At 63.0% G+C, this 83,082-nt stretch carries 85 protein-coding genes and 2 pseudogenes; 43 read left to right on the forward strand and 44 right to left on the reverse strand.

The window, feature by feature from the left end:
• Positions 1-106: 106 nt before the first annotated feature.
• A pseudogene (locus tag G7020_RS14415) lies at positions 107-673 on the reverse strand (arsenic resistance protein); the annotation flags it as partial.
• 93 nt (positions 674-766) lie between these two features.
• Here G7020_RS14415 and G7020_RS14420 point away from each other — a divergent pair.
• The gene (locus tag G7020_RS14420) at positions 767-1,201 is read left to right on the forward strand and encodes a MerR family transcriptional regulator (protein ID WP_078470575.1); all 435 of its coding nucleotides are present in this window, start codon (positions 767-769) and stop codon (positions 1,199-1,201) included.
• 223 nt (positions 1,202-1,424) lie between these two features.
• Here G7020_RS14420 and G7020_RS14425 read toward each other — a convergent pair whose 3' ends face one another.
• The 8 genes and pseudogenes from G7020_RS14425 to G7020_RS14460 form a co-directional block, all read right to left on the reverse strand.
• The gene (locus G7020_RS14425; RefSeq protein ID WP_033897590.1) at positions 1,425-2,258 is read right to left on the reverse strand and encodes a thymidylate synthase; all 834 of its coding nucleotides are present in this window, start codon (positions 2,256-2,258) and stop codon (positions 1,425-1,427) included.
• On the reverse strand, positions 2,255-2,761 hold the full coding sequence (locus G7020_RS14430; protein ID WP_033897589.1) for a hypothetical protein: 507 nt from the start codon (positions 2,759-2,761) through the stop codon (positions 2,255-2,257). The genes G7020_RS14425 and G7020_RS14430 overlap by 4 nt, the downstream gene beginning before the upstream one ends.
• Complete coding sequence (locus tag G7020_RS14435) at positions 2,758-4,827, reverse strand: tyrosine-type recombinase/integrase (RefSeq protein WP_033897588.1); 2,070 nt, start codon at positions 4,825-4,827, stop codon at positions 2,758-2,760. The genes G7020_RS14430 and G7020_RS14435 overlap by 4 nt, the downstream gene beginning before the upstream one ends.
• Positions 4,824-7,172, reverse strand: a complete 2,349-nt coding sequence (locus G7020_RS14440; protein WP_033897587.1) for a site-specific integrase — start codon at positions 7,170-7,172, stop codon at positions 4,824-4,826. The genes G7020_RS14435 and G7020_RS14440 overlap by 4 nt, the downstream gene beginning before the upstream one ends.
• Positions 7,169-8,320, reverse strand: a complete 1,152-nt coding sequence (locus tag G7020_RS14445; protein WP_181085605.1) for a tyrosine-type recombinase/integrase — start codon at positions 8,318-8,320, stop codon at positions 7,169-7,171. The genes G7020_RS14440 and G7020_RS14445 overlap by 4 nt, the downstream gene beginning before the upstream one ends.
• 194 nt (positions 8,321-8,514) lie before the next feature.
• Positions 8,515-9,066: pseudogene (locus tag G7020_RS14450) on the reverse strand (thymidylate synthase); the annotation flags it as partial.
• Positions 9,063-9,857, reverse strand: coding sequence for a prolipoprotein diacylglyceryl transferase (gene lgt, locus G7020_RS14455; protein WP_181085607.1), 795 nt, complete (start codon positions 9,855-9,857; stop codon positions 9,063-9,065). The pseudogene G7020_RS14450 and the gene lgt, both read right to left, overlap by 4 nt.
• Before the next feature lie 15 nt (positions 9,858-9,872).
• Positions 9,873-10,655, reverse strand: coding sequence for a sulfite exporter TauE/SafE family protein (locus tag G7020_RS14460; protein ID WP_181085609.1), 783 nt, complete (start codon positions 10,653-10,655; stop codon positions 9,873-9,875).
• A gap of 206 nt (positions 10,656-10,861) precedes the next feature.
• Here G7020_RS14460 and G7020_RS14465 point away from each other — a divergent pair, with 206 nt between their 5' ends.
• The gene (locus G7020_RS14465) at positions 10,862-11,617 is read left to right on the forward strand and encodes an NRDE family protein (protein ID WP_181085618.1); all 756 of its coding nucleotides are present in this window, start codon (positions 10,862-10,864) and stop codon (positions 11,615-11,617) included.
• Positions 11,618-11,685: 68 nt separating this feature from the next.
• On the opposite strand, the gene ptsP is transcribed toward G7020_RS14465, so the two are convergent.
• Positions 11,686-13,959 (reverse strand): phosphoenolpyruvate--protein phosphotransferase, encoded by a 2,274-nt coding sequence (gene ptsP / locus G7020_RS14470; protein ID WP_181085620.1) that lies wholly within the window; start codon positions 13,957-13,959, stop codon positions 11,686-11,688.
• Between the two features lie 19 nt (positions 13,960-13,978).
• A complete protein-coding gene (locus G7020_RS14475) occupies positions 13,979-14,458 on the reverse strand; it encodes an RNA pyrophosphohydrolase (protein ID WP_181085622.1) in 480 nt (159 codons plus the stop codon).
• 179 nt (positions 14,459-14,637) lie between these two features.
• Here G7020_RS14475 and G7020_RS14480 point away from each other — a divergent pair, with 179 nt between their 5' ends.
• Positions 14,638-15,291 (forward strand): HAD-IB family hydrolase, encoded by a 654-nt coding sequence (locus G7020_RS14480; RefSeq protein ID WP_181085624.1) that lies wholly within the window; start codon positions 14,638-14,640, stop codon positions 15,289-15,291.
• A 75-nt stretch (positions 15,292-15,366) separates the two neighbouring features.
• On the opposite strand, the gene G7020_RS14485 is transcribed toward G7020_RS14480, so the two are convergent.
• Both G7020_RS14485 and ilvA read right to left on the reverse strand, forming a co-directional pair.
• Positions 15,367-15,807: a DUF2269 family protein gene (locus G7020_RS14485; protein ID WP_181085626.1), complete on the reverse strand. Its 441-nt coding sequence runs from the start codon at positions 15,805-15,807 to the stop codon at positions 15,367-15,369.
• A gap of 11 nt (positions 15,808-15,818) precedes the next feature.
• Positions 15,819-17,405, reverse strand: a complete 1,587-nt coding sequence (gene ilvA, locus G7020_RS14490) for a threonine ammonia-lyase, biosynthetic (protein WP_423835661.1) — start codon at positions 17,403-17,405, stop codon at positions 15,819-15,821.
• Between the two features lie 99 nt (positions 17,406-17,504).
• Here ilvA and rpiA point away from each other — a divergent pair, with 99 nt between their 5' ends.
• Positions 17,505-18,176, forward strand: coding sequence for a ribose-5-phosphate isomerase RpiA (rpiA, locus tag G7020_RS14495; protein WP_181085630.1), 672 nt, complete (start codon positions 17,505-17,507; stop codon positions 18,174-18,176).
• Positions 18,177-18,298: 122 nt separating this feature from the next.
• Here the strand turns inward: rpiA and G7020_RS14500 are convergent, their stop codons facing one another.
• The 4 genes from G7020_RS14500 to G7020_RS14515 all read right to left on the reverse strand — a co-directional run bounded on the left by G7020_RS14500 (position 18,299) and on the right by G7020_RS14515 (position 22,520).
• Positions 18,299-19,210 carry an SdiA-regulated domain-containing protein gene (locus tag G7020_RS14500; protein WP_181085631.1) on the reverse strand — a complete coding sequence of 304 codons (912 nt, stop codon included), beginning with the start codon at positions 19,208-19,210 and terminating at the stop codon, positions 18,299-18,301.
• Between the two features lie 70 nt (positions 19,211-19,280).
• Entirely contained in the window at positions 19,281-20,207 is a 927-nt protein-coding gene (locus G7020_RS14505) for an SdiA-regulated domain-containing protein (protein WP_181085633.1), read from the reverse strand.
• Positions 20,208-20,311: 104 nt separating this feature from the next.
• Entirely contained in the window at positions 20,312-20,977 is a 666-nt protein-coding gene (locus tag G7020_RS14510; protein WP_181085635.1) for a fumarylacetoacetate hydrolase family protein, read from the reverse strand.
• Positions 20,978-21,128: 151 nt separating this feature from the next.
• Positions 21,129-22,520 carry an FAD-binding oxidoreductase gene (locus tag G7020_RS14515; protein WP_181085637.1) on the reverse strand — a complete coding sequence of 464 codons (1,392 nt, stop codon included), beginning with the start codon at positions 22,518-22,520 and terminating at the stop codon, positions 21,129-21,131.
• Positions 22,521-22,715: 195 nt separating this feature from the next.
• Between G7020_RS14515 and serA the strand changes: the two genes are divergently transcribed.
• Positions 22,716-23,945 carry a phosphoglycerate dehydrogenase gene (serA, locus tag G7020_RS14520; RefSeq protein ID WP_181085639.1) on the forward strand — a complete coding sequence of 410 codons (1,230 nt, stop codon included), beginning with the start codon at positions 22,716-22,718 and terminating at the stop codon, positions 23,943-23,945.
• Between the two features lie 49 nt (positions 23,946-23,994).
• On the opposite strand, the gene G7020_RS14525 is transcribed toward serA, so the two are convergent.
• Both G7020_RS14525 and G7020_RS14530 read right to left on the reverse strand, forming a co-directional pair.
• A complete protein-coding gene (locus tag G7020_RS14525; RefSeq protein ID WP_181085641.1) occupies positions 23,995-24,288 on the reverse strand; it encodes a hypothetical protein in 294 nt (97 codons plus the stop codon).
• 51 nt (positions 24,289-24,339) lie between these two features.
• Complete coding sequence (locus tag G7020_RS14530) at positions 24,340-24,552, reverse strand: hypothetical protein (RefSeq protein WP_181085643.1); 213 nt, start codon at positions 24,550-24,552, stop codon at positions 24,340-24,342.
• Between the two features lie 428 nt (positions 24,553-24,980).
• On the opposite strand from G7020_RS14530, the gene G7020_RS14535 reads away from it, so the two are divergent.
• The 5 genes from G7020_RS14535 to G7020_RS14555 all read left to right on the forward strand — a co-directional run bounded on the left by G7020_RS14535 (position 24,981) and on the right by G7020_RS14555 (position 29,190).
• Complete coding sequence (locus tag G7020_RS14535) at positions 24,981-25,643, forward strand: helix-turn-helix transcriptional regulator (protein ID WP_181085645.1); 663 nt, start codon at positions 24,981-24,983, stop codon at positions 25,641-25,643.
• Between the two features lie 229 nt (positions 25,644-25,872).
• Positions 25,873-26,478, forward strand: coding sequence for an outer membrane beta-barrel protein (locus tag G7020_RS14540; RefSeq protein ID WP_181085647.1), 606 nt, complete (start codon positions 25,873-25,875; stop codon positions 26,476-26,478).
• Between the two features lie 72 nt (positions 26,479-26,550).
• Entirely contained in the window at positions 26,551-27,228 is a 678-nt protein-coding gene (locus G7020_RS14545) for a response regulator (protein ID WP_181085649.1), read from the forward strand.
• Positions 27,225-28,622 carry an ATP-binding protein gene (locus tag G7020_RS14550; protein ID WP_181085651.1) on the forward strand — a complete coding sequence of 466 codons (1,398 nt, stop codon included), beginning with the start codon at positions 27,225-27,227 and terminating at the stop codon, positions 28,620-28,622. The genes G7020_RS14545 and G7020_RS14550 overlap by 4 nt, the downstream gene beginning before the upstream one ends.
• 124 nt (positions 28,623-28,746) lie before the next feature.
• A complete protein-coding gene (locus G7020_RS14555) occupies positions 28,747-29,190 on the forward strand; it encodes a ketosteroid isomerase-related protein (RefSeq protein WP_181085655.1) in 444 nt (147 codons plus the stop codon).
• Positions 29,191-29,226: 36 nt separating this feature from the next.
• Here G7020_RS14555 and G7020_RS14560 read toward each other — a convergent pair whose 3' ends face one another.
• Entirely contained in the window at positions 29,227-31,272 is a 2,046-nt protein-coding gene (locus G7020_RS14560; RefSeq protein WP_181085657.1) for a methyl-accepting chemotaxis protein, read from the reverse strand.
• Between the two features lie 267 nt (positions 31,273-31,539).
• Here G7020_RS14560 and G7020_RS14565 point away from each other — a divergent pair, with 267 nt between their 5' ends.
• Positions 31,540-31,884: a helix-turn-helix domain-containing protein gene (locus tag G7020_RS14565; protein ID WP_181085659.1), complete on the forward strand. Its 345-nt coding sequence runs from the start codon at positions 31,540-31,542 to the stop codon at positions 31,882-31,884.
• A gap of 59 nt (positions 31,885-31,943) precedes the next feature.
• On the opposite strand, the gene G7020_RS14570 is transcribed toward G7020_RS14565, so the two are convergent.
• The 10 genes from G7020_RS14570 to G7020_RS14615 form a co-directional block, all read right to left on the reverse strand.
• Complete coding sequence (locus tag G7020_RS14570; RefSeq protein WP_181085661.1) at positions 31,944-33,593, reverse strand: proton-conducting transporter membrane subunit; 1,650 nt, start codon at positions 33,591-33,593, stop codon at positions 31,944-31,946.
• On the reverse strand, positions 33,590-35,086 hold the full coding sequence (locus G7020_RS14575; RefSeq protein WP_181085663.1) for a complex I subunit 5 family protein: 1,497 nt from the start codon (positions 35,084-35,086) through the stop codon (positions 33,590-33,592). The genes G7020_RS14570 and G7020_RS14575 overlap by 4 nt, the downstream gene beginning before the upstream one ends.
• Positions 35,083-36,507: a complex I subunit 5 family protein gene (locus G7020_RS14580; protein ID WP_181085665.1), complete on the reverse strand. Its 1,425-nt coding sequence runs from the start codon at positions 36,505-36,507 to the stop codon at positions 35,083-35,085. The genes G7020_RS14575 and G7020_RS14580 overlap by 4 nt, the downstream gene beginning before the upstream one ends.
• Positions 36,504-36,785 carry an NADH-quinone oxidoreductase subunit K gene (locus G7020_RS14585; RefSeq protein WP_181085667.1) on the reverse strand — a complete coding sequence of 94 codons (282 nt, stop codon included), beginning with the start codon at positions 36,783-36,785 and terminating at the stop codon, positions 36,504-36,506. Before G7020_RS14585 ends, G7020_RS14580 begins: the two co-directional genes overlap by 4 nt.
• The gene (locus G7020_RS14590) at positions 36,782-37,690 is read right to left on the reverse strand and encodes an MnhB domain-containing protein (protein WP_181085669.1); all 909 of its coding nucleotides are present in this window, start codon (positions 37,688-37,690) and stop codon (positions 36,782-36,784) included. The genes G7020_RS14585 and G7020_RS14590 overlap by 4 nt, the downstream gene beginning before the upstream one ends.
• Positions 37,683-37,973 (reverse strand): cation:proton antiporter, encoded by a 291-nt coding sequence (locus tag G7020_RS14595; RefSeq protein ID WP_181085671.1) that lies wholly within the window; start codon positions 37,971-37,973, stop codon positions 37,683-37,685. The genes G7020_RS14590 and G7020_RS14595 overlap by 8 nt, the downstream gene beginning before the upstream one ends.
• Positions 37,966-38,217: a monovalent cation/H+ antiporter complex subunit F gene (locus G7020_RS14600; RefSeq protein WP_181085673.1), complete on the reverse strand. Its 252-nt coding sequence runs from the start codon at positions 38,215-38,217 to the stop codon at positions 37,966-37,968. The genes G7020_RS14595 and G7020_RS14600 overlap by 8 nt, the downstream gene beginning before the upstream one ends.
• The gene (locus G7020_RS14605; RefSeq protein ID WP_181085675.1) at positions 38,217-38,708 is read right to left on the reverse strand and encodes a Na+/H+ antiporter subunit E; all 492 of its coding nucleotides are present in this window, start codon (positions 38,706-38,708) and stop codon (positions 38,217-38,219) included. The genes G7020_RS14600 and G7020_RS14605 overlap by 1 nt, the downstream gene beginning before the upstream one ends.
• A 192-nt stretch (positions 38,709-38,900) precedes the next feature.
• A complete protein-coding gene (locus tag G7020_RS14610; RefSeq protein ID WP_181085677.1) occupies positions 38,901-39,575 on the reverse strand; it encodes a DUF1028 domain-containing protein in 675 nt (224 codons plus the stop codon).
• Positions 39,576-39,798: 223 nt separating this feature from the next.
• Positions 39,799-40,257 carry a DUF1456 family protein gene (locus tag G7020_RS14615; RefSeq protein ID WP_181085679.1) on the reverse strand — a complete coding sequence of 153 codons (459 nt, stop codon included), beginning with the start codon at positions 40,255-40,257 and terminating at the stop codon, positions 39,799-39,801.
• 325 nt (positions 40,258-40,582) lie between these two features.
• Here G7020_RS14615 and G7020_RS14620 point away from each other — a divergent pair, with 325 nt between their 5' ends.
• Positions 40,583-42,379 (forward strand): methyl-accepting chemotaxis protein, encoded by a 1,797-nt coding sequence (locus G7020_RS14620; RefSeq protein WP_181085681.1) that lies wholly within the window; start codon positions 40,583-40,585, stop codon positions 42,377-42,379.
• Between the two features lie 180 nt (positions 42,380-42,559).
• On the opposite strand, the gene G7020_RS14625 is transcribed toward G7020_RS14620, so the two are convergent.
• From G7020_RS14625 to thiI, 3 genes are all read right to left on the reverse strand, one after another.
• Positions 42,560-43,696: a DUF5610 domain-containing protein gene (locus G7020_RS14625; protein WP_181085683.1), complete on the reverse strand. Its 1,137-nt coding sequence runs from the start codon at positions 43,694-43,696 to the stop codon at positions 42,560-42,562.
• Positions 43,697-43,919: 223 nt separating this feature from the next.
• The gene (gene typA, locus G7020_RS14630; RefSeq protein ID WP_181085685.1) at positions 43,920-45,731 is read right to left on the reverse strand and encodes a translational GTPase TypA; all 1,812 of its coding nucleotides are present in this window, start codon (positions 45,729-45,731) and stop codon (positions 43,920-43,922) included.
• Between the two features lie 124 nt (positions 45,732-45,855).
• Complete coding sequence (thiI, locus tag G7020_RS14635) at positions 45,856-47,340, reverse strand: tRNA uracil 4-sulfurtransferase ThiI (RefSeq protein ID WP_181085687.1); 1,485 nt, start codon at positions 47,338-47,340, stop codon at positions 45,856-45,858.
• 363 nt (positions 47,341-47,703) lie between these two features.
• Here thiI and glnA point away from each other — a divergent pair, with 363 nt between their 5' ends.
• The 5 genes from glnA (at position 47,704) to ntrC (ending at position 53,185) form a co-directional block, all read left to right on the forward strand.
• Positions 47,704-49,110, forward strand: a complete 1,407-nt coding sequence (gene glnA / locus G7020_RS14640) for a glutamate--ammonia ligase (RefSeq protein WP_181085688.1) — start codon at positions 47,704-47,706, stop codon at positions 49,108-49,110.
• A gap of 253 nt (positions 49,111-49,363) precedes the next feature.
• Positions 49,364-49,888, forward strand: coding sequence for a DUF4124 domain-containing protein (locus G7020_RS14645; RefSeq protein ID WP_181085690.1), 525 nt, complete (start codon positions 49,364-49,366; stop codon positions 49,886-49,888).
• Positions 49,885-50,520 (forward strand): DUF4124 domain-containing protein, encoded by a 636-nt coding sequence (locus G7020_RS14650; RefSeq protein WP_181085692.1) that lies wholly within the window; start codon positions 49,885-49,887, stop codon positions 50,518-50,520. The genes G7020_RS14645 and G7020_RS14650 overlap by 4 nt, the downstream gene beginning before the upstream one ends.
• Positions 50,521-50,678: 158 nt before the next feature.
• Entirely contained in the window at positions 50,679-51,755 is a 1,077-nt protein-coding gene (glnL, locus tag G7020_RS14655) for a nitrogen regulation protein NR(II) (protein WP_181085693.1), read from the forward strand.
• 2 nt (positions 51,756-51,757) lie between these two features.
• Positions 51,758-53,185 (forward strand): nitrogen regulation protein NR(I), encoded by a 1,428-nt coding sequence (gene ntrC, locus G7020_RS14660; RefSeq protein ID WP_181085695.1) that lies wholly within the window; start codon positions 51,758-51,760, stop codon positions 53,183-53,185.
• Positions 53,186-53,346: 161 nt separating this feature from the next.
• Here ntrC and G7020_RS14665 read toward each other — a convergent pair whose 3' ends face one another.
• The gene (locus tag G7020_RS14665; protein WP_258189357.1) at positions 53,347-53,817 is read right to left on the reverse strand and encodes a hypothetical protein; all 471 of its coding nucleotides are present in this window, start codon (positions 53,815-53,817) and stop codon (positions 53,347-53,349) included.
• On the opposite strand from G7020_RS14665, the gene trmL reads away from it, so the two are divergent.
• From trmL to G7020_RS14745, 16 genes are all read left to right on the forward strand, one after another.
• Positions 53,816-54,277, forward strand: coding sequence for a tRNA (uridine(34)/cytosine(34)/5-carboxymethylaminomethyluridine(34)-2'-O)-methyltransferase TrmL (gene trmL, locus G7020_RS14670; RefSeq protein ID WP_181085697.1), 462 nt, complete (start codon positions 53,816-53,818; stop codon positions 54,275-54,277). The genes G7020_RS14665 and trmL overlap by 2 nt on opposite strands.
• Before the next feature lie 91 nt (positions 54,278-54,368).
• The gene (locus G7020_RS14675) at positions 54,369-56,678 is read left to right on the forward strand and encodes an FdhF/YdeP family oxidoreductase (protein ID WP_181085699.1); all 2,310 of its coding nucleotides are present in this window, start codon (positions 54,369-54,371) and stop codon (positions 56,676-56,678) included.
• Between the two features lie 186 nt (positions 56,679-56,864).
• Positions 56,865-57,401 carry an ATP-dependent protease subunit HslV gene (hslV, locus tag G7020_RS14680; RefSeq protein ID WP_181085700.1) on the forward strand — a complete coding sequence of 179 codons (537 nt, stop codon included), beginning with the start codon at positions 56,865-56,867 and terminating at the stop codon, positions 57,399-57,401.
• A gap of 25 nt (positions 57,402-57,426) precedes the next feature.
• The gene (gene hslU, locus G7020_RS14685; protein ID WP_181085701.1) at positions 57,427-58,767 is read left to right on the forward strand and encodes an ATP-dependent protease ATPase subunit HslU; all 1,341 of its coding nucleotides are present in this window, start codon (positions 57,427-57,429) and stop codon (positions 58,765-58,767) included.
• Positions 58,768-58,957: 190 nt separating this feature from the next.
• Entirely contained in the window at positions 58,958-59,332 is a 375-nt protein-coding gene (locus G7020_RS14690) for a gamma-butyrobetaine hydroxylase-like domain-containing protein (RefSeq protein WP_181075840.1), read from the forward strand.
• Between the two features lie 149 nt (positions 59,333-59,481).
• The gene (locus G7020_RS14695; protein ID WP_181085702.1) at positions 59,482-60,351 is read left to right on the forward strand and encodes an alpha/beta fold hydrolase; all 870 of its coding nucleotides are present in this window, start codon (positions 59,482-59,484) and stop codon (positions 60,349-60,351) included.
• Positions 60,352-60,504: 153 nt separating this feature from the next.
• Complete coding sequence (gene ubiE, locus G7020_RS14700) at positions 60,505-61,275, forward strand: bifunctional demethylmenaquinone methyltransferase/2-methoxy-6-polyprenyl-1,4-benzoquinol methylase UbiE (RefSeq protein ID WP_181085704.1); 771 nt, start codon at positions 60,505-60,507, stop codon at positions 61,273-61,275.
• Positions 61,275-61,898, forward strand: coding sequence for a ubiquinone biosynthesis accessory factor UbiJ (locus tag G7020_RS14705; protein WP_181085706.1), 624 nt, complete (start codon positions 61,275-61,277; stop codon positions 61,896-61,898). The genes ubiE and G7020_RS14705 overlap by 1 nt, the downstream gene beginning before the upstream one ends.
• On the forward strand, positions 61,895-63,505 hold the full coding sequence (ubiB, locus tag G7020_RS14710) for a ubiquinone biosynthesis regulatory protein kinase UbiB (RefSeq protein ID WP_181085708.1): 1,611 nt from the start codon (positions 61,895-61,897) through the stop codon (positions 63,503-63,505). The genes G7020_RS14705 and ubiB overlap by 4 nt, the downstream gene beginning before the upstream one ends.
• A 49-nt stretch (positions 63,506-63,554) precedes the next feature.
• Positions 63,555-63,950, forward strand: a complete 396-nt coding sequence (hisI, locus tag G7020_RS14715; RefSeq protein ID WP_181085709.1) for a phosphoribosyl-AMP cyclohydrolase — start codon at positions 63,555-63,557, stop codon at positions 63,948-63,950.
• Entirely contained in the window at positions 63,943-64,275 is a 333-nt protein-coding gene (locus G7020_RS14720; protein ID WP_181085711.1) for a phosphoribosyl-ATP diphosphatase, read from the forward strand. Before hisI ends, G7020_RS14720 begins: the two co-directional genes overlap by 8 nt.
• 22 nt (positions 64,276-64,297) lie before the next feature.
• On the forward strand, positions 64,298-64,528 hold the full coding sequence (gene tatA / locus G7020_RS14725; protein WP_181085713.1) for a twin-arginine translocase TatA/TatE family subunit: 231 nt from the start codon (positions 64,298-64,300) through the stop codon (positions 64,526-64,528).
• Between the two features lie 3 nt (positions 64,529-64,531).
• Complete coding sequence (gene tatB / locus G7020_RS14730; RefSeq protein WP_181085715.1) at positions 64,532-64,894, forward strand: Sec-independent protein translocase protein TatB; 363 nt, start codon at positions 64,532-64,534, stop codon at positions 64,892-64,894.
• The gene (gene tatC / locus G7020_RS14735; protein ID WP_181085717.1) at positions 64,891-65,691 is read left to right on the forward strand and encodes a twin-arginine translocase subunit TatC; all 801 of its coding nucleotides are present in this window, start codon (positions 64,891-64,893) and stop codon (positions 65,689-65,691) included. Before tatB ends, tatC begins: the two co-directional genes overlap by 4 nt.
• Positions 65,688-66,395 (forward strand): 16S rRNA (uracil(1498)-N(3))-methyltransferase, encoded by a 708-nt coding sequence (locus G7020_RS14740; RefSeq protein ID WP_181085719.1) that lies wholly within the window; start codon positions 65,688-65,690, stop codon positions 66,393-66,395. Before tatC ends, G7020_RS14740 begins: the two co-directional genes overlap by 4 nt.
• Positions 66,396-66,455: 60 nt before the next feature.
• On the forward strand, positions 66,456-66,842 hold the full coding sequence (locus tag G7020_RS14745; RefSeq protein WP_181085721.1) for a UPF0158 family protein: 387 nt from the start codon (positions 66,456-66,458) through the stop codon (positions 66,840-66,842).
• Positions 66,843-66,846: 4 nt separating this feature from the next.
• On the opposite strand, the gene dtd is transcribed toward G7020_RS14745, so the two are convergent.
• The 3 genes from dtd to G7020_RS14760 all read right to left on the reverse strand — a co-directional run bounded on the left by dtd (position 66,847) and on the right by G7020_RS14760 (position 68,924).
• Positions 66,847-67,284 carry a D-aminoacyl-tRNA deacylase gene (gene dtd / locus G7020_RS14750; protein WP_181085723.1) on the reverse strand — a complete coding sequence of 146 codons (438 nt, stop codon included), beginning with the start codon at positions 67,282-67,284 and terminating at the stop codon, positions 66,847-66,849.
• Positions 67,284-68,255: a prolyl aminopeptidase gene (gene pip, locus G7020_RS14755; protein WP_181085724.1), complete on the reverse strand. Its 972-nt coding sequence runs from the start codon at positions 68,253-68,255 to the stop codon at positions 67,284-67,286. Before pip ends, dtd begins: the two co-directional genes overlap by 1 nt.
• A 117-nt stretch (positions 68,256-68,372) precedes the next feature.
• Entirely contained in the window at positions 68,373-68,924 is a 552-nt protein-coding gene (locus G7020_RS14760; RefSeq protein ID WP_181085726.1) for a methyltransferase family protein, read from the reverse strand.
• A gap of 183 nt (positions 68,925-69,107) precedes the next feature.
• Between G7020_RS14760 and G7020_RS14765 the strand changes: the two genes are divergently transcribed.
• Genes G7020_RS14765 through G7020_RS14790 form a run of 6 tightly spaced genes read left to right on the forward strand, consistent with a single transcriptional unit; the run spans position 69,108 to position 73,496 of the window.
• Entirely contained in the window at positions 69,108-69,515 is a 408-nt protein-coding gene (locus G7020_RS14765) for a beta-hydroxyacyl-ACP dehydratase (RefSeq protein ID WP_181085727.1), read from the forward strand.
• Positions 69,508-70,392 (forward strand): ABC transporter ATP-binding protein, encoded by an 885-nt coding sequence (locus G7020_RS14770; protein WP_181085729.1) that lies wholly within the window; start codon positions 69,508-69,510, stop codon positions 70,390-70,392. The genes G7020_RS14765 and G7020_RS14770 overlap by 8 nt, the downstream gene beginning before the upstream one ends.
• A gap of 14 nt (positions 70,393-70,406) precedes the next feature.
• Complete coding sequence (locus G7020_RS14775; protein WP_336509724.1) at positions 70,407-71,576, forward strand: ABC transporter permease; 1,170 nt, start codon at positions 70,407-70,409, stop codon at positions 71,574-71,576.
• Positions 71,558-71,824, forward strand: coding sequence for an acyl carrier protein (locus G7020_RS14780; RefSeq protein ID WP_181085733.1), 267 nt, complete (start codon positions 71,558-71,560; stop codon positions 71,822-71,824). Before G7020_RS14775 ends, G7020_RS14780 begins: the two co-directional genes overlap by 19 nt.
• Entirely contained in the window at positions 71,821-72,918 is a 1,098-nt protein-coding gene (locus G7020_RS14785; RefSeq protein WP_181085735.1) for a beta-ketoacyl synthase N-terminal-like domain-containing protein, read from the forward strand. The genes G7020_RS14780 and G7020_RS14785 overlap by 4 nt, the downstream gene beginning before the upstream one ends.
• Complete coding sequence (locus tag G7020_RS14790) at positions 72,915-73,496, forward strand: hypothetical protein (RefSeq protein WP_181085737.1); 582 nt, start codon at positions 72,915-72,917, stop codon at positions 73,494-73,496. Before G7020_RS14785 ends, G7020_RS14790 begins: the two co-directional genes overlap by 4 nt.
• Before the next feature lie 284 nt (positions 73,497-73,780).
• Here the strand turns inward: G7020_RS14790 and G7020_RS14795 are convergent, their stop codons facing one another.
• The 4 genes from G7020_RS14795 to G7020_RS14810 are packed head-to-tail and all read right to left on the reverse strand — an operon-like array spanning position 73,781 to position 77,266.
• Positions 73,781-74,779, reverse strand: coding sequence for a BtrH N-terminal domain-containing protein (locus G7020_RS14795; protein ID WP_181085739.1), 999 nt, complete (start codon positions 74,777-74,779; stop codon positions 73,781-73,783).
• Positions 74,776-75,186 carry a hypothetical protein gene (locus tag G7020_RS14800; protein WP_181085741.1) on the reverse strand — a complete coding sequence of 137 codons (411 nt, stop codon included), beginning with the start codon at positions 75,184-75,186 and terminating at the stop codon, positions 74,776-74,778. The genes G7020_RS14795 and G7020_RS14800 overlap by 4 nt, the downstream gene beginning before the upstream one ends.
• On the reverse strand, positions 75,176-76,333 hold the full coding sequence (locus G7020_RS14805; protein WP_181085743.1) for a beta-ketoacyl-ACP synthase III: 1,158 nt from the start codon (positions 76,331-76,333) through the stop codon (positions 75,176-75,178). The genes G7020_RS14800 and G7020_RS14805 overlap by 11 nt, the downstream gene beginning before the upstream one ends.
• Before the next feature lie 18 nt (positions 76,334-76,351).
• Positions 76,352-77,266, reverse strand: coding sequence for a dialkylrecorsinol condensing enzyme (locus G7020_RS14810; RefSeq protein ID WP_181085745.1), 915 nt, complete (start codon positions 77,264-77,266; stop codon positions 76,352-76,354).
• Between the two features lie 32 nt (positions 77,267-77,298).
• On the opposite strand from G7020_RS14810, the gene G7020_RS14815 reads away from it, so the two are divergent.
• On the forward strand, positions 77,299-77,760 hold the full coding sequence (locus G7020_RS14815) for a DUF2141 domain-containing protein (protein ID WP_258189358.1): 462 nt from the start codon (positions 77,299-77,301) through the stop codon (positions 77,758-77,760).
• On the opposite strand, the gene G7020_RS14820 is transcribed toward G7020_RS14815, so the two are convergent.
• From G7020_RS14820 to G7020_RS14830, 3 genes are all read right to left on the reverse strand, one after another.
• On the reverse strand, positions 77,761-78,303 hold the full coding sequence (locus G7020_RS14820; protein ID WP_181085747.1) for a lipocalin family protein: 543 nt from the start codon (positions 78,301-78,303) through the stop codon (positions 77,761-77,763). It abuts the gene before it with no gap.
• 29 nt (positions 78,304-78,332) lie between these two features.
• Positions 78,333-78,587 carry an outer membrane protein assembly factor BamE domain-containing protein gene (gene bamE / locus G7020_RS14825; protein WP_181085749.1) on the reverse strand — a complete coding sequence of 85 codons (255 nt, stop codon included), beginning with the start codon at positions 78,585-78,587 and terminating at the stop codon, positions 78,333-78,335.
• A 116-nt stretch (positions 78,588-78,703) separates the two neighbouring features.
• Positions 78,704-78,946 carry a hypothetical protein gene (locus G7020_RS14830; protein WP_181085751.1) on the reverse strand — a complete coding sequence of 81 codons (243 nt, stop codon included), beginning with the start codon at positions 78,944-78,946 and terminating at the stop codon, positions 78,704-78,706.
• A 400-nt stretch (positions 78,947-79,346) separates the two neighbouring features.
• Here G7020_RS14830 and G7020_RS14835 point away from each other — a divergent pair, with 400 nt between their 5' ends.
• The 3 genes from G7020_RS14835 (at position 79,347) to G7020_RS14845 (ending at position 82,950) form a co-directional block, all read left to right on the forward strand.
• Positions 79,347-80,300, forward strand: a complete 954-nt coding sequence (locus tag G7020_RS14835; RefSeq protein WP_181085753.1) for a TAXI family TRAP transporter solute-binding subunit — start codon at positions 79,347-79,349, stop codon at positions 80,298-80,300.
• 239 nt (positions 80,301-80,539) lie between these two features.
• On the forward strand, positions 80,540-82,564 hold the full coding sequence (locus G7020_RS14840; protein ID WP_181085755.1) for a TRAP transporter permease: 2,025 nt from the start codon (positions 80,540-80,542) through the stop codon (positions 82,562-82,564).
• The gene (locus G7020_RS14845; RefSeq protein ID WP_181085757.1) at positions 82,561-82,950 is read left to right on the forward strand and encodes a DUF1850 domain-containing protein; all 390 of its coding nucleotides are present in this window, start codon (positions 82,561-82,563) and stop codon (positions 82,948-82,950) included. The genes G7020_RS14840 and G7020_RS14845 overlap by 4 nt, the downstream gene beginning before the upstream one ends.
• Positions 82,951-83,082 lie beyond the last annotated feature (132 nt).

Consider the following 83,082-nt stretch of genomic DNA (forward strand, 5'->3'; position numbering starts at 1 on the left):
CCGGTTGAGTGGCCGGATGGCCGTGGAATCAGTGGCCGGATGCGCGTGGAATGGGTGGCCGGATCAGCGTGGAATCGGTGGTCAGATGCTCATGGAATGGGTGGCCAGATGACCGTGGAATCCGCACAGCTGTTGCTACTGCCAAGACCAAGGGTAAAGCGATCAGCACTACGAAGGCCTCAACAAATGGGCCGACCGATATAACCACCGCCGAGTCATTACCCACCATGAAGGCTAGATAGAGGGGCAGTAGCACAAGCTGAAGCAAGAGTAGTAATGGCGTTGCCGCCAGAGTCAGTTTGGAGTCGCCCTTACCGATATGGGTAAACACCACCACATAATCGATACAAGGCGTCAGCAAGACCAATAGTGCGCCCACCAAAATCGCCGGGTGGTCGGCTAGGCCCATCGTCAACGCCCAAACCAACAGGGGGATGGCGACGAAATTGGCGGTCAGCAGCGCGGTCATGAAACGCTTGTTTGCAAGCCCTTCGCGGAGATCCAGGAATGGGATCTGTAGAAACATGGCGTACATCAGCACAGCGATAGCTGGTGTCACCAACGCACCTAACGCTTGAGAGGCATCAGGTGCGAGCAGGCCTCCGATAGCCGCGACAATGACCGCGACGAAGTAAACGGGAATCTGGTTCTTCTCTAGCTGTTCTCTGTCCACGGAATGCCCTTAAAACGCGTGAAATCATTTTTCGATTGAGCAGGTTAATATCTGTAGCTACTACAGGTTCAAGAAAATGCTTGGGGAGTTTGGATGTCAGGAATCGGAGCGCTGTCGAAATCAACGGGTTGCCACATTGAAACGATTCGCTACTACGAGAAAATAGGCCTTCTCCCTCCGGCCCTACGGTCGACAGGGGGGCATCGAATCTATACCGAAAAGCATCGGTCACGACTCATCTTCATCCGGCAGAATCGTGAACTGGGCTTTCCACTCGACGATATCCGCGAACTCATTGCGCTCGCGGCAGATGCTGATCGTCCGTGTGCTGATGCGTTGTCGGTGGTCAAGAAGCACTTGGCAGAAGTGGAATCTAAGGTAGCTAAGCTCCAGCAGATCCGGATAGAGCTGCTCTCAATGGCAGGCACGTGTGAGTCAACATGCCTAGGCTCGAACACTCCAGACTGTACGATTGTTGAGTCACTGTTCGAACCCGCTGCTGGGGCTCGCTCTGGTTGCTGCTCCTAGACGAGTCAAGAGCATAGGGGGAGCAAGCTGCCATCGAAACCGAATAGCGCGATAGTCTCGACAGGGTGTTTCGAGCGTCCGTCTACACCAAGCGGGCTGGTGCAAGATGTGTTGGGCAGACGCTTGCAGGAGAGACGTCTAAAACGATGAGGCTAGGCCTAGACTTGCCATTCGACACCCGCATCCTGGCCAACCAAGATTGGCTAGCCAGGCATCGACTCAGTTAGATCGATACAGGAGCGGGGATATGAGGATGTGGGTCATAGCCCACAACCTCAAAGTCTTCAAATTTGTAGTCGTAGATGCTCTCTGGCTTACGCTTGAACACCAATTTTGGAAGAGGGCGCGGATCACGAGTCAGTTGCAGCTTAACTTGCTCAATATGGTTCAAGTAAATATGCGCATCACCCATGGTAACTACAACTTCGCCAACTCCCAAATCGCACTGCTGTGCGAGCATATGAGTTAGAAAACTAACTCCAGCCAAATTGTAGGGATTGCCAAGCAATAGGTCACTAGACCGAATATATAAGTGCGCGGACAACTTATTATTTGCCACATAGAATTGATAGAGCAGATGGCACGGTGGCAAAGCCATCTTCCCGTTCCGGGCATTCTCCTGAGGGCTCACAGACTCATCGGGAAGGTACTCGACGTTCCATCCGTGGAAGAGGATGCGACGGCTGTTCGGGTTCGTCTTGAGCGTGTTGATGACGTAGTCAATCTGATTGATGGTCTTGCCGTCCTGGGTAGGCCAGGCCGTCCACTGCTTGCCGTAGATCGGGCCGAGGTCACCGTCTTCAGTTGCCCACTCATCCCAGATGCTGACACCATGCTCCTTCAGCCATTTGGTATTCGTGTCACCATTCAGGAACCAGATCATCTCGTTGATGATGCTCTTGAAATGCAGCTTCTTGGTGGTGAGGAGCGGGAAGCCATCCTCCAGGTTGTGGCGGAATTGGCGACCAAAGACACTCAGCGTGCCGGTGCCGGTGCGATCGCCTTTCTCGACGCCATTCTCTAGCACGTCGGCCAGCAAATCGTGGTACATCTTCATTTCGGTTCCTCAAGGTTCGCGCTGACCAAATCCAGCGCGTCACGTAATTTCAGAATTTCGGCATCTTGCTCTTTGATCTTCCGGCGCAGCTCATCTGCGACCTGATTGAAATAGTCCCTAGACTCGCGGACAGTGTCCAATCTCTTCTTGAACGTGGCACAAGAGTTCTCAGATTCCTGATACCTATTGAACCAATAAAGCACTTCCAATCGACTCTTTTCAAGGCGTTGCATCAGAATCGTCTTAGGATCCTGCTTCTTCTCAGCCTTGACCCTCTGAGCAAGCACTGCAATGCGACGGTTGTCCTTGATCGCCTCAAGCCGCTGCGCCGGGAAGTCACGTTGCCGGATAGTGTTGCGATGAATGCCTGTGATGCGGCTCAGCTCCGCCATCGTCGGCTTCAGTTTCGGATCAGAGGCAATCTGCATAAGCCCCTGAGCCAGCAGCTCAGTGTTCCGGTCGTAGTCGAGCTTATTCTTGGCATCAAAGGCCTGGACTGTCATACCTCAACCTCCTCACCCAGATGTTCCAACACACCCTTGGCTTCCTCCATCGCCGCTCGCAATTCCTCCTCCGCGCCTGCTGAGTTCGGAGAGCTCAAGGCCAAGCTGTTCTGCACATAGATCTCCCGCCATTTAGGGGCATGAGCCTTTGTGACAACGGCGTTTTTGCACCGATTCGGATTGCAACGCAGCGATCCGATGCAGGGAAGAGACTCGTCAAATAGCTCGCGCTGACCGCCATAGCAGAAGCCTTGTCCCACATTGATGATCGCCATGCGCTTCTTGGCCATCTGGGCGATGATTTGCTCTTTGGTGTAGCCAGCCGCCATGTACCCGCTGAACACCTTCTTCATCCGCGCCTTGTGGCTCTCTGCATTGGGGCCGGCGTAGTTACCGTCAGGATCGCAGTAGCTCAGGATGTACTCCTCCTCCGCCATTTGTGTCGGCGCCTTACTAGAAGAACGCCCACCCTTGGACAAGATCTCAGCGATTGCTCCGTACCCAAGCGTCACCGCACTGAACGCCTTGTTCTGGCCAGCACTACCGATGAGGTCACCGAAATGCTTCAGCTGGTGAGAGATAAACGGAAGACCAAGCTCTGCCCTGGCCATCTGATAGGCCAGGGTGTGCCGCAACGTGTAAGGTGAGAACTCCAGGCTCTCGAACTCCTCGTCCGTCAGAATCTCCTCAAAAAACGTGCTGAACTGGCGAGTGATGCCGACGGAGGACATCGAGTTCGGTTCAGCCTCCTGATCGACGGTGTCCACACTGGAGAACAGGTAAGGGTTTTGCTTCACCTTAGCGATGAAGCAAGCAGCACGAATCGCGTCACGCACGATCGGAATCGCGATCCATTTGTCGTCGAACAGCTTGGCCAAGCCTTGGCGATGTTTGATCACGTTGCTGATCAGCAACCAGTAATCGCTCTCCTCCTCCATGCACGACTCAACCAGGATCTCTGAAAGCTCTGAAGGCCGCATGCCGGTGTACTGCGCCACAAGATAGCAGGCACTGTACGAGACGAAATTGATGTACCGACGAAACTCATCGTCCAATCTCGCACTGGTGAGCTTGACCAGGGTTTCAGGTGCCTTGAAATCATGCTGACCGATTTGCGACAGGTACTCAGGTCGAACCTCATCCAATGCTTCAGCCATCGCGTCGGACTCGTAGCCTTTCCTGCGGAGCCGCAGAGCCACGTAGAGATCGAAGTTATACCGCGACAGCTCCTGGGCCCTTGCCAACGAATAGCCACTGGCATTTTGGCGGGTCAGGGCAACCAGATCATCTACAGGCTCCCCTAGAGTGCTTAGGAAATCGACGACTGCGAACGACGCCTCGCGGGAAGCCTTCTCGAACACATCGTTCGGCAGAATACGGTATGTGCGCTCGGAATCAGGGACGTGCTTGAGTACCTTGGCCCAGGCCAGCGACTCCAGCTGAACGTACGGCAGTGGCTCTTCGAAAATCTGCTCCTCGAAAAATGGCGACCTGACCAAGGTAAAGAACTTCTTGAGATCAGGGCCAAAGGCGTAGGGATGAATGAGCGCTGCCTCCCGGTACATACCCGTGTCAAAGTACGTCAGACCATGGTGTGCAACCTCGAAGAACTCATCCGTCATCAGCTGACGCGCCTGCCCCGACATCGTATCCAGGAAGCTCAATCCAGCCTTCATGCATGAAATGGCGGTGTTGGCCTTGATGTTCCTTGGCGAGGCAAACGATCGGGTTGCCGCCGGCATCTTCAGCCAGCAATACAGGGCCACCTTGACCTCCAAGACCGCCGACTGATTGAGCAATGGATACGATTCAAAATTGAGCCGTAGCTTGGCTCCTTGGACGTTCCTGGCTGCGTTCGGATGATCGTCATTGAAGTCCCATACGGCGTCGCCCAAGACGGACGTCTTACTGACAGGCAACGCCATAAGCGCCTGGTACCAAGAGAGTGCTTCCAGCGACACAGGAGTCGGATCGGCGATGTTTCTGCGCAACTCAAGCAGCAGGGTGTGAGCAGCTGTACGCCACTGTTTGTACGCAGCGAGTTCAGGGATCAGAGCATGGTTCACAGCGTTACCCCCTCGGTCAAAATACTGACCTGCAGGTTTTCAGAGAGGCGCTCAGCCTTGGTCAACTCTTCTACGGAAAAGTCCGATGTCTCAGGATCTAGAAGGTTGTTCAGCACATCAAGGTTGTCCAGGATGACGGCTCCGTAAGGCGTATCGAGCACCCGGTTGACCTCAATCATTCTTTGGTAGTCGCGCCGCATGGCGAAGAGCTCCGGCAGGTGCGATACCGTGATGATGCTGTTGCTGCATGAAAGGCACTTGTTAAACAGCGTGCAGGGCTTGCTGGGGTCGTAGCTTGCCAAAGCCTTGATGAATGCTGGTGGATCAAAGACGTTCATGCAGGTCGCCAGGCCAGAACGCAGCGGCATAGCTTCAGGCGCGGACTCGATAGTCGTGGTCGGGATGAGCTTCGGGGCCTCCTCCAGCGTGTCTTGCTGCATTTCATGGAGAACCTTGTTCAGCATCCGGCGCGCCATGGGGTTGAAATCCATCTGATCCAGATAGGCCATGGTGGTGCTGAGGCTCTTATGTCCCAGGAGCACCTGAATCTCACGCGGAGAGACGCCGCGCTCGATCAGCTCGCTCACGAAACTTGGTCGGAAACGTGACGGTGATAGTTTGAGAGGATTGCCATCTTCGTCAAGCAGCCCGTGATCCTGAGAGAACTTATCCAGGGTCTTATTGAGCTGGTTGCCACCAGAGTTCTCAAAGGAATCTACAACACCGTATTTCCTGGGAGAGCTTGAACGGTAGATGAAGAGCTTGTTCTGAGCCTCGACAGGCGCATTCAAGCGGATCTCACGGGTCAGATGCTTCACATCGTCAAAGATTTTCTTGACCACACGGCCTTGAGACGTCGTCAGCCAAGAAATTTCCGCATGGAAAATATCGAGATGAAGCATCTTCGCGCCTTCAGAACGCTCTTTCCAATACAGCAAGCAAGGCCGATCGGTTAAGTCATGGCGTTCAATGAAATCATCCAGCTCCAGTCCAAGCAAAGAGTCAGCGTTCATGCCGGTGACCTGGGCAAGCCGAGCGATGTATGGCGCAATGACTCGACCATCGATCTGATACTGCACGCCCCAGCTTTTATAAACCTCGAAGATAGAAATTGACGAAGTCGAAATAATCGACATAAACGCCCGTTGATAGGGGTCGTTTTTATCTACGGATTCGAAGCTCAAGGGCTTGCAGTCGAGTTTGTTCTCAAAAATCCACCGCGCATTATCGAGAGTGTTAAAGCCTCGGCGTACTTTTCCGTCAGGGTTCAGCGGATTTTCCCCTACCTGGCTTGGAACGTAAGGCTGGGCCAAGCGATTGGTTTCCTCAATCTCTTGCTCAATGACTTTCGAGATTCGGTTTCGCACAGCCTGGGGATAAGGCTTGTACTGGTCAGTCTCACGTTCAGTATCAAACCCTGCAGCACCGACGAAACTGGTCAGCCCCAGGCCCTCAATCTGGATAGCGCGTGCCATCATTTTCCGAGCAGAGCTCATAAGGGTACTGCTGTGGCTGGTCGACAGTGAACGCTCAAGGATCTTGTCCTGGAGATATCCCCTGAGCTTAGGAAGGGAGTACGGCGTTACCAGCTCCCGGATATCCTCCTGGCCTGTGTAGTTGGCCTCCATGAGATAGGCTCGGAAGTATTTAAAAGCCTCGATGAAGTTGTTTTGACCAGACGTACTACTGCTCTTCATTGATGAAGCGCTGAATAGGTGCAGCAAGTGCTGGAAGGGATGCTCCGCTTCCGGGCTTGCGAGGTCAGACAGGCGATGGATGTGGACTGAGCGCAAAGCGCTGAAGACGTCTCGCAAAGATTTAGTGGGTTTGCTCTCTGTTTTCGAGGCAACCCGTTGCTCAACAGTTTGGTAGCTGGAATCAAGTACGCCGAGCTTTCGGAGGTCATCGACGATCTCCTCGAATGTCATCCTCACGAGTTCATATCTCGTCCTCGCGCCATTGAAGCCTGATAACTCAGGAATCTCGCTCAAGAAGCCTCGATCCTTGATGCTATTGCCAAACACCGGGATGGCCAACTTCTCCTCCATAGGCATGCCTTCATACCAAGCAAGCAACCTACGGCGCCAATCGCAAGCGTTCGACGAGTGACCTGGGACAATGATGCCTTCGGAGCGCATCGCATCGAAGATCGGCTCAAAGTATGAAGTGCGCTTAGAGATCGCCATTGGGCTGAGGTTGGTCTGTTCAATGACGTAGTTAGGGGCTACGGCCAAGTCCTCCCCCCTACTGAGGCATACCCTAAGCAACGATTCACGATCATCAGTGACGCGGGCCACAAACGATTCAATGACAGCATCTACCTGAGCGCTAGTCAGCCGACTCATTTCATATCTCCCGCATCAATTTTCAGGCGCGTCTGTTGGGAAAGCTCGGCCATCTCGCCTGCTTTCGTCTTGGTTTCAGTTCCGGGGCGTACGAGCTTCTGGTAGAGGTCGTATGGGATCTGGGTATAGGTTTCCGACGTGCTGAGGCGCGAGTGACCCAGCGTCTTTTGCACGGTCACTAGCCGGTCAAGGTAATCACTACCAATGTCTGGCGTCCTCAACAGGGCATAGGCGTTCCCGTGCCTCAACTTGTGGGGAGAGATCATCCTGTCGATTTTCAGCAGGTTCAGCGCTCGCTCGGATGTGCGCTCCAAGAGCTTGGAGATCGAGCGAGGGGTGTACTCACCCCCCTCCGCATTCAGGAAAGCAGGGGTGTTCTCAGCCCCCTTGAATTGACGCTTAGTCATTTTGTACAGCGGCGAAGCATGGTACTTCTTGATGCGCAGCAGCGTGGCGCGGCTGACCAACGTCTGACGGGGTTTGAAGGAGTCCGCAGGGCCTTTGCTTCCATCAATATGCAGCGGGCAGTAGTCCGCGTTCACCGGTTCTGAGACACCAGGCGAGATGAACAACGTGTCCTGGAATTGAAGGGCATCATCGATGGCTTTGAGGGTCACTCGCGGGACTTCTGAGCGGCGCACGCCTGCGTCGTACATGAACTGGAGCAAGCAACGCTCACGCTCACTCTGCGTGGCCAGGATGAGCTCTCTGAGATTATTCAGGGAACAGGCTACCACCAAGTTCTTGTTAGGACGGGGAGATAGGTACCCGGCAGTGTAAGGGTTAGGCGCGGTACGAGGCGCGGGTACGTCGTCCACTCCCCGGCATAGAGAATCGTTGAAAAACGCCATCAAAGACGAATCCCGGTTGCGCACCGTCGTCTTGGAAAGACCTTCTGCCTCGAGTAGGTGAGCGAAGTACTCCTCGATCACGTGGGTACGGATTTCCAAGAACGCTGAGTCACGCTCGCAATCACGGAACTCACGGCGGTTCATCAGGTACTCGCAGGTGTACCCGAGGTTGCGACCATAGGTGATGGCCGTCTGCTGGGATATATCGGCTTCCCGGAGCGCGTGGGATAGGTAGCCCGAAATCAAAGGCATTAGGCGCTCATCATCATCAAAGACGGCTGTCCCTATGACGTTCACGGCTTCCTGAATTGGGGATTCTTCAGATGGGTCGTCCCGCCTGGTTGGGGACTCTCTGAAATCTAGGGGGGTGCCCCTAACTGCGATGACCTTCACTGCTTCCGTTCTCCTCAAAGCGGCCCGTACTATACACAATGTGCATTTCGTACCGGGGCACAATAAATGAGCTTGGAAGTAAAGCCTTACTACGCAGCCATTGCGTACTGTGCAGGTTCTTCGAGGGGGTATAATAGGAAGATGTCCGCCGAGCGCTGGTAGAGCTGGCAACTGAGCCTGCCGTCGGCGACGTAGAACTGGAACAGCGCGTGGCACGGCGGCAGGGCCATCTGGTCGACCAGCGCAGGGTTCCAGGCCGAGACGATCAGGCGGCGCGAGTCCGGATTGCTTTTGATCATGTCCACCAGCTTGGCGATCTGGTCCACCGACTCGCCATTGGGCGCCGGCCAGTTGCGCCACTGGTAGCCGTAGACCGGCCCCAGCTCGCCATTTTCGTCGGCCCACTCGTCCCAGATACGCACGCCGTTTTCCTGCAGGTAGCGCACATTGGTATCGCCCTGCAGGAACCACAGCAGCTCGTGGATGATGGATTTGAGGTGGCACTTCTTGGTGGTTACCAGCGGAAAGCCATCGGCCAGGTCGAAGCGCATCTGATGGCCGAACACGCTGTAGGTGCCGGTGCCGGTGCGGTCGCTCTTGAAGGTGCCGTTCTCGCGCACATGGCGCATCAGGTCGAGATACTGTTTCATGCCTTTGCCTCCCCCTTGTTATAGCCCCACACCATGAATGCAGCACCGAGCAGAATCATGGGTATGCACAGCACCTGCCCCATGGTCAGCCAGCCGAAAGCCAGATAGCCGAGCTGGGCATCCGGCACGCGGACGAACTCGACGATAAAGCGGAAAATCCCGTAGCACACGGCGAACAACCCGGACACCGCCATGGTCGGCCTTGGCTTGCGCGAATAGAACCAGAGGATCAGGAACAGCGCGACGCCTTCCAGCGCGAACTGGTAGAGCTGCGAGGGATGCCGCGCCAGCTGCTGCGGGTCGGTGGGGAAGACCATCGCCCAGGGTACGTCGGTGGCCTTGCCCCACAGCTCGGCATTGATGAAGTTGCCGATACGCCCCGCGCCCAGGCCGATGGGCACGAAGGGCGCGATGAAGTCCATCAGCTCGAAGAAGCTCTTGCCGTTGCGCCGGGCGAAGATCCAGGTGCACAGCAGCACACCGATCAGACCGCCATGAAAGGACATGCCACCCTTCCATACCTGCAGGATCAGGCTCGGGTCGTTGAGATAGGCGGCCAGGTCGTAGAACAGCACATAGCCCAGGCGACCCCCGACGATCACCCCCATGGCCACCCAGAACACCAGATCGGAGAGCTTGTCCTTGTTCCATTCCGGGGCGAAGCGCTGCACCCGGCGCGACGCCAGCCACCAGGCGCCGCCGATGCCGATCAGGTACATCAGGCCGTACCAGTGAATCTGCAACGGCCCCAGGGAAACGGCCACGGGGTCTATCTGCGGATAGGGCAGCATCCAGCGCTCCTCACTTCAAATCAGGAAATTGATACCAACGCTCAGCAGCAGCAGCGCAAACAGCCGCCTGAGCACTTTCGGCGACAGGCGATGCGCCAGATTGGCGCCATGCCGGGCGAAATACATGCTGGTGACGGCAATACCGACTATCGCCGGCAGGTAGACGAAACCGAAGCTCCACTGCGGCAGTTGCTCATTGTGCCAGCCGACCACCATGAAGCTCAGCGTTCCGGCGATGGCAATCGGCAGGCCGCAGGCGGCAGAGGTGGCGACCGCCTGCTGTATCGGTACGCTGCGCCAGCTGAGAAAGGGCACCGTCAGCGAGCCGCCACCGATGCCGAAGATCGCCGATGCCCAGCCGATCACCACGCCGGCCAGGGACAACGCCGGCTTGCCCGGCACGTCACCACTGGCCTTGGGCATAAGCTCGAAGCCCATCTGGATGGCCATGAGGATCGCGAACACACCGATGATCTTCTGCAGAACCGGGCCTTGGATCATATGGGCGGTCAGGCTGCCCAGTACGGCGCCAAGGATGATACCGAGGGTCATCCAGTACACCAGCGGCCAGCGCACCGCGCCCCTGCGCTGATGCGCCAGGACCGAATTGATCGAGGTAAAGACGATGGTCGCCAGAGAAGTGCCAACGGCCAGATGCGTCAGAATTTCCGGCGCGAAGCCTTGCAGGGTAAAGCTGAACACCAGCACCGGCACGATCACCATCCCGCCGCCGACGCCAAACAGGCCGGCCGTCAAACCGGCCAGCGCGCCAAGAAACAGATAAAGCACGAACTCCATCGGAGTCACCCAGAAAAAACAAAGCGGCATGGTAGCTGAAAAGCGGGCTGGAAGCTGGACGAGACTGGGCCAGGTTCCCGTCAGGCCTCTCCTCCGGCTTCACCTTCGCACGTCGGGTCGGTGAAGCGTGACCCGACCTACCGAGGTTGCCGAACCGGGTCGCTTGGCTTCAAGCTTGTCGCTTCGAGCTTCCAGCTGAGATCCTCATGTGCCTGATCGTTTTCGCCTGGCAGCCTGCGCAGGCCGTACCGCTGGTGGTCGCGGCCAACCGTGACGAATTCCATGAGCGCCCCAGCCTGCCGCTGGCGCCCTGGGCAGAGATGCCCGAACTGATCGCCGGACGCGATCTGGAAGCAGGCGGCACCTGGATGGGCGTAACGCTGGACGGACGCTTCGCCGCCCTGACCAACATCCGCCGTTCCCGACAGACTTCCGGCCCTCGCTCGCGTGGCGAGTTGCCGGAGCGCTACCTGCGCAACCAACTGTCACCCGAGGCCTATCTGTCGGAACTGCAAGCACAGCGCTCGGACTATGCCGGCTTCAACCTGCTGGCAGGCGACACCCAGACGCTCTGGCATCTGAACTCCGACGAAGGCACACCGCGCCGGCTCGAACCGGGCATTTACGGGCTGTCCAACGCTTCGCTGGATACGCCCTGGCCAAAACTGGTGCGAGCAAAACATGCGCTAGCCAGCCACCTGGAGCACCCTGACAGCGAAGCCCTGCTGCAGCTGCTGGCCGACACCTGGAAGCCCGCCACACATCAGTTGCCGAATACCGGCGTAACCCCTGAGCTGGAAGCATTGTTGTCGAGCGTATTCATCGCCAGCCCGAACTACGGCACCCGCGCCAGCACGGCGCTGATCCGCCGCAGCGATGGTTCATTGGAGATACGTGAGCGCAGCTTCGGACCTGAGGGCAGACTGGGCGAAGTCCATTTCGTTCACACCGAGAATCGCTGAGAACCTGACCCGTAGGGCCGAATAAATTCGGCCCTACGAACGTGAAAAACCCGCTGAAGGGCGCCGACTCAAACCGCCGCAGAAGGGTTGGTCAGCTTGTTCAGACCCAGATTGCGCAGCGTCAGCTGCACGGTGGCATGGGTGACCTCGGGGCTGTCGATGCTCATCACCCTGGTCAGCAGATCCTTCGCGGTTTGCATGCTGATCTGGCGCAACAGCCATTTCACCCTGGGCAGGTTGGTGGCGTTCATCGACAGGCTGTCGAAGCCCATCGCCAACAGCAGCACGGCAGCGGCAGGATCGCCGGCCATCTCGCCGCAGATGCTCACCGGCCTGCCCTCTTCATGGGCTTCCTTGACGATTCGCTGCAGCGCTTCGAGCACGGCTGGATGCAAGTAGTCATAGAGGTCGGCGACCCGTGGATTGTTGCGGTCCACCGCCAACAGATACTGGGTCAGGTCATTGGAGCCGACCGAGATGAAGTCCACCTGCCGTGCCAGTTCGCGTGTCAAGTAGACCGCCGCGGGCACTTCGATCATGACCCCGATCGGCGGCATCTGCACATCCATGCCTTCATCGCGCACTTCGCCCCAGGCGCGATGAATCAGGTGCAGTGATTCCTCCAGCTCGCGCGTGCCGGAGATCATCGGCAACAGGATGCGCAGATTGTTCAGCCCGACGCTGGCCTTGAGCATCGCGCGAACCTGCAGCAGGAAGATTTCCGGATGGTCGAGCGTCACCCGGATGCCACGCCAGCCGAGGAAGGGGTTTTCCTCCTTGATCGGAAAGTACGGCAGGGATTTGTCGCCACCGATATCCAGGGTACGCATGGTCACCGGCAAGGGATGGAAAGCCTGGAGCTGTTCGCGATAGATCGCCATCTGCTCCTTCTCGCTGGGGAAACGCTCCTTGATCATGAAGGGCACTTCGGTGCGGTACAGGCCCACGCCCTCGGCGCCACGCTCCTGGGCGCGCGCCACATCGGCAAGCAGTCCGGTATTGACCCACAGCGGAATACGATGGCCGTCGATGGTCTCGCAGGGCAATTCGCGCAGCACATCCAGCCCGGCCGACAGCTGGCGCTCCTGCTCGGCCAGTTGCAGGTATTGCTCGCGCAGCACCTTGGCCGGGTTGGTAATGATTTCACCACGGGTGCCATCGACGATCAGTTCGATGCCATCGACCTTCGAGTACGGCAGGTCCACCGCCCCCATCACCGTCGGGATGCCCATGGCACGGGCGAGGATGGCGACGTGGGAGTTGCTCGAACCCAATACCGAGACCATGCCCGCCAGACGGCCTTCCGGCACCTCGCCGAGCATCGCCGGGGACAGCTCTTCACTGACCAGAATGGTCTTCTCGGGATAGGTCAGCGCCTGCTTGTGCGCTTTCTGCAGATAGCCGAGCAGGCGCCGGCCAATGTCCTTGATGTCCGAAGCCCGCTCGCGCAGATAATCATCGTCCATCATCTCGAAGCGTGCGATATGGTCGCCGACCACCTGGCGCAAGGCCCCCTGCGCCCATTGTCCGGTGCGAATCACCGCGGCCACTTCGCCCCCAAGAGCGGAGTCGTCGAGCATCATCAGGTAGACGTCGAACAGCGCCAGTTCTTCCTTGCGCATCTGTGAAGCAAGCTTCTCCGACAGCGAGCGCATGTCCGCCCGAACGGCCTCAAGCGCCACCTCGAACAACGTCAGCTCAGCGGGGATGTCGTCGATGTGCTTGTCAGGCACCACATCCAGATCTGCGGGTGGAAGAACCACCACCGCCGTGCCGACAGCCGCGCCGGGCGCGCCGGGAATGCCGATGAAGCGGGTTTCCTGGATGCCCTTGCCCTGGCGCCCGAGGCCACGGATCGAGCCGGTCGCCTCGGCATGCGCGATGACCCCGGCCAGTTGCGCGCTCATGGTGACCAGGAAGGCTTCTTCGCCCTCGTCGAACTGGCGGCGCTCTTTCTGCTGGATGACCAGTACACCCATCACCCGTCGATGGTGGATGATCGGCGCACCGAGGAAGGAGGCATAACGCTCTTCACCGGTTTCGGCGAAGTAACGGTAGCGCGGGTGCTCGGAAGCGTGTTCGAGATTGAGCGGCTCTTCACGCGAACCCACCAGGCCCACCAGGCCCTCGTTGGGGGCCATGCTGACTTTGCCGATGGCTTTCTTGTTCAGGCCTTCGGTGGCCATCAGAACGAAGCGATCCGATTCCGGATCGAGCAGATAGACCGAGCAGACCTGGCTGCCCATGGCCTCCCGTACCCTCAGCACAATGATGCCCAACGCTGCCTTGAGGTCCTTGGCAGAGTTTACTTCCTGGACAATCTTGCGCAGCGTGCCGAGCATGCTCAGAGGCTTTCTCCCGTCAGTCCCGCGCCATCAGGCGCGGGGCAAGTTCTTTTAGGGCGCGACGATAGACCTCGCGCTTGAAGGTGACGACCTGTCCCAGCGGATACCAGTAGCTGACCCAGCGCCAGCCATCGAATTCGGGCTTGCCGGTGACATCCATGCGCACTCGCTCGTCGGCGCCAGTCAGACGCAGCAGAAACCACTTCTGTTTCTGGCCGATGCACAGCGGCTGGCTATGGGTACGCACCAGGCGCTGCGGCAGACGATAGCGCAACCAGCCCCGCGTACAGGCCAGAATCTTCACGTCCTGCGGCTCCAGCCCGACTTCTTCGTTGAGTTCGCGGTAGAGCGCTTCTTCCGGCGTCTCGTCTGAATTGATGCCGCCCTGGGGAAATTGCCAGGCATCCTGATTGATCCGCCGTGCCCACAGCACCTGCCCGACATCATTGGTCAGAATGATGCCGACATTGGGGCGAAAACCATCGGAGTCGATCACGGCATACAACCTCGCAGACGCATGTGCGCCGCATTGTTCCACAAAAAGGCGCGAAGCCGAAAGCAGGATAATCACCTGCTCTGCAACGGGCTCTGCAGGCCGTCGCCGCTGTTCCTCGGGCTGCCGTGGCCGGGCGATTCCCGCTATGCTGCGCGTTTTCCATCGTGAGGGTTCGCCACGTGCGCCTGGCTCTATTCGATCTCGACAACACCCTGCTGGCCGGAGACAGCGATCACGCCTGGGGTGAGTTTCTCTGCCGCCACGGCCTCGTCGATGCCACGGACTACAAGGCACGCAACGATGCCTTCTACCAGGACTATCTGGCTGGCGAACTGGACGTACTGGCGTACCAGAACTTCTGCCAGGAGTTGCTGGGACGCAGCGAAATGGCGCAGCTGGAAGGATGGCACCGACAGTTCATGGCCGAATTCATCGAGCCCATCGTGCTGGCCAAAGGCGAGGCACTGGTGCGCCAGCATCACGAGGCAGGCGACCGCGTGGTGATCATCACCGCCACCAACCGTTTCATCACCGGGCCGATCGCCGCGCGACTGGGCGTTGACACCCTGCTGGCCACCGAATGCGAGATGCTCGATGACCGCTACACCGGTCGCCTGACCGACATCCCCTGCTTCCAGGAAGGCAAGGTCACACGGATCGAACGCTGGCTCGAAGAAACCGGGCAGAGCCTGGACGACAGCTATTTCTACAGCGACTCGCGCAACGACCTGCCGTTGCTGGAGCGGGTCAGCCATCCGGTGGCGGTGGATCCGGACCCGATCCTGCGTGATATCGCCGAACAGCGTGGCTGGAAGATTCTGTCTTTGCGCTAGCGGGCGATTGGGTCGCAGGGCCGGATTTATTCGGCCTTGTACCTGTCTGCGGTCGAATGAATTCGACCCTACGGATCAGACCGGCTTGGCGCCCATCAGGCCCATGATGGCGACCAGTATCAGCAGGATCAGCCCGGCGTAGGCCAGCGCGAAGCGCGGCAACCGGGCCGGCACTGGCGCATCACCCAGCCCCTGCCAGGCGCGCAGGCGACCGCCGAGCAGCAGGAACAGCGGCACCAGCGCCAGGAACAGCAGCGAGCTGGCCAGCAGCCACAGCTGACCCAGGGCGAAGCCGGCCAAGTGCACCAGCCACCAGCCGCTGACCGGCAGCAGCAGGGCCAGCACTGCCAGCAGCGGCAGGGAAATCTGCCGGGTCCGTTTCAGTTTCTGCTGCAGCACGGCAGCCTCGGCGCGGCGCCAGGCCTTCCAGAGGATGACCATGTGCACGATCAACCCCAGCGGCAGCAGGATCGCCAGCGCGGCATGACCGATGTACAGCAGCGTGTAATGTTCCATCTGTCCCCTCGTCAGCCCAGAAAAAGCTGATAGGCCGGATTGTCCGTCTCGTCCCAGTAGCGATAGCCGATCTTTTCCAGCGCCGCCGCCAGCAGTTCGCGCTCGGTCTCCGGCACCTGCAGACCCGCCACCACCCGGCCATCGGCGGCGCCGTGGTTGCGGTAGTGGAACATCGAGATATTCCAGCGCCCGCCCAAGTTGTTGAGGAAATTGAACAGCGCGCCGGGACGTTCCGGGAATTCGAAGCGCAACACCATCTCGTCGCTGACACCGGCTGCGTGGCCACCCACCATATGACGGATGTGCAGCTTGGCCAGTTCATTCTCGGTGAGGTCGTGCACGGGAAACCCTTTGTCGCGCAGCCCTTCGACTAGCGCCTCGCGCGGATCGTTTTCCGGGTGCGTCTGCACGCCGACGAAGATGTGCGCCTCGCCGTTCTGGTGGTAACGGTAGTTGAATTCGGTGATCTGGCGCTTGCCGATGGCCGCGCAGAAGGCCTTGAAGCTGCCCGGCTGCTCGGGAATGGTCACGGCAATGATTGCCTCGCGCTTCTCGCCCAGCTCGGAGCGCTCGGCGACATGGCGCAGGCGGTCGAAGTTGATGTTGGCGCCCGAGTCGATGCCCACCAGCACCTGATTGGCGACGCCATCGCGCTCGACGTACTTCTTGATCCCGGCGACGGCCAGCGCGCCCGCCGGCTCGGTGATCGAACGGGTGTCGTCGTAGATGTCCTTGATCGCCGCGCAGAGCTCGTCGGTGCTGACCGTGATCACTTCATCGACATGCTGCCGGCAGATATCGAAGCAGTGGGCGCCGATCTGCGCCACCGCCACGCCGTCGGCGAACAACCCGACCTGCGGCAGCACCACCCGCTCGCCAGCGGCCATGGCCTGCTGCAGGCAGTTAGAGTCGTCCGGCTCGACGCCGATCACACGGGTTTCCGGGCGCAGGTACTTGATGTAGGCCGCGACGCCGGCGATCAACCCGCCGCCGCCCACCGGGACGAAGATCGCATCCAGCGGCCCCTGGTGCTGGCTGAGAATCTCCATCGCCACGGTGCCCTGCCCGGCGATCACGTCCGGATCGTCGTAGGGATGGATGTAGACGAAGCCCTTTTCCTCGACCAGCTTCAGCGAATGCGCCAGCGCATCGGGGAAGGCGTCGCCATGCAGCACCACCTTGCCGCCACGGGCGCGCACGCCCTGCACCTTCAGCTCCGGCGTGGTGCGCGGCATGACGATGGTGGCCTTGATGCCCAGTTCGCGCGCCGCCAGCGCCAGGCCCTGGGCATGGTTGCCCGCCGAGGCGGTGACCACGCCGCGGGCGAGCTCCTCGGCCGTCAGCTGCGCCAGTTTGTTGTAGGCGCCGCGAATCTTGAAGGAGAACACCGGCTGCAGATCCTCGCGCTTGAGCAGAATCTGGTTGCCGAGCCGCTCGGAAAGCTGGCGGGCGGGCTGCAGCGGGGTTTCCACGGCCACGTCGTAAACGCGCGAGGTGAGGATCTTCTTGACGTACTGTTCGAGCATTCTGGCTATCTTGGCGGGCTTTTGCGGAGCCCACGAGTCTACTCCGCAGAAAACCCGCCGACCACCGGCAATCGGCGTGCAACACACCGGTACAGCTTCGCGAACAAGACCCACCGGTAAGGCCCGGCTATAATTCCGCCTCTCGATTCTCCGCCCGGACCCCAGAACGCCATGAACCAGGATCAACTCAAGCAGGCCGTTGCCCAGGCCGCCGTCGACCTCATCGTCCCGCAGCTCAACGATCGCAGCATCATCGGCGTCGGCACCGGCTCGACCGCCAACTTCTTCATCGACCTGCTGGCGAAACACAAGGGCTTCTTCGACGGCGCGGTCGCCAGCTCGGAGGCCACCGCCGAACGCCTGAAGGGGCATGGCATTCCGGTCTACGACCTGAACTCGGTCGCCGAGCTGGAGTTCTACGTCGACGGCGCCGACGAAGCCAACGACCACCTGGAGCTGATCAAGGGCGGCGGCGCGGCATTGACCCGCGAGAAGATCGTCGCGGCGGTGGCACGCACCTTCATCTGCATCGCCGACGGCAGCAAGCGGGTCGAGCGCCTCGGCGAATTCCCGCTGCCGGTGGAAGTCATCCCCATGGCCCGCAGCCATGTGGCGCGCGAGCTGGTCAAGCTGGGCGGCGACCCGGTCTACCGCGACGGCGTGGTGACCGACAACGGCAACGTCATCCTCGACGTGCACAACCTGATGATCGGCTTCGCCCCCGACGTCGAAGCACAGATCAACAACATCGTCGGCGTGGTCACCAACGGCCTGTTCGCCGCACGCCCGGCGGATATCCTGCTGCTCGGTACCCAGGACGGCGTGCAGACGCTCAAGCGCTGATCCGATACCTCCACCCCTGCACTGGAGACGGTGTGTAATCCGTAGGAGAGCCATGCTCGCGAATGCCGCGCATAGAAGCCTCGCGAGCATGGTTCGTCCTATAAAAAAGCTACAGCAGCGTCTCAGCGCGGCACGAACCGATAGAACAGATTCGGTTCGCTGATCAGGTAGAGCACACCGCGGTCGTCCAGCGTCACGCCCTCGGCCTGGGGCACGCTGCGCGTCAGGCCGTGATGGCCGGCCAGCAGCGACAGCGAGCTGATCGGCCGACCATCGCGGTCCAGCTCCAGCAGCAGCCGGGACTCGTCGGAGAGCACCAGCAGATGACCGCTGGCGGCATCGAAGTCGAGGCTGGAAAGATCGCGGAGAAACAGCCGCGCATCGCGCTCGACGCTCTCCAGCAGTTGCACGTCCAGCGCCGCCCCCGGCTGCCGATGCGGGAAGCCGCGGATTGCAAAGATACGCACCGGATCACGCTCCTTGGCCACCAGCAGGGTCTCGCTCACCGGGTCGTAGGCCAGGCCCTCCAGGCCCTTGTTGCCGTTCAGGCCGATGCCCAGCGACAGTTGCGGCGCGCCGGCGGCATCGAACACCTGAGCGTCATTATCGAGGCGCACCTCGACCAGCCGCTGCTCGCGCTCGTCGGCGATCACGAACAGCCCCGGAGCGATGTACTCGACAGCTTCCGGATCACTGAAGCCACGCAGCTCGACAGTGCGCAGCAATTCACCGTCCAGCGACAGCTCCACCAGTTGCGGAGGCTGGTTGGTAACGCTCACCAGTACCCGCCGCTCACGGTCGAAAGTCAGCGCGGAGAGATCATCGGCCACCCCCTCCACCACCTTGGCCTGGATCTCGGCGCGGTAATCCGGCAACCAGAGGGAGCGCTCGCGGCGCTGGTCCTGCTGGAGCCAGGCGACCGTGTTGAACCAGGCCCGCTCGAACAGGCGAAATTGCTGGCCGGCCAGCACACCCAGCAACAGCAGGCATACCGCCAGCGCCGCCAGTGAATAGCGTAAGAATCCGGGCTTCATTGAAACGCTCCTGGAAAAGTCCAGCTGCGTTCTAGCACAAGCGGCTTACGCGAAACTGAACGGCGTGCGATCAGCGGGCCGAAGCCGGTCGGCGACTGAACACGTAGAAGCGGTTGGGTTCACCCACGACGTAGATGTTGCCCTTGGCATCCATCGCCACGCCCTCGGCCTGGTCGATGCCCTGTACCAACCCATTGAGTCCGCCGAACAGGCTGATGAAGCTGCGTGGCCTGCCCTGCAGGTCAAGCTCGACCAACAGGCGCGACTCGTCGGAAAGCATCAGGGTATGCCCGGTTCGCGGATCGATGGTCACCGAGGAGATATCGCGCACCGGCAACGGCTGCTGCCGTGGCAGCGCCTCGAGCGCTCCGGCGGCACCGTTCTCGCCGGGAAACGGCAGTGCGAACAATCCCAGCGGATCACGCTCCTTGGCCAGCAGCAGGCGCTGGCCATGCGGGTCCCAGGCCAGGCCTTCGAAGCCCTTGTTGCCGGCATCGGCGAAGCCCAGGTCGTAACTGGCCAGATCGTCCAGATCGAGCGTGTCCACCCCGGGTTCGAGGCGGAACACAGCCACCAGCCTGCGGCGCTCATCGACGATGGCCAGGCGCCCGTCATCCAATGCCTCGACCGCCTCCGGATCGGAAAAACCGTTCAGCCGTATACGGCGCAGCACCAGGCCACCCGGCGTGAATTCGACCAATTGCGGATTCTGCCCGGTGACGGTAAACAGCGTGCCAGACAGCGGATTCCAGGTCAGGCCGGAGGTTTCGTCTTCTTCCAGGCCCGCCAGCGTCGTCTCCAGCACCAGCTCGTAATCGGGCAGCCAGATGCTGGCAGCCCGCTGCCCGGCATCGGTCCCCTGTTCACGCCAGTAAAGCCTGAGCTGTTCGTCCCAATGCAACAGCACACCCGCCAGCAACACCAGCGCGATGATCAGAAACAACAGGGAAAACAGAACGAGGCGCAGGCGCGAAGCGTGTCGGGCGATGGCAGACATGGGGTCAAGTCGCGGAAAGGGGCGCGATTACAACATGGGCGGATACGAGAATAAAACGACAAAGCCGGTCGACGGCGCGGAAGCGCGGTCGACCAGCACAGCCTTTATAGAACGTGGCTTTCGAAGCGCGACAGCCCTACCAGCTCCAGAGCCAACTGGTCGCCCTGATTCAGCGGCCCGACACCCGCCGGCGTGCCGGTCAACACCACGTCACCCGCTTGCAGGCTGAAATGCCCGGCGATGTGTTGCAGCAGCGGCACAATGGCGTTGAGCATCTGGCTGCTGTTGCCGTCCTGGCGCACTTCGCCGTTGACGGTCAGGCGGATGCCGATATCGGTCAGCTCTTCCACCGCGCTGACGGGCACGAAGGGCGCGAGCACGCAGGCACCGTCGAAGCTCTTGGCGATCTCCCACGGATGGCCCTTTTCCTTCAGCTTCGCCTGCACGTCGCGCAGGGTCAGGTCCAGCGCCGGAGCGAAGCCGGAGATGGCATCGCGGATCTCTTCTTCGTTGGGCTTGCGCGATAGCGGCTTGCCGATCAGCACGGCGATTTCCGCTTCGTAATGCACGGCACCACGATCGACAGGAATGCCGAAACCGCCCTCCAGCGCCACCGTGCAGCTGCCAGGCTTGATGAACAGCAGCGGCTCGGTGGGCACCGGGTTGTTCAGTTCTTTCGCGTGCTCGGCATAATTGCGACCGATACAGACCACCTTGCCCAGCGGGTAGTGGATCAGGGTGCCGTCGGTGTACTGGTGCTGGTAGTTCATGGGGACTCCTTACGCGCAAAAGCCGAGAAAAGCGCTGGAAAGCTGAAGGCTGGACGAACAGCAGTCCGAGAGAAAATGGCGACTTATCGTCCAGCTCTCCAGCCTCCAGCGCTTTTATCGAATGATCGCGCCATCGGCGCGATTGCCGCTGTCAGTTGAAGATCTTGCCGGGGTTCATGATGCCATTGGGGTCGAACACCGCCTTGACCGCCTTCATGTACTCGATTTCCGCAGCCGAGCGGCTGTATTCGAGATAATCGCGCTTGGTCATGCCCACGCCATGTTCTGCGGAGATCGAGCCGTTGTACTTCTGCACGGTCTCGAACACCCACTTGTTCACCGTGGCGCACTTGCCGAAGAACTCGTCCTTGTCCATCGCATCGGGCTTGAGGATGTTCAGATGCAGGTTGCCGTCGCCGATATGGCCGAACCAGACGATCTCGAAGTCCGGGTAATGCTCGCCGACGATGGCGTCGATTTCCTTGAGGAAGGCCGGTACCTTGGCGATGGTGACCGAGATGTCGTTCTTGTACGGCGTCCAGTGGCTGATGGTTTCGGAGATGTACTCGCGCAGCTTCCACAGGTTCTGCAGCTGCTGCTCGCTCTGGCTCATCACGCCATCGAGCACCCAGCCCTGCTCCACGCAATGCTCGAAGGTGGCCAGCGCCTGGTCGGCGCGCTCTTCGGTGGTGGCCTCGAATTCCAGCAGCGCATAGAACGGGCAGTCGGTCTCGAACGGCGCGGGCACATCGCCGCGACCGAGCACCTTGGCCAGCGCCTTGTCGGAGAAGAACTCGAAGGCGGTCAGGTCCAGCTTGTCCTGGAAGGCATGCAGCACCGGCATGATCGAATCGAAATCCGGGGTGCCCAGCACCAGCGCGGTGAGGTTGGTCGGCTGGCGCTCCAGGCGCATGGTCGCTTCCACCACGAATCCGAGCGTGCCCTCGGCGCCGATGAACAGCTGACGCAGGTCGTAGCCGGTGGCGTTCTTGATCAGGTCCTTGTTCAGTTCCAGCAGGTCACCCTTGCCGGTCACCACCTTCATGCCGGCGACCCAGTTGCGGGTCATGCCGTAGCGGATCACCTTGATCCCGCCGGCATTGGTGCCGATGTTGCCGCCAATCTGGCTGGAACCGGCGGAGGCGAAATCCACCGGGTAATACAGGCCCTTGTCTTCGGCGAACTGCTGCAGTTGCGCGGTGACCACGCCCGGCTGGCAGACGGCGGTGCGATCCATCTCGTTGAATTCGAGGATCTGGTTCATGTAGTCGAACGACACCACCACTTCGCCATTGGCCGCCACCGCCGCAGCGGACAGCCCCGTGCGCCCGCCGGACGGCACCAGCGCGACCTTGCGCTGATTGGCCCAGCGCACGATGGCCTGCACCTGCTCGATGCTTTTCGGAAAGACGATGGCCGAGGGCGCCGGCGCGAAATGCTTGGTCCAGTCCTTGCCGTAGGCATTCAGCGAATCGGCGTCGGTCAGCACCTTGCCGGGCTCGACCAGGGTTTGCAGCTCATCGATCAGGGCGGGATCGGTCATCGCGGGAACTCTCATACAATTCATGGTCACCCTGAGCACGCTTCAGCTCGGGGATGGGTGTTTCAGGGGGCTCGTATGCTAGCATACGCACCCCTTTGAAACGTGCCTCGGCAGACTCCCGAACCGGCATTTCCGGCTCGGCCAGCCTTCGCTGGACACTTGTCACAACCTCCGGCCTTAAAGGTTTTAATGCAGATGAGCCAGACCTCTCTCGACAAGAGCAAGATCAAGTTCCTTCTTCTGGAAGGCGTCCACCAGAACGCCGTCGACACCCTGAAGGCCGCCGGTTACTCGAACATCGAATACCTCAAGACGGCGCTGTCCGGCGACGAACTGAAGGCAAAGATCGCCGATGCCCACTTCATCGGCATCCGTTCGCGTACCCAGCTCACCGAGGACGTCTTCGAGGCGGCGAAGAAGCTGATCGCCGTCGGCTGCTTCTGCATCGGCACCAATCAGGTCGATCTGAATGCCGCTCGCGAGCGCGGTATCGCGGTATTCAACGCACCCTATTCCAACACCCGCTCGGTGGCCGAACTGGTGCTGGCCCAGGCCATCCTGCTGCTGCGCGGCATCCCGGAGAAGAACGCCTCCTGCCACCGTGGCGGCTGGATCAAGTCGGCGGCCAACTCCTTCGAGATCCGCGGCAAGAAGCTCGGCATCATCGGCTACGGCTCCATCGGCACCCAGCTTTCGGTACTGGCCGAAGCGCTGGGCATGCAGGTCTATTTCTACGACGTGGTGACCAAGCTGCCGCTGGGCAACGCCACGCAGATCGGCTCGTTGTACGAGCTGCTGGGCATGTGCGACATCGTCTCCCTGCACGTTCCCGAGCTGCCATCGACCCAGTGGATGATCGGCGAGAAGGAAATCCGCGCCATGAAGAAGGGCGGCATCCTGATCAATGCCGCCCGCGGCACCGTGGTCGAGCTGGATCACCTGGCCGCCGCGATCAAGGACGAGCACCTGATCGGCGCCGCCATCGACGTGTTCCCGGTGGAGCCGCGCTCCAACGATGAGGAATTCGAAAGTCCGCTGCGTGGCCTGGACCGTGTGATCCTCACCCCGCACATCGGTGGCTCCACCGCCGAGGCGCAGGCCAATATCGGCCTGGAAGTGGCCGAGAAACTGGTCAAGTACAGCGACAACGGCACCTCGGTGTCCTCGGTCAACTTCCCGGAAGTGGCGCTGCCGTCGCATCCCGACAAGCACCGCCTGCTGCACATCCACCAGAACATTCCGGGTGTGATGAGCGAGATCAACAAGGTCTTCGCCGACAACGGCATCAACATCGCCGGCCAGTTCCTGCAGACCAACGAGAAGGTCGGCTACGTGGTGATCGACGTGGACAAGGAATACTCCGAGCTGGCGCTGGAGAAACTGCAGCACGTCAACGGCACCATCCGCAGCCGTGTGCTGTTCTGATAGCTGAGCGTTGAACGATAAGGGAGACTTCGGTCTCCCTTTTTCATGCTCAATCGAACGCCCAGTTGACCGGCATGGCTCTGCCGCTGGTTTCGATGCCCTGCGGCTTGGGCCGTTCCGGCAGCGGTTCGACCGGCTCCAGTGGCGGTACTTCTGGCGGCGCATCCAGCGTGGGTGGCCGGGGCTGACGCTCATCCGGAGCGTCGATGACGTCCTGTCGTGGCTCGCGGGTATCCAGGGGATGCTCGCGGCTTTTCTCCGGGATCGTCGGGCCGGTTCCAGTCGCCAGCACCGGGGCGGCAACTGCCAGGGTTGCGGTGAAGATCAGCGTACGCAGGTCCATGGCTCACTCCAGAAGTGACACCTCATTGGGCAACCACCTGCGGCACGAGTTTCAGCGATACGGCAGGCGCACCCGGCTCATCAATGCAAAAAGCCCCGAGCAGAGCCGGAGCTTTTTGAACTGCCTCATCACATCAGTTACCTGCGCCACCGCCCATTCCGCCTGCGCCACCACCGGTACCAGTGCCCATACCGCCGCCACCAGTGCCAGTGCCAGTGCCAGTGCCAGTGCCATCAGAACCGGTGCCGGTGCGAGTATCGGCATCAGAACCTGTTCCGGTGCTCATGCCGGGATTGGTGGGCATACCTGAACGACTGGTATCGTCTGTGGTAGTGCCATCGATCGTCTCGTAACGATTGTCACCGCGCGTGGTGCTATCGGTATCACTGGTGCCCGCTGCAAATACGGTCGTGGACATCAGGCCGGCCAGTGTCAGAGCTGCGAGTTTTGTCGTTTGCATGTTCGTTCTCCTTATTTCAGAGGGGTTACCTTCAATCGGGCAACCCGCCACGCTGAGGGTTTCATCCAGGGCATTACAAAATCTTTCCCCTCGCCACAAATGCCCGCAGTGCGCACTGCGTTCACCTCACCGTTCGTCGCATCGTCATCCCTACGCCATGGACAGCACCCGGAATGAACTTCGCAGCCAGACACCGGTCGTTTAGGAACTTTGCTACCTATATGGATCGAACATGGACGAGGCGGATCTGACCGACCAGGAGCGCAACCTTTCTTGCGTAAGCCTGCTCACCGGCAACGAGTTGCTGGGACTTTTCTTCAAACACTTTCTTGGCGAACAGACCTGGCTGGACGTCACCCTGACGCGGCCCGGAGACGACACTGCGCAAACACCCGACCTCTATCTGGTAGATGCCGACAACAACGACACCGAGCAACTGTCCAGCCTGCTGGAGCGGCTGGGTGAAAAAGCGCCCGTGGCATTGCTGAACATCGCACCGGAGCAGGCCGAACAGCTGGTGGAACAATATCCGGCCATTCGCGGCGTGTTCTATACCCACACCACACCCGAACACTTGCTGGAAGGCATTCAGATACTGCTCGATGGCGGCGACTGGTTGCCACGGTTACTGACCGAGCGCCTGCTCAGCCAGTGGCGGCGCATGCGCCAGCGCGCCGGCAGCAAACCCTCGCTGACCCTGCGTGAGCGCGAGATTCTCAGCCTGGCCGGCAAAGGGCTTTCAAACGCCGAAATCGCCGAACGACTGAACCTCAGCCCACATACGATCAAAAGCCATATCCACAACCTGCTGCGCAAGATTGGCGCATCCAACCGGGCCGAGGCTGCGTGTCTGCTGCGCGGGCACCTCAATTGGGACAAATCCTGCACCGCCTGAGAATCTGCGCGCCCGGTAGCATCACCACCCCTACGCAACCAACCGTACGATGACGCCGGCGTGGGCGATCAGAGCGAGTCGCAGCAGCTTGCATAAGGCTGGTGCCGGACCAACGGCGTGACATGCGGCACTCGTTCAGCGCAGGTTCAGGCTGGGTTCAGGAAAGGTTCAGTGACAAGCGTTCAGGCTAGGGACCGTCAGTATCCCGCTGCCTGAAAAGGAGTCACCGATGAAAAAACTTAGCACTCTGGCCCTTGCCACCACCCTCGGCATCTTCAGCTTCGGCGCTCACGCCGCCGAGAACTTCGCCGGCTTCACCTGGGGCAAAAGCACCGTCAACACCGACCGTTCCGGCTCGCTGAAGCAGAACATGGCAGGCAAGAACCGCTTCGATGACGTACTCAAGAACAGCGGCACCTGGGGTGTGCGCGCCGGCCAGATGACCGACGAGGCCCGCTACTACATGACCTACGAGAACGTTTCGGACGACTATGGCAGCAGTCTCAAGCTGCGTCAGCAGAATCTGATCGGCAGCTACGACATGTTCGTCCCGCTGGGCGACACCACCCGCCTGTTCGGCGGTGCCAGCGCCGGTCTGACCAAGCTGGATAACGAGTCCAAGGGCTACAGCCGTGACAGCGACATCGGCTACCTGGTCGGCGTGCAGGCCGGTATCCTGCAGAAGCTCGGCGACAACACCTCGGTGGAAGCCGGCTACCGCTACCTGCGCAGCAATGCCGGTACCGAAGTGTCCGAGCGCGGCGTCGGCAAGCTGGGTTCGATCGACGTGCACAGCAGCAAGCAGGCCTATCTGGGCCTGAACTATCACTTCTGACGGCGACTGTGCCAACAGAACGTTGAATGACGACCGGGCAAGGCCCGGTCGTCTGTATTAGGGAGCACAAACATGAAAGTGCTGGTGGTGGAAGACGAGGCGCTGCTGCGCCACCACTTGCAGACCCGGCTCGGCGAGAGCGGGCACATTGTCGATGCCGTACCCAACGCCGAAGAGGCGCTGTATCAGACCCACGAATTCAATCACGACCTTGCCGTTATCGATCTCGGCCTGCCCAGCATCAGCGGGCTGGACCTGATCCGCCAGCTGCGCAGCCGCGGCAAGACCTTTCCGATCCTCATCCTCACGGCGCGTGGCAACTGGCAGGACAAGGTCGAAGGCCTGGCTGCCGGCGCTGACGATTACGTAGTCAAGCCCTTTCAGTTCGAGGAACTGGAAGCACGCCTGAACGCCCTGCTGCGCCGTTCCAGCGGCTTCACCCAGGCCACCATCGAAGCCGGCCCGCTGGTGCTCGACCTCAACCGCAAGCAAGCCACGACCAACGGCGAGACGCTGGCGCTGACCGCCTACGAATACCGCATCCTCGAATACCTGATGCGCCACCAGCAGCAGGTGGTGGCCAAGGAGCGGCTGATGGAGCAACTCTACAGCGGCGACGAGGAACGCGACCCGAACGTGATCGAAGTACTGGTCGGGCGGCTGCGGCGCAAGCTCGAAGCCCAGTGCGCGATGAAACCCATCGAGACCGTGCGCGGCCTGGGCTACCTGTTCACCGAGCGCTGCCGATGAGCCGACGCTGGCGCCGGTTCCAGGCGCGCGCGCGTACCCTGCTGACCAGCGCCATGTCGTTGCGCCTGCGGCTGATGCTTGGCGCCGCAGGCCTGGCCGTGCTGTTCATGCTGGTGCTGCTGCCGGTCCTGCAGGGCGCCTTCAGCCTGACCTTCGAACGGGTCATCGAGCAGCGTCTGGCCGCCGATGCCAACACATTGATCAGCGCCGCACAGGTGGAAAATGGGCGGTTATCGATGCCGGAGCGGCTGCCGGACGAAGAATTCAACCTGCCGGATGCACAACTGCTGGGCTTTATTTATGACCGCCGTGGCGAGCTGGTCTGGCATTCGCGCTCGGCGGCCGACGAGCGCATCGACTACCGTCCGCGCTACGAAGGCCGCATCACCGAGTTTCTGCGCATACGCGACGCAGATGGCGTCGAGTACTTCGTTTACGATGTCGAACTGCATCTGACCGGCAGCCGCGACAACGCCTTCAGCTTCGTCACCATGCAACCGACCAGCGAGTACGTGAGCCTGTTCGAAGAGTTTCGCCGCCAGCTCTACCTGTGGCTGGGTAGCGGGTTGCTGGTGTTGCTGGTACTGCTCTGGCTCGGCCTGACCTGGGGCTTTCGCACCCTCAAGCGGGTCAGCGTTGAACTCGACGAGGTCGAAGCCAGCCAGCGCGAACGACTGAGTGACGATCACCCACGCGAGCTGCTGCGCCTGACGCGCTCGCTCAACCGCCTGCTCGATAGCGAGCGCCGCCAGCGCGAGCAATACCGCAACTCCCTCGGCGATCTGGCGCACAGCCTGAAAACACCGCTCAGCGTGCTGCAGGGCGTCGGCGAAACACTCTCGGCGCAAGCGCATAGCCGCCAGCAGGCGCAGGTGATGCAGGCGCAGATCGAACGCATGAGCCAGCAGATCGGCTATCAGCTGCAACGTGCCAGCCTCGGCAAGAGCGGCCTGGTGCGTCATCGGGTCGAACTCAGGCCGCTGCTGGTCAGCCTCTGCGGTACGCTGGACAAGGTCTACCGTGACAAGCACGTGCAGGTCGACATGCAGCTCGCCGAACCATGCCTGGTACCGATGGAGCGAGGCGCGCTGATGGAGCTGCTCGGCAACCTGCTGGAGAACGCCTATCGCCTCTGCCTGCGGCAGGTGCACATCAGCGCCAGCAACAGCGAAGGTGACCTGCTGCTCGGCATCGAGGATGACGGACCGGGCGTGCCGGTCGATCAGCGTGCGCGGATCATCCGCCGCGGCGAACGCTTCGACAGCCAGCACCCCGGTCAGGGCATCGGCCTGGCGGTGGCCAAGGACATCCTCGACAGCTATGGCGGCGAACTCAGCCTGGGCGAGTCCGGGCTCGGCGGCGCAGCGTTCCGGATCAGGCTCGGCAACGACTGAGCCTGACCCGGCAGTCACCGCGAGCATGGCCGGCTCACACCGGCAAAGCGGCTTGCGATGAAGCAGGAGCAGCCCCTAAAGTGCGCGCTCGATCACATCCCGACAGGCACCCTGGAGCGCGTATATGTCATTGGACGACTACAAGAAACTGGTCCGCCAACACATCGAACTGACCTGGAATCGCGGGCACATGGCCCTGGCCGAGCAGTTGCACAGCAAGGATTTCCTCTACAAAAGCTCGTTCATCGGACGCTCGCTTTACAGCGCCGAATTTCTCGACATGGTCCGTCAGATCCGCCACGCCATGCCTGAGCTGGAAGTGGTCGTCGAAGAGTGCATCGCCGAGGGCAACAAGGTCGTCACCTGGAGCACCCTGATCGGCACCATCGAGCGCCCCGCGTTCGGCTATCCGTCCAGCGACAAGGTGCTGAGCATTTCCGCCATGGCCTTCTGGACCCTCACCCCCAGCCGGCAGATCGAGGAAATCTGCACCATGTTCGACATGGAAAGCTTTCGCGCCCAGCTGGGGCTCGTGACCCGCCCCTTCGCCGAGAAGGCGTTGCCTTGAACGCGCCTGGCGACCAGCCGGCGCGCCGGGCAATGTTCAACCCGTGATGACGAAACGCAAGGCACGCTGGTTCAGGCTGGCGGCCAGTTGCTTGAGCTCTTCGGCGTAACCGGCTGAGTTCTGTACCAGGAAATTGTTTTCATTGGCCATGGCGGCGATCCTCGCCACATTTTCGGCAATCTCGTGCGAGGCCGTAGTCTGTTGCGCCAGCGCCTCGGAAATGTCGTTGACGGCCCGGGAGACCTGATCGGCACTGAGGCGAATATCGGCGATGCTGCCACCGGCCTGGGTGGCGAACGTAACGCCCTCCTCCACCTGCCTGACGCCGGTTTCCATATTGCACACCGCTTCGCTGGTGCCGTCCTGGATACGTCCGATCATGCCTTCGATTTCCTGGGTGGAGAGCGAGGTGCGCTCGGCCAGCTTGCGTACCTCATCGGCTACCACGGCAAAGCCGCGCCCCGCCTCGCCGGCCCTGGCCGCCTCGATCGCGGCATTCAGGGCCAGCAGGTTGGTCTGGCCGGCAATGCCCTTGATCACATCAATGATGGCGGAAATCGCCTGGGACTCTTCTCCCAGCTGGGCAACCGTGGCAGAGGCGTCGCGCACCGCGCCGGCGATGCGCGTCATGCTCCCCACCGTCTGCTGGATCACCTCCGTGCCCTCGCTGGAAACCTGCCCGGAGGAAGCGGAAATTTCCCTGGCATTCTGCGAGTTCTCGGCGACATGGCCGATGCTGGCGTTCATTTCTTCGATGGCCGCAGCCATGGAGGTGGCCGCCTCGCTTTGCAACCCCGACTTGGCGGCGACCTCGCGAGTGGTCTCGGACAGATGGTCGGCGCACTCTCCCACTTGCCGGGCGGCGGTCTGGATGCTGGCAATAGCCTCGCTCATGTTGCCGGCCATCGTCCGGGTGGCGTTGAGCAGCAGTCCGCTTTCATCCTTGCCCTGGGGCGGGATATGCACTGCCAGGTTGCCGCTGGCAATGTGCTGAATTGCGACCACCGCATCAGCGAGGGGCCGGCTGACCCAGCGGCGCACGACCAGCACGCTCACCAACAGCAGCGACAGACCGAGCACGATGGCTCCGATGATCAGCCGGTTACGCACCGCGCTCGCCTCTTCCATCAGATCGTCGCGGTAGAGGGAGGCGCCCACCACCCAATTCCAGGGGGCGAAATGACCGAACGGGACCACCTTGTCCCTGGGCCGGCGCTCGCCAGGATTGGTGAACAGATAGCGGAGGGTGCCTGCCTTGCCATCCACCATCTCACGAATGAAGGCGACACCGTTGGCATCCCTGGCCTCCAGCAGATTGGCGCCCTCCTGGGCCGGATGGATCACCAGGGTTCCCCTGTCCTCACCTGCGTCCACGGCAAAGATATAGCCGGTACGACCGAGTCTGATGCTGCCGATGCGCTCTTTCAGGAATGCCAGTTCCCGGGTGAAGTCCAGGCCGATGAGCAGCACGGCGACGACGCGCCCGGATGCATCCCGCTGCGGCAGGTAGCGGGTCATGTAGTCGCGACCGAACAAGTTGGCCTTGCCGGTGTATGGCTCCCCCTGCAGCAACCGTGCATGGGCAGGGTGCGCCGAACCCAAAAGGGTACCCACGGCGCGCTCGCCGTCTTCCTTCTTCAGCGAAGTGGCCACCCGGACGAAATCGTCCCCCGTGCGGGCGAACAGGGTGGCTACCGCCTGGGTGGTGGCGGTGAAGTCATCGACAATCGCGAAATCAAGGTTGAGCACATGATCGCCGGAGCGCAACAGGGGCGTGACAATACCGCCGATGGCGATGCCCGCCCCCTCATCCAGGCTGAAGCCGTCCGGATAACGGGCGGCCAGTACCTCGCCCAGTCTTTCCGCGCTTTGCTCTGTGGCGCTGTTATAGACCGCCAGCATGTCGATGGCTTGCTGATTGCTCTGGCGCACGCTCTCCAGGCTCTTTTCCTCAAGCACCAGGCCCAGCCACAGCACCAGCGCGGTGATGGCGATGGCGAGCAATACCCCCATGCTCAAGAACTGCACCACATTGAGCTTGGCGGCGATCGGCCAGTCGCGGAAGGACGGTAAAGCGGACATCGATTCGACTCCAGTTGGTCAGTGAAATGCACGAGGCAGGTGCGGTTGGACTGTGCCGGTGCACCGGCACCAGCAAATTCACAACGCAGGGACTTGCTTCGAATTTCTACGAATGTCGGCCAGTCGAGTTCGCACCGATCTTTTTATTTATTGTTTTCATTTTTGCTTCAGAACGCCGGAAACCTCTTTAAAGGCTGATGGTCAACCTTAAAATCCCTTCATGTCAACAAGTTGAGATACCACCATTTAAGTTGGATGGAGGTCATCATGAAAATGAATGAACACGCCTTGGCACGCGTGGTGGGCAAAGCTATCTCGAAGAGAAGAGTGGCCTGCATGCTCACTCAGGAGGAGGTCGCCGAGCGGCTCAACATTGGCAACGAGGCGGTATCGCGCATGGAGCGGGGCATTGTGATGCCGACTGTGGCGCGCCTGGTGGAACTGGCCGGCATTTTCGACTGCCCGGTGGGTGATCTGCTGATCGAATCCAGCAACAGGGCGGAAGATCAGGGACGCGCGATCACGAATCTCATCGGCACGCTATCGAACAAGGACCGCGCATTCGTACTGGAAATGGTGGCGAGCCTTTCAGCCCATCTGGCAAAGCCGTAACCGCGCGTCGCCTATGCAGATGAGAGGCCTTCCCAGCGGCATTCGCCCACCGGGTACGATCACCACAGCCAGCCCAGCCACAGCAGCCCAACCAGCAACCAGGCGCTGACAGTCAGCGTGCCGCCTTCCCAGAAGCGATTCCAGCGCCGTTCGCGCACGCGCCAGCGGTTGCGTTCGAGGTGAATTGTAAGGGTAGGCAACGGCGGTTGGCGCAGCACTCGCGTGATATACAGCGACGCCCACAGTGCCAGGTTAGGCAGCCGTGCCAGCAGCGACGGTACACGCCAACGCAGATACAACGCCAGTCCAGTCAGAGCCAGCGCGAGCAACAGCGGCCAGAGCGATGCCCACAGCCCAGCTGGATAAAGGCTGGCCAGCAGCGACTCGCGCATCACCGGCCAGCCCCATGGCAGCAACAGCGACGCCACGCTGAGCGTCGCCCAGGGCAACCACTGGCCAGCCGGCGGCGGCTGCACCGCATGCTGCTGGTCGCGCCACATCAGCCGGAGCGCGCGCATCAGCAACAGGGCAGTAGCGAAGCTGGCCAGACTCAACCAGGGCACCCAGGCGGCGAACGTGCTTTCATGCCAGGCATCCTTGAGCAGGTATTTCACCGCCGCACCGCTGCTTAGCGGCGCACCCATGATCGCCAGCGCCGGCAGTAGCAATAGCACCCAGGCCAGACGCGGCAGACGCCCTTCATGGACCATTCCCGCCGCCAGGAACAAGGCGCCCTTGGCCAGGCCGTGATGCATGCCGAACAGCAGCAGTACCGCGAGAAGCGCTGCCGAGGGCGCTTCCAGGCTCCAGGCCAGCGCCAGGATCATCAGCATCCAGCCCATCTGGCTCACCGAGGAAAAGGCCAGCACCGCCTTGGATTTTCCCGCACAGAGCCCGAGCGCGGCGGCGTACAACGCGCCGAAGATACCGACCATCAGCAGCGGCGTGCTCCAAGCTGCCAGTGTCGGGTCGGCCTCTGGCATGCAACGCCAGAGGCCGAGGATGCCGGCCTTGAGCATCGCCCCTGAAAGCACCGCACTGGCTGGCGCCGGAGCTTCGGGATGGGCCAGCGGCAGCCATACATGCAGCGGCCAGAACCCGGCCTTCAGTCCGAGACCAAGCAGCAGCAACGCCAGGGTCAGGTCGTCGATCGGCTGCGTCTGCCAGCTGGCGAAGTCGAAGGCGTAATCGCCGGCGTGGCTGCGCAACAGCAGGCCCGCCAGCAGCAGCATCTCGCCACAGATTGCCAGCTGCAGATACAAGCGTCCGGCACGTCGTGGTCCCGGCCCGCGACGATGCACGATCAGTCCGTAGGCCGACAGGCTCATGGCGCTGAAGCCGAGGTAGAAGCTCAGCGCGTCGGTGGCGATGATCAGCAGCAGGTTGCCGGCCAGCGCCAGTTGCCAGAACGCCCAGAAGCGCAACCTGTGTGGATCGCGAGCCAGACTGCTGCTGGCGAACACCGCCGCGCAGCCCCAAAGCAGCGCGGAAAAACCCAGCCAGGCGCGCGTCAGCGCATCACCCGCGCCCCAGCGCACCCCCTCCCATAGCCAGGGTAGCTCCAGCGCTGGCGGAGGTTGCAGTGCCGCCAGCAAAGCCGGCACACAGGCCAGCCACAGCCAAGGCAGGACGTGCTGGCGCAGCATCAGCAGCAGCGCGCCGCCGACCAAGGGCGCGAAGGGCACGAGCAGCCAGAGCCAGGCGCTCACAGGGCGAACTCCCGCTCGACGATCAGCTGGCTCCAGCCCAGCGGGCTCAATGCGGTGGCCGCCAGCAGCCCGACCAGCAACGACAGCAGCGCCGTGATCAGGGGCGGCAGCAGCAACATCCAGTGGGTTTCGAAACGCTCGCCGGCCCAACGGTTCTGCTCCCAGTCAGCCGGTTCGGCGAACCAGCCACGCCAGAGCAGCGGCAGGAAGTAGGCGCCATTCAGCAGTGCCGAACCGAACAGCACCAGCAGCACCCAGTCCTGGCCGACCTGCAGCGCGCCGAGGCCCAGCGTCCATTTGCTGATGAAGCCGGCGATCGGTGGAATACCGATCATGCCCAGCGCGCCGACGGTGAACGCCGCCATGCTCCAGGGCATGCGCCGACCGACGCCGTCCATCTCGCGGATGCGGTGAATTCCCAGGGTTTCGGCGAAGTTGCCCGCACAATAGAACAGCGTCACCTTCATCAGCCCCTGGTGCACCAGATGCACCAGCCCACCCACGGCGGCAATCGGCCCGAGCAGTGCGACGCCCAGGGTCACGTAGGACACCTGGCTGATGGTCGAGTAGGCCAGGCGCTTCTTCAGCTCCTGCTGCTGCAGCGCGCGCAACGAACCGTAGAGGATGGTCGCCGCCGCCAGCCAGAGCAGCGGACCGGTGAGGTCCAGGCGCGTCAGCGCCTCGGCGCCGAATACGTCGTAGACCACCCGCACGATGCCGAACGCGCCTGCCTTGACCACGGCCACCGCGTGCAGCAGGGCGCTGACCGGCGCCGGTGCGACCATGGCCCGTGGCAACCAGCCGTGCAGCGGAATCAGCGCGGCCTTCACGCCGAGGCCGCAAATCAGCAAGGCAAAGGCCACGCGCAATGCCAGGTCATGCTCGTCGACCTGATCGAGCAGGTAGCCGGCGGCCTGGAAGTCCGGCGTGCCGGCCAGGCTGTGCAACAACGCCACGCCCATCAGCACCAGCGCGCCGCCACCCACTGTGTAAGCCAGATAGACGCGCCCGGCTGCCAGCGATTCCGGCGTGCCGCGATGCACCACCAGCGGGAAGGTCGCCAGCGTCAGCAGCTCGTAGAACAACAGGAAGCTGACCAGATTGCCCGCCAGTGCCAGGCCTACCGTGGCGCTGACGCACAGGCTGAAGTAGCCGAAGAAACGCGAGCGCAGCGGCGAGTCTTCCAGATAGCCGATGGCGTAGACCGTGGTGACCGCCCACAGCAGCGACGACAGCGCGACGAACAGCAGCGACAGCGCATCGGCCTGCAGCACCAGCGGCGCGCCGGGCAGCAGCGGCACACTGAAACGGTACTCGCTGCCCTGGCTGACGCCATAGAGCATGCTGCCGACCAGCAGCAGCTTGAGGGTCACGCCGAGCAGGTTAAGGGTTACACGCAGACGCTGGCGATCCTCGCTCAAGGCGAAGATCACCAGCCCCGGCAGCAACGAGCTGAGCACGATCCCCAGCGGCAGCACGCTGTACCAGTTCATCGACCGAGCCCTCCCAGCCAGAGCAGCAGCGGCTCGCTGATCAGCGCCAGCCCCCAGACCAGCAACGCCGGCAACAGCGCCAGCCACTGGGCCGGACGATCCGGGTGGATGCTCGGTGGATTCGGTCGTGCCCGGTCGAACCCATGGGCGACGACACGGAATACGTAGGCAGAGGACATCAGCGTGCCGAGCAGCACCCCGACGGCCCAGGGCCAGTGTTGCGGACGCTCGAATAGCGGCTGCAGCAGCAGCCACTTGGCCAGAAAGCCGCCACTGGGCGGCAACCCGACCAGACTGCCGCCTGCAACCGCGAAAGCGGCCAGGGCAATCGGCACGTTCTGGCTGGCGCCCTTCATGCCTGTCACCCGCCTGCTGCCCAGAATGCTCTGCAACTCGCCGGCAGCCAGAAACATCGACACCTTGGCCAGTCCGTGGGCCAGCACGAACAACCACAGCGCCGCATGCAGACGCGGTTCGTCGAGATGCAGCAGCAAGCCGAGGGCCAGCAGGGCATAGCCGAGCTGGGCGACGGTGGAATAGGCCACCAGCGTTTTCAGATGGGGTGTCCGCAGTGCCGACCAACCCCCGGCAACCAGCGCCAGCACACCCGCCGTGCCGAACAGCAGACCGGCGTCACGCCCGAATGCTTCCGGCGCGATCTCGCTCCAGAGCAACCAGAGGATATACAGCGGCCCCTTGACCACCAGCGCCGAGAGCAACGCGCTGACCGCGGTCGGCGCCGCGGCGTGGGCCGGCGGCAGCCACAGGTGCAGCGGCCATAGCGCGGCCTTGAGCATCAGCCCGACCGTCATCAGCAGCAGCGCCAAATGAGTCACACCATCGGCCTCGGTCAGCTGCGCCAGCAAGGCCAGATCGAGCACGCCGTAGCGCCCGTAGATCAGCGCCACACCCAGCAGATAGGCCAGCGAGCCGGCCAGCGACAGCAGCAGGTAGTTAAGCGCCGGCTTCCAGGCCTTTCGCCCGGCCAGCGCCACCAGCGCCACGGCCGCCATGCTGAGCAACTCCAGGGTCACATAGAGGTTGAACAGATCCGCCGACAGCCACAGCGCGGCCAAAGCCGCATGCAGCAGGCAGGACAACGGCCAGTAATCCTCGCTGCCGGCGGCATGGGCGATGCGCGCCGCATACAGCGCCACCAGCAGGTGCAATCCGGCGCTGAATACCAGCAGCAGCGCCGCCAACGGCGTCAGCCGAAAGCGAATCGCCAGCCCGGCCTCCCAGCCACCGATGAGCAGGCTGCGCTCGCCATGATCGAGCACCAGATGCAGCGCCATGATCGCCGCCACCAGTGCGCCCAGGCTCAGCGCGATCACCCAGCGCCCGCTATGCGCCGGGCGCAGCAGAATCAACAGCAGCGCGCCGGCCAATGGCAGCAGCAGGCTGACCAGCGCGGCACTCATCGCTTGCGCTCCGATGACGAGGCCAGCGCACTGCTCAAGCGCAGCGCCAGCGCGGTGGCGCTGACTGCCACCACCAACCCGGTGACCACCAGCGCCACCAGCAACGGATCGCTCGGGTCGTGGCGCGTGGCCAGGGCAATCATCACCAGAAACACGCCGCTGCCCATCAGGTTGATGGCGATGATCCGCCGCAACGCCTGGCGCAGCGTCAGCAGCCCGTGCAGGCCGATCAGCCACAGGGCCAGGCCGATGGCGATCCAGAACAGAGTGGCGCTCATGGCTGCCGCTCCGCTTCGTCGCCGATCACCAGCAGGCTCAGGCTGGCCGCGATGGACAGCGTCGCCGCAGCCTCGATGAAGAGAATCAGCGGCTTGGCCCAGGCAGCCGGATAACGCAGCCAGCCGTCCCCGAACCAGGCGCACGACGCAGCCACGCCGATGAACAGCAGCAGACCCGCCAGCACCAGCAGCCGCAGCGGCCAGAAGCGCCAGCGCAGCGCCGGTAGCGCACCGGCCAGACGCAGCAGGACGATACCCGCCGCCAGCAGCGCGCCCGCCTGGAACGCCCCGCCCGGCGAAGCCGCGCCGCGCCAGAGCACATAGCCGCCGGCCAGCACCAGCAATGGCGCAAGCGTTCGGCTCCAGGCCCGCAGCAACGGCCAGGGTTCGCTCAGTTGCAACCGCACCGGCCCCAACTGGCGCGCGCCGAGCAACGCCAGCAGCAGCACCGCCAGCTCCAGCAGCGTGTCCCAGGCGCGGAAATTGAGCAGTACCGCCGTCACCGGATGCTCGACGCCGCTGTGCGCCAGCGCGGCATCGATCTGCACCGGAACCCGCGACTCCAGCTCGCCAAGCGGTGCCAGCGGCGGCAACAGCAGGAACAGTAACGGCAGCAGCACCAGCACGGCGGCCAATCGCCGGCGGCCTGGCAGACGTGGCTCGCGGCATTCCAGCGGCTGACGCGAAAGGGCGGCGAACAGCAGTACGCCAGTCAATCCTGCGCCGATAGCCGCCTCGGCCAGCGCCAGGTCGGCGGCGCCCAGACGTGCCCAGACCAGCGCCAGCAACAGCCCAAAGGCGATGAACAGCAGCACCCCGGCATACAGCTGGCGCACATGCAGCGCGCCGCCGGCCAGGCCCAGCAGCAACAACCCGAGCACCGCATCGAGCAGCCAGTCAGTCATCGCCGCTCTCCTCACACTGGCGCGCCAGCAGCTGGCAAGCGGTGGTGCCCGAAGCCAGCACCAGCAACCAGATCAGCAGCATCTGCGCCACCTCCAACAGGCTGCCCGCGCGCAGCGCAAGCCCGGCGACCACCAGACCGAGGCCGAGGGTGTCGGCCTTGGTCAGCGCGTGCAGGCGGCTCAGGGTGTCGGGAAAGCGCAGCAGCCCGATACTGCCGGCGGCAAAGAACAGCAGCCCGCCGGCCAGCAGCAGCCAGCTGAAAAGGGCGAGCCACTCATTCATGGTGGCTGCGCCGCAGCAGTTGTACCAGTGCGACGCTGATCATCGCCGCCAGCAGGGCCAGCACCAGCGCCGCATCGCGCAGCGCCGGCGCGTCCTGCCACTGCGCCAGCACCAGCAGCAGCGCGGTGCCGGTAGTACCGAACAACTGCACCGCCAGCAGCCGACCGACCCACCCCGGCCCACGCAGCACCCGCCACAGGCCCATGATCAGGGTCAGCAACAGCAGCGCCGAAAACACGGCCATCAGCGCTTCCCACTCGCGCCAAGCAGCCGTTCGAGGCGCTGTTCGAGTTCAGCGATGGTAGCCCGCCAGGGCAAGCGCTCGTCCAGCACGTGGACCTGCATCTGCTCACCATCGATACGCGAGACCAGCGTCCCCGGCAACAGCCCGACCATGGCCGACAGCAACAGACGCATCCGCGGCGACTGGCTGGCAAGCGAATATTGATGCCATGCCGGTTGCAGCGGACATCGAGGATGCAGGGCACGCCACGCCACGTCCCAGCCACCCATGACCATCCTGCAGAGAAAGAACCGGAGAAAGCCCGGCAGAGCCGTCAGCGAGAGCCGCCAGGGCCTGATTCCCAACCACAACGAAAGCCCCACCGCCGACAAAATACTCGGCACCCCCAGCAGCCAGCCGCTGCCGCCGGTGAACAATGCCCAGAGCGCGCCGTAAAGCAACGCCCAGCCCAGTCCATCGGCCCAGCGGCAACGCAATCCGGTCTGGTCCATCACTGTTACTCCTTGGTGGCGAGTCGTTGTGTTGGACTGAGCGCAGCCACGACGTTCCTTGGCTTCCCCCCTCCGGCTTGTTTCAGCGCATTGCGGAAGCTCAGCACTATGAATATAGCGACTGTCGCATTCCGCTGACGGGAGCAAAAAGGATGAGCCGTTGAAGCCGTGCTGCATGCGGGGGAACACGGATCAGACCGAATCCTCTCCAGCGGCTCCGGCGGGGTTGTCGCGAGTCGGCATGCGCAGCATTTCGGGCAATACTTCGCGCTCGAACACCCCATGCAGCCGGCGTAGCTCGGCCACCGGGTCCGGGTGATGGTCAACGCGAATATCCCAGAGCGGATACGCTTCGCGATCGACCACATAGATGGTTGCCGAGGACTCACCATGGCGGTCGCCACCGCAGTCATCACCCGCGGAAAGCGCCTCCAGCAAACGCTCCACCAGTGGCAGGGAACGGGTGCGGTCGAGCGTATCGGCCACCACCTCGAGCACCTGCCTTCCGACCAGCCGATTGCCCTGTGCGGAAAAACCATCGCCGCCGACGGCGCCAGACCAGGGCAGGCATTGAGCCCCGGTCCAGCAATCGGTCCGTCCCCGGCTGTCGATCACGGCTACCTGCCGTTGTGACAGACAGGGGTCGGTACTCTTGAGATGCTCGATCACCTCAGCCGCTGAAAGGCCCTTCCGCAGAAAATCCAGCCCGTCGATACCCAGATAGGGATTGATCCGCGCCTGGGTTGCCACGGCACCGACACCCGCCGCGGCATGGGCCAGCAATTTACCCACCGCGGGCATGGCGGTGGCGGCGGCGATACCGAACTGGCCGGTCCGTGGACATCTGGCAACTATCGAGAACGTCATGCGGCACCCTGTCCAATGCTTTCACCCGTTGGGCTGCAGCCGTGGCTGGATCGTTCCGCGCGCCTATTGCATTCACACTCGATCCCGCTCACCCAGGCGCCGCTAAACGCTGCTTGCGCAACATGCGGCCAGGGCTGGAGTGCTCGGTACAGGGGCCATGCTGGCGATGAATGCCAGGGTGATGCGCCGACGCCATAAAGGCTTCGGCACCGGCACTGGCCGATTATCTGCAGCGCAGCGTCAGGCCCTTGAGGAAGTTGCGCAGCAACTGATCGCCGCATGCGCGGTAGTTGCTATGCCCGGCCTTGCGGAACAGCGCGCTGAGTTCCGGCTTGGATATCGGGAAATCGGCGGCCTTGAGAATCTCGTGCATATCCTCTTCCTTCAACTCGAAGGCCACGCGCAGCTTCTTCAGGATCAGATTGTTGGTAATGGGCAGCTCTATCGGCGGTGCAGGCCGGCTTTCGTCCCTGCCGCGCTTGTAGATCACCAGCCCATCGAGGAAGTACGCCATGATACGGTCGCCGCAGGGCTTGTAACCGATCTCGTCCTCCTTCTTCAGGTAGGCCAGCATTTCAGCTTCGGGAATTTCGCAGCCTGTGAGCTGGGCGATCTCGGCCATTTTCGCGTCGCTTGCGTTCAGGGTATAACGCAGGCTGCGCAGGACATCGTTGTTGAGCATGAATATTCCTTCCGGGCGATTGAACCAGGCAGGAACGCTGCCAACGGTTCAGCCATTCGATTCGTTGCGTCCGCCACAGTGGCTGACAGGTGGTTTTTCGACAGCCTCTCAGCGGCAACCGGAAGCCAGTTGGGCAAGTATATAGCGGCCATCCCCGTGTAAAGGTGCAGATCATTGGCGTCAAAATATTCATATTTGCGCCCGGGGTGCCGATATTGATCGAAGACATCGGAAAACATCTGCACGCCCCTATGCTGCATGCCGAATCCGCCGTGCACTCAGCGCTTCTGCAAACGCATAACAAGAACATGACGAGGAAATATCGATGGGCATCCTGAAGGAGTTGTACGAGTGGAGCGAGAAGACCTTCTGGAATTCTCTGAGCAAGAAGCTCGCGAGCTTTTTCCTGCTCTACGCGATCAACCTTGGCTACCTGTACATCTACCTTGAGCAGAAGCACTACATCGCCGCTGCGCTGGCCAGCGATGATGTCTCCGCTGAACTGGCGGCGCGCATCAACGCCTCGCTGGATGGCGGCCTCACGGCGGTCATCATCCTGAGCGTGCTGGGGCTGGTATGGCTCGTCGGGCAGACGCTCTACCTGCGCCACCTGATCCTCACGCCGGTCCGCTCGATGATCGCGGCCTTCAACGAAATCGGCGACGACGGTGGCGACTTCTCCCAGAACCTTCAACCTCGCTCCCACGATGAATTCCGTGAACTGGCCGAAAGCTACAACCGCTTCGCCGCGCAGATGCGCCAGGTCATCAGCGAAATCCGCAAGATGACCATCCCCATCGCCCGCGAGGCCCTGCTGGTCAAGACCCGCATCGCCGACACCGGCCAAAGCGCCCGCGAGCAGGTGAGCATGACCGAAACCGTATTCACCGCCAGTACCGAGGCCACCGCAGCGATCAGCGAAGTGTCGCGCAGCACCCAGATCATCTCCGACTCGACCAACGCCAACCTCGAAAACGCGCGGGTTTCGCTGGGCGAGATGCAGGACATTTCCCGCAAGATCAACCAGGTTGGCGACAAGGTGCAGACCTTCAACCAGACCGTCGAGGACCTGTCCCAGCGCTCGGCCAGCATCAACCAGATCGCCGCGCTGATCCGCGACGTGGCCGACCGGACCAACCTGCTGGCGCTCAACGCCGCCATCGAAGCCGCCCGCGCCGGAGAGGCCGGGCGCGGCTTCGCCGTGGTCGCCGATGAAGTCCGCACCCTGGCCGAACGTGTCAACAAGGCCTCGGTGGAAATCTCCGGCAACATCGACACCATGCTGAAACTGGTCAGCCACACCCGCGAAGCGAACGACGAAATCAACGCCGATGTGCAACAGACCCGTGACGTAGTCAGCCGCTCGGCGCAGCAGTTCGAAGAGATGGTCGCAGACTTCGAACAGACCGGCGTGCAGCTGCTGCATATCGCCAGCTCCATGGAAGAGCTTTCCGCCTCCAACGTTCAGGTGCACGAGAACGTCACCCACATCCACCAGCTTTCAGCGGACGTGGCCAGCCACATGAGCGACTCCGAGACACGCACCGGGGAGCTGGCTCAGGACACCGAAGCCGTTCAGGAACTGGTCTCGCGCTTCAAGATCGGCATCGGCGTATTCGATCTGGTCGTGGCCAGGACCCGCGAACTGCGCGATGCCCTGCAGGCGGAGCTGATCGCGATGAGCCGCGAAGGCATCGACGTCTTCGACCACAACTACCAGCCGCTCGGCAACAGCGTACCGCCCAAGTACAAGCTGGCCTGGAGCGAAGCCTTCACCCAGCGCTGCCAGAAACACCTGGAAGCCGGCCTGGCCGCCACACCCGGCTGCAACTATGCGGTCGGGGTCAACGTCGATGGCTACCTGTCGGCGCACAACCTGAAATTCTCCAAACCCCTGACCGGCGACCAGGCCACCGACTTGGTTGGCAACCGCTGCAACCGCAAATTCGAAAACCCCGGCGAACTGCGCGCCGCGAAGAACACCACGGCCCTGCTGGTACGCACCTATATCCGCGACACCGGCGAACTGCTCTGCGACCTGGCCATGCCCATCTACATCGATGGACGCCACTGGGGCAACACCCGCGTCGGCTGCGCGATCGATGCATTGCTCAATGACTGAAAAACCGTGCCGTATCCTGCCGGCATCTCTGTATGGCCGGCATGAATGTCAGCGCCCCCAAAACATTCCTGTCGGCACGGCCATCAGACTCTCATCGAAGCACACGACCTGCTCGCCGTTTATCAGCACCGCAGGGAGTCGCTCAGGGCATCCAGCGGCGCGGCTTGCCATCGAGCATGATCAGCTCGCGGCGGCGCCCTTTCCGGCCTGACCATCAAGCAGCGCCTGCAGGCCATCGAGCAGGCTGCGGTTGAGGCTTTCGGCCTTTTCCAGGCGGGGAAGGTCGAATCGCTCGTTGAGCGAGAAGCCACCCTTGAGCAGGTCCTTGAGCAGGCCACCGGCGTCTTGCGTCAGGCCGCTGGCACTGCGCAATGCATCGAGCAGGCCCTGCGCATACGCCTGCAGGTCGGTGTTGACCGCACTGGCGCCCTGCCCGGCCACGGCGCCGTAGGCATCGGTGGCCTGGCGCACGCTGGTCTGGGTCAGGTGCAGTGACATCGACGCCAGTTGCTCACTGTCCATGTCCAGCGCCATGGCGCGATCGAAAGCGCCGGCCAGGTCGCCCACATAGAATTTCTCGGACAGCTCCTGTACCTGGCTGAAGAGTTTCTCCAGCGCCTTGATCTCGCCATCGTCCAGCTCGCCTTCGACACTGACCTGCCAACCGCCGATCTGCAGGCTGCCGGACTGACTGCTCGCCACCACAGCCGTAGAGCCGCCATTGCCAGCCACAGCGAAACCCTTCTGCGTCCAACTGGCCGAAGCCTGCGCCACGGAGATGCGCAGACGGTCACCGTCGCGGGTGGTGACGGACAGCTCGAAGGTTTCCGCCAGGGCGCTGAAGCGCTCGCTATAGCCGCTCAACGCAACCTTGTCCGCCATTGCCGGCGCGCTGCCGAAACGCTTGTCGAGGCCACTCAGGCCATCCTGAATGCGCGCGTAGGTGTCATCGATATCGCTGGCGACCTGGCCACCCAGCACCCCCATGCCATCGAGAATCTTGCGGGCCTCGGCGAAGCCCTTCTCCACGCCATCGCGGGCCTGGCCAAGCAGCTTGTTCAGCCTGGCCGGATCGGCACCGGCAGCCGCTTCTTGCTGCAGGCGTTGCTCGATGAAACCCAGCACTCGCTCAGCGACCTTCTCGGGCGTGAAATCATCGCGCTTGCCGTTGAGCGCCCCCGGCTGCAGCCCCAGCTTTTCAGTGAGCCGATTGGCCAGAGTGGCCTGGGCATCGGCGACATCGTTACGCGCTGTGGCGGGCTGGCCGGCTTGCGCGGCACGGGAAGTGGAAGAGTTGAGCGAGGCCAGAGGATTCATGGCTAAGGGACCCAGGCAGGTTATCTGCTGAGGTTAGCGGCAACGACGGGGCACACTTTAGCCTTATCGATTGACGGCCCCTTGCCTGTCCCAACCCAAGCCCCGGTAAGACAAGGCAGCAGATAGCGGGATGCAAGACTGACGAATGCGGGACACCCGCATCACCTGAACGAAAAAGCCCCCGCCAGCTCACGCTGACGGGGGCTTTCAGCTACCGCTGAACTCAGTTCTTGGCGGCGCGCTTGCGCTGGTTCTCGTCGAGAATCTTCTTGCGTAGGCGGATCGACTTGGGCGTCACTTCGACCAGTTCGTCGTCGTCGATGAACTCCAGAGCCTGTTCAAGGGTGAACTTAATCGGCGGCACCAGGGCGATGACTTCATCCTTGCCGGAGGCGCGCATGTTGTCGAGTTTCTTGCCCTTGGTGGGGTTGATCACCAGGTCGTTATCGCGGCTGTGGATGCCGGCCAGCTGGCCTTCGTAGATTTCCTGGCCGGGTTCGAGGAACAGCTTGCCACGGCTCTGCAGGGTTTCCAGCGAGTAGGTCAGCGCCTTGCCGGTGGCCATGGAGACCAGTACGCCGTTCTGCCGGTTGGTGACTTCACCGCCCTTGATCGGCCCGTAGTGGCTGAAGGTAGAGGTGAGGATGCCGGTGCCCGAGGTCATGGTCAGGAAGTTGTTGCGGAAGCCGATCAGGCCACGCGCCGGAATGGTGTATTCCAGACGGATGCGGCCCTTGCCGTCCGGCGCCATGTTGGTCAGATCGCCCTTGCGCAGGCCCATCTGTTCCATCAGCGCGCCCTGATGCTGCTCTTCGATGTCGATGATGACGTTTTCGTAGGGCTCCTGCTTCTCGCCGTCGACTTCCTTGATCACCACTTCCGGACGGCCCACGGCCAGCTCGAAGCCTTCACGGCGCATGGTTTCGATCAGTACCGACAGGTGCAGCTCGCCACGGCCGGAGACCTTGAACTTGTCCGCCGAGTCGCCTTCCTCGACGCGCAGGGCGACGTTGTGCAGCAGCTCCTTCTCCAGACGCTCCTTGATGTTGCGGCTGGTGACGAACTTGCCTTCCTTGCCGCAGAACGGCGAATCGTTGACCTGGAAGGTCATGGATACGGTCGGCTCGTCGACGGTCAGCGGCGGCAGCGCCTCGACGTTGTTCATGTCGCAGAGGGTGTCGGAGATGAACAGCTCGTCCATGCCGCTGACGCAGACGATATCGCCGGCCTGGGCTTCGGCGACTTCGACACGCTGCAGGCCGGAGTGGCCCATGATCTTGAGGATGCGGCCCTGGCGCTTCTTGCCGTCGGCGCCGATGGCGATCACCGGGGTGTTGGTCTTAACCTTGCCGCGAGCGATACGGCCCACGCCGATCACGCCGAGGAAGCTGTTGTAGTCCAGCTGGGAGATCTGCATCTGGAACGGACCTTCGGGATCGACGTTCGGAGCCGGGACGTGATCGACGATGGCCTGGAACAGGGCGTCCATGTTGTCGGCCAGGTTCTCATGATCGAGACCGGAAAGGCCGTTCAGGGCGCTGGCGTAGACGATCGGGAAGTCCAGCTGCTGTTCGGTGGCGCCGAGGTTGTCGAACAGGTCGAAGATCTGGTCGACGACCCAGTCCGGACGCGCGCCGGGACGGTCGATCTTGTTGACCACGACGATGGGGTTCAGACCGGCCTGGAAGGCCTTCTGGGTCACGAAGCGGGTCTGCGGCATCGGGCCGTCGATGGAATCGACTACCAGCAGTACGCAATCGACCATGCTCATGACGCGCTCGACTTCACCGCCGAAGTCGGCGTGGCCGGGGGTGTCGACGATGTTGATGTCGTAGTCTTTCCACTTCAGCGCGGTGTTCTTGGCCAGGATGGTGATGCCACGCTCCTTCTCCTGGTCGTTGCTGTCCATCACGCGCTCGTTTTCCAGCTCCTTGCGGTCCAGGGTGCCGGACAGGCGCAGGAGTTTGTCGACGAGGGTGGTCTTGCCGTGGTCGACGTGGGCGATGATGGCGATATTGCGGAGATTCTCGATCACTGTTTGTTTACCTGAGTAAGAGACTGGAAGCCTTGAAAGCCGAAAGCGAATAGGAAAGGACGCACATCCCGGTCGGGAGGCTGCTTGCGTCGGATGACCACGCGGTTGTTGGACCAGTCGCTCATTACGTCCGGCTTCCAGCTTCCAGCGTCCCGCGCGCGGGCCGATAGACCCGCACATTCTGATGCCCCTCGCAGAGCAGATGATGAGCATGCAGGCGGCTCATGACACCTTTGTCGCAATACAGCAGGTACTGGCGGTTCTCATCCAGTTCCTTGAAGCGATTGTTGACGGCGTAGAACGGCAGTGTCTGCACTTCGATGCCGGCCAGTTGCAGAGGTTCGTCCTCGGCCTCGTCAGGATGACGAATGTCGAGAATGACCTGATTGGCTGTCGGCTCCGACACGTGCTCGACCTGGATATCCTCGCCCAGCTCGTCGATCACCTGGTCGATGGCCACCTGGCGGGCATTTTCCAGGGCGCGCTCGAGCACCGTCATGTCGAACTGTTTTTCTTCGTGTTCGATACGGTAGCGCTTGGCCCTGGTGGTCGGGTTCTTGGAGATTACGCCGCAATACTCGGGCATGTTCTTGGCGAACTCGGCGGTGCCGATCTCGAACGCGGTGTTGATGATGTCCTGCTTGTGGGCGGCGATCAGCGGGCGCAGCACCAGCATGTCGGTGGCCGAATCGATCACTGCGAGGTTGGGCAGCGTCTGGCTGGAAACCTGCGAAATCGCCTCGCCGGTGACCAGGGCATCGATATGCAGACGCTCGGCGATCTGCGTCGAGGCGCGCAGCATCATGCGCTTGAGCACCACGCCCATCTGGCTGTTGTCGACCTTTTCGAGAATCTCGCCGACCACTTCCTCGAACGGCACGCTGATGAACAGCACGCGGTGCGAACTGCCGTATTTCTTCCATAGATAGTGGGCGACTTCCATCACGCCCAGCTCGTGGGCACGACCACCGAGGTTGAAGAAGCAGAAATGCGTCATCAGCCCGCGGCGCATCATCTGGTAGGCGGCCACGGTGGAATCGAAACCGCCGGACATCAAGACCAGGGTCTGCTCCAGCGCGCCCAGCGGATAGCCGCCGATGCCGTCGTGCTGGGCATGCACGACGAACAGGCGCTGATCGCGAATTTCCATGCGCACTTCGATCTCGGGCGCCTTCAGGGAAATCCCCGCCGCGCCGCATTCTTCGCGCAGACGGCTGCCGACGTGGCGCTCGACATCCATCGAGCTGAACGGATGCTTGCCGGCACGCTTGCAGCGCACCGCGAAGATCTTGCCCGGCAGACGGTCGGCGAAGTGCGCGTGGCACTTCTCGAAGACGTCATCCAGATCGCCCAGCGGGTATTCATGAACTTCCAGGCAATGGCCGATGCCCGGCGTGCAGCGCAGGCGTTCGATCATCTCGCGCAGCACTTTCGCATCGCTGAGCGCGGTTTCCACCTCGATGTTGTCCCACACCCCTTCCACCCGCAGGTCGGGATCGAGCTCGCGCAACACGGTGCGGATGTTCTTCGCCAACTGGCGAATGAAGCCCTTGCGCACCGGTGGGCTCTTGATGGTGATTTCGGGGAAAACCTTGACGATCAGCTTCATGAAAAAGAGCGCACGCGCCTGCATGGCATAAAAAGAGGGGGGCGGAGTATATCGGAATCTGATCAACTTTCAGGCAGTTTTCTGCCAAGCAGTTGAAAAACTGCCTGCCGGCGTTTTTTGCTCCCAAATCGCTCGAAAAACCAAGCCGCGCACTATTATGGTGCGCCAAACAGGCGATGACGGTCGGGCTGGAATTCACGCCCCGGAAAAGCGCCCCGACTCAGGCACTTCTTGTCCATAAAAGAGCAATGGCACGCAATTTGCTCTCTTGTGAGGCAGGTCGCCTTTGGCGGAACATCGCCGCCCGGCTTCACCCTGCTTCGGAAGCATCCCTGTCAGCGCTTCCACTATCTGGAGAACACCATGTCGAAGTCGCTTCAACTGATCAAAGATTACGATGTGAAGTGGATTGATCTGCGCTTCACCGACACCAAGGGCAAGCAACACCACTTGACCATTCCGGCTCGCGACGCCGAGGACGAGGATTTCTTCGAGCACGGCAAGATGTTCGATGGCTCGTCCGTGCATGGCTGGAAAGGCATCGAAGCCTCCGACATGATCCTGATGCCCGTCGACGAAACCGCCGTGCTCGATCCGTTCACCGAAGAGCCGACACTGATTCTGGTCTGCGACATCGTCGAGCCGAGCACCATGCAGGGCTACGACCGCGACCCGCGCTCCATCGCCAAGCGCGCCGAGGAATTCCTCAAGACCACCGGCATCGGCGACACCGTGTTCGTCGGCCCGGAGCCGGAGTTCTTCATCTTCGATCAGGTGAAATTCAAGTCGGACATTTCCGGCTCGATGTTCAAGATCTATTCCGAGCAGGGCTCCTGGATGACCGACCAGGACGTCGAAGGCGGCAACAAGGGCCATCGCCCCGCCGTCAAGGGCGGCTACTTCCCGGTTCCGCCGTGCGATCACGACCATGAAATTCGTACCGCCATGTGCAACGCCATGGAAGAGATGGGCCTGGTCGTCGAAGTGCATCACCACGAAGTGGCGACTGCCGGCCAGAACGAAATCGGCGTCAAGTTCAACACCCTGGTGAAGAAGGCCGACGAAGTCCAGACCCTCAAGTACTGCGTGCACAACGTCGCCGACGCCTACGGCAAGACCGCCACCTTCATGCCCAAGCCACTCTACGGCGACAACGGCTCGGGCATGCACGTGCACATGTCCATCTCCAAGGATGGCAAGAACACCTTCTCCGGCGAAGGCTATGCCGGCCTGTCCGAGACCGCGCTGTACTTCATCGGCGGCATCATCAAGCACGGCAAGGCGCTGAACGGCTTCACCAACCCGTCGACCAACTCGTACAAGCGCCTGGTTCCGGGCTTCGAAGCCCCGGTGATGCTGGCCTACTCGGCGCGCAACCGCTCCGCCTCGATCCGCATTCCGTACGTGTCCAGCCCCAAGGCTCGCCGTATCGAAGCACGTTTCCCGGACCCGGCTGCCAACCCTTACCTGTGCTTCGCCGCACTGCTGATGGCTGGCCTGGACGGCATCCAGAACAAGATCCACCCCGGCGATGCCGCCGACAAGAACCTCTACGACCTGCCGCCGGAAGAAGGCAAGCTGATCCCGCAGGTGTGCGGCAGCCTAAAGGAAGCGCTGGAGGAACTCGACAAGGGTCGCGCCTTCCTGACCAAAGGCGGCGTGTTCAGCGATGACTTCATCGACGCCTACCTGGAGCTCAAGGGCGAAGAAGAGATCAAGGTGCGCACCTTCGTGCATCCGCTGGAATACGACCTGTACTACAGCGTCTAAACAGCAGCTATACATCACAAGGCCTCCTTCGGGAGGCCTTGTCGTTGATGGCGCAGGATTGTTCGCGGGCATGGCCCGCTCCTACCGGTTCGTGAACATTGACGCCCCTGCTCCCCACGGCTCATTCGCAGCTGAAGCCGGCCCGCCTCCACGCAGCGCCGCACATCGACAGCGCCACAATTCACACCGTTCGAACTTGCCTGTCGGCCCAAGCGGTGCAAGGCTTCAGCCTTCAAACCACGCGGAGCTTCCCATGCGCACTGCATTGTTCAGCCTGCTTCTGATTCTGAGCGTCCCGGCCCTGGCGCAGATCTACAAATACACCGACGACAAGGGCAACACCGTCTTTACCAACCAGCCGCCGGACGGCATTGCAGCGGACGAGGTGAAGTTGCCCCCGGCCAATACCGTGCATATCAAGACCCCCGAACCACCGCCGCCCCTGGCCGACGAGCGACAGAACGAACAGCGGCAACCCTACCGAAGCCTGGCGATTGGCGGCATCCCGGATGACGAAGCACTGCGCGCCAACAACGGCACCTTCACCGTCACCGCACACCTCGATCCGGCGCTGCAACAGGGCCATCAGCTGCGCTTCCTGCTCGATGGCGTACCGCAGGCACCGGCCAGCCGGGCCACTTCGCTGCAGCTGAACAACATCGATCGCGGCACCCACCGGCTGGAAATCGAAGTGCTCGCCGGCGAGCAGGTACTGCAACGCACCGCAGAGACCTTCACGGTACAGCGCGTTCATACCTCCAGCCCGGCCCGTCGATGAGGCGGTATACCCGGCCCGCAACGCTCGGCCTGCTGCTGGCGCTTGCACTGCCAGCGGCTGGCCAGATCTATTCCTATGTTGACGAGCAGGGCAACCGCGTCTTCACCGATCGCCCCGGCGGGCAGGCTGTCGAAGCGGTCAGATCCAGGCCCACCAACAGCATGTCGGTGCAGCCGGTCGCAACACCCGCGCCGGTCAGGAAAAAAGCCCACAGCGAATTCGCAGCCGTCTACCAGCGGCTGGAAATCCTGCAACCGGCGCCGGACGCCACTCTCCGCGACAATGCCGGCTCGCTGGTCGTCAGTGTGATCAGCGAGCCAGCCCTGCAACCCGGCCATCAGTACCGGCTGCTGCTCGATGGCAACCCGACCGCCGCCGTCAGCGGTGGCGCGACCCTTGGGCTGGAAAGCATCGACCGCGGCAGCCACCAACTGGTCGTGGAAATCATCGATGATCATGGAAAGACGCTGCTACACAGCCCGCCCCGGACCTTCCACATGCTGCGCACCTCGCTTGCGCAGCGACGCATGGTCAAACCCTGCCAGAAGGTCGATTACGGCGTGCGCCCGGAATGCCCGCTGAAGGACAAGCCGCCCGAAAAGAAAAATATTCCTTTCGTGCCCTTTCTGTGAGCATTCTATGCACCTGAATGGTGCATGGACGTATCCGCTCGCCCCGTTTCATTTCCCTCCCGAACGCGCCGCTCTGGTGCATGGCGCTTCTCGCCGAAGAAATGAAAACCTGGTTTGCTTCTTGCATTTTCCGCACTTCATACCGGATGCAGACAGCCATGATCAATGAAGCCCTGCAGCGCCTGCTGATCGAGAACCTGACCACCGCAACCCTGCTGCTGGATTCACGCCTGCACGTGGAGTACATGAATCCGGCCGCTGAAATGCTGCTCGCCGTCAGCGGTCAGCGCAGCCATGGGCAGTTCATCAGCGAACTCTTCACCGAATCACCGGAAGCGCTGGTCGCCTTGCGCCAGGCGGTGGCAGAGGCGCACCCCTTCACCAAGCGCGAAGCGACGCTGACCTCTGCCAGCGGCCAGTCGCTGACGGTCGATTATGCAGTCACGCCCATCCTCAGCCGCCAGCAGACCAGGCTGCTGCTGGAAGTGCTGCCGCGCGACCGGCTGCTGCGCATCAGCAAGGAGGAGGCGCAGCTATCCACCCACGAAACCACACGCATGCTGGTGCGCGGCCTGGCCCATGAGATCAAGAACCCGCTCGGCGGCATTCGCGGCGCAGCGCAGCTGCTGGCCCGCGAGCTGCCCGACGAATACCTCACCGATTACACCGCAGTGATCATCGAGGAAGCCGACCGGCTGCGAAACCTCGTGGACCGCATGCTTGGCTCGAACAAGCTGCCGTCGCTGTCGATGACCAATATTCATGAGGTGCTGGAGCATGTGGCCAGCCTGATCGAAGCGGAATGCCAGGGCAGCCTCACGCTGATGCGCGACTACGACCCAAGCATCCCCGAAGTGCTCATGGACCGCGAACAGATGATCCAGGCCGTGCTCAACATCATGCGCAACGCCATGCAGGCGCTCGCCGGTCAGAGCGAGCTGGGCCTCGGTCGTCTGACCCTGCGCACCCGCACCCTGCGCCAGTTCACCATCGGCCATGTGCGTCATCGGCTGGTGGCGCGCATCGAGATCATCGACAACGGTCCGGGCATCCCCGCCGAACTGCAGAACACCCTGTTCTACCCCATGGTCAGCGGTCGCCCGGACGGTACCGGCCTGGGCCTGGCCATCACCCAGAACATCGTCAGCCAGCATCAGGGCCTGATCGAATGCGAGAGCCATCCCGGCCACACCGCGTTCTCTCTCTTCCTGCCGCTGGAACAAGGAGCCTGCTGAGCATGAGCCAAAGCGAAACCGTCTGGATCGTCGATGACGACCGCTCCATCCGCTGGGTGCTGGAAAAAGCCCTGCAACAGGAAGGCATGACCACACGGAGTTTCGACAGCGCCGACGGCGTCCTCGCCCGCCTCGCCCGGCAGCAGCCGGACGTGATCATTTCCGACATCCGCATGCCCGGCGCCAGCGGCCTGGAGATGCTGGCGCAGATCCGCGCGCAGCACCCGCGCCTGCCGGTGATCATCATGACCGCGCACTCGGACCTCGACAGCGCGGTCGCCTCCTATCAGGGTGGCGCCTTCGAATATCTGCCCAAGCCGTTCGATGTCGATGATGCGGTATCGCTGGTCAAGCGTGCCCATCTGCACACTCGCGAACAACAGGACCTGCAGGAGCCAGCCAACCGCCATCACACGCCGGAAATCATCGGCGAAGCGCCGGCCATGCAGGAGGTATTCCGCGCCATCGGTCGCCTCAGCCATTCCAACATCACCGTGCTGATCAATGGCGAGTCCGGCACCGGCAAGGAACTGGTCGCCCACGCCCTGCACCGCCACAGCCCGCGTGCCGCCTCACCGTTCATCGCGCTGAACATGGCGGCGATCCCCAAGGACCTGATGGAGTCCGAACTGTTCGGCCACGAGAAAGGCGCATTCACCGGCGCAGCCAACCAGCGCCGCGGGCGCTTCGAGCAGGCCGATGGCGGCACCCTGTTCCTCGACGAAATCGGCGACATGCCCGCCGATACGCAAACGCGGCTGCTACGGGTGCTGGCCGACGGCGAATTCTACCGGGTCGGCGGGCATACGCCGGTGCGGGTAGACGTGCGCATCATCGCCGCCACCCACCAGGATCTGGAAAGTCTGGTGCAGGCCGGCAAGTTTCGCGAAGACCTGTTCCACCGCCTGAACGTCATCCGCATCCATATCCCGCGCCTGGCCGATCGCCGCGAGGACATTCCGGCACTGGCCGAGCACTTTCTCGCCAGCGCCGCGCAGGAGCTGGCGGTGGAGACCAAGCTGCTGCGCCCCGACACCGCGCAGTGCCTGCAGAACCTGGCGTGGCCCGGCAACGTGCGCCAGCTGGAAAACACCTGCCGCTGGATCACGGTCATGGCTTCGGGGCGCGAAGTACATATCGACGACCTGCCGCCGGAGCTGCTCAACCAGCCCGCCGACGCCACGCCGGTACAGAACTGGGAACAGGCGCTGCGCCACTGGGCCGATCACGCGCTGGCACGCGGTCAGTCCGGCCTGCTCGACGAAGCGGTGCCGGCCTTCGAGCGGATCATGATCGAAACCGCCCTCAAGCACACCGCCGGTCGCCGCCGCGACGCCGCCCTGCTGCTGGGCTGGGGCCGCAACACCCTGACCCGCAAGATCAAGGAGCTGGGCATGGGTGATGGCGGCGAGGATGAAGACGAGGAGTGAGGGTGGAAGCTTGAAAAACATTGTGGAGGACGGTGACCTGCGATCCTTGGCTGTGCACCACGCTCCCTGGGTTCCCGACTCGGCTTCTTGCACCGTAGGGCCGAACTTGTTCGGCCTTGTGTGAATCCCTGGCCGAATGAATTCGGCCCTACAGGCCCTATTCAATCCGCTTGCGGCTTCAAATCCAAAAGCCAATCACCACCCTCTTCCTGTTCGCTCGCCTGCACCTTCAATGGCCGCAGCGCGACCAGATGCAGCGTCAGGCCGTGCTCGGCGTGCTGCACGCGCCAGCGAATGCTCTGGCCATTGAGCGTCAGTTGCCCGGCACGCTCGCGGCCCTGGGCCTGCAACAGCAGGGCGTAGGCGCCCTCGATGGCTTCCTCGCGATAAACCGTCGGCACATTGAAACGCAGCCGCAGGCCTGCATCGGAGGCTTGCACGTCGATCAGCCGTGCCGGTTCCGGTGTCGTCAGCCGACCGATCATCATCCCCACCAGCAGGCCGATCAGCACTAGCGACGCAAAAAAGCGCCGGCGCAGACGCGGTAGCGGGTCGTGCGCCGCAGGGCCGCCTGCCGCAGGATCGCCTGCCGCAGTAGAATGCTCGCCGTTTTCCGATTCGGTGCCAGCCATGTTCCACGTGATCCTTTTCCAGCCGGAAATCCCGCCCAATACCGGCAACATTATCAGGCTCTGCGCCAATGCCGGCTGCAGCCTGCACCTGATCGAACCGCTGGGCTTCGAGCTGGACGACAAGCGCCTGCGCCGCGCCGGCCTGGATTATCACGAATACGCGCCGCTCAAGCGCCATCCCGATCTGGAAACCTGCCTGGCCAGCCTTGGCCATCCGCGCCTGTTCGGCTTCACCACCAAAGGCTCGCAGCCTTTCCATGAGGTCGCCTACCAGCGCGGCGATGCCTTCCTGTTCGGCCCGGAAAGCCGCGGCCTGCCCGCCGAGATTCGCGATGCCCTGCCGAACGAGCGCCGCCTGCGCCTGCCGATGCGCCCCGACTGCCGCAGTCTGAACCTCTCCAACACGGTGGCGGTGGCCGTCTATGAAGCCTGGCGGCAGCTCGACTTCGCCATGGCGTGATCCGAAAAAACCGCACACATTTCAAGGCTGAACGTTCCGCAGCGCACCGCGTCGTAATTTGAACCTCCCGGCGAAGACCAAGGAGAACGACGTGAGCCAGCCCACCTTCAAGCCTTATCGCGCACCCTCCGGTGGCTGGGGCTCGGCCTATTCGGTCGCCAATATCCTCATCCGCGAGAAGATTCCGCTGGCCGGCGCCGCGCTGCTGCTCAAGCAGAACAAGCCCATAGACGGCTTCGCCTGCGTCAGCTGCGCCTGGGCCAAGCCGCACCCGTCACGCCCCCTGTCGTTCTGCGAGAACGGCGCCAAGGCCACCGCCTGGGAAAACACCAGCCGTCGCTGCGGCCCGGAATTCTTCGCCGCGCATACCGTCAGCGAGCTGCTGAACTGGACCGACTTCGACCTGGAAAACCAGGGCCGCCTAACCCACCCCATGCGCTACGACGCCGCCAGCGACCAGTACCAGCCGGTCAGTTGGGACCAGGCCTTCGCCGAGATCGGACAGGAACTGAAAGCCATAGCCGACCCCAACCAGGTGGTCTTCTACATGTCCGGTCGCGCCTCGCTGGAAACGGCCTACATGTATGGCGTACTGGCGCGGATGTACGGCACCAACAACCTGCCGGACAGCTCCAACATGTGCCACGAAAGCACTTCGGTGGCGCTGCCGGAGAGCATCGGCGTACCCGTGGCGACCGTCACCCTGAATGACATGGAGAAGACCGACGGGCTGTTCTTCTTCGGCCAGAACACCGGCACCAGCAGCCCGCGCATGCTGCATGAACTGCAGGAGGCCCGCGAGCGCGGCGCCGAGATCGTCACCTTCAACCCGATCCGCGAGCGCGGGCTGGAGCGCTTCGTCGATCCGCAATCGCCCAGGGAAATGCTTACGCCGGACAGCACGGTGATCAGCACCCAGTACCACCAGCTGACCATTGGCGGAGACATCGCCGCCATCACCGGCGTCTGCAAGGCGCTGTTCGCCATGGACGACGAGGCGCAGGCAGCGGGTAAACCACGGGTGCTCGACGTCGACTTTATCGAACAGCACACCCACGGCTTCGAGGCCTTCGAGCAGCACGTGCGCGGCTATGCCTGGCCGGTGCTGGAACGCCGCGCGGGCCTCAGCCGCACGGCGATGGAAGCCGCCGCCACGGCTTACGCCAATTGCCAGCGGGTGATCGTCGCCTACGGCATGGGCATCACCCAGCATCGGCATGGCGTGGAGGCGGTGCAGATGCTGGTCAACCTCCTGCTGCTGCGCGGCAATATGGGCAAGGAAGGCGCCGGCATCCTTCCGGTACGCGGTCATTCCAATGTGCAGGGCCAGCGCACCGTTGGCATTACCGAGAAGGCCGCGCAGGTGCCGGTCGACAACCTGCGCCGACAGTTCGGTTTCGAGCCACCGAGCGAGGATGGTGTGAACACGGTCGAAGCCTGCGAAGGCATCATCGACGGCAGCATCCGCGGCTTCATCGCCATGGGCGGCAACTTCGTCCGCGCGGTGCCCGATACTTCGCAGATCGAACCGGCCTGGCGCAAGCTGCGCCTGTCGGTGCAAGTCTCCACCAAGCTCAACCGCAGCCATCTGATTACCGGCGAGGTGGCCTATATCCTGCCGTGCCTGGGCCGCACCGAGATCGACCGCCAGGCCACGGGCGAGCAACGCAACACCACCGAAGACAGCACCGCCTGCATCCGTGCCTGGCGTGGCGTGGCCGAACCTGCCGGCGATCTGCTGCTATCGGAGCCGGCCATCGTCGCGCGGCTGGCCAAGGCAGCCCTGGAGCCCAACCCGAACCTGGACTGGGACGCCTGGGTCGGCAACTACGACCTGATCCGCGAGGCCATCGCCGAGAGCTATCCCGACATATTTCATGACTTCAACGTACGCATGATGGAGCCGGGCGGTTTTCATCGACCGCTGGGCGCCAGCCAGCGTCAGTGGGACACCGACACCGGCAAGGCCAACTTCATCAACCCGCCGCAGCTGGCGGCGAACCCCGACACCGAGGAGGGTGGTCACGAGTGGCACGACGTGCTGCAACTGATGACGCTGCGCAGCAATGACCAGTTCAACACCACCGTCTACGGCTACAACGACCGCTTCCGCGGCATCCACGGCACCCGCGCGGTGATCATGATGAACCGCAACGACATCGTCCGCCTGGGCCTGGCCGAAGGCGACCAGATCGAGGCGCTGACCGAGGTGGACGATGGCGTGCATCGCTCGGTCGGCCCGCTGCGCGTGACGCCCTACAACATCCCCGAAGGCTGCTGCGCCGGCTACTACCCCGAGTGCAACGTGCTGCTGCCGGTCTGGCACCACGCCAAGCGCAGCAAGGTGCCGGCGGCGAAATCGATTCCGGTGCGCCTGCGCAAGGTCATCGCCGCGGTCTGAAACCGAACGCGACCTTCGTCGCACCCCGTCCTGTAGGGCCGAATTCATTCGGCCACAGGTGAGGCAAAGACCGAACAAGTTCGGCCCTGCCAGATCGTGCGTGACCTGACCGGTTGAAAAGCGCCTTGCCCTCCCCCATATCAACCGCATTCGGGCATCGATGCCCCGCCGTGTGGAGATTATCCCTTGACCACCATCGTTTCAGTGCGCCGCAACGGCAAAGTCGTCATGGGCGGCGACGGCCAGGTTTCCCTGGGCAATACCGTCATGAAAGGCAACGCCAAGAAAGTTCGCCGGCTCTACCATGGCCAGGTGCTGGCCGGTTTCGCCGGCGCCACCGCCGACGCCTTCACCCTCTTCGAGCGCTTCGAGGGCCAGTTGGAGAAACACCAGGGCCATCTGGTGCGTGCCGCCGTCGAGCTGGCCAAGGACTGGCGCACCGACCGTTCCCTGAGCCGCCTGGAAGCCATGCTCGCCGTGGCCAACAAGGACGCCTCGCTGATCATCACCGGGAACGGCGACGTGGTGCAGCCCGAGGACGACCTGATCGCCATGGGCTCCGGCGGCGGCTTCGCCCAGGCCGCGGCCATGGCGCTGCTGCGCAAGGGCGGCGACGAGATGTCCGCCCAGGACATCGCCGAGACCGCGCTGAACATCGCCGGCAGCATCTGCGTCTTCACCAATCAGAACCTGACTATTGAGGAATTGGATAGCGCCGTCTGAGCGCGTCCGATTCCGGAGTACGAACATGTCCATGACGCCCCGCGAGATCGTCCACGAACTCAACCGCCACATCATCGGCCAGGACGACGCCAAGCGCGCCGTGGCCATCGCCCTGCGCAACCGCTGGCGGCGCATGCAATTGCCCGCCGAGCTGCGCCAGGAAGTCACCCCGAAGAACATCCTGATGATCGGCCCCACCGGCGTCGGCAAGACCGAAATCGCCCGCCGCCTGGCCAAGCTGGCCAACGCGCCCTTCATCAAGGTGGAAGCGACCAAGTTCACCGAAGTCGGCTATGTCGGTCGCGATGTCGAGTCCATCATCCGCGACCTGGCCGACGCCGCGCTGAAGATGCTGCGCGAGCAGGAAGTGCAGAAGATGCAGCACCGCGCCGAAGATGCCGCCGAAGAGCGCATCCTCGACGCCCTGCTGCCGCCGGCACGCCCTGGTTTCAACGAAGACCCTGCGCCGAGCAGCGATTCCAACACCCGCCAGCTGTTCCGCAAGCGCCTGCGCGAAGGCCAGCTGGACGACAAGGAAATCGACATCGAGGTCGCCGAAAGCCCCGCTGGCGTCGAGATCATGGCCCCACCCGGCATGGAAGAGATGACCAGCCAGTTGCAGAACCTCTTCGCCAACATGGGCAAGGGCAAGAAGAAGAGCCGCAAGTTGAAGATCAAGGAAGCCTTCAAGCTGGTGCGCGACGAGGAAGCCGCACGCCTGGTCAACGAGGAAGAACTCAAGGCCCGCGCGCTGGAAGCGGTGGAACAGAACGGCATCGTCTTCATCGACGAGATCGACAAGGTCGCCAAGCGCGGCAACACCGGCGGCGCCGACGTGTCCCGCGAGGGTGTGCAGCGCGACCTTTTGCCGCTGATCGAGGGCAGCACGGTCAACACCAAGCTGGGCATGGTCAAGACCGACCATATCCTGTTCATCGCCAGCGGCGCCTTCCACCTGTCCAAGCCGAGCGATCTGGTGCCTGAATTGCAGGGCCGCCTGCCGATTCGCGTGGAGCTCAAGGCGTTGTCGCCGGAAGACTTCGAGCGCATCCTCAGCGAACCGCACGCCTCGCTCACCGAACAGTACCGCGAGCTGCTGAAGACCGAAGGGCTGCATATCGAATTCGCCGCCGACGGCATCAAGCGCCTGGCCGAGATCGCCTGGCAGGTCAACGAGAAGACCGAGAACATCGGTGCACGCCGCCTGCACACCCTGCTCGAACGCCTGCTGGAGGAAGTCTCCTTCAGCGCCGGCGACCTGGCCGGCCAGCAGAACGGCGAGCCGATCCGCATCGACACCGCCTACGTCAACGAGCACCTGGGCGAGCTGGCGGCAGACGAGGATCTTTCGCGTTACATCCTTTAAGCACGGGCCAGGCGTAGGGCGGATCAATGCTTCACCGATCCGCCGAACGAAGGCTCCAGCGGGTAACATGTTGCTGGCTTGCACGTCGGATGACGCTTCGCCCCCGGATTACGCCTACGGCTAATCCAGGCTACGGCTGGACGAAAAAGCGTCCGTCGTTCAGCCTCCCAGCCTCTTTTCGGTTTTTCTCATGCGCATCCCCACTCAGATAAAACTCCGCAAGGCCTCGAAAACCCTGGAACTGGAATACGGCCCCAACGAGCGCTACAGCCTGCCGGCCGAGTTCCTCCGGGTGCATTCGCCCTCCGCCGAGGTCCAGGGCCACGGCAACCCGGTGCTGCAGACCGGCAAGATCAACGTCGCGCTGGAAGGCGTGGAGCCCGCCGGGCAGTACGCGCTGAAACTGACCTTCAGCGACGGCCATGACAGCGGCCTCTACAGCTGGGAATACCTCGACCATCTGTCGCGCAACCAGCAGTCACTCTGGGACGACTATCTCCAGGCCCTGGCCGACGCTGGCAAATCCCGCGACCCGGATATCTCGGCGGTCAAGCTGATGCTTTGAGGGTGGCTCGGCTGCGTCGCATGGCAGCCACCCCTGACCTTCCCCGCCCAACGGCAGCGGAAACGACGAGCGCGCCGACACGCACGCGGTCAAAGCTCAGGTTCGAACGTAGTCAATCGCCCATCACCTGCGACTACCGGAGCCCAGCCATGCCCGTCTGCCATGTTACCCACCACCGTCTCGATCTCGACGGCATCGACATCTTCTACCGCGCCGCCGGGCCGCAGGACGCGCCTGTCGTGCTACTGCCTCACGGTTACCCTTGCTCGTCCTATGAATTCAGGGGCCTCATGCCGTTGCTTGCCGACCGCTGGCGGCTGCTCGCGCCGGATTTCCCAGGCTGCGGCTACAGCGCGACGCCGGACGACTTCGCCTACGATTTCGATGGCTATGCCGATTTTCTCGAGCGCTTCACCCGCCAGCTGGGCATCGAGCGCTTCGCGCTCTACCTGCACGACTTCGGTTCGCAGATCGGCCTGCGCCTGGCCATCGCCCAGCCGCAGCGCATTACTGCGCTGATCGTGCAGAACGGCGACATCTACGAAGACCAACTGGGGCCCAAGTACGCCGCGCTGCAACGCTTCTTCGCCAGCCCGGCCCCGCAGGCGCGCGCCGGGCTGGCCGACGCGGTCAGCCTCGAAGGCTTCGAGGAGGAGTTTCTCAACGAAGTGGAGCCGGAACTGGCCGAGCGCATCCCGCCGGATCTCTGGCACCTGCATTGGGCGCTCATGTCGCCGCGCCGCGAGGAAATCGCGGTGCAGGTGATCGCGGGGCTCAAGGAGAACCTGGCCTGGTTTCCCCGCTACCAGGCGTACCTGCGCGACCATCAGCCTCCCACCCTGATCGTCTGGGGCCCTCGCGACGGCTACATGCCCGAAGGGTCGGCACGGGCCTACCTGCGCGACCTGCCGAACGCCGAGCTGCACCTGTTCGAGGATGGCGGCCATTGGCTGCTGGAAACCCACCTCGATGAAGTGGCGCGCCTGTCGCGGGATTTCCTGGAGCGGAGTCAGCGTTGAACGAGGAGCGCACCCGGCGACGGGTCTGGCAAGCGGCAATCCGCACGATAGAAGCCGAACGCCCCGGACAAATTTTCTCGAGGCTTGCCGCTTGAAGCTCACCGCTGCCTTTTAGGTTTAGAATGCCCCGCACATTCTTCCGGTGACAGTGACATGACCGATCCTCGCAAAGAGCATGACGCAGAACCCACCACCCACTTCGGCTACAAGAACGTGGCGGAGAGCGAAAAAGCGCACAAGGTGGCCGAGGTTTTCCATTCCGTAGCCGCCAAGTACGACCTGATGAACGACCTGATGTCCGGCGGCGTGCATCGCCTCTGGAAGCGTTTCACCATCGAGTTGTCGGGCGTGCGGCACGGCAACCGCGTGCTGGACATCGCTGGCGGCACCGGCGATCTGGCGCGCCAGTTCTCGCGCATCGTCGGTCCCACCGGCGAAGTGGTGCTGGCCGACATCAACGCCTCGATGCTCAGGGTCGGTCGCGACAAGCTGCTGGACAAGGGCGTGGCGGGCAACATCAGCTTCGTCCAGGCCGACGCCGAGAAGCTGCCCTTCCCGGACAATCACTTCGACGTGGTCACCATCGCCTTCGGTCTGCGCAACGTCACCCACAAGGAAGATGCCATCGCCTCGATGCTGCGGGTGCTCAAGCCGGGCGGACGGCTGCTGGTGCTGGAATTCTCCAAGCCCACCAATCCGCTGTTCTCCAAGGCCTACGATGCCTACTCGTTCAGCCTGCTGCCGATGATGGGCAAGCTGATCACCAACGATGCCGACAGCTACCGCTACCTGGCCGAGTCGATCCGCATGCACCCGGACCAGGAAACCCTCAAGGGCATGATGGCCGACGCCGGTTTCGAGCGCGTGACCTATCACAACATGACCGGCGGCATCGTCGCCCTGCATCGCGGCATCAAGCCCTGATGCTGCAGCTCGCCGTGCTGGCCGCAGCCGAACGCGGCATCAACCGCGTGCTGCGCCTGGATCCGACCGCCCTGCCGCGACTGGCGCGGCTGAGCGGTCGCGTCATCGAGATCGACTGCACGGTGCCGGCCTGGCGCCTGTTCGTACTGGCCGATGACGAAGGCCTGCGGCTGGCGACCGACTGGGGCAGCGACGCCGATTGCCGCCTGCGCGCGCCGGCAGCCAGCCTGGCGCGTCTGGCCGCGAGCCGCAACAAGACCGCCGTGCTGCACGACCCGGAAGTCGAGATCGACGGCGACAGCGCCCTGCTGATGCACCTTGCCGAAGTGCTGCAGGATCTGGAACTGGACTGGGAATACGAAGTGTCGCGCTGGCTCGGACCGGTCGCCAGCCAGTTTCTCAGCAGCAGCCTGCGCGGGCCGCTCGCCTGGGCCAGGCAAAGCGGCGACAGCCTGCGCCTGAACCTGGCCGATTATCTCAACGAGGAATCCCGTACCCTGGTCGGCGACAACGAAGCGCAAGCCCGCTTCGCCGAACTCGACCGACTCAAGCTGGCACTCGACCGCCTCGAAGCGCGGGTCGAACGCCTCACCCACTCCCTGCAACCAGATCAAGCCGAATGAAGCCGTTCGCCGCCATCCACCGCCTGTTCCGCATCCTGCTGGTGGTGATCCGCTACCGCCTGGACGACCTCATCCTCGATCTGCCGATGCCCTGGTGGCTGCGCGCGAGCAGCTACCTGCTGCCCTGGCGCTGGCTGCCACGGCGCTCCAGCGAACTGTCCCGCGGGGCGCGGCTGCGCCTGGCGCTGGAGGGACTGGGACCGATCTTCATCAAGTTCGGGCAGATTCTTTCCACCCGCCGCGACCTGCTGCCATTGGACATCGCCGAAGAGCTGGCGATGCTGCAGGACCGTGTACCGCCCTTCGATTCGGCCATCGCCACTGCCCTGATCGAGCGCCAGCTGGGCGCGCCGGTGGGCGAAGTGTTCGCCCGTTTCGACAGCACGCCGCTGGCCTCCGCCTCGGTGGCCCAGGTGCATGCGGCGCAACTGCGCAGCGGCGAGGAAGTGGTGGTCAAGGTGGTGCGGCCCAATCTCAAGCCGATCATCAATCAGGATCTGGCCTGGCTGTTCATGCTCGCCAGAACTGCCGAGCGCGCCTCCATCGACGCTCGCCGCCTGCATCTGGTGGAAGTGGTCGAGGATTACGCCAAGACCATCCACGACGAGCTCGACCTGCTGCGCGAAGCCGCCAACGCCAGCCAGCTCAGACGCAATTTCCAGGACTCGCCGCTGCTCTATGTACCGCAGATCCACTGGGACTACTGCCGCCCCCAGGTACTGGTGATGGAGCGCATCTACGGTGTGCCGGTCACTGACATGGCCAGGCTGGCCGAGCAGCGCACCGACATGAAGCAGCTGGCCGAGCGCGGCGTGGAGATCTTCTTCACCCAGGTCTTCCGCGACAGCTTCTTCCATGCCGACATGCACCCCGGCAATATCTTCGTCAGCACCCAGCAGCCGTGGAACCCGCAGTACATCGCGGTGGACTTCGGCATCGTCGGCAGCCTCACACCGGAAGACCAGGATTACCTGGCGCGTAACCTGATGGCCTTCTTCAAGCGCGACTACCGCAAGGTGGCGCAGCTGCACATCGATTCGGGCTGGGTGCCGGCGGAAACCAAGGTCAACGAGTTCGAGGCGGCGATCCGTACCGTATGCGAGCCGATCTTCGAGAAGCCGCTGAAGGACATCTCCTTCGGTCAGCTGCTGGTTCGGCTGTTCCAGGTGGCGCGGCGCTTCAACATGGAAGTGCAACCGCAGCTGGTGCTGTTGCAGAAGACCCTGCTCAACATCGAAGGCCTGGGCCGCGAGCTGTACCCCGACCTGGACCTGTGGAGCACCGGCCAGCCCTACCTGGAACGCTGGATGCGCGAGCGCATGAGCCCCAGGCAGCTGCTGAAGAACGTGCAGGGCCAGATCGAGCAGATACCGCACCTGGCCGGCATGGCCCGCGAGCTGCTCGAACACATGTCGCAGCCGCATGCCGACAATCCCGCACCGCCCTGGCGCGAGCGCCACCATGGCTGGTCGCTGCGACTGATTGGCGCAGCGCTGCTCGCCGGTGGCGCTGTTCTGGCTGCCGGCACCGAGTCATTCGTCACCTTCGGCAGTTGGCCGGCGTGGCTGATGCTGGGAGCCGGCGCGTACATCGTCGTGCGCCGATAGCCATGGCCGATTCGGGCTGGCACACTTGGCGCCATCAGCGGAGAAATCGATGAACTGGCTGGACGAGATCAAGTGGAGCGCCGATGGCCTGGTTCCGGCCATCGCGCAGGATTACCAAACCGGGCGCATCCTGATGATGGCCTGGATGAACCGCGAAGCGCTGACGCTGACCACGCAGGAAAACCGCGCCATCTACTGGTCGCGCTCACGCGGCAAGCTGTGGCGCAAGGGCGAGGCGTCAGGACACATCCAGAAACTGCATGAGCTGCGCCTGGACTGCGACGCCGACGTGATCGTGCTGATGGTCGAGCAACTGGGCGGCATCGCCTGCCATACCGGTCGGGAAAGCTGCTTCTACCGGGTGTTCGAGAATGGCGAATGGAAAACCGTCGAGCCGGTCCTCAAGGACCCGCACGCCATCTATGCGGAGCACAAGCATGAGTGAAACCTTCGCCCGTCTGGCCGAGGTACTGGAAGCCCGCAAGGGCGCCGAACCGGACAGCTCCTACGTGGCCAGCCTGTACCACAAGGGCCTGAACAAGATTCTGGAAAAGGTTGGCGAGGAGTCGGTGGAAACCATCCTTGCAGCCAAGGATGCCGCCGCCAGCGGCGATGCCCGCGAGCTGATCGGTGAAACCGCAGATCTGTGGTTTCACAGCCTGGTCATGCTGGCCGCGCTGGACCAGCATCCCCAGGCGGTACTGGACGAACTGGACCGCCGCTTCGGCCTTTCCGGGCACGCGGAAAAAGCCGCGCGCCCGCACAACTGATTCATTTTTCGGAGGTAGCACCATGGGTTTCGGTGGAATAAGCGTCTGGCAACTCCTGATCATCCTGCTGATCGTCGTCATGCTGTTCGGCACCAAGCGCCTCAAGGGCCTGGGTTCGGACCTGGGCGATGCGATCAAGGGTTTCCGCAAGTCGATGGGCGCCGATGAGGAAAAGCCCGGTGTCGAAGAGAAGCAGAGCCACACCATCGACGCCGAGGCCCGCAAGGTCGAAGATCCGACCAAGAAGAACTGAGGCATGTTCGATATCGGTTTCACTGAACTGCTCCTGGTCGGGTTGGTGGCCCTGTTCGTACTCGGCCCCGAGCGTCTGCCCGGCGCGGTGCGCACTGCCGGCTTGTGGGTAGGCCGCCTGAAACGCAGTTTCAGCAACATCAAGGCCGAGGTCGAGCGAGAGATCGGCGCCGACGAAATCCGCCGCCAGCTGCATAACGAGCGCATTCTCGACCTTGAGAAGGAGCTGAAGGAGAGCATCATGCCACCCTCCTCCAGCACCACCAAAGCCCCGACCGAATCGACTGAACCGGCCAAACCGACCGAAACGGCCACGCCTGTCGAATCAGCCCCCGCTCCTCGCACGGACAGATCCCCCGAACCATGAGTCACGATACCGGCACCGATCAGGAAATGCCCCTGATCGCTCACCTGACCGAACTGCGCAAGCGTCTACTGCGCTGCGTAGTGGCGATATTGCTGCTGTTCGCCGGCCTGTTCTATTTCTCGCAACAGATCTACGCTCTGGTGGCAGCGCCCCTGCGCACGTACTTGCCGGAAGGCGCGACCATGATCGCCACCGGCGTCGCCTCGCCGTTCCTGACGCCGTTCAAGCTGACCCTGATGGTGTCGCTGTTTCTGTCGATGCCGGTGATCCTGCACCAGATCTGGGGCTTCATCGCTCCGGGTCTGTACAAGCATGAGAAGCGCATCGCCGTACCGCTGCTGATTTCCAGCATCATCCTGTTCTATGCCGGCATGGCATTCGCCTATTTCGTGGTCTTCCCCATCATGTTCGGCTTCTTCGCCAGCGTGACGCCCGAAGGCGTGGCAATGATGACCGATATCGGCCAATACCTGGATTTCGTGCTGACGCTGTTCTTCGCCTTCGGGGTGGCTTTCGAGATTCCGGTGGCAACCTTCCTGCTGATCTGGGTCGGCCTCGTCGATGTGGCGACACTGCGCAAGAGTCGTCCCTACGTGATCGTCGGCTGCTTCGCGATCGGCATGGTGCTGACGCCGCCCGACGTATTCTCGCAGACGCTGCTGGCTGTGCCGATGTGGCTGCTGTTCGAGGCCGGTGTGATCTGCGGCAGCATGATCAGCAAGCGCGAAGCGGAATTTCGCGGCGACGCCGATGAAGACAAGCCCGAGCGCGACCAACCACCCGTCTCGCGTCCGTGAACCTGCTGCTGCTGGAGCCGGCGGATTTCGTTGCCGCCGACCGGGTGCTGCTCGATGGCCGCCGGTTGAAGCACCTGCAGGAAGTCCACCGCGCCGAGGCCGGTGAAACCCTGCGGGTCGGCCTGCTTGGCGGCGAGATGGGCGAAGGCCGACTGCTGCGCCTGGACATGGCGTCTGCCGAGCTGCAGGTCACCTTCGACCAGCCACCACCAGCCAAGCTGCCCATCACCCTGCTGCTGGCCCTGCCGCGCCCGAAGATGCTCCGTCGCGTGCTGCAGACGGTCGCCACCATGGGCGTACCACGGCTGGTGCTGCTCAACAGCTATCGAGTGGAAAAGAGCTTCTGGCAGACGCCCTTTCTGGAGCCAGCAGCGATTCGTGAACAGCTGTTACTCGGCCTTGAACAGGCACGCGACACGGTGCTACCCGAGGTCATCATCGAAAAGCGCTTCAAGCCCTTCGTCGAGGACCGCCTGCCGCAGCTCGCCGCCGGCAGCCTTGGACTGGTCGGTCATCCCGGTGATTTTCCGCACTGCCCACGCGCGGTGGAACGCCCGGTCACCCTGGCCATCGGCCCCGAAGGTGGCTGGATACCCTATGAAGTGGAGAAGCTGAGCGAGGCCGGTCTCACGCCGGTGCAGCTGGGCGAACGCATCCTGCGGGTCGAGACCGCCGTCAGCGCGCTGCTGGCACGGCTTTTCTGAAGAACCCGCCTGGCTGAACAAGCCATCTCGTCAGAACGCGAACCAGTACCGATAAACGTAATGCACGCAATGGATGCGCGCGATGCCTGCGAGCATTACCTGGATCTGGAAAGCGGCGAAATCCGCGCTGTATTTCCGGGGGAATCGCGTCCAGGCGCCGATGAGAAATACGACGTCCAGCTCGACCGTTTCCTGCATATCGAAGCGCTCGACCTGCCGCAGTCCATCGCCATGCGCGAGGCCTTCCTGTTCACCCAGCACGATCCCAACGCCCATGCCGTACTGAGCACCGCTTTGCGCAGTCGCAGGCCTCTGCGCACCTTTGATTTCAAGCTGGAGGATTTTCCCGAAGTGCGCCAGGCCTGGCTCGACTACCAGGCCGTCCAGCTGCGCGAATACGCCATCACCTGGCTGCACGACAACGGGCTGGAGCCTTCCGGACGCTAGACGCTCAGCTTTCCAGCAGAAAGGTCACCGGGCCGTCGTTCTGCAGATGCACCTGCATATCGGCACCAAAGCGACCGCTGGCGACCAAGGCATGCTGCTGCCGCGCCTGGGCCAGCAGATACTCGTAAAGTTCTTCGCCCTGCGCCGGCGATGCGGCACTGGAGAAACTCGGTCGCAACCCACTGCGGGTATCGGCGACCAGGGTGAATTGCGAAACCAGCAGCAGGCCGCCGCCGATATCGCTCAGCGAGCGATTCATCCGCCCCTCGTCGTCGGCAAATACCCGATAGCGCAGCAGCTTGTGCAACAGTTTGTCCGCACGGGCACGGTCATCCTCACGCTCGACGCCGACCAGCACCAACAGCCCCTGATCTATGGCTCCGACGATCTCGCCGGCCACTTCGACCCGCGCCTTCCGCACACGCTGGATCAATGCCTTCATCAGGCATCCTCGGGCGGCAGGTTCAACAGCCGGTGGGCGATACCACTGGCGGCACGCACCAGCGCGTCGCAGATGCCTGGCTCGGTAGCCGAGTGCCCCGCTTCGCGGATGATCTGCAGTTCGCTGCCGGGCCAGGCCTCGTGCAATTGCCAGGCGTTTTCCAGTGGGCAGATAACGTCATAACGGCCATGGACGATGATGGCCGGCAGGTGCGCGATCTTGTGCATGTCGCGCAACAGCTGGTCAGGTTCGAGAAAGCCATCGTTGACGAAGTAGTGGCACTCGATCCGCGCCATGGCCAGCGCCCGGTGAGTATCGGCGAAGCGCTCCGCCACGTCATGGCTGGGCCGTAGCGTGGCGGTCCGCCCTTCCCAGCAGGACCAGGCCTTGGCTGCGTGCATCTGGGCGATCTGGTCGGTGCCGGTCAGACGCTTGTAGAACGCCTGCATCAGGTCGCCGCGCTCTTCCGGCGGAATCGGCGCGATGAAGTCCTGCCAGTAGTCGGGGAACAGGCGGCTGGCGCCCTCCTGATAGAACCAGGAAAACTCGTGCGGGCGGCAAAGGAAGATGCCGCGCAGGATCAGCGCATGCACATGCTCGGGATGCGCCTGGGCATAGGCCAGCGACAGCGTCGAACCCCAGGAGCCACCGAACAGCACCCATTTGTCGATGCCGAGAAATTCGCGGATGCGCTCCATGTCGGCGATCAGATGCGCGGTGGTGTTGTTTTCCAGGCTGGCATGGGGTGTCGAGCGACCGCAGCCGCGCTGATCGAAGGTGATGATGCGGTACAGGTTGGGGTCGAAGAAACGCCGACTCAGGGCATCGCAGCCACCGCCCGGGCCACCATGCACGAACAGCACTGGCAGACCGTCCGGCGAACCGCTTTCGTCGACGTAAAGCACATGCGGCGCTTCGACCGCCAGCTCATGCCGCGCGTAGGGTTTGATCTCCGGATGCAAGGTCTGCATGGCACACTCCAGGTTCTGTGCTGCGGGGTTCAGGCATCATAACGGGGTTCACCGGGTTCGGCATGCCCGTCTGGAAATCAGCCGTGGCGACACCGCTTTCAGGCCGCTTGGCAATGGCTACAGAACGAAGGGGATAAAGCGTTTGCTGCGCCGCATATAGTGGCGATAGTCCTCGCCGAAGTAGGCCAGGCATTCTTCCTCGTCACGTAGCGCCGTCAGCCACAGGAACAACGAGGCGGCCAGCGCCAGCAGCAGGCCGAGCAGCCCCGGCTGCTTGAAGAAGATGCCCCAGGCCAGCAGCAACAGCGAGCAGTACATGGGATGGCGGATGTACCTGAAGATGCCCACGGTCACCAGCTGCGAGGTTTTCTCGAAGGCGAACAGTTCGTCATCCCCGCGCGCCTGATCCGTCTTGCCGACGCGCCGCAGCATGTACAGCCCGGCGATCAGCACGGCGATGGAAGTCTGCAGCAACACCCAGGACACCATCTGGTGCGCGGCATAGCGGTCATCGAACCAGACCGGACCATTGAGCGCCAGCAGTGCAAGGATCGCCTCCCAGGCCAGAAAACGCGGGAAGCCGTGCGAGCGCGGCTGGCGCAACGAGGCACGCGACAGCCAGGCCAGGATCAGCGTACCCAGCAGGAAAAAACCAGCCTGCAGCATCATTAATCTCCTTCGAGCGTTTCAGGCCGTTGAAAAACCACCTGCGTTGGCAATACGTCGTTAAACAGGCTCCTCTTGCCTGCCTCGTCTACGTTTTTCAACAGCCTGGTAGCCCACCATGTGGACGGCACCCTCATGGGGCCATCTGATACACTTCGGCCCGCCAATATTCACGCAGTCTTCACGATGGATCGAACCCAACTGCTCAGCCTGCTGCCGCATCAGGGGCCTGCGCTCTGGCTGGACTGCGTGGTCGAACACGACGCCAGCAGCATCAGCGGCCTGAGCGCCTGGTCCCATCTGCAGCCATTCGGTCCTGACGCCTCGCCCTGCCTGCTGTTCGAGGCGGCGGCGCAATTATGCGGCGCGCATGGTGCCCTATACGGCGACGGAAAATCCATCGAGATGGCGCTGGTGGGCAAGCTGAGCGCGCTGCAACTGCACCACGAACCCGCCGAGCGCAATGGCCCGCTGCTGGTCAGCGCGACCCGGGAAGCGCTCAGCCCGGCCGGCGCGCTCTACGCGTTCAGCATTCACAGCAACGAGCGGCGGCTGCTCGATGGTCGCCTGTTGCTGGTTCTCGTCCATGCTTGAGCTGCATGACCTGAGCTTCCGCTATCCCGACGCCGAACGGCCGGCGCTGGACGGCATCGATCTACGCATCGCCGCAGGCGAATGCGTCGGCCTGCTGGGCAGCAACGGCGCCGGCAAGACCACCCTGCTCTCGCTGATCGCCGGCCTGCGCCAGCCGCAGCAAGGCGAAATCCGCTGGCACGGCGAACCCGGAATCGGCCTAGTGCCGCAGCAACCGGCCTTCTATGCCGAGCTGAGCGTTCGGGAAAACCTTCAGCTGTTCGCCGATCTCTACCGGCTGCGCGGCGCCGAACGTAACACAGGACTGCAGCGCTGCATTCACGCAACCCGCCTCGAACGACTGCTCGGGCAGCGTGCGGCGCGCCTGTCCGGCGGGCAGCAGCGTCGGCTCAATTTCGCCATCGGCCTGCTCCAGCCCGCCGGCCTGTACCTGTTCGACGAGGCCACGGTGGGTGTCGACGCGCACTCGCGCGAGCTGCTGCTCGATGCTGTGCAAACGCTCACCCGCGAGGGCTGCGCGGTGATCTACACCAGCCATTACCTGGACGAGATCGAACGCCTGGCGCAGCGGATCGTCCTCCTCGCCGAAGGCCAGGTGCACCTCGACCTGGACAAGCGCCAGCTGCTCGGCGATGACCACGGCTTGTTGCTGGAATGGCCCGCGGCGCCGCCCAGCGGCTTCGACGCACTGCTCGCGCAATTGCAGCTCGAATGCCTGCCGACCACCCGCGGCTGTCGCATCGAGCGCATCGACAGCGCCCAGCTGGCGCGCCTGTGCCAGTTCATCGCCGACCAGCCGCAGCCGCCCAATCTGCTGCGCTTTGGACGCCCTTCGCTGGAACAGCTCTACCTGCACCTCAGCGGAGGTTCGCTGTGAGGCTCGGAGCATTGGTGCGCAAGGAATTCCTTTTGCTCACGCGCGACTACCATGCGCTGGCGGTACTGTTCCTGATGCCGGCGCTGTTCGTTCTGCTGATGGCCTTCGCCCTGGCCGAGGTCAATCAGGATCGCCTACCGGCGCTGAGCCTCGAACTGGAAATTCCCCAGGCCAGCGAGCAGAGCGCCTTCTTCGCCGCCGCGCTGGGCCAGCAACTGCCCGACGGCCAAATGCTGGATGCCAGCGACCAGCCGCTGCCACGGGTGCGCCTGAGCGCCGACTTCGCCGAGCAGTTGCTGGATACCGAACAGGCCAGCCTGGGCCTGGTCTTTCCCGCCGCCACCGACGCCCTGACCCGCCAGCGCCTGCGCGCGGCAGTACAGGTGGCACTGGCGCAGACACGGCTGATGACCTTCCTGCTCGACAGCGGCGAGCTCGATCCCGACTCGACGCAGGACGAACGGCTGGCGCTGGTCACACAGCGCACCGCAGTGCGCATCGACGAACAGCAACAACTGGCCAGCGGCGCCCTCGCCCAGCGCGCCAACGCCAGCCAGCACAGCGTGCCGGCCTGGCTGATCTTCGGCATGTTCTTCGTCATGCTGCCGATGGCCAACGGATTCCAGCGCGAGCAGCAGAGCGGCGTCCTGCTGCGCCTGCGCTGCCTGGGCGTCAGCATGGGCACCCTGGCGCTGAGCAAGCTGCTGCCGTATCTGGCGATCAACCTGCTGCAGTTCGCCTTGCTGCTGGCCATCGGCGTCTGGGCGCTGCCGCTGCTCGGCTTGCCCGGTCTGCAACTGCCGGGCAGCGTCGCGGCCTATGTGCTGCTGGCCGGTTGCCTGGCGCTGGCGGCCTGCAGTCTGGGACTGGCCATCGCCAGCCTGGCGCGCAGCGGCGAGCAGGCGCTGATGCTCAGCGGCGGCATCAACCTGATTCTCGCCGCCATCGGCGGCATCATGGTGCCCAGGAGCGTGATGCCCGAGGCCATGGCCCGGCTGGCGGAGATTTCACCCATGAGCTGGGCGCTGGACGCCTTCCTGGCGCTGCTGGTCGGCCAGGGCTCGCTTTCCGACGTTGCGCCCTGGTGCGCCCGGCTGCTGCTGTTCGCGGCAATCGTCGGCGCCGCGGCGCTGTTCCTGTTTCTCAAACGACTGAACGACACGCAATGGACGACACACAACTAAAACAGGCGCTCAAGCAGTTGCTGATCCGCGAGTGCGACAAGCAGGACGACATCGACTGGCAGAGCATCGCCGACGACGAGCCGCTGTTCGGCCAGCAGAGCCGCATCCAGATGGACAGCCTCGACGCCCTGCAGGTGTCGCTGGCCCTGCAACAGCATTACGGTGTGCGCATCGAAGGCGCCAAGGATGGCCGGCGCATCCTCAATAGCATCGACAGCATCGCCACGTTCATCCGGCAGGCTTCATGAAGCCGGTCTACCTGCAACGCGCGCAGCTGTGCAGCGCACTGGGCGAAGACCTGCACGCCGCCGCGACGGCCTGCCGGCAAGGCCGGTTGCCGCAGCCGGAATGGTTCGAGTTGCATGAACGCAACGAGCGACGACCCTACCTGGCCGTGGCTGGCGCATCGCTCGCCCTGCGCCAGCGCCTGCACCAGCTGGTCGCCGCCAGCAGCGACGGCGCGCTGGACGACTGCCTGCTGATCCTGGCCTCCACCACCCTGGATATCGTCGCCATCGAGGCGCGGGTGAAAGCCGGCGAGGCGACCGGCAACCCGATGGCCCCGGCACTCGATGCCCTCGCCGAAGAGCTGCGCCAGGAATGGGGTTTCGCCGGCGCCTTCACCCTCAACACCGCCTGCACCAGTGCCGCCAATGCGCTGCTGTATGGCGCGCGGCTGGTGGCCCGCAATCACTATCGCCGCGCCCTGGTGCTGGCCTTCGAGACGCCCAGCGAAGTCACCCGGCAAGGCTTCGGCGTGCTCGAACTGACCAGCCCCAGCGCCGCCTACCGGCCCTTCCATGCCGAACGCGACGGGTTGATTCTCGGCGAAGCCTACGCCAGCGTGATGCTCACCGGCGAACCCGGCCCGGAGCCACTAGCGAAGCTGCTCGGCGGCTTCAGCGCCTGCGACACCAGCAGCCTGACCAACACCGCCGAGGACGGCAGCCATATCGACTGGGTCATGCGCCGCGCCCTGCACAGCGCACGAACCACAACGGCGAAAATCGCCCTGGTCAAGCTGCACGGCACCGCCACCGCCGCCAACGATCAGGCCGAAAGCAACGGCATGCGCCGCACCTTCGCCCACGCACTGCCGCCACTGTGCGTGCTCAAGCCCTATCTGGGGCACACCCTGGGTGCCTGTGGCCTCAGCGAAACCCTGTTGCTGCTGGAAAGCCTGCGCCAGGGCGCGCTGCCGGGCTGCGATTACACCGAGCAGGCGTTGCTGCCGCTGGCCGCCGGGCCGCTGTCGGTGGCCTCCGGCAGCCTGCTGCTGGCCAACTATTTCGGCTTCGGCGGCAACAACGCCAGCCTGGTACTGCAAGGAATTCCAGCATGAAGGTGATCGCCGCCAGCGAGGTTCGCGGTTGCAACCACAGCGACAGCCAGCTCAAGGCCGCCCTCGGTACTTACCTGTCCAGCCCGCCACGACGCACCGATCGCCTGACCCTGCTGGCGCTGCTCGCCGCCGCGCCGCTGAAGGCACACATGCAGGCGGACAGCGGGCTCTATCTCGCCGCCACCTACCCGGCGCGGCAGAACATGTTCGCCCTGCTGGAGAACGTCTGCGCCCAGCAGCGGCTGCCCAAGCCCTTCGAGTTCGTCAACAGCGTCAGCAATGCCGCGGGTTTCCACGTGGCGCAGCAACTGGGGCTGCAGGGGCCGAACCTGTTCATCGGCGCGGGGCCGCAGGTCTGGGGGCACCTGCTCGACCTGGCCGGTAACGACCTGGAGCGGGCACAGGTACGCCAGGCGCTGGTGCTGCTGGTCGAGGAAGATCAGCAGGACGGCTTCAGCGCTCAGGCGCTGGTGCTGGAGCCGGGTGGCGACGCGCTCAGCGCACGGGATTTCTCCGTGCTGAGCGATTCGGTGGAGGTTGTTCGGCTGGAACTGGGGACTGACTCGACATCCGTGTAGGGCCGAACTTGTTCGGCTGGCTTTGTATCCGTGGCCGAATAAATTCGGCCCTACAAGCCCCTGGCCCAACCCGCCAGTCTGGTAGGTCGGGTCACGCCTCACCGACCCGACGACGAACGGTCAGATGCAAGAGATGCCAAGGCATTACACCCGGATGATGTCTCGAACGTTGGATTACGCCTTCGAATTGTCGGGTTACGCCTTCGGCTAATCCGACCTACAACTTCGGCGTGCAAGCCACCCATGCGTGCCCACGCAGGAGCATTGGCACGATCAGTGCCGGATCAGCGCCGCTTGGCCCAGCCGGCCAACCGTCGCACCAGCTCGCGTTCCTGCACCGCGATACCGTCCAGCATCCCGGCAATGGCATTGAAGTCGCCGTCGCCCTGCTTGTTGCGCGACTGGCGCACGCAGGCCGAGGCGAACTGGCGCCAGTCGTCGCCGATGCGGGTCAGTTGCGTGGCCATGTCGTTGAGTGCCGGATCGCCCAGCAGCGTGCCGGATTCCTGCAGGAAGCTGGCGTACATGAAGCGGAAACCCGCGCCGCCGGTGCCGATCTCCTCCTGCATGCGCACGATATGGGTGAGGTAGAGCCGGTTGTATTTCGCCTGGGCCGGATCGAGCTTGCGGATCTGCGCGGCCAGGTGACGGATGCCACGAATGCCGATCCAGGGCAACGGCATGCCGTCGAGGATGCGCGTGGTGGACACCAGGCTCTGGCGCACCAGGCGATCCCAGTCCTGTTCCGGCGGCACATCTTCGAGCCAGTACATCAGCCCCTTGGCGGCCAGCGCACCCTTGGCGAAGCGCGCCTTCTGCAGGTCGGCGCTGGCGCAGCGCACCGGCTCTTCGAAGACCGGGTCGCTGAGCAGGTAGTCGTCGCCATCACGACCGTAGGCCAGCAGGTTGTGCGCGTTGAAGTGAAAGCGCATCTCCGGCGGAAAGTACGGCAGCCAGAACACCGAGCTTTGCAGCCCGGCCAGGCGCCCCTCGGCCAGGGCGCGGTCCAGCGCCAGGCGGCCCTGTTCCGGCTGGCGGAAGGTGGCCGTGTGCAGCCGCGCGCCGAGGCGCTTGCTCAGCGTCCTGATGATGTGTTTCGGCGGCATCCGGTAGGCGATCAGCGGCATGCCGCCGAGCTTGACGATGGGCAGATAGGCGAACGCCAGCCCCGAAGCCAGGCCGAAGGCCATCGGCTCGCTCATGGGCAGGCCGGCATGGGTCAGCAGGTTGGCCATCACCCCGCTTTCGCAGTGGGCGCTCTGGCGGTGCTGGAAGGCGCTCATCGCGGCAACTCCTGCTGGTAGCGGATCAGTTCGACGACGTCCAGGCCGAAGGCCTCGGCGTAGCGCGCCAGCTGCTTGCTAGTCAAACGGCGATAGATGGCTGGGCGGAAATGCCGGCGGATGCGCCACTGCCAGAAGCCGGTGATCTGCGCCAGCGCCGGCTCGTCGAGTCGGTAGCGGTACATCAGGCATTTCAGCGGCGAGGCTTGCCCGCTTTGCCACTCGGCCAGGGCCTGGGCTTCCTGCTCTTCCAGCTGCGCCACGGCCAGTTGCGTGGCGTAGGACTCGGGCTCCCAGCCAGCGCTCTGGGTACCCCGGTAGCGGCCCTGTTCGTCCACGGCGTAGAGCAGCTTGCTGTGGCCGCCGTAGCTGCTGTCGGGGTCCTGCGGGACCTCGTCAAGCCTCATCGGGCCGGACCACGGTCATGTGCAGGAAGGCGCTGGAGAAGCGGCCACTTTCCGGCACGTAGCCCAGCAGGCGCTGGCCGGCACGGAGCTGGCCGCTGTGGAACAGCTCGTCGAGCATGATGAAGAAGGAGGCTGCGCCGGTATTGCCCTTGCGCGTCAGGTTGGTGAACCAGCGCTGCTGGGGAATGGCGAAGTCGATGCGGGCCAGGCCTTCGGCCAGACGGTCGCGGAAGAACTCCGAGGAATAGTGCGGCAGGAACCAGTCGATGTCCTCGGCGCGCATCTCGCGGCGGCGGCGGATGCGTTGCAGCGCCTCCTCGACGGTGACCTGGACGATGTTCTCGTTGAGCAGCTTGACGTCCTGCTTGATGGCCATCACCGAGCGGCGGTTGCGTTCCTCGACATCCATGCGGCTCCAGCCGACCAGGCGCTCGCCCTGCCTGTCCGCGCCGCCGTACATGCAGGCCGGAAAGCGGTCGGCGAAGGACAGAATGTCGATCCAGTCGATGCGCAGGCTCAGGCCCTCGGGGTTGGGGCGGTCTTCCAGCCAGACCGCACCGGCGCCGTCGGAGAGCATCCAGCGCAGGAAATCCTTCTCGAAGGCCAGTTCGGGGCGACGCTCCAGCTCTTCGGCGGCGCTGTCGATCTCGGCGCTGAAGTTGCGCGCCTGCATCAGCGCCGAGGCGACTTCCGACCCGCAGGCCACAGCGTTGCGGCTCTCGCCGCTGGCCACGTTGAGCCAGGCGTATTTCAGCGCGCTGACGCCGCACAGGCAGATGCCCGCGGTGGTCACCACCTCGCAGGGCGGATTGCCCAGTTCGCCATGCACCATCACCGCATGGCCGGGCAGGGTCTGGTCCGGCGAGGAGGTGGCGGCCACCAGGCACTGCAGCTCCGCAAGCTCGGCGGGGCTGGCCAGGCCGCGAACGGCCTCGGCGGACAGCTGCGCGTTGGTCATGCTCGGCTCGCCGGTGGCCGGATCGATCACGTAGTGGCGCTGGCGAATGCCATTGCGGCGCAGGACGATGGAACGCGCCCGCGAAGGACGGTCGCCGACCTGACCGAGGCGTGCTTCCATCTGCTCGTTGTCCACCGGGTCGTGCGGCAGGCAGGCGCTGATGCGATTGATGTAGACGGGCTTGGCCACGGGACGGTCCTCGAAACGTTATTCGCCGGACGGCGCGGCAAAATAGGCTTTTTCCCGCTGGATCCGGGCGCGGGTCAGGGGGCTAAGCAGCTTTTTCAGCAATGCGGTGACCGGCACCACGGTGAGGATCAGGCTCAGCAGAAAGACGATATAGACGATCAGCCCGGCACGTCGGCGCAGGCTGTGCTGCGGGCCGAGCGCCGCCAGCAGCGTGCCCCAAGCCTTGAAACTGCGGGTGCCGACGCGCTCGCTGGCGATCAGTTTTTCATCGATGCGCACCGCGCCCAGGCCGCGCAGCATCGGCTGTTCGATGGGGCCGTCTTGCGCCAGGCGCTCGCCGATGGCCACGCCGAAGCGCTGCGCACCGGCGATCTCGGCCTCGCTGATGCCCGCCTTGGGCAGCCAGGCGAAGGGTTGCTGGTGACCGGTGAACATCCACAGCGGCGTGGCCAGGAAACTCGCCGCGCTGCCGCATGCGTCGGTCAGCACGATGTTGTCCAGCAGCCGCGCACCCAGCGCATCGAGGCGTGCCTTGAGCTTTTCCTGGGCCATCAGCCACATGTTGCGGCAGCCGATCAGCGTCACCACCGGCGTACCCCGCAGCAGCCGCGCCGCTTCCGGCGAGGCGAGGAAGCTGGTGATGGGCCGCGACGGCGAGAGGAACCAGACCTGGTACGCGAGGATCACCAGGTCGTAGCGCTTGTTCGCATCCACCTGCAGCGGCTGCAGTGGTTCGTGTCGCATCAGCACGGTTTCGGGGAAGATGCTGAAAAAGGTGAGGAACGGCCAGGGAAAGGGATAAGGTGTGGCCGGTTGCACGGCGAGGAAGTCCAGCTGCACATCGTCACGCGCCAGCAGCGGCGCACAGACGGACTGCACCAGCCGGCCGAGCTGCCCCGTTTGCGAATAGTGAACGACCAATACCTGGCGCATCGAAACTTCAGTCCCCGAAAATGGTCGCGATTATGCCACAGCATGTAAATCAGAATGTAACGCGCACATGGCTCTTTGCCGGCCTTGTGACGACCGGCGTGGCTGCGGCGCAGGCGGCGGATATTCGGTTGCAGGTCGAGAATGTCGCCCAAGGCGTGCTGCATGCCGAGCTGCATTCGGCCGACGCGACGCGCTGGGACGCGCCCTTGCAGCGGATGAGCGGTTCTCGGGAGGCGCTCGTTTTCCACGATGTCCCGCCCGGACGCTATGCGGTGCAACTGTTCGTCGACGTGAACGCCAATGGCCGGCTCGACCTCACGCCCCGAGGCCTGCCAACCGAGCCGGTGGGATTCTCCAGCAACCCGCGCCTGTTCAAGGGCAAACCCGCACCCTCGGGTTGTGCCTTCGAACATGGCGAGGCCCCTAGCCTGGTGTCGATCGAACTGCGCCAGCGGGGTGCCGCCCAGCGCGCTGCGGACGAAACGGAGCGGTAATCAGCGAGCCTCGCCGCGCCAGATCAGCTCGTCGGTGTCGTAGCCACGCCTGTGCGCCTCGTCGAGCAGACGTTCGCGCGTCGCCGGGTCGATCCGCTCCTCGCGCGACAGCAGCCAGAGGTAGTCGCGATCCGGACTGCCGACCAGCGCGACGCTGTAGTCGTCATCCAGATAGAGCACCCAGTAATGGCCCTTGCTCAGGCCGGGGAAAAGAGTGCTGAACCAGTTGTCGAAGCGCACCCAGAGCTTGTCGGTGCGGCCCGGCTGCTGCGGCACCGCCTCGCCCCTGGCTTCCTTCCACTCGCCGCTTGCCGTTTCGCAGCGGTTGACCACCTCGACGCGGCCCTCGTCCTGCAGCCGGTAACGCGCCTCGGCGCGAACGCAGTCACGCTGGAAGAACATCGGCAGCCGCGCCTGTTCGTACCAGGTGCCCTGATAGCGCTGCAGATCGACGTCACCTACCGTCCGTGGCGCATCGACGGCGTTGGAGCTGGCGCACCCGGCCAGCAATAAGGCACTGAACAGAGCTACTGCGATACGCATGGTTCTCTCTCCTGTCTCGAGACGCTGACTTATTTCAGGCCCTGGCCGGAAAACATCATGACCTTGTCCCCGGCGAACTGAATGCTGATGAAGCGGTTCTTCTGCCCCCAGGTACAGCTGGACATGCCCAGCGCCCCGGCACATTCGCCCGGCTTGCCGAGCAGTTCTTCCACCTGCTGGCGCGACATGCCGGCTTCCAGCTTGGCGAAGTTTTCCTGGGTGACGGGATTGCAACCCGCGATGGCCAGCAGTCCGGCCAGCAGCCCGAAATAACGCAACGACATGGTTCACCCCCAAAGCAGCATTCGCAGTATAGGTAAGCCTCATACATAGGCTGGCTAGTGCTGGACTACCTTCAGACCTCCCCCATCGCCCTTTGTCGCGGTACCTGGCAGGGGTGTCAGCGCCCCGGCTGCGGGCGAAAACCCGGTATCGCACCGGGACGATCCATTCGGGTGGCGGGCATCGTGCAGTTGAGATCGCGAAACGGCTGATCGCTGAGACGTTCCCAGCCATGTCCAGGCGGGGTCTGCCGGCAGATGACCGTGCCATCGGTCTTGCTTTGCCACTGGTAATAGGGCGCCGGGGCGGCGCTCGCCAGCAGCGGCACTGTCAGGCTGAACGCGAAAAGCAGCACACGCATGGTCGGGCTTCGCTGGAAAGGACGGGACTACTGTAGCGCCATCGGCAGGTTGCACAAGCACCACCCGGCGCCCGCTCCCGGTCCTCGGCGACACCGCGCCACCCCCATGAGCGCAATATTGCCCATATCGAAGACCCCATAAGCGGTTTTCCGCCGATCAGCCTTCATCTTTCTTGTACGAACCCGTCTGGATGGGTGAGTTGAGGCTGGCACGGCTTCTGCAGAGCATAAGCACTCGATGCGATACTAACGACAAGAAGATTGCAGCGATAAACCCGCCTTGCGGGATGCTTCCAGCACCAACGCTGCCCTGCTTGTCCACTCGGTCGCTACCTGCACGCCGAGGCAATCGTCTATCGTGATGCTGCGTCATCCAATAAAAACGAAACGGAGATCCACCATGAGACTGACCAAAAGCCTGGGCCTGCTCGCTGCAGCAGCGGCGTTCACCGCCAGTACGGCAGCTGTAGCCGCACCGACCTTCATCAACATCCTCACTGGCGGCACCAGCGGCGTTTACTACCCCATCGGCGTGGCCCTGTCGCAGCAGTACAACAAGATCGATGGCGCCAGGACTTCCGTTCAGGCCACCAAGGCCTCGGTAGAAAACCTCAACCTGCTGCAAGCGGGTCGTGGCGAGCTGGCCTTCTCCCTGGGCGACTCGGTGGACGATGCCTGGAACGGCGTCGAAGATGCCGGCTTCAAGGCACCCCTCAAGCGTCTGCGCGCCATCGCGGCGACCTACCCGAACTACATCCACATCGTTGCCAGCAAGGAATCCGGGATCAAGACCCTGGAAGACCTGAAGGGCAAGCGCATCTCCGTCGGCGCGCCGAAATCCGGTACCGAGCTCAACGCCCGCGCGATCTTCAAGGCCGCCGGCCTGACCTACGAGGATATGGGTCGCGTGGAGTTCATGCCCTATGCCGAATCGGTCGAACTGATCAAGAACCGCCAGCTGGATGCCACCCTGCAGTCCTCGGGCCTGGGCATGGCCGCGATCCGCGACCTGGCTGCCATGGTCCCGATCACCTTCGTGGCGGTACCCGAGGACGTGGTGACCAAGATCGGCAGCGCCGCCTACCAGCCGAAGATGATTCCGGCAGGCACCTATGACGGTCAGGACGCCGACGTTCCGACCGCTGCCATCACCAATATCCTGGTCAGCCACGAGAAGGTTTCCGACGAGGTCGCCTACCAGATGACCAAGCGCATCTTCGAGAACCTCGATCACCTGTCCAGCGCACACTCGGCAGCCAAGGACATCAAGCTGGAAACCGCCACCGAAGGCCTGCCGATCCCGCTGCATCCGGGCGCCGAGCGCTACTACAAGGAAGCCGGCGTGCTCAAGTAGCGGCAAGCTGCAAGCCGTGTAGGTCGGATTAGCCGAAGGCGTAATCCGACGGGCAAGGTACTGCCTTTCACAGTGTCTGCTCATTCGCTCGTCGGGTCGGTGAAACGTGACCCGACCTACAGGCTTCGGAGCTTGAAACAACGCAGTGTTCAGGCATCAGCGACGGGCATCGAACCCCGCACTGACGGCTTGAAACTTGAAGCTCACAGCTTGAAGCTGTTTTTTCAGAGAGCCATCCCATGAGCGAGACCCAAGGGCTGCACAGCAGTCCCAGCGAATGGCCGAAGACGTTGTTCTACGTCGCCCTGCTGTTTTCCACGTACCAGATCATCACTGCCGCCTTCCACCCGGTATCCAGCCAGGTGCTACGCGCGGGCCACGTCGGCTTCCTGCTGCTGATGGTGTTTCTCTGCTACCCGGCCAAAGGTAATGGCCGCCCCTGGCAGCCACTGGCCTGGCTGCTCGGCCTGGCCGGCATGGCGACGGCTTTCTATCAATGGTATTTCGAGGGCGACCTGGTTCAGCGCTCGGGTGACCTGACCGGCACCGACATGATCATCGGCATCATCCTGATCGTGCTGGTGTTCGAGGCCGGGCGCCGGGTGATGGGTATCGCACTGCCGACCATCTGCGCGATCTTCCTCGCCTACGGCCTGCTCGGCGAGTACCTGCCGGGCGACTTCGCCCATCGCGGCTATGGCTTCGATCAGATCGTCAACCAGCTGTCGTTCGGCACCGAAGGCTTCTACGGCACGCCGACCTATGTCTCGGCGACCTATATCTTCCTCTTCATCCTGTTCGGCTCCTTCCTCGAGCAGGCCGGGATGATCAAGCTGTTCACCGACTTCGCCATGGGCATGTTCGGCCACAAGACCGGTGGCCCGGCCAAAGTATCGGTGGTGTCATCCGCGCTGATGGGCACCATCACCGGCTCCGGCGTGGCCAACGTGGTTACCACCGGCCAGTTCACCATTCCGCTGATGAAGCGCTTCGGCTACCGTCCGGCCTTCGCCGGCGCAGTGGAGGCCACGGCCAGCATGGGCGGGCAGATCATGCCGCCGGTGATGGGCGCGGTAGCCTTCATCATGGCCGAAACCATCAACGTGCCGTACGTCGAGGTGGCCAAGGCGGCGCTGATCCCGGCGATGCTGTACTTCTTCGCGGTGTTCTGGATCGTGCACCTGGAAGCCCGCAGCAAGAACCTCAAGGGCCTGCCGAAGGACCAGTGCCCGAGCGCCTGGGGTTCAGTCAAGGAGCGCTGGTATCTGCTGATCCCGCTGTTCGTGCTGGTCTACCTGCTGTTCTCCGGCCGCACGCCGATGTTCTCCGGCACCGTGGGCCTGGCACTGACCGCCATCGTCATCCTCGGCTCGGCGATCATCCTCAAGGCCAGCAGCTTCTGGCTGCGCGGCGCCTTCTGGATCGCGCTGGGCGTACTCTGCGCCGGCTTCTTCCAGCTCGGCATCGGGGTGATCTTCGGCGTCATCGGCGCACTGGTAGCGGTCTGCTGGTTCATCCAGGGCGGTCGCGAGACTCTTCGCGCCTGCCTGTTCGCCCTGGTGGAAGGCGCGCGCCATGCAGTGCCGGTGGGCATCGCCTGCGTGCTGGTGGGGGTGATCATCGGCATCGTCTCGCTGACCGGCATCGCCAGCACCTTCGCCGGCTACATCCTGGCCATCGGCGAGAACAACCTGTTCCTCTCGCTGGTGCTGACCATGATCACCTGCCTGGTGCTGGGCATGGGCATCCCGACCATTCCCAACTACATCATCACCAGCGCCATCGCCGCCCCGGCACTGGAGCAGCTGGGTGTGCCGCTGATCGTCTCGCACATGTTCGTCTTCTACTTCGGGCTGATGGCCGACCTGACGCCGCCGGTGGCGCTGGCCTGCTTCGCCGCGGCGCCGATCGCACGGGAAAACGGCTTCAAGATCAGCCTCTGGGCGATCCGCATCGCCGCCGCCGGCTTCGTCGTGCCGTTCATGGCGGTCTACGACCCGGCGCTGATGATGCAGGGCGACAGCTGGCTGGCCACGGGGTACATGGTGGTCAAGACGGTCTTCGCGGTGTGCCTGTGGGGCATGGCGGTGACCGGCCACCTGAGCCTGCGCATGCCGATCTGGGAACGCCTGTGGGCCTTCGCCGCTGGCGTCGCGCTGATCCTGGCGCTGCCGATCAGCGATGAAATCGGCTTCGTACTGGGCATCGCCCTGATCGCCCAGCACCTCTGGCGCGCCCGTCGTGCCGAGCCGGCGGTGGCGTGATCGGGCTCTGCCTGGGGTTGGCGGGCGTGGTGTGGGCGCAGCTGCCCACACCATCCTTCACCCTGGCCTGGAACCATACGATCGAAAAGATCCGCTGGGAAGAAGACTACCGCGTGACGCCGGACGGCCTGCTGCTCGGCGAAGCGCGGATCAAGGGCAGCGGCGCCGGAATGGATGCCCCGGACGACGCCGAACTGCGCGACGGCAGCTGGCACTACCGGCGCCAGCTGCCACCGATGCAGCCACTGCGCGTGGGGCGCACCCCCGAAGCCGGGGATTACCAGTTGTGCTTCGAAGGTACATGCCACGCGCTGAGCGAATGGCTCGGCCCGCCGACGGCGGAGCGGCCTGCGCTGGAGCTGTGGAGCTGCGCATCGGATCGATAAAGCGCGACCCGACCTTGTATCTCGACTGCAGCCTTTCAGGAGGCGATAGTCCCCGGCTGATCATCGGGGGAGAGAGTGCAAGTAGTACCCGCCCTTAAGCTTCGAGCTTGTGACGTAGATAACGCTGCACTC

It is taken from the genome of Stutzerimonas stutzeri (genome assembly GCF_013522825.1).
Lineage (GTDB): Bacteria > Pseudomonadota > Gammaproteobacteria > Pseudomonadales > Pseudomonadaceae > Stutzerimonas > Stutzerimonas stutzeri_AK.

Bases quoted from the DNA above. Each gene is read 5' to 3' on its own strand.
- G7020_RS14625 (WP_181085683.1), bottom strand. From the start codon at position 43,696: ATGAATCCTCTGGCCTCGCTCAACTCTTCCACTTCCCGTGCCGCGCAA.
- serA (WP_181085639.1), top strand. From the start codon at position 22,716: ATGAGCCAGACCTCTCTCGACAAGAGCAAGATCAAGTTCCTTCTTCTG.
- G7020_RS14820 (WP_181085747.1), bottom strand. From the start codon at position 78,303: ATGCGTATCGCAGTAGCTCTGTTCAGTGCCTTATTGCTGGCCGGGTGC.
- G7020_RS14430 (WP_033897589.1), bottom strand. From the start codon at position 2,761: ATGACAGTCCAGGCCTTTGATGCCAAGAATAAGCTCGACTACGACCGG.
- ubiE (WP_181085704.1), top strand. From the start codon at position 60,505: ATGACCGATCCTCGCAAAGAGCATGACGCAGAACCCACCACCCACTTC.
- G7020_RS14815 (WP_258189358.1), top strand. From the start codon at position 77,299: ATGCCACAGCATGTAAATCAGAATGTAACGCGCACATGGCTCTTTGCC.
- hslU (WP_181085701.1), top strand. From the start codon at position 57,427: ATGTCCATGACGCCCCGCGAGATCGTCCACGAACTCAACCGCCACATC.
- G7020_RS14650 (WP_181085692.1), top strand. From the start codon at position 49,885: ATGAGGCGGTATACCCGGCCCGCAACGCTCGGCCTGCTGCTGGCGCTT.
- G7020_RS14505 (WP_181085633.1), bottom strand. From the start codon at position 20,207: ATGTCTGCCATCGCCCGACACGCTTCGCGCCTGCGCCTCGTTCTGTTT.
- glnA (WP_181085688.1), top strand. From the start codon at position 47,704: ATGTCGAAGTCGCTTCAACTGATCAAAGATTACGATGTGAAGTGGATT.
- trmL (WP_181085697.1), top strand. From the start codon at position 53,816: ATGTTCCACGTGATCCTTTTCCAGCCGGAAATCCCGCCCAATACCGGC.
- G7020_RS14530 (WP_181085643.1), bottom strand. From the start codon at position 24,552: ATGCCGATACTCGCACCGGCACCGGTTCTGATGGCACTGGCACTGGCA.
- pip (WP_181085724.1), bottom strand. From the start codon at position 68,255: ATGCAGACCTTGCATCCGGAGATCAAACCCTACGCGCGGCATGAGCTG.
- G7020_RS14770 (WP_181085729.1), top strand. From the start codon at position 69,508: ATGCTTGAGCTGCATGACCTGAGCTTCCGCTATCCCGACGCCGAACGG.
- G7020_RS14610 (WP_181085677.1), bottom strand. From the start codon at position 39,575: ATGACGTTCTCGATAGTTGCCAGATGTCCACGGACCGGCCAGTTCGGT.
- G7020_RS14665 (WP_258189357.1), bottom strand. From the start codon at position 53,817: ATGGCTGGCACCGAATCGGAAAACGGCGAGCATTCTACTGCGGCAGGC.
- G7020_RS14615 (WP_181085679.1), bottom strand. From the start codon at position 40,257: ATGCTCAACAACGATGTCCTGCGCAGCCTGCGTTATACCCTGAACGCA.
- G7020_RS14790 (WP_181085737.1), top strand. From the start codon at position 72,915: ATGAAGGTGATCGCCGCCAGCGAGGTTCGCGGTTGCAACCACAGCGAC.
- G7020_RS14830 (WP_181085751.1), bottom strand. From the start codon at position 78,946: ATGCGTGTGCTGCTTTTCGCGTTCAGCCTGACAGTGCCGCTGCTGGCG.
- G7020_RS14465 (WP_181085618.1), top strand. From the start codon at position 10,862: ATGTGCCTGATCGTTTTCGCCTGGCAGCCTGCGCAGGCCGTACCGCTG.
- G7020_RS14550 (WP_181085651.1), top strand. From the start codon at position 27,225: ATGAGCCGACGCTGGCGCCGGTTCCAGGCGCGCGCGCGTACCCTGCTG.
- G7020_RS14600 (WP_181085673.1), bottom strand. From the start codon at position 38,217: ATGGCCGTGTTTTCGGCGCTGCTGTTGCTGACCCTGATCATGGGCCTG.
- G7020_RS14585 (WP_181085667.1), bottom strand. From the start codon at position 36,785: ATGAGCGCCACTCTGTTCTGGATCGCCATCGGCCTGGCCCTGTGGCTG.
- G7020_RS14420 (WP_078470575.1), top strand. From the start codon at position 767: ATGTCAGGAATCGGAGCGCTGTCGAAATCAACGGGTTGCCACATTGAA.
- G7020_RS14720 (WP_181085711.1), top strand. From the start codon at position 63,943: ATGAGTGAAACCTTCGCCCGTCTGGCCGAGGTACTGGAAGCCCGCAAG.
- G7020_RS14440 (WP_033897587.1), bottom strand. From the start codon at position 7,172: ATGAGTCGGCTGACTAGCGCTCAGGTAGATGCTGTCATTGAATCGTTT.
- G7020_RS14515 (WP_181085637.1), bottom strand. From the start codon at position 22,520: ATGACCGATCCCGCCCTGATCGATGAGCTGCAAACCCTGGTCGAGCCC.
- G7020_RS14575 (WP_181085663.1), bottom strand. From the start codon at position 35,086: ATGAACTGGTACAGCGTGCTGCCGCTGGGGATCGTGCTCAGCTCGTTG.
- G7020_RS14485 (WP_181085626.1), bottom strand. From the start codon at position 15,807: ATGGAACATTACACGCTGCTGTACATCGGTCATGCCGCGCTGGCGATC.
- G7020_RS14560 (WP_181085657.1), bottom strand. From the start codon at position 31,272: ATGTCCGCTTTACCGTCCTTCCGCGACTGGCCGATCGCCGCCAAGCTC.
- G7020_RS14510 (WP_181085635.1), bottom strand. From the start codon at position 20,977: ATGAACTACCAGCACCAGTACACCGACGGCACCCTGATCCACTACCCG.
- G7020_RS14840 (WP_181085755.1), top strand. From the start codon at position 80,540: ATGAGCGAGACCCAAGGGCTGCACAGCAGTCCCAGCGAATGGCCGAAG.
- G7020_RS14645 (WP_181085690.1), top strand. From the start codon at position 49,364: ATGCGCACTGCATTGTTCAGCCTGCTTCTGATTCTGAGCGTCCCGGCC.
- G7020_RS14785 (WP_181085735.1), top strand. From the start codon at position 71,821: ATGAAGCCGGTCTACCTGCAACGCGCGCAGCTGTGCAGCGCACTGGGC.
- G7020_RS14810 (WP_181085745.1), bottom strand. From the start codon at position 77,266: ATGCGCCAGGTATTGGTCGTTCACTATTCGCAAACGGGGCAGCTCGGC.
- G7020_RS14590 (WP_181085669.1), bottom strand. From the start codon at position 37,690: ATGACTGACTGGCTGCTCGATGCGGTGCTCGGGTTGTTGCTGCTGGGC.
- hisI (WP_181085709.1), top strand. From the start codon at position 63,555: ATGAACTGGCTGGACGAGATCAAGTGGAGCGCCGATGGCCTGGTTCCG.
- G7020_RS14835 (WP_181085753.1), top strand. From the start codon at position 79,347: ATGAGACTGACCAAAAGCCTGGGCCTGCTCGCTGCAGCAGCGGCGTTC.
- G7020_RS14595 (WP_181085671.1), bottom strand. From the start codon at position 37,973: ATGAATGAGTGGCTCGCCCTTTTCAGCTGGCTGCTGCTGGCCGGCGGG.
- G7020_RS14695 (WP_181085702.1), top strand. From the start codon at position 59,482: ATGCCCGTCTGCCATGTTACCCACCACCGTCTCGATCTCGACGGCATC.
- G7020_RS14705 (WP_181085706.1), top strand. From the start codon at position 61,275: ATGCTGCAGCTCGCCGTGCTGGCCGCAGCCGAACGCGGCATCAACCGC.
- G7020_RS14795 (WP_181085739.1), bottom strand. From the start codon at position 74,779: ATGAGCGCCTTCCAGCACCGCCAGAGCGCCCACTGCGAAAGCGGGGTG.
- G7020_RS14800 (WP_181085741.1), bottom strand. From the start codon at position 75,186: ATGAGGCTTGACGAGGTCCCGCAGGACCCCGACAGCAGCTACGGCGGC.
- G7020_RS14620 (WP_181085681.1), top strand. From the start codon at position 40,583: ATGGGCATCCTGAAGGAGTTGTACGAGTGGAGCGAGAAGACCTTCTGG.
- G7020_RS14555 (WP_181085655.1), top strand. From the start codon at position 28,747: ATGTCATTGGACGACTACAAGAAACTGGTCCGCCAACACATCGAACTG.
- G7020_RS14545 (WP_181085649.1), top strand. From the start codon at position 26,551: ATGAAAGTGCTGGTGGTGGAAGACGAGGCGCTGCTGCGCCACCACTTG.
- G7020_RS14580 (WP_181085665.1), bottom strand. From the start codon at position 36,507: ATGAGTGCCGCGCTGGTCAGCCTGCTGCTGCCATTGGCCGGCGCGCTG.
- glnL (WP_181085693.1), top strand. From the start codon at position 50,679: ATGATCAATGAAGCCCTGCAGCGCCTGCTGATCGAGAACCTGACCACC.
- rpiA (WP_181085630.1), top strand. From the start codon at position 17,505: ATGAACCAGGATCAACTCAAGCAGGCCGTTGCCCAGGCCGCCGTCGAC.
- lgt (WP_181085607.1), bottom strand. From the start codon at position 9,857: ATGCTGCCCTATCCGCAGATAGACCCCGTGGCCGTTTCCCTGGGGCCG.
- G7020_RS14690 (WP_181075840.1), top strand. From the start codon at position 58,958: ATGCGCATCCCCACTCAGATAAAACTCCGCAAGGCCTCGAAAACCCTG.
- tatA (WP_181085713.1), top strand. From the start codon at position 64,298: ATGGGTTTCGGTGGAATAAGCGTCTGGCAACTCCTGATCATCCTGCTG.
- G7020_RS14525 (WP_181085641.1), bottom strand. From the start codon at position 24,288: ATGGACCTGCGTACGCTGATCTTCACCGCAACCCTGGCAGTTGCCGCC.
- ubiB (WP_181085708.1), top strand. From the start codon at position 61,895: ATGAAGCCGTTCGCCGCCATCCACCGCCTGTTCCGCATCCTGCTGGTG.
- G7020_RS14605 (WP_181085675.1), bottom strand. From the start codon at position 38,708: ATGGACCAGACCGGATTGCGTTGCCGCTGGGCCGATGGACTGGGCTGG.
- G7020_RS14540 (WP_181085647.1), top strand. From the start codon at position 25,873: ATGAAAAAACTTAGCACTCTGGCCCTTGCCACCACCCTCGGCATCTTC.
- thiI (WP_181085687.1), bottom strand. From the start codon at position 47,340: ATGAAGCTGATCGTCAAGGTTTTCCCCGAAATCACCATCAAGAGCCCA.
- tatC (WP_181085717.1), top strand. From the start codon at position 64,891: ATGAGTCACGATACCGGCACCGATCAGGAAATGCCCCTGATCGCTCAC.
- G7020_RS14500 (WP_181085631.1), bottom strand. From the start codon at position 19,210: ATGAAGCCCGGATTCTTACGCTATTCACTGGCGGCGCTGGCGGTATGC.
- G7020_RS14535 (WP_181085645.1), top strand. From the start codon at position 24,981: ATGGACGAGGCGGATCTGACCGACCAGGAGCGCAACCTTTCTTGCGTA.
- G7020_RS14760 (WP_181085726.1), bottom strand. From the start codon at position 68,924: ATGATGCTGCAGGCTGGTTTTTTCCTGCTGGGTACGCTGATCCTGGCC.
- ptsP (WP_181085620.1), bottom strand. From the start codon at position 13,959: ATGCTCGGCACGCTGCGCAAGATTGTCCAGGAAGTAAACTCTGCCAAG.
- ntrC (WP_181085695.1), top strand. From the start codon at position 51,758: ATGAGCCAAAGCGAAACCGTCTGGATCGTCGATGACGACCGCTCCATC.
- G7020_RS14780 (WP_181085733.1), top strand. From the start codon at position 71,558: ATGGACGACACACAACTAAAACAGGCGCTCAAGCAGTTGCTGATCCGC.
- tatB (WP_181085715.1), top strand. From the start codon at position 64,532: ATGTTCGATATCGGTTTCACTGAACTGCTCCTGGTCGGGTTGGTGGCC.
- G7020_RS14565 (WP_181085659.1), top strand. From the start codon at position 31,540: ATGAAAATGAATGAACACGCCTTGGCACGCGTGGTGGGCAAAGCTATC.
- bamE (WP_181085749.1), bottom strand. From the start codon at position 78,587: ATGTCGTTGCGTTATTTCGGGCTGCTGGCCGGACTGCTGGCCATCGCG.
- G7020_RS14460 (WP_181085609.1), bottom strand. From the start codon at position 10,655: ATGGAGTTCGTGCTTTATCTGTTTCTTGGCGCGCTGGCCGGTTTGACG.
- dtd (WP_181085723.1), bottom strand. From the start codon at position 67,284: ATGAAGGCATTGATCCAGCGTGTGCGGAAGGCGCGGGTCGAAGTGGCC.
- G7020_RS14765 (WP_181085727.1), top strand. From the start codon at position 69,108: ATGGATCGAACCCAACTGCTCAGCCTGCTGCCGCATCAGGGGCCTGCG.
- G7020_RS14745 (WP_181085721.1), top strand. From the start codon at position 66,456: ATGCACGCAATGGATGCGCGCGATGCCTGCGAGCATTACCTGGATCTG.
- G7020_RS14425 (WP_033897590.1), bottom strand. From the start codon at position 2,258: ATGAAGATGTACCACGATTTGCTGGCCGACGTGCTAGAGAATGGCGTC.